The sequence below is a fragment of the Streptomyces sp. NPDC047515 genome, assembly GCF_040643055.1.
Taxonomy (GTDB): domain Bacteria; phylum Actinomycetota; class Actinomycetes; order Streptomycetales; family Streptomycetaceae; genus Streptomyces.
The window spans coordinates 1-92,186 of sequence record NZ_JBEYTM010000028.1 but is presented as its reverse complement, the minus strand read 5'-3'; the positions used below and the strand labels follow the sequence as shown (position 1 = coordinate 92,186).

At 69.2% G+C, this 92,186-nt stretch carries 96 protein-coding genes, 2 tRNA genes, 9 pseudogenes and 1 riboswitch; of the genes and pseudogenes, 52 read left to right on the top strand and 55 right to left on the bottom strand.

Annotation, left to right across the window (positions count from 1 at the left end):
* Positions 1 to 96: 96 nt before the first annotated feature.
* A pseudogene (locus ABZ826_RS22920) lies at positions 97 to 744 on the top strand (DUF5753 domain-containing protein); the annotation flags it as partial.
* On the top strand, positions 744 to 929 hold the full coding sequence (locus ABZ826_RS22915) for a DUF397 domain-containing protein (RefSeq protein ID WP_361451176.1): 186 nt from the start codon (positions 744 to 746) through the stop codon (positions 927 to 929). The pseudogene ABZ826_RS22920 and the gene ABZ826_RS22915, both read left to right, overlap by 1 nt.
* Positions 930 to 1,210: 281 nt before the next feature.
* Here ABZ826_RS22915 and ABZ826_RS22910 read toward each other — a convergent pair whose 3' ends face one another.
* Complete coding sequence (locus ABZ826_RS22910; protein ID WP_361451173.1) at positions 1,211 to 1,786, bottom strand: DUF4240 domain-containing protein; 576 nt, start codon at positions 1,784 to 1,786, stop codon at positions 1,211 to 1,213.
* 174 nt (positions 1,787 to 1,960) lie between these two features.
* The gene (locus tag ABZ826_RS22905) at positions 1,961 to 2,368 is read right to left on the bottom strand and encodes an SH3 domain-containing protein (RefSeq protein WP_361451169.1); all 408 of its coding nucleotides are present in this window, start codon (positions 2,366 to 2,368) and stop codon (positions 1,961 to 1,963) included.
* Between the two features lie 103 nt (positions 2,369 to 2,471).
* Between ABZ826_RS22905 and ABZ826_RS22900 the strand changes: the two are divergent.
* Positions 2,472 to 2,661 (top strand): annotated as a pseudogene (locus ABZ826_RS22900) (IS5/IS1182 family transposase); the annotation flags it as partial.
* 146 nt (positions 2,662 to 2,807) lie between these two features.
* On the opposite strand, the gene ABZ826_RS22895 reads toward ABZ826_RS22900, so the two are convergent.
* Both ABZ826_RS22895 and ABZ826_RS22890 read right to left on the bottom strand, forming a co-directional pair.
* Positions 2,808 to 3,773 carry a hypothetical protein gene (locus ABZ826_RS22895; RefSeq protein ID WP_361451166.1) on the bottom strand — a complete coding sequence of 322 codons (966 nt, stop codon included), beginning with the start codon at positions 3,771 to 3,773 and terminating at the stop codon, positions 2,808 to 2,810.
* Between the two features lie 337 nt (positions 3,774 to 4,110).
* The gene (locus ABZ826_RS22890; RefSeq protein ID WP_361451163.1) at positions 4,111 to 4,899 is read right to left on the bottom strand and encodes an LPXTG cell wall anchor domain-containing protein; all 789 of its coding nucleotides are present in this window, start codon (positions 4,897 to 4,899) and stop codon (positions 4,111 to 4,113) included.
* 286 nt (positions 4,900 to 5,185) lie between these two features.
* Between ABZ826_RS22890 and ABZ826_RS22885 the strand changes: the two genes are divergently transcribed.
* The 4 genes from ABZ826_RS22885 to ABZ826_RS22870 all read left to right on the top strand — a co-directional run bounded on the left by ABZ826_RS22885 (position 5,186) and on the right by ABZ826_RS22870 (position 9,002).
* Positions 5,186 to 5,497 carry a metalloregulator ArsR/SmtB family transcription factor gene (locus ABZ826_RS22885; RefSeq protein ID WP_361451160.1) on the top strand — a complete coding sequence of 104 codons (312 nt, stop codon included), beginning with the start codon at positions 5,186 to 5,188 and terminating at the stop codon, positions 5,495 to 5,497.
* 74 nt (positions 5,498 to 5,571) lie between these two features.
* Complete coding sequence (locus ABZ826_RS22880; protein ID WP_361451157.1) at positions 5,572 to 6,780, top strand: MFS transporter; 1,209 nt, start codon at positions 5,572 to 5,574, stop codon at positions 6,778 to 6,780.
* 91 nt (positions 6,781 to 6,871) lie between these two features.
* Positions 6,872 to 7,489, top strand: a complete 618-nt coding sequence (locus ABZ826_RS22875; RefSeq protein ID WP_361451154.1) for a DUF664 domain-containing protein — start codon at positions 6,872 to 6,874, stop codon at positions 7,487 to 7,489.
* A 664-nt stretch (positions 7,490 to 8,153) separates the two neighbouring features.
* Positions 8,154 to 9,002, top strand: a complete 849-nt coding sequence (locus ABZ826_RS22870) for a hypothetical protein (RefSeq protein ID WP_361451151.1) — start codon at positions 8,154 to 8,156, stop codon at positions 9,000 to 9,002.
* On the opposite strand, the gene ABZ826_RS22865 is transcribed toward ABZ826_RS22870, so the two are convergent.
* Positions 8,981 to 9,136, bottom strand: a complete 156-nt coding sequence (locus ABZ826_RS22865) for a hypothetical protein (protein WP_361451149.1) — start codon at positions 9,134 to 9,136, stop codon at positions 8,981 to 8,983. The genes ABZ826_RS22870 and ABZ826_RS22865 overlap by 22 nt on opposite strands.
* 107 nt (positions 9,137 to 9,243) lie before the next feature.
* The gene (gene cpt, locus ABZ826_RS22860) at positions 9,244 to 9,765 is read right to left on the bottom strand and encodes a chloramphenicol phosphotransferase CPT (protein WP_361451199.1); all 522 of its coding nucleotides are present in this window, start codon (positions 9,763 to 9,765) and stop codon (positions 9,244 to 9,246) included.
* 153 nt (positions 9,766 to 9,918) lie between these two features.
* Here cpt and ABZ826_RS22855 point away from each other — a divergent pair, with 153 nt between their 5' ends.
* Positions 9,919 to 10,539, top strand: a complete 621-nt coding sequence (locus tag ABZ826_RS22855; protein ID WP_361451146.1) for a hypothetical protein — start codon at positions 9,919 to 9,921, stop codon at positions 10,537 to 10,539.
* A 147-nt stretch (positions 10,540 to 10,686) separates the two neighbouring features.
* Here the strand turns inward: ABZ826_RS22855 and ABZ826_RS22850 are convergent.
* From ABZ826_RS22850 to ABZ826_RS22835, 4 genes and pseudogenes are all read right to left on the bottom strand, one after another.
* Positions 10,687 to 10,896, bottom strand: a pseudogene (locus ABZ826_RS22850) (transposase); the annotation flags it as partial.
* Positions 10,895 to 10,981, bottom strand: a pseudogene (locus ABZ826_RS22845) (XRE family transcriptional regulator); the annotation flags it as partial. The pseudogenes ABZ826_RS22850 and ABZ826_RS22845, both read right to left, overlap by 2 nt.
* A gap of 3 nt (positions 10,982 to 10,984) precedes the next feature.
* Entirely contained in the window at positions 10,985 to 11,377 is a 393-nt protein-coding gene (locus ABZ826_RS22840; protein WP_361451143.1) for a hypothetical protein, read from the bottom strand.
* Positions 11,378 to 12,169: 792 nt separating this feature from the next.
* Positions 12,170 to 12,425 (bottom strand): annotated as a pseudogene (locus ABZ826_RS22835) (MarR family transcriptional regulator); the annotation flags it as partial.
* A 93-nt stretch (positions 12,426 to 12,518) separates the two neighbouring features.
* Between ABZ826_RS22835 and ABZ826_RS22830 the strand changes: the two are divergent.
* From ABZ826_RS22830 to ABZ826_RS22820, 3 genes and pseudogenes are all read left to right on the top strand, one after another.
* Positions 12,519 to 12,863, top strand: a complete 345-nt coding sequence (locus ABZ826_RS22830) for a hypothetical protein (RefSeq protein WP_361451140.1) — start codon at positions 12,519 to 12,521, stop codon at positions 12,861 to 12,863.
* 960 nt (positions 12,864 to 13,823) lie between these two features.
* On the top strand, positions 13,824 to 14,366 hold the full coding sequence (locus ABZ826_RS22825; RefSeq protein WP_361451137.1) for a hypothetical protein: 543 nt from the start codon (positions 13,824 to 13,826) through the stop codon (positions 14,364 to 14,366).
* A 47-nt stretch (positions 14,367 to 14,413) separates the two neighbouring features.
* Positions 14,414 to 14,710: pseudogene (locus tag ABZ826_RS22820) on the top strand (transposase); the annotation flags it as partial.
* Positions 14,711 to 14,737: 27 nt separating this feature from the next.
* On the opposite strand, the gene ABZ826_RS22815 reads toward ABZ826_RS22820, so the two are convergent.
* Both ABZ826_RS22815 and ABZ826_RS22810 read right to left on the bottom strand, forming a co-directional pair.
* On the bottom strand, positions 14,738 to 15,181 hold the full coding sequence (locus tag ABZ826_RS22815; protein ID WP_361451130.1) for a nuclear transport factor 2 family protein: 444 nt from the start codon (positions 15,179 to 15,181) through the stop codon (positions 14,738 to 14,740).
* 137 nt (positions 15,182 to 15,318) lie between these two features.
* Positions 15,319 to 16,122, bottom strand: a complete 804-nt coding sequence (locus tag ABZ826_RS22810; RefSeq protein WP_361451127.1) for a sulfite exporter TauE/SafE family protein — start codon at positions 16,120 to 16,122, stop codon at positions 15,319 to 15,321.
* 85 nt (positions 16,123 to 16,207) lie between these two features.
* Here ABZ826_RS22810 and ABZ826_RS22805 point away from each other — a divergent pair, with 85 nt between their 5' ends.
* Positions 16,208 to 17,005, top strand: a complete 798-nt coding sequence (locus ABZ826_RS22805; protein ID WP_361451124.1) for a helix-turn-helix transcriptional regulator — start codon at positions 16,208 to 16,210, stop codon at positions 17,003 to 17,005.
* A 1-nt stretch (position 17,006) separates the two neighbouring features.
* Here ABZ826_RS22805 and ABZ826_RS22800 read toward each other — a convergent pair whose 3' ends face one another.
* The gene (locus ABZ826_RS22800) at positions 17,007 to 17,273 is read right to left on the bottom strand and encodes a hypothetical protein (protein ID WP_361451121.1); all 267 of its coding nucleotides are present in this window, start codon (positions 17,271 to 17,273) and stop codon (positions 17,007 to 17,009) included.
* A 248-nt stretch (positions 17,274 to 17,521) separates the two neighbouring features.
* Here ABZ826_RS22800 and ABZ826_RS22795 point away from each other — a divergent pair, with 248 nt between their 5' ends.
* On the top strand, positions 17,522 to 17,869 hold the full coding sequence (locus ABZ826_RS22795; RefSeq protein WP_361451118.1) for a hypothetical protein: 348 nt from the start codon (positions 17,522 to 17,524) through the stop codon (positions 17,867 to 17,869).
* 189 nt (positions 17,870 to 18,058) lie between these two features.
* Here the strand turns inward: ABZ826_RS22795 and ABZ826_RS22790 are convergent, their stop codons facing one another.
* Entirely contained in the window at positions 18,059 to 18,640 is a 582-nt protein-coding gene (locus ABZ826_RS22790; RefSeq protein ID WP_361451115.1) for a TetR family transcriptional regulator, read from the bottom strand.
* On the bottom strand, positions 18,637 to 20,148 hold the full coding sequence (locus tag ABZ826_RS22785) for an MFS transporter (RefSeq protein WP_361451112.1): 1,512 nt from the start codon (positions 20,146 to 20,148) through the stop codon (positions 18,637 to 18,639). The genes ABZ826_RS22790 and ABZ826_RS22785 overlap by 4 nt, the downstream gene beginning before the upstream one ends.
* Before the next feature lie 192 nt (positions 20,149 to 20,340).
* Between ABZ826_RS22785 and ABZ826_RS22780 the strand changes: the two genes are divergently transcribed.
* Complete coding sequence (locus ABZ826_RS22780) at positions 20,341 to 20,643, top strand: hypothetical protein (RefSeq protein ID WP_361451109.1); 303 nt, start codon at positions 20,341 to 20,343, stop codon at positions 20,641 to 20,643.
* Positions 20,644 to 20,765: 122 nt separating this feature from the next.
* Here the strand turns inward: ABZ826_RS22780 and ABZ826_RS22775 are convergent, their stop codons facing one another.
* Complete coding sequence (locus ABZ826_RS22775; RefSeq protein ID WP_361451106.1) at positions 20,766 to 22,148, bottom strand: DUF445 domain-containing protein; 1,383 nt, start codon at positions 22,146 to 22,148, stop codon at positions 20,766 to 20,768.
* A gap of 145 nt (positions 22,149 to 22,293) precedes the next feature.
* Here ABZ826_RS22775 and ABZ826_RS22770 point away from each other — a divergent pair, with 145 nt between their 5' ends.
* Complete coding sequence (locus ABZ826_RS22770; protein ID WP_361451103.1) at positions 22,294 to 23,544, top strand: SGNH/GDSL hydrolase family protein; 1,251 nt, start codon at positions 22,294 to 22,296, stop codon at positions 23,542 to 23,544.
* 211 nt (positions 23,545 to 23,755) lie between these two features.
* Here the strand turns inward: ABZ826_RS22770 and ABZ826_RS22765 are convergent, their stop codons facing one another.
* The 4 genes from ABZ826_RS22765 to ABZ826_RS22750 all read right to left on the bottom strand — a co-directional run bounded on the left by ABZ826_RS22765 (position 23,756) and on the right by ABZ826_RS22750 (position 27,335).
* A complete protein-coding gene (locus ABZ826_RS22765; protein ID WP_361451196.1) occupies positions 23,756 to 24,433 on the bottom strand; it encodes a DUF1707 domain-containing protein in 678 nt (225 codons plus the stop codon).
* 61 nt (positions 24,434 to 24,494) lie between these two features.
* Positions 24,495 to 25,556 (bottom strand): ATP-binding cassette domain-containing protein, encoded by a 1,062-nt coding sequence (locus tag ABZ826_RS22760; RefSeq protein WP_361451100.1) that lies wholly within the window; start codon positions 25,554 to 25,556, stop codon positions 24,495 to 24,497.
* Between the two features lie 98 nt (positions 25,557 to 25,654).
* Positions 25,655 to 26,521 carry an ABC transporter permease gene (locus tag ABZ826_RS22755; protein WP_361451193.1) on the bottom strand — a complete coding sequence of 289 codons (867 nt, stop codon included), beginning with the start codon at positions 26,519 to 26,521 and terminating at the stop codon, positions 25,655 to 25,657.
* Positions 26,522 to 26,534: 13 nt separating this feature from the next.
* A complete protein-coding gene (locus tag ABZ826_RS22750) occupies positions 26,535 to 27,335 on the bottom strand; it encodes an ABC-2 family transporter protein (RefSeq protein WP_361451190.1) in 801 nt (266 codons plus the stop codon).
* 177 nt (positions 27,336 to 27,512) lie between these two features.
* Between ABZ826_RS22750 and ABZ826_RS22745 the strand changes: the two genes are divergently transcribed.
* Positions 27,513 to 30,023, top strand: a complete 2,511-nt coding sequence (locus ABZ826_RS22745; RefSeq protein ID WP_361451097.1) for a transglycosylase domain-containing protein — start codon at positions 27,513 to 27,515, stop codon at positions 30,021 to 30,023.
* Here the strand turns inward: ABZ826_RS22745 and ABZ826_RS22740 are convergent.
* From ABZ826_RS22740 to ABZ826_RS22730, 3 genes are all read right to left on the bottom strand, one after another.
* Complete coding sequence (locus ABZ826_RS22740) at positions 30,017 to 30,337, bottom strand: multidrug efflux SMR transporter (RefSeq protein ID WP_351073407.1); 321 nt, start codon at positions 30,335 to 30,337, stop codon at positions 30,017 to 30,019. The two genes, ABZ826_RS22745 and ABZ826_RS22740, sit on opposite strands and share 7 nt — an antisense overlap.
* A gap of 39 nt (positions 30,338 to 30,376) precedes the next feature.
* Positions 30,377 to 30,441: riboswitch (guanidine-III (ykkC-III) riboswitch) on the bottom strand.
* 54 nt (positions 30,442 to 30,495) lie between these two features.
* Positions 30,496 to 30,834, bottom strand: a complete 339-nt coding sequence (locus tag ABZ826_RS22735; protein ID WP_030923137.1) for a co-chaperone GroES — start codon at positions 30,832 to 30,834, stop codon at positions 30,496 to 30,498.
* Between the two features lie 76 nt (positions 30,835 to 30,910).
* Positions 30,911 to 31,231: a DUF3618 domain-containing protein gene (locus ABZ826_RS22730; RefSeq protein WP_361451092.1), complete on the bottom strand. Its 321-nt coding sequence runs from the start codon at positions 31,229 to 31,231 to the stop codon at positions 30,911 to 30,913.
* Positions 31,232 to 31,359: 128 nt separating this feature from the next.
* Between ABZ826_RS22730 and bcp the strand changes: the two genes are divergently transcribed.
* From bcp to ABZ826_RS22710, 4 genes are all read left to right on the top strand, one after another.
* Positions 31,360 to 31,827 carry a thioredoxin-dependent thiol peroxidase gene (bcp, locus tag ABZ826_RS22725; protein WP_361451089.1) on the top strand — a complete coding sequence of 156 codons (468 nt, stop codon included), beginning with the start codon at positions 31,360 to 31,362 and terminating at the stop codon, positions 31,825 to 31,827.
* A gap of 174 nt (positions 31,828 to 32,001) precedes the next feature.
* Entirely contained in the window at positions 32,002 to 33,498 is a 1,497-nt protein-coding gene (gene proP, locus ABZ826_RS22720) for a glycine betaine/L-proline transporter ProP (protein WP_361451086.1), read from the top strand.
* Positions 33,499 to 33,765: 267 nt separating this feature from the next.
* On the top strand, positions 33,766 to 34,776 hold the full coding sequence (locus ABZ826_RS22715) for an HNH endonuclease signature motif containing protein (protein WP_361451083.1): 1,011 nt from the start codon (positions 33,766 to 33,768) through the stop codon (positions 34,774 to 34,776).
* Between the two features lie 44 nt (positions 34,777 to 34,820).
* A tRNA-Leu gene (locus ABZ826_RS22710) sits at positions 34,821 to 34,904 on the top strand.
* Between the two features lie 64 nt (positions 34,905 to 34,968).
* Here the strand turns inward: ABZ826_RS22710 and rdgB are convergent.
* The 4 genes from rdgB to ABZ826_RS22690 form a co-directional block, all read right to left on the bottom strand.
* Entirely contained in the window at positions 34,969 to 35,571 is a 603-nt protein-coding gene (gene rdgB / locus ABZ826_RS22705) for an RdgB/HAM1 family non-canonical purine NTP pyrophosphatase (RefSeq protein WP_361451080.1), read from the bottom strand.
* A 57-nt stretch (positions 35,572 to 35,628) separates the two neighbouring features.
* Positions 35,629 to 36,021 carry a hypothetical protein gene (locus ABZ826_RS22700; RefSeq protein ID WP_361451077.1) on the bottom strand — a complete coding sequence of 131 codons (393 nt, stop codon included), beginning with the start codon at positions 36,019 to 36,021 and terminating at the stop codon, positions 35,629 to 35,631.
* 125 nt (positions 36,022 to 36,146) lie between these two features.
* Entirely contained in the window at positions 36,147 to 36,884 is a 738-nt protein-coding gene (gene rph / locus ABZ826_RS22695; RefSeq protein ID WP_361451074.1) for a ribonuclease PH, read from the bottom strand.
* A gap of 210 nt (positions 36,885 to 37,094) precedes the next feature.
* On the bottom strand, positions 37,095 to 37,328 hold the full coding sequence (locus ABZ826_RS22690; RefSeq protein WP_014156020.1) for a PTS glucose/sucrose transporter subunit IIB: 234 nt from the start codon (positions 37,326 to 37,328) through the stop codon (positions 37,095 to 37,097).
* Between the two features lie 222 nt (positions 37,329 to 37,550).
* Here ABZ826_RS22690 and ABZ826_RS22685 point away from each other — a divergent pair, with 222 nt between their 5' ends.
* Together ABZ826_RS22685 and ABZ826_RS22680 are read left to right on the top strand one after the other, a co-directional pair.
* A complete protein-coding gene (locus ABZ826_RS22685) occupies positions 37,551 to 38,861 on the top strand; it encodes a PTS transporter subunit EIIC (protein WP_361451070.1) in 1,311 nt (436 codons plus the stop codon).
* A 259-nt stretch (positions 38,862 to 39,120) separates the two neighbouring features.
* Positions 39,121 to 40,386, top strand: coding sequence for a PTS transporter subunit EIIC (locus ABZ826_RS22680; protein WP_361451067.1), 1,266 nt, complete (start codon positions 39,121 to 39,123; stop codon positions 40,384 to 40,386).
* 101 nt (positions 40,387 to 40,487) lie between these two features.
* Here the strand turns inward: ABZ826_RS22680 and ABZ826_RS22675 are convergent, their stop codons facing one another.
* The gene (locus ABZ826_RS22675) at positions 40,488 to 41,240 is read right to left on the bottom strand and encodes an MBL fold metallo-hydrolase (protein ID WP_361451064.1); all 753 of its coding nucleotides are present in this window, start codon (positions 41,238 to 41,240) and stop codon (positions 40,488 to 40,490) included.
* A 178-nt stretch (positions 41,241 to 41,418) separates the two neighbouring features.
* Between ABZ826_RS22675 and ABZ826_RS22670 the strand changes: the two genes are divergently transcribed.
* Entirely contained in the window at positions 41,419 to 41,925 is a 507-nt protein-coding gene (locus tag ABZ826_RS22670) for a type II toxin-antitoxin system PemK/MazF family toxin (RefSeq protein ID WP_361451061.1), read from the top strand.
* Positions 41,926 to 42,211: 286 nt separating this feature from the next.
* Here ABZ826_RS22670 and ABZ826_RS22665 read toward each other — a convergent pair whose 3' ends face one another.
* The 7 genes from ABZ826_RS22665 to clpS form a co-directional block, all read right to left on the bottom strand.
* On the bottom strand, positions 42,212 to 43,162 hold the full coding sequence (locus tag ABZ826_RS22665) for a cysteine synthase (protein WP_361451058.1): 951 nt from the start codon (positions 43,160 to 43,162) through the stop codon (positions 42,212 to 42,214).
* Positions 43,162 to 43,473, bottom strand: a complete 312-nt coding sequence (locus ABZ826_RS22660) for a MoaD/ThiS family protein (RefSeq protein WP_361451055.1) — start codon at positions 43,471 to 43,473, stop codon at positions 43,162 to 43,164. The genes ABZ826_RS22665 and ABZ826_RS22660 overlap by 1 nt, the downstream gene beginning before the upstream one ends.
* A 105-nt stretch (positions 43,474 to 43,578) precedes the next feature.
* Entirely contained in the window at positions 43,579 to 43,704 is a 126-nt protein-coding gene (locus ABZ826_RS22655) for a putative leader peptide (protein WP_361451052.1), read from the bottom strand.
* 180 nt (positions 43,705 to 43,884) lie between these two features.
* Complete coding sequence (locus tag ABZ826_RS22650) at positions 43,885 to 44,316, bottom strand: M67 family metallopeptidase (protein ID WP_361451049.1); 432 nt, start codon at positions 44,314 to 44,316, stop codon at positions 43,885 to 43,887.
* 122 nt (positions 44,317 to 44,438) lie between these two features.
* On the bottom strand, positions 44,439 to 45,878 hold the full coding sequence (locus tag ABZ826_RS22645) for an amino acid permease (protein ID WP_361451046.1): 1,440 nt from the start codon (positions 45,876 to 45,878) through the stop codon (positions 44,439 to 44,441).
* 519 nt (positions 45,879 to 46,397) lie between these two features.
* Positions 46,398 to 46,982, bottom strand: a complete 585-nt coding sequence (locus ABZ826_RS22640) for a DUF2017 domain-containing protein (protein ID WP_361451043.1) — start codon at positions 46,980 to 46,982, stop codon at positions 46,398 to 46,400.
* Positions 46,983 to 47,030: 48 nt separating this feature from the next.
* Positions 47,031 to 47,345, bottom strand: coding sequence for an ATP-dependent Clp protease adapter ClpS (clpS, locus tag ABZ826_RS22635; protein WP_361451040.1), 315 nt, complete (start codon positions 47,343 to 47,345; stop codon positions 47,031 to 47,033).
* Between the two features lie 78 nt (positions 47,346 to 47,423).
* Here clpS and ABZ826_RS22630 point away from each other — a divergent pair, with 78 nt between their 5' ends.
* Positions 47,424 to 48,752: a nicotinate phosphoribosyltransferase gene (locus tag ABZ826_RS22630; RefSeq protein WP_361451037.1), complete on the top strand. Its 1,329-nt coding sequence runs from the start codon at positions 47,424 to 47,426 to the stop codon at positions 48,750 to 48,752.
* 257 nt (positions 48,753 to 49,009) lie between these two features.
* Positions 49,010 to 49,594, top strand: coding sequence for an isochorismatase family protein (locus tag ABZ826_RS22625; RefSeq protein ID WP_361451034.1), 585 nt, complete (start codon positions 49,010 to 49,012; stop codon positions 49,592 to 49,594).
* Positions 49,595 to 49,647: 53 nt separating this feature from the next.
* On the opposite strand, the gene ABZ826_RS22620 is transcribed toward ABZ826_RS22625, so the two are convergent.
* Complete coding sequence (locus ABZ826_RS22620; protein ID WP_361451031.1) at positions 49,648 to 49,983, bottom strand: hypothetical protein; 336 nt, start codon at positions 49,981 to 49,983, stop codon at positions 49,648 to 49,650.
* Positions 49,984 to 50,107: 124 nt separating this feature from the next.
* Positions 50,108 to 52,507, bottom strand: a complete 2,400-nt coding sequence (locus ABZ826_RS22615) for an immune inhibitor A domain-containing protein (RefSeq protein WP_361451028.1) — start codon at positions 52,505 to 52,507, stop codon at positions 50,108 to 50,110.
* A gap of 366 nt (positions 52,508 to 52,873) precedes the next feature.
* Here ABZ826_RS22615 and ABZ826_RS22610 point away from each other — a divergent pair, with 366 nt between their 5' ends.
* Positions 52,874 to 53,239 carry a hypothetical protein gene (locus ABZ826_RS22610; RefSeq protein WP_361451024.1) on the top strand — a complete coding sequence of 122 codons (366 nt, stop codon included), beginning with the start codon at positions 52,874 to 52,876 and terminating at the stop codon, positions 53,237 to 53,239.
* Positions 53,240 to 53,332: 93 nt separating this feature from the next.
* Here ABZ826_RS22610 and ABZ826_RS22605 read toward each other — a convergent pair whose 3' ends face one another.
* Together ABZ826_RS22605 and ABZ826_RS22600 are read right to left on the bottom strand one after the other, a co-directional pair.
* Positions 53,333 to 54,058 (bottom strand): RDD family protein, encoded by a 726-nt coding sequence (locus tag ABZ826_RS22605; RefSeq protein WP_361451021.1) that lies wholly within the window; start codon positions 54,056 to 54,058, stop codon positions 53,333 to 53,335.
* A 189-nt stretch (positions 54,059 to 54,247) separates the two neighbouring features.
* On the bottom strand, positions 54,248 to 55,864 hold the full coding sequence (locus ABZ826_RS22600; RefSeq protein WP_361451018.1) for an RDD family protein: 1,617 nt from the start codon (positions 55,862 to 55,864) through the stop codon (positions 54,248 to 54,250).
* Between the two features lie 212 nt (positions 55,865 to 56,076).
* On the opposite strand from ABZ826_RS22600, the gene ABZ826_RS22595 reads away from it, so the two are divergent.
* Positions 56,077 to 56,553: an SsgA family sporulation/cell division regulator gene (locus tag ABZ826_RS22595; RefSeq protein ID WP_361451015.1), complete on the top strand. Its 477-nt coding sequence runs from the start codon at positions 56,077 to 56,079 to the stop codon at positions 56,551 to 56,553.
* Between the two features lie 23 nt (positions 56,554 to 56,576).
* Here ABZ826_RS22595 and ABZ826_RS22590 read toward each other — a convergent pair whose 3' ends face one another.
* Positions 56,577 to 57,944, bottom strand: coding sequence for an FAD-linked oxidase C-terminal domain-containing protein (locus ABZ826_RS22590; protein WP_361451012.1), 1,368 nt, complete (start codon positions 57,942 to 57,944; stop codon positions 56,577 to 56,579).
* A 104-nt stretch (positions 57,945 to 58,048) separates the two neighbouring features.
* On the opposite strand from ABZ826_RS22590, the pseudogene ABZ826_RS22585 reads away from it, so the two are divergent.
* Both ABZ826_RS22585 and ABZ826_RS22580 read left to right on the top strand, forming a co-directional pair.
* A pseudogene (locus ABZ826_RS22585) lies at positions 58,049 to 59,163 on the top strand (RNA-guided endonuclease TnpB family protein); the annotation flags it as partial.
* 133 nt (positions 59,164 to 59,296) lie between these two features.
* Positions 59,297 to 61,012 (top strand): tetratricopeptide repeat protein, encoded by a 1,716-nt coding sequence (locus ABZ826_RS22580; protein WP_361451009.1) that lies wholly within the window; start codon positions 59,297 to 59,299, stop codon positions 61,010 to 61,012.
* Between the two features lie 115 nt (positions 61,013 to 61,127).
* On the opposite strand, the gene hppD is transcribed toward ABZ826_RS22580, so the two are convergent.
* Entirely contained in the window at positions 61,128 to 62,273 is a 1,146-nt protein-coding gene (hppD, locus tag ABZ826_RS22575) for a 4-hydroxyphenylpyruvate dioxygenase (protein WP_361451006.1), read from the bottom strand.
* Positions 62,274 to 62,406: 133 nt separating this feature from the next.
* Between hppD and ABZ826_RS22570 the strand changes: the two genes are divergently transcribed.
* From ABZ826_RS22570 to ABZ826_RS22535, 8 genes are all read left to right on the top strand, one after another.
* Entirely contained in the window at positions 62,407 to 62,880 is a 474-nt protein-coding gene (locus ABZ826_RS22570) for an Lrp/AsnC family transcriptional regulator (RefSeq protein WP_361451003.1), read from the top strand.
* 15 nt (positions 62,881 to 62,895) lie between these two features.
* On the top strand, positions 62,896 to 63,543 hold the full coding sequence (locus ABZ826_RS22565) for an ABC transporter permease (RefSeq protein ID WP_361451000.1): 648 nt from the start codon (positions 62,896 to 62,898) through the stop codon (positions 63,541 to 63,543).
* A 79-nt stretch (positions 63,544 to 63,622) separates the two neighbouring features.
* Positions 63,623 to 64,822: a betaine/proline/choline family ABC transporter ATP-binding protein gene (locus ABZ826_RS22560; RefSeq protein WP_361451187.1), complete on the top strand. Its 1,200-nt coding sequence runs from the start codon at positions 63,623 to 63,625 to the stop codon at positions 64,820 to 64,822.
* Between the two features lie 14 nt (positions 64,823 to 64,836).
* On the top strand, positions 64,837 to 65,718 hold the full coding sequence (locus ABZ826_RS22555) for an ABC transporter permease (protein WP_361451184.1): 882 nt from the start codon (positions 64,837 to 64,839) through the stop codon (positions 65,716 to 65,718).
* 2 nt (positions 65,719 to 65,720) lie between these two features.
* Positions 65,721 to 66,701 carry a glycine betaine ABC transporter substrate-binding protein gene (locus ABZ826_RS22550; RefSeq protein WP_361450997.1) on the top strand — a complete coding sequence of 327 codons (981 nt, stop codon included), beginning with the start codon at positions 65,721 to 65,723 and terminating at the stop codon, positions 66,699 to 66,701.
* A gap of 93 nt (positions 66,702 to 66,794) precedes the next feature.
* A complete protein-coding gene (locus tag ABZ826_RS22545; RefSeq protein WP_361450994.1) occupies positions 66,795 to 67,403 on the top strand; it encodes a winged helix-turn-helix domain-containing protein in 609 nt (202 codons plus the stop codon).
* Positions 67,404 to 67,628: 225 nt separating this feature from the next.
* Complete coding sequence (locus tag ABZ826_RS22540) at positions 67,629 to 67,826, top strand: hypothetical protein (protein ID WP_361450991.1); 198 nt, start codon at positions 67,629 to 67,631, stop codon at positions 67,824 to 67,826.
* Complete coding sequence (locus ABZ826_RS22535) at positions 67,823 to 69,271, top strand: MFS transporter (RefSeq protein WP_361450988.1); 1,449 nt, start codon at positions 67,823 to 67,825, stop codon at positions 69,269 to 69,271. Before ABZ826_RS22540 ends, ABZ826_RS22535 begins: the two co-directional genes overlap by 4 nt.
* Here ABZ826_RS22535 and ABZ826_RS22530 read toward each other — a convergent pair.
* The 4 genes from ABZ826_RS22530 to ABZ826_RS22515 form a co-directional block, all read right to left on the bottom strand.
* The gene (locus tag ABZ826_RS22530; protein WP_361450985.1) at positions 69,210 to 69,998 is read right to left on the bottom strand and encodes a S16 family serine protease; all 789 of its coding nucleotides are present in this window, start codon (positions 69,996 to 69,998) and stop codon (positions 69,210 to 69,212) included. The two genes, ABZ826_RS22535 and ABZ826_RS22530, sit on opposite strands and share 62 nt — an antisense overlap.
* Before the next feature lie 77 nt (positions 69,999 to 70,075).
* Complete coding sequence (locus ABZ826_RS22525; protein ID WP_361450982.1) at positions 70,076 to 70,717, bottom strand: helix-turn-helix domain-containing protein; 642 nt, start codon at positions 70,715 to 70,717, stop codon at positions 70,076 to 70,078.
* A 335-nt stretch (positions 70,718 to 71,052) separates the two neighbouring features.
* Positions 71,053 to 73,023: a hypothetical protein gene (locus tag ABZ826_RS22520; RefSeq protein WP_361450979.1), complete on the bottom strand. Its 1,971-nt coding sequence runs from the start codon at positions 73,021 to 73,023 to the stop codon at positions 71,053 to 71,055.
* A gap of 214 nt (positions 73,024 to 73,237) precedes the next feature.
* Positions 73,238 to 74,854, bottom strand: coding sequence for a hypothetical protein (locus tag ABZ826_RS22515; RefSeq protein ID WP_361450976.1), 1,617 nt, complete (start codon positions 74,852 to 74,854; stop codon positions 73,238 to 73,240).
* A gap of 275 nt (positions 74,855 to 75,129) precedes the next feature.
* On the opposite strand from ABZ826_RS22515, the gene ABZ826_RS22510 reads away from it, so the two are divergent.
* Positions 75,130 to 75,678 (top strand): hypothetical protein, encoded by a 549-nt coding sequence (locus tag ABZ826_RS22510; protein ID WP_361450973.1) that lies wholly within the window; start codon positions 75,130 to 75,132, stop codon positions 75,676 to 75,678.
* Between the two features lie 250 nt (positions 75,679 to 75,928).
* Here ABZ826_RS22510 and ABZ826_RS22505 read toward each other — a convergent pair whose 3' ends face one another.
* From ABZ826_RS22505 to ABZ826_RS22490, 4 genes are all read right to left on the bottom strand, one after another.
* Positions 75,929 to 77,710 carry a DEAD/DEAH box helicase gene (locus ABZ826_RS22505; RefSeq protein ID WP_361450970.1) on the bottom strand — a complete coding sequence of 594 codons (1,782 nt, stop codon included), beginning with the start codon at positions 77,708 to 77,710 and terminating at the stop codon, positions 75,929 to 75,931.
* A gap of 151 nt (positions 77,711 to 77,861) precedes the next feature.
* Entirely contained in the window at positions 77,862 to 78,251 is a 390-nt protein-coding gene (locus ABZ826_RS22500; RefSeq protein ID WP_361450967.1) for a type II toxin-antitoxin system death-on-curing family toxin, read from the bottom strand.
* Complete coding sequence (locus ABZ826_RS22495) at positions 78,248 to 78,448, bottom strand: ribbon-helix-helix protein, CopG family (protein WP_026290595.1); 201 nt, start codon at positions 78,446 to 78,448, stop codon at positions 78,248 to 78,250. Before ABZ826_RS22495 ends, ABZ826_RS22500 begins: the two co-directional genes overlap by 4 nt.
* Positions 78,449 to 78,488: 40 nt before the next feature.
* A complete protein-coding gene (locus tag ABZ826_RS22490; protein ID WP_361450964.1) occupies positions 78,489 to 79,961 on the bottom strand; it encodes an MFS transporter in 1,473 nt (490 codons plus the stop codon).
* 209 nt (positions 79,962 to 80,170) lie between these two features.
* Here ABZ826_RS22490 and ABZ826_RS22485 point away from each other — a divergent pair.
* The 12 genes and pseudogenes from ABZ826_RS22485 to ABZ826_RS22430 all read left to right on the top strand — a co-directional run bounded on the left by ABZ826_RS22485 (position 80,171) and on the right by ABZ826_RS22430 (position 86,138).
* Positions 80,171 to 80,245 (top strand) — tRNA-Cys (locus tag ABZ826_RS22485).
* A 75-nt stretch (positions 80,246 to 80,320) separates the two neighbouring features.
* Positions 80,321 to 80,563: pseudogene (locus tag ABZ826_RS22480) on the top strand (ATP-dependent DNA ligase); the annotation flags it as partial.
* A 123-nt stretch (positions 80,564 to 80,686) separates the two neighbouring features.
* On the top strand, positions 80,687 to 81,148 hold the full coding sequence (locus ABZ826_RS22475) for a hypothetical protein (protein WP_361451182.1): 462 nt from the start codon (positions 80,687 to 80,689) through the stop codon (positions 81,146 to 81,148).
* A 12-nt stretch (positions 81,149 to 81,160) separates the two neighbouring features.
* Complete coding sequence (locus ABZ826_RS22470; protein ID WP_361450962.1) at positions 81,161 to 83,407, top strand: DUF6571 family protein; 2,247 nt, start codon at positions 81,161 to 81,163, stop codon at positions 83,405 to 83,407.
* Positions 83,408 to 83,410: 3 nt separating this feature from the next.
* Positions 83,411 to 83,983: a hypothetical protein gene (locus tag ABZ826_RS22465; protein ID WP_361450959.1), complete on the top strand. Its 573-nt coding sequence runs from the start codon at positions 83,411 to 83,413 to the stop codon at positions 83,981 to 83,983.
* 105 nt (positions 83,984 to 84,088) lie between these two features.
* Entirely contained in the window at positions 84,089 to 84,394 is a 306-nt protein-coding gene (locus ABZ826_RS22460) for a hypothetical protein (protein WP_361450956.1), read from the top strand.
* A complete protein-coding gene (locus ABZ826_RS22455; RefSeq protein WP_361450953.1) occupies positions 84,391 to 84,723 on the top strand; it encodes a hypothetical protein in 333 nt (110 codons plus the stop codon). Before ABZ826_RS22460 ends, ABZ826_RS22455 begins: the two co-directional genes overlap by 4 nt.
* Entirely contained in the window at positions 84,724 to 85,167 is a 444-nt protein-coding gene (locus ABZ826_RS22450; RefSeq protein WP_361450950.1) for a hypothetical protein, read from the top strand.
* Positions 85,164 to 85,316 (top strand): hypothetical protein, encoded by a 153-nt coding sequence (locus ABZ826_RS22445; protein WP_361450947.1) that lies wholly within the window; start codon positions 85,164 to 85,166, stop codon positions 85,314 to 85,316. The genes ABZ826_RS22450 and ABZ826_RS22445 overlap by 4 nt, the downstream gene beginning before the upstream one ends.
* Positions 85,317 to 85,383: 67 nt before the next feature.
* Positions 85,384 to 85,578 (top strand): hypothetical protein, encoded by a 195-nt coding sequence (locus ABZ826_RS22440; RefSeq protein WP_361450944.1) that lies wholly within the window; start codon positions 85,384 to 85,386, stop codon positions 85,576 to 85,578.
* Entirely contained in the window at positions 85,578 to 85,862 is a 285-nt protein-coding gene (locus tag ABZ826_RS22435; protein ID WP_361450941.1) for a hypothetical protein, read from the top strand. The genes ABZ826_RS22440 and ABZ826_RS22435 overlap by 1 nt, the downstream gene beginning before the upstream one ends.
* Before the next feature lie 117 nt (positions 85,863 to 85,979).
* A complete protein-coding gene (locus tag ABZ826_RS22430) occupies positions 85,980 to 86,138 on the top strand; it encodes a hypothetical protein (RefSeq protein WP_361450938.1) in 159 nt (52 codons plus the stop codon).
* A gap of 320 nt (positions 86,139 to 86,458) precedes the next feature.
* On the opposite strand, the gene ABZ826_RS22425 is transcribed toward ABZ826_RS22430, so the two are convergent.
* Both ABZ826_RS22425 and ABZ826_RS22420 read right to left on the bottom strand, forming a co-directional pair.
* Positions 86,459 to 87,040 (bottom strand): AAA family ATPase, encoded by a 582-nt coding sequence (locus tag ABZ826_RS22425; protein ID WP_361451179.1) that lies wholly within the window; start codon positions 87,038 to 87,040, stop codon positions 86,459 to 86,461.
* 8 nt (positions 87,041 to 87,048) lie between these two features.
* Positions 87,049 to 87,297, bottom strand: a pseudogene (locus tag ABZ826_RS22420) (DUF397 domain-containing protein).
* A gap of 206 nt (positions 87,298 to 87,503) precedes the next feature.
* Here ABZ826_RS22420 and ABZ826_RS22415 point away from each other — a divergent pair.
* Positions 87,504 to 87,911, top strand: a complete 408-nt coding sequence (locus ABZ826_RS22415; RefSeq protein WP_361450935.1) for a hypothetical protein — start codon at positions 87,504 to 87,506, stop codon at positions 87,909 to 87,911.
* Between the two features lie 249 nt (positions 87,912 to 88,160).
* Here the strand turns inward: ABZ826_RS22415 and ABZ826_RS22410 are convergent, their stop codons facing one another.
* The 4 genes from ABZ826_RS22410 to ABZ826_RS22395 form a co-directional block, all read right to left on the bottom strand.
* Positions 88,161 to 88,394, bottom strand: coding sequence for a hypothetical protein (locus tag ABZ826_RS22410; RefSeq protein WP_361450932.1), 234 nt, complete (start codon positions 88,392 to 88,394; stop codon positions 88,161 to 88,163).
* Between the two features lie 502 nt (positions 88,395 to 88,896).
* A complete protein-coding gene (locus ABZ826_RS22405; RefSeq protein ID WP_361450929.1) occupies positions 88,897 to 89,517 on the bottom strand; it encodes a hypothetical protein in 621 nt (206 codons plus the stop codon).
* Positions 89,514 to 91,235 (bottom strand): alpha/beta hydrolase, encoded by a 1,722-nt coding sequence (locus tag ABZ826_RS22400; protein WP_361450926.1) that lies wholly within the window; start codon positions 91,233 to 91,235, stop codon positions 89,514 to 89,516. The genes ABZ826_RS22405 and ABZ826_RS22400 overlap by 4 nt, the downstream gene beginning before the upstream one ends.
* A gap of 3 nt (positions 91,236 to 91,238) precedes the next feature.
* On the bottom strand, positions 91,239 to 91,634 hold the full coding sequence (locus tag ABZ826_RS22395; RefSeq protein ID WP_361450923.1) for a hypothetical protein: 396 nt from the start codon (positions 91,632 to 91,634) through the stop codon (positions 91,239 to 91,241).
* 131 nt (positions 91,635 to 91,765) lie between these two features.
* On the opposite strand from ABZ826_RS22395, the gene ABZ826_RS22390 reads away from it, so the two are divergent.
* Positions 91,766 to 92,149, top strand: coding sequence for a hypothetical protein (locus tag ABZ826_RS22390; protein ID WP_361450920.1), 384 nt, complete (start codon positions 91,766 to 91,768; stop codon positions 92,147 to 92,149).
* Positions 92,150 to 92,186 lie beyond the last annotated feature (37 nt).

Here is a 92,186-nt window from a genome sequence, read left to right as displayed (position 1 = left end):
AGACCACCGACATGCCGGAAACCCAAAAACAACCCAGATTAAGCGAGTTGACCGCTGACGGCCCGCGAGCACGCCCCTACCTGCGGATTCGGGTCAGACCAGGAACGCGCATCGCTGGTCGAGCTGGCCAAAGGAGCCCGCATCCAGGGCTGGTGGCGCTCGCTCGCGGACCCGATCCCCGATTCAATGAACCTCATGCTGACCCTGGAAGACGAAGTGGTCAGCGAAGACCACTACGCCTGCATGTACGTGCCTGGCCTGCTTCAGACGCGCGCATATGCAGAAGCGGTGCATCGCGCCTCGGAGATGAGGTGCACCGACCAGGAGATCCACCACATGGTGGACATCCGCATGAAGCGGCAGGAACTCCTCGTTCGGACCGAGCCACCGCACATCTGGGCAGTGGTTGATGAGGCCGTCATCCGACGCATCGTGGGTGGGCGCGACGTCATGCTTGAGCAGTTGGAGCACCTCCGCGAACTGGCCGCTCAGCCCCACATCACCATTCAGATACTGCCGTTCAAAGCAGGTGCCCACGCCGCAGCAGTGGGCAGTTTCGTCATCCTCGGCGGCCCAGCACCTGAACTCGACGTCGTGTACGTGGACATCATCGGCGGCGGACTCTTCATGGAGAAGCCGCAGGAACTTGCGCGCTATAGATTGGCATTCGAGTATCTGCGTGCGCAGGCGTTGGACATCGACCTGTCTGCGGCGCTCCTGCACCAAGTCTGTGGGGAGCTTTGATGGATGACGAACGCGCACATTGGTTCAAGTCGTCGTACAGCGGTGGCAGTGGCACCGAATGCGTCGAGGTCGCGGACCTGCGCTCGGCGATCGGCGTACGGGACTCCAAACTGCCCCCGGGGCCCCACATAGCCGTGCGCCACAACGCGTGGTCGCGGTTCGTCGCCTTTCTGCGCGCGCAGTAGACCGCCCGCGAGCGGCGGCAGGGAGCGTGGACGGGTGAGCCCTGCCCTCGCGCCCCTTGGTGGACCACCTGGTGGTATCCCGCGCGGTGGACGCCGTCAGGGCCCATCAAGGCTTCGGCGGGCCTGGGCGATCACGTGTTGTGTCTCGGCTCCGAACACGGCGGATTCGCTCAGGGGCCTGTCGGCCATCTGAAGCATGCCCGACACCATCGTCGGTCCTCACTCCTGGATGGTCGAGGCACTACCCCGACGTCTACGCGCGCCTGCGCGCCCCGGCGCGCTCAGCCGGCGAGCGGGAACATCCTGCTGAGGCGCGGCAGTCGACGCGACGCTTCGGCCACGTTGCGTATGTCCCACGCCTCGCCGCTCGGTTCGGGGTTGCACGGGTTGTCCAGTCCCTCGGACTCCAGTGCCGTCTCAAGGCCTTCCTCTTCACCCGTCAGCCTGTCGAAGGCCTCCTCCGCGACGTAGTCCAACGACTCCCACTCGGGCCACTCGTCGTCCGACCATGTCTCCATGGACCGCCCGGCCAACCGGCGCAGCTCCGGGACCTCCGCCAGTGAATCCGGGTCGGCCGCGGCCCTCCCGAACACCTCTCGGCCGAGGCCGACCACCCAGAACTGGAAGTACCAGAAACTGTCGTCGGAGCACGATCCGCCGTGAATCTGCTCGGCGGCGGCCCACATCTCCCACGTGTCGATCCGCCCTCGCACCCGGTGCAGGCAGGACTGGAACTGCACGATCTCCGGCAGTGATCGCTGCATGAGTTGTTCACGCAGCGCCTCCAGCCGCTGGTCCGGGTCACTGGTCTGCCGCCGAGAGCCCTCCAACAGGGCCCAGAAGGAGTCCTCATCCATGGACCGCACTATGGCAGTCGGGTCGGACACTCCCACTTCCGGACGTCTTCCTCGTCTGCGATGGCGGGAAGTGATGAGCGGTACGGAAAACACCATGGCGGACCGTGGTTTCCGGCGAGATACCACCAGGACCACGGTCCGCCACGGTTCGGACGTTCTGAGGGACGGGTGCGCTCAGCCCCTGGCCCCGGCGGACCGCGGGCTCAGAGTGAGCGGTTTCCGCTGAACGCCCTTGCAGTAGGGGACGGTCCCGGTCTGGACGGCGTACTTGGCCGAGATCCATGCCTGCTGGTCACGCAGCAGGTACCAGACGTCGTTGCCGGCGACGTTCTGCGCACGGACCTTGCATCGCAGGCCCACTTGATCGGCGTACCGGAGGATACCCAGCACCGATGCGTCGGTGCTGGGGTACTGCCGCTCGTTCACCCCACTCTGGCTGATCACCGTGGCGTAGGGCGCCACGGGCCAAGAAGCCTGAGCGGGAGCCGCAGCGGCAAGCAGCGGGGCACCGAGCACGATGGCTGCTGCGCCGGCGCCCGAGCTCGCGGCGATGCGCCACGCGCGCCTCCCCAAGATCTTCAAGATAACCATTCCTCTCGCTCATTTCCTGACATCGGAGCACATCCGACCACCCTTCGGTTTATACGCCCTGCATCCCGTGCCGAGGCAGCGTCTTTAACCCCCCGACAAGACGTTCGAGATCCCCCACCTGCGGAAATGGCTACGCGGTCAACACATCGACCTCCGCATCACCGGAAAGGGAATCGCTTCCGTCGAACGACTCGGCGAACGGGGATGGGTCATTCGAAGGCACGAGGTCCTCTCCGTCCGGCTACCGCCGTCTGTCCCCATGCTGCGAACGCCAACCCCGCAACCGCAGCGCAGTGACGTGCCGGCGCCGCCTTCGGGACTGGACCGAGGCTGGATACGACCCCGCCTGAGGCAGCCGGAACACGCGATCGCCGAGACAGGTCCGCCCGGCCATGTCACCGATGGCGTTGCCCGTAGGCCACCCGCAGCTTCAGGCCTCGCCGAGTCGGAGGTCTGTGGCCTGGATTCTTGCGATCCGTTCGCGCCACGGCGTGCCCTCAGGGAAGGCTTGTTTGTCACTGTTTGAGTTCGCGTGGGCCGTGGCTTTGCGGCAAGGGGCGCACTCCGATTCGTCGCCCAGTGGCCGGAAGAGGTGTTCCTCGCCTGGGCCCTTGCACGGAATGAGCTCGCGAACGGGCGGAGGCTCGTACGGCTGGAGTGAGGTCTGAGCCTCGGGGAGTTTTTGAATGAGGCGGTAGCGGAGGAAGCCGACCGCCGAGCGCACGCCCTCTTGCGGGCGTTCGGCGAGCAGGGCGTGGCGGAGGTCGGATTCGGTCAGGCCGCGCTCCAGCCACTTGACCGCTTCCGCTGCGAGGGCGCGGGCCTCGCGTACGCCCAGGTGCAGTTCTCGGCGGGAGTGGCGCAGCGCGAGCAGGACCCGTTCCGCCCGGGCGAGTTGGGTGGGGTCCGCTGTTGGCGCGGGCGGCTCGGCTTCGGAGGGTGGGTGGGGAGTGGTCTTATCACTGTGGTCTTCTAACGGTTTATAGCCACCGGCCGTCCGGGCAGTCGGTTCGCCGACCGTCGGGAAGTGCTTACTCGGTGGCGCGGCGGCCGTCGGGCAGGCCCCTCGCAGGTGTCCCGCCTGCTCACTCGTCAGGGGGTTGTTCGCGACGATCTGCTCGGTCAGCCAGCGGCCTCCCTCACCCTGGCTCCGCCACTCGTGTACGTACCCGTGCGCGACCAGTTGTTCCTTCGCCTTCTGGTACGCGCGGCCCTTGATGCCCAGCTTCTGGGCGAGTTCGCTCAACGGCTTGGAGGTGGCGTCGTCCGGGAGTCCCTGGACGTACAGGAGCAGGATCTTCGCGTCACTGCTCAGACGCGGATGGCGGACGACATCGTGCGATGCCTTCGTGTAGCGCGCGGAGGGCGCGGAGGGCGCGATAGCATGACGCAACATTTCCGGTGGGTCTCTTCCACTGGTGGTGTAGGCCCTCGGATGGTGTTGGCGCACCGCCGGGGGCTGCCCCATGTGCACGGATGCGCACAGAGGGTGATGATTGCGTCACCGTACCGCATCGCATCCATCTCTCGCCATGCGAACGGGACTTCACGCCACGACCTCCACGTCGGCGCCCGCCAGTCGAGCCGGAGTGCGGTGCAGCGGGGGTCGCGGGGTATCACCGAATGCCGTGGGATTTCCGGCAGTTGGCTTGCGCGCGTCCGGCCGAGGTGGCGCAGGGCTGTGCCCCCGTCCTCGAAGTCACGGAGCACGGGGGCACACAGGAATCGGCGGGTCAGTGCCGCTGCTGCGCCTTGCGACGACGGATCACCAGGTAGCCGCCGGCCGCGACGAGCGCGGCGGCCGCTGCGGACAGCAGGCCGACGGGTGCGCCGTTGCCGGTCTCGGCGAGGTCTCCGCCACTCTGCGTGGAGGGTGACGAGGAGGGGGCCGAGGTGGAGGAGCCTGAAGCCGGGGACGCCGGGGCGGCGTCTTCAGGGGCGGACGACGCGGGCCCCGCGGTCGACTGCTCCGGGCTGGACGGGGTCGCGGACGTCGACGGGGCCACGGATGCCGCCGGGGTGTCGGACGTCGACGTCGACGGGGTGTCGGACGGGGACGGCTTGCCGCCACCGGGCTTCTCACCACCGGGCTTCTCACCACCCGGCTTCGATTCTTCGCCGCAGTCGACCCAGAAGACCTTGTGCTTGGCCCGGCCGTGCTCACCGTCGAAGTTCCAGAACAGCTTGTAGTGACCGTCGGGCAGGGACTGGTCCTGCGAACGGCCGTGCCCCTTACCGTCGAGCGTCAGCGAACCGGACTTCACGGTCTCGCCCTTGACATGGGCGGTCGGGGCCCAGGCTTCGATGCGCCAGTCGACGTCCTGCTCAGCGTCGAAACCGAAGGCGTCGAGATAGAAGGTGCACACGTGAGGCTCGTTCTTACGAAGCTCCTCACCGGTCGCGGCATCGTGAATCTCCACGGTGCCGTTGTCGCCGGGGGCGGTGGCGTATGCCGTAGGGGCAAGCAACAGGGCCGCGGTGACGGCGGCCGTGAGCGTGCCTGCGGAAGCAATTGTGCGCATGGGCAATCCAACGGTTGGGAGTAGAAAGGGCTTCCGTGGGGGCTGCTCAGCTTCCTGCGACCGTCGCGTACCCGTCAATGCACGTCTGACCCCATGCGTCATACAGTGCATCGCTTGCCCCTTTAGTCCCGCAGAACGATTGGGTCAGCACTCCGGCTGGATCGGCGCTCCGACCGGATCAGCACTCCGGCCGGATCAGCACGTCGGCCGATTTCGGCGATTTGACTCACGCCTACATATCGAGAAAGCTAGATGCATACCTGGCCGCACAGAGAGGCGAAGAGCAGTGGACCCCCTGGCCGTACACAAGGCGCTCGCCAATCCCGCGCGCCTGCAGTTCATGCAGTGGCTGCGGGAGCCGGAGAAGTACTTCGACGAGGACTCCTACCGGCAGCAGGGACTCGGCTTCCACATCGGGGTGTGCGTGGGCGACATCCAGAAGCGTGCCGGACTGGCGCAGTCGGTGGTGTCCGGGTACTTGCAGACCTTGAAGGACGCGGGGCTGCTCACCTCGGAACGCATCGGCAAGTGGACGTACTACCGGCGCAACGAGCCGGTGATCGCACAGTTCGCCGCACACGTCCGCGACGAGCTGTAGACGCAATGAATCCCCCGCGCGCGCCGCCTCGGCGCGCAACATATCTACTTTTTTAGATTTGACGAAAGGTTGCGATGAGAAAGGCCTCCCTCACCGTCCTGGTGCTCGCCCTCGGCGTGTTCGGGATCATCACCACCGAGATGGGCATGGTCGGCGTGCTCCCCCAGGTCTCGGCGGAGCTCGGCGTCGCGCCGTCCACCGCCGGCTGGCTCGTCGGAGTGTTTGCCCTGGTCATCGCCGTATCCGGGCCCTTCACCACGCTGCTCGCCTCCGGCATCGACCGCAAGAAGGTGCTCGCGGCCGCGATCGCCGTGTTCGCCGTGTCCAACGCCGTCTACGCGCTCACCACGCGGTACGAGGTGATGCTCGCCTTCCGTATCGTTCCCGCACTGTTCCATCCGGTGTTCTTCGCGGTCGCGCTCGCGACCGCCGCACGGCTGGTGCCGACCGAGGACGCCACCCGGGCCACGACCACCGTGTTCGGCGGCGTCACCGTCGGCTTCGCCTTCGGGGTGCCGCTGACCTCGTACCTCGCCGAGCATGTGTCCCTGGCTTCGGCGTTCTGGTTCGGCGCACTCGTCAATCTGCTCGCCTTCATCGGCATCCTGCTGTTCATGCCGCCGATGCCGGTCGGTCAACGGGTTTCCTACGGCGCCCAGTTGAAGGTCCTGAAGCGGCTGCGCCTGTGGCTGACCATCGCGTCCGTCGTTCTCGTCTTCGCGGCGATGTTCTCGGTCTACGGCTACTTCGCCGAGTACCTGGGCCGGGTCACGCACATGGACGGCACCTGGGTCAGTGCCATGCTGATGGCGTTCGGCGTGGTGATGGTCCTCGGCAACTTCGCCTTCGGTTGGCTCCTCCGGCGCGATCTCATACGTACCGTGGTCGGCTACCCGGTGCTGTGTCTGCTCGTCTACGTGCTCCTGTACGCGGTGGGCCCGCTTTTCACGCCGATGGTCGTGGCCGTGCTGGTCTGGGGGGCCGTGCACTCCGGCGGGCTCATCGTGAGCCAGAGCTGGCTGGGGCGGGACGCAGTCGACGCGCCCGAGTTCGGCAACAGCCTCTTCATCTCGTTCTCGAACCTCGGCATCACGGTCGGAACGGCGGTCGGCGGGTGGGTCATGTCCGCGTATGGCACCCGTCAACTCGCCTGGGTGGGAACGGGGTTCGCCGTCGCCGCGCTGTTGGTCATGGTTCTGCGGCTGAGCCTGGACCGCGTCGGGATGCGGCAGACACCGCCGGTCGCCCCTGGCGGACAGATGCGCGCAGAGGTGCGGGCCTGACACCCGTCGTACCCGTCTCCTCTCCGATCCGCGGTCGCCGAGTGACGCCGTAGTGTGTGCGGCCAAGAACCGTCCGGAGGGGGAACGTTTCATGGGAACGACAAGCACGGACGACGCACAGGCCGGGGAACGCGAGGATCTTCTCGCGATCGTCGCCGATCAGCGCACCAACTTTCGCTATGCCGTCGGGGACATCAGCGACCAGCAGGCCGGCCTCTCCACCACCGTCAGCGAGCTGACGCTCGGCGGCCTGGTCAAGCATCTCGGCGATGTGCAGCGGACATGGATCGCCGTGGTCGACGGTACGGCGCCGGGCGAGGTGGGCTGGGCCGACCTCGATCCCGACGGCAATCGGATGACCGAGGGCGAGACCCTGGCCGGGCTGCTCGACGCCTTTCACGCGGCGGCGGCGGACTTCGATCGCACTGTGCGGCAGGAGCCCGATCTCGACCGTCTCGTGACACTCCCCCGGTACCCCTGGTCACCGCCGGAGCCGATCACATGGACCGTACGGCACGTGCTGCTGCATGTCTTCCGGGAGATCGCGCACCACTGCGGGCACGCGGACATCATCCGCGAGGCGCTGGACGGCGCCAGCACCACGGCCCGGATGGCTGAGGCCGCCTCGCGCGGCGCCGACGCGGAAGGCAACGACGCAGAAGGCGCCGACGCGGAAAGTGGCGGCGGCAGCGACATCGGCGGCGGCTGACGGCCGGGGCGGGCCCGGTGGTTCGCTTCGGCTGTGGGACCCCTGCCCGACCCGGATCCGACCTGGCGTGGACCTCGCCCTGGTGATGGGTCCGCCTCGGATACGTATCCGCCCTGGATACACGACCGCCTTGGATACGCGTCCGCCCCCGGATACGCGTCCGCCCCGGACCTGCGCGTCCGCACCGGATGCGCGCGGTACGCGGTCCGGATGCGCGTCCGCCCCGGATGCACGGTACGCGGTCCCGGGCGGTGTGCGTCCCCCGGTATCGCCGGGCACGGGCTGCCCTTGGCCCTGAACCGGCACTGCTCTGAGAACTCGACCGGTGGCCTGCGGCAGCAGCGCCCCCGCCGCGAAACCCTCACGTCCGTCCGTCCTCCGGCGCACCGTGTTCCGCCACTCCCCTCGTACCGCCTTACGTTGCGTTGGCGTGGGCCCTCTCGGTCCGGCGGGGCACTCCGCCGGTGAAGCACATGCGCCCAAACGAGTGTCTCGGGGGTCGGTCTCGGGGCGCGCGGCAGGAGTATTCAGGAGACTGGCGGTCAGTACTGAAAGTGGTTCCTGACCGTTCGCCCCAAAGCGTCGATTTCCGGCCACAACACAACGCCCCGTACGCTGCACCACATCGGTCACCAACGGTCGGCCGGGAGAGAAGGGCGACAACATGACCTCAGAGACCAACACACTGGGCACCATCGATGCCACAACTGCCGTGCTGGAGGCGGAACTTCCCCGCCTGGAGCAGCACCAGCAGACCCTGGAGAAGGAACTCGCGACGGTCACCGAGCGGCTGGAGTCGGTGCGGACCGCGCTGACGGCGCTGCGTTCGCTGGCCAATTCCCCCGTTCTTGCGAACGCGGAGGCGCGTGACGTCAAGACGGAGGACGTCAAGACGGAGGGCGAGGGAGTCAAGGCGGCGGCCGAGAGCGTTGTCGCTGCCGAGGTTCCGCAGACTCCGCAGATCCCTCAGCAGGCTCAGGGTTCCATCGACTCCGCCGTCCGGGCAGAGGCTCCGCAGGAGCCGGCAGCGGCTGCCCCGGCACGCCGCACCGCCCGGAAGGCGCCCGCGCCCAAGGGCCGCAAGCAGGCTGCCGCCGCCAAGCCGAAGAGCGAGCGCGGCCAGGCCAAGAAGGCCGCCGCGACCAAGGCCGCCAAGTCCGCGCAGCCCGCGAAGGCCGCCGAGCCCGCTGCCACGAAGGCCGCCGCCCCGAAGGGCAAGAAGGCCGCCGCGGCGCCCGCCAAGGCCACCAAGTCCGCGAAGGCCGCGGCCCCGAAGAAGGCGACGCCCGTCGCGCCGGCCGTCGACGACAGTGGCAGCCTCACCGAGATGGCCATCAAGGTGCTGTCCACGTTCGGCGACACCCCGGTCCGTGCCCGTGACGTCACCAAGGCCCTGGGGCGTGAGCTCACCCCCAACAGCATCAACACCGTGCGCAGCACCCTCGACCGGCTCGTCGCCACCTCCCGCGCCCACCGCGCCGGCCGGGGCCTCTACCAGGCCCCCGCCAACTGACGTTCCCCGCTGGGGAACAGCAGGAGCCGTACGTCACCCGCTCCCGTTGCGGCCTCCGGGCCGTAACAGGAGCGGGGGACGAGGTCGTCGGTCAGCCGGAGCTCGGTGACGTGCGGTGCGGCTGTCGGTGCCACGTGCGGTGTGCGTGCTGTGCCGGCTGTGCCTGCTGCATGTGTCGTGCGTGTCGTGCGTGTCGTGGCCGGAAACGACCACAGGCCCCGACGGGGTGTGAACGAACGGGTCACTCGACACGGTCGGCGATGATCCGAGCGCACTCCATGGACTCGCTCCGCGTCGTGTCCACCTCCAGGTCGTAGAACACTCCCCGGTGGACCACGTCCGCCTGCGACGCCGCCATGCCTGTGATCCGGTCGCCGCGCGCGACCTCGCGGGCCGCGGCGACCTCGCTCTCGCACCGTACGCCGACCCACAACACCTCTACGCCGTCGAGCGCCTTCTGCCAGCGTCGCTGGGACTCCGCTCCGCCGAGGAAGACCTCGTCGACAATGACCCTGGCTCCGGCACGGGCCATTGTGGCGACCCCCTCGATCCACGCCGTCTCCAACGTACGGAACTCGGGGCCCACGATCACCTCACCGTCCGGTGCGAACTCGATGCCCGCGTCCGATGCCCGCATGGACGCGGGCATCGCGTCGACGAGTGTGTCGACACCGAAGGCCAGCCAGGGCTCCGGCAGGACCGCCTGCAGACACTGGGCGATCCCGGACTTTCCTGAGCTGGAGCCACCGTTGAGCACGATCATCCGGGTCATCACGGCGCCACTCTACGACCGTGCCCCTGGGCTCACGCAACAGATCCATAGGCTCTGGACGTCCCCGCCGGGCTCATGAGTCCATAGGAGACCGGAACAAGCCGGATCAGCGTCGTCAGGGGGTCGTCAATGCCACGCCGCGGAGTGAGAGTTCCCAGTGTTCGGCTGTGCGCGGGGATCGTGCTCGGCCCGGCCGTCGGGCTGGGAACACTGTGGCTGCTGACCCTCCTCGGTCATGCCCTCTACACCTGGGAGGGCACGCTCGGACTGCTGCTGTTGCCGGCGAGCGGCATTGCCGTCGGTTGCGCCATGGCACTCACGCGACTGGGCACCGGCATCGGGTACTCGTGGGGGTTGCTGGGAGGGATAGCGGCCATGTTCTTCTGCGCCCTGCACATGCAGTACCTCTCGTCCAACGCCCTGCACGACCGGGGCCGGGAGGTGTACGGCGTGATAGAGAAGGAGACCTCCGCGTCCTCCGACCCGGACAACGTCATGACCTACACCTACGCCGTCTCCTATCCGGGGAACCTGCGTCAGCGCGAGCTGTCCACAGTGAACACGGAGTTGCGGACCGGAGGTCGGTACCTCATCACCATCGACCCGCAGCGCAAGGTCCACCCGGCCCTCGGCCCCAGGCCCGGTACGGACGTCTTCCACCTCGTCTGGGAGATCGTGAGCGGCGTATTCGTCGTACTCTTCTGGACCGCCTCCGTCATGATGGGCTTCCGGCCGGACGAACTCGAAGGCTGGTGGGAGGCTTAGAGCCGTTTCGGTTGGGCTGAGGCGGCTGCGTTGATCATCAACTGCTGGGTGGTCGAGGCGATTCTGCTGCCTGGGCATGGTGGAGTCCCGGCGCGATGGCCGGGTTCTCCGGGTCCTTCGGATCGTGGGTGGGCGGGGGGCCGCAGGTCAGTCAACCGGTCGGGGCAGTGCGGCAAGGCGGTGGAAAGCCGTGGCCAGTTCGTGTCTCCAGGGCCAGGTCGCCGAGATCCGCAGGCGGAGGCGGCATCCACCGCGGGTGAGGCGGGCGGCAACGTGTAGCAGCCGGTAGCGAAGTTTCTTGGGTTCAGCGGCGACGAGTTCGCCATCCAGCAGGAGGGCGCGGGCCCAGGCGAGGATTGATGCGGCCCTGAAGGGTCTTCGGAGGCTCCCGGGTGAACGCCTCCCGATCGACGCGCTCAATGGCATCCTCGATCTCTTCCATCGGTCAGCTCCCGGTCGTGAGCGGGCTGTGGCCGTAACGCTGGGGGATCAGGCGGGCGTCGGCAGCCGGGGCAAGGTCCACGACCAGGCGCTCGCCCACGCCGGAGACCGTGGTGGCTTCGGGCGTGAGGTAGCCGAGGCTGCGCAGCTCGCTGACTGCCTTGCGGAAGGCGTCGCGGCCCTCAGCGGCCAGACGCTCGTCGCGGGTGAGGGAGACCAGTTCACTGACCGTGGGCTCCTGCCCCGGGGCGTAGCCGGTGGCGAGTTCGGCCAGGACGCCGCGGGCGCGCCAGGTCAGACGCATGTCCCGCATCGCCCGCGCGAACAGCACTGGGTCGTGGGCGGTCGGGGCGGTGGGAACGGGCCACTGCGGGGGTGTGGCGTCGGTGGTGTTCATCGGGTGCGACTCCTTCGGTGCGGTTCAGTGTCTGCGGAGGTCTCAAGCCCGATCAGCGCCCACAAGGCACCGTCCACGATCCACGGCCGAGTACTCACACCATCACGAACGGCCGAATCATCAGACCGGTCACGCCCGACCAGGACTCTTCAACAAGATCGTGTTACGAGCTCATAGCACGGAACCTCCCGAGACTGTTTTCAAAATGGCTTGTTTGCCGTCCTCTTTGAATGGTGGTCTCCGCGGTCAGCGGGGTTCCGGAAAGCCGCCACGTTCCTCGGGCACCCAGAGGCGCTTCGGCGCCAACTACGCCGTGGTCCGGGAGCATCGCTGGTCAAGGCGCCCATGACGCTTCGTCTGCCAGCCGCACGTACAACACGGCCCCAGTTGTTCCGTTTCACCAGATCCGCACACTGGAGACTCGTGCGCTCACGGTTCATCCACGATTGCACGGGGCTGAAACTGCCGGACCGAATCGCCGTCACTCCGGGCAATGGCCCCGAACCAGCACGTACGCCAGCCCCGATATCTGAAACTCCCCGGGAGCGTGAGCCTGCGAGGCGTCCTTGGACCCTGTGACTGGTGCCTGCTGCGCAGCGTGCAGACTGTGGCCGCCGCCGCGATGGCGCTGGCCGTGTTCGTCTACCTGCTGCTGGCCAAGCCCTCTATGAACCCATGTGGGGCCTCGCCGCCCTGTCCTTCGGCGGCCTGTACCAATTCACCGCCACCCAGCAACTGCGGGTACTGCCCGGCGCGCAGGAACCGGCCTGGCGAGTGTACGTCCGGCTCATCAATGAGGACGGTGGTGGGCGTCTCCTCGTACTCGCGTACGGCTTCGGCATCGCGTCCGTGGGCCTGCGGAGGCGTGTCGGGGTCCCTGGGCGCCGCCTTTCTGCGGCGGTGGGCGCGGCGTTCGGTGCGCGAGGTCGGCGCGGTAGGGGGTGGGGCCGCCGTTGCGCATCACCTCGCGCGTGATCGTCGAGGTCGGACGGTCGCGGCTTCGGGTGATCTCGGTCCGGGCGAAGCCGTCGGCCAGTCCCAGCGCGATCTGTCGGCACGCTCACGCTGCGTGCCGAGCACGGCGACATCTCGATCGGCGCCGCAGGGAACTCCCATGAAGCAGCCGGCGTCTCCAGTGATCATGAGGGAAAACGTTGAAGCGCTGAGTGGTACCGGGGTGGCCCTGGCCGGTGGATTCGTCGGGCTGCTGGGATGGGCCGCGGACGCCGAACTCCGGGCGCGCGCCGGATTCGAAGCAGGGCCGGACTGGAGCGTGCTGTACGCGGAGCTTCCGCTGACCGTTCTCATCGGAGTGGTAGCCGCTTTGTCAGCGTGGTTGCTGCCCCGGCGATGGACAATCGGGCCGTCCGTTGCCGGGTACGCAGGCCGCGTCGCGCTCGTCGCCATAGTGCTGGGCGGATTCTGGCTGGCCGTTCAGGGCTGGTACGCAGGACTGCCCGAGTCAGTGCCGGACCACAAGCCCTAGAACGGTGGAACGCCATCACCCGAGGTCGGCACAGGTGTGCACTCACCCTCGTGCGGATGGCTCTCCGGCCGCCGATACGCCCGCCGCGCGCTGAGCGGTCCCCCGTACGCTCCCCGCCGTAGACTTGTCAGGGAGCTTGAGCCGTGCCAGACGTCCAGTTCAGGCGGGCCCGCGAGATTGATCTCGCCAAGGGCGGCGGGATCGGAGTTTCCCACGGCTCCGGCCATCGCAGGCCCTCTCTCCAATGAGCGGAAGCCTCTGCCTCGCTTCGTGAGCGGTGGAATCCCCTCAGGAAGGACGTGTGCCAGATGAGCCACCTTGTGAGCCAGGTGCCCATCAGTGACATCACGCTGGCCGCTTCGGCTGTGCGCTGGATTTTCCCCGTCGCTATAGCAGTGGTCGTAGTCGCTGTTCTGCTTGGCCTCGTCGGGTGGGACGCGCGCCGTCGGTCTCGGGCACGACAGCAGGGACCACGGGCCGAACATTCCCCCCGAAGCAGCGAAAACTTGAGGGCTGCAGATGATTTCGGGGAAGGTCTCAGCCCCTATGAGATCAACCGGCCCTCTTCGCCGAGGGACCTGCCCAAGGATGACAACGGTGGGGCTTTTGGCAGTGGAGGACCCGGCGGCTGACGGGTCGGCGACATCGGCGGCACTTGCCGGGATCACCGCGCGGTCGAGATCTGCTTCCGTTCACGCGACTACAAGATCGTGAAGGTTGAGTTCTCCGACGGCGGGTTCGGCACCGCCTGCAGTGCGCCCGTCAAGAAGTAGCCGACTCGCCAAGCCCCACGCTGCAGTGCGGTGTGTCACGTGAGGGCTGGGTCGTTGTGTGACCGGTATGCGTGGGGGGATCGCCTGGATAGGCGCATACAGCTACACGAACGCGGGAGGCGTGCCCGGGATGCGAGGTCACATCTCCCTGACAGCGGCCCGCGGTATCGGGGCTGAAGAGTTCCTGATGGCTCTTGGTGCTGACCTTGCGCAACTGGAGGACGGGCCGCCGTACAAGGATTTGCGGACGCTGACCGCCAACGGGGGCACGGCGTTGGACGATGCCAACCGGGCGATGTACGGCACGCACGGAGAGTGGGTGTACGTGCTGGAGGACTGGGGCATGTCGACCTGGTACACGGGCTTCAGGGAGGTCGAGGGAATGGCCCCCTACCCGGACGAAGAGATCATCTGCCTGACGATGAACTCCCACTGCCCGCCGAGCCTGATCATTCACGCGCCGGGGGACAGCAACGAACGGCAAGCCGAGTTCGGGGAAACCACAGGATCCGGATCGGCGCTGGACGAAGCGCTACACGCCGCGGGCGCGGTGCTCCTGCCACGGCCGGATGCCCGTGACGAGGAAGCAATCGCGCGCTATGAGGCGGAGAGCGAGGCGCTACCGCGGGCGGTGTTCGCCGCGGCCGGGAACTACACGGGACTCGTGATCGACCAGGCCGCAGTCGAAGCCGGTGATCTGCCGCTGGCCGTCCTGCCCATGGTGATGTGACCTGGCGGCCGGCAAGAACAGGGGGGCGCACCGCGACATGCGGTGGGCCCCTCGCGTTACGGCTGGGCAGCGAGGGGACTCGCCGCAGTTCGAGCCCGTGCTGGAGAAAGTCCGTGTGCCTCGCCCAGGGGCCGGGCCGGCCACGCATCCGCCCCGATCGAGTGTGCGCTGACAAGGCGTACGCCTCCCGCGAGAACCGCGCCCACCTGCGCCGCCGCGGGATCCGCTGCACCATCCCTGACAAGGCCGACCATGCGCGCAACCGCAGAAAACTCGGCTTTCGTGGCGGTCGACCGCTGCGCTTCGACCCGGCCGACTACCGGGAGCGCCACGCAGGTGAACAGCATCTTCGCGCTCGGTCTGTTGGCCCTTCACCGATTGTCCGCCTCGAATGCCTGGGCGACAGCGAGGCTGTCCTCGTAGACATGGTGCCGAGTGACGAGGCCGTCTTCGACGGTGAGATGCAGAGCGAACCGCGCGCGATACGCACGTCCGGTGGGCCGGGCGGTCTGGCGGATCTCGCCGAGCACGACCGCGTCGTTTCCGTCGATGAGGATGCGCTCGACCTCAGTCGCCACGTGCTCCGGCACATGGTGCTCGGCAAGCTCGCGATAGTGGGCGGCCGCGTCGGCCCGGGTGGACCGGTGACGGATCCACGGCGTGGCAGCACGACCGTGCTCGGCCTCCGGCCAGTTCAGCTTCCAATCGCCCTGCTCGGCATACAGCTCGGCGATGCGCTCGGGGTCGCCCTCGCCGATCCTGCGCAGCAACTCCTCAACCGCGGCGCGTGTGCTCGTAGGTGCGGCTATGGACATGGCTGATGACCTCTCCGTCCTGGTCCGCGTCCTTCGATGACGCGGAGAGATCCCCAATCTGCCACCGCAGGCAGGCCGAGACGATTACCTCTGACGTAAGGCAAGCGCGTCACCAAGATTCGCCTTCGATACACGTCCTAGGCCGAGAGCAGCATCGCGCCCGTCACCGCGGCGAGCAGCCCGATGTACCCCCAGGCGTACGTGCGGTCGGGGATCCGCGGCGGGCGCCGCCGCAGCACCGCGATCACCGGCAGAGCTCCGAGGAGCAGCGCCGAGGCGGCGCGGAGGTCGATGAGACCCACCAGGTGCACCTGCGCGTCCGCGGCGGTGGGGACCGCGGCGCCGCCCAGGGACAATGCGGTGGCCGGGAGCGCGATGGCGAGGGTGAGGGGGTTGGCCAGCGCGGTCGCCACGTGCATCGTGTGCCCGGCCCGTCGCATCGCGGGAACGGTCATGACGCTGCCTCCCACGCCGAGGAAGGCCGCGACCGCGCCGACCGGCGCGCCGAGGAGGGCCGACGGCGGACGCGGAGCGTCGGAGGTCGCCTCGACCCGGGTGCGCGGGCGCAGGAAGCCGGGGCGCAGGAGCAGGTCGGCGATGGTGAGAGCGACGTACGCGACGAACGCCCAGCGGACCAGATCGGCCGGGGCGAGGCGCGTGGCGAGCGCGCCGGCCGAGGCACCGGCCGCCAGCAGGAGCAGCAGCGGGCCGCTGTCGCGGAGCGCGAGGAGGACCCGCCGCGGTGTGACGGCCGTCGCGAACCCGGCGTTCACCAGCATCACCAGGGCCGAGGTGGCCGTCGCCACCCGCATCGCGTCCGCGCCGAGTGCGGCGTCCGCCCACACCACGACCGGAACCGCGACGAATCCGCCGCCGAAACCGAACAACACCGTCGTCGTCCCGGTGAGGAGTCCGATCCCGATCAATGCCACAACGTCCATGGTCCCCACTCCAGCAGCTCGGGCGGGGGTCCCGCATTCGATGGTCAGCACCATTCCTTCGCGTCTCAGCCAGTAGGGTGGCTGGGTGAAGAACGTCTCCCTGGACGACGTCGACCACGTCGACCGGGCCGTCCTGCCGATCGGCACCGACTACCCGTACGGCCACGTGCTGGACTGGCACGAACACCGGCGCGCGCAGTTCCTCTACGGCGCCACCGGGGTCATGGTCGTCGACACTGCCGAGGGCAGCTGGACCGTTCCGCCCGAGCGCGCCGTACTGATTCCGGCCGCTACCCGGCACCGGGTCCGCATGATGGGGGTGAGCACCCGGAGCCTGTACATCGAGCCGGACGCCATCCCCTGGTGGCCCGGCACCTGCACGGTCGTGGACGTTTCCCCGCTGCTGCGCGAACTGCTCCTGGCTGCTGTCGAGTTCGAGGCCGACTACAGCCTTTCCGGGCGGGAGGGAAGCATCGCCGCGCTCCTCCTGCACGAGATCGCCGAGCTCTCCCCGCTCCCGTTCCACGTCGGCCTTCCCGCCTCAGCCGATCTCGCGAGGCTCTGCCGCGAGTACCTCGCCACTCCTGACGCCGGCGTCACCAATGCCGCGTGGGCCGCGAGGACGGCCATGAGCGAACGGGCCTTCACCAGGCGCTTCCGCTCCGAGACCGGTGACAGCCCCGCCGTCTGGCGGGCCCGCGCCCGCCTGCTCGCGGCCGTCCCACTGCTGCGCACCGCCTCGGTGAGCGAGGTCGGCGGCCGTCTCGGCTACGCCTCTCCCGCCGCGTTCACCGCCGCCTTCACGCGCACCTTCGGCATGCCCCCGTCCCGCTTCGCGGCCGGCGTGAAGCAGGGGACGCCGACAGTGACCCGGTTGCGCTGAGCTACCGCACGTCCCCCAGCCAGTCCCACCTGTCCGGTGTGCCGGGCCTGGGCCCGTACTCGGCGCGGCCACCCGGACCGTAGGCGCCGATCTCCGTGATCAGCATGGCGCCGGTCGCACGTTCCTCGGCCGTCCAGCCGGTCACGTCCAGGAGCAGCCCGTCGAGGGGGCCGCCGACCAGTTCCACGTACTCGTGGCCGGGCTGCGGTCCGGGGTCGGGGTCGTCGTGGTCGGCGCCGTAGACGCGGCGCCGCATCAGCTCGTCCATGTGGGCAGGATCGCATCCACCACTGACATCACGGTTCAAGGAATCCCGGCCTCGCGTCGTTCGGCCCGGCCAGGCCCCGGGGAGCCACCGGTAGCGGGGGTTCGCACGTGACCCGCATGGCTGTCGGCAGAACCGATTCAGCAGTTCCCGTCCGGGTGAAGAAATCCCGTATCCGTCAGTAATCGCAGGTCAGCAGCACAGACTTGGGCGGTTCCGATATTTCCTTTCCTGCACAAGGAGTGCCTTTCATGCGTCTTCGTTCCACCGTGGCTGCCGCCTTCGGAGCGCTCGCGCTCATCGTCGCCGTGCCTGCCTCCGCCGACGCGGCCTCCGGAGACTTCAGCTACACGTACAGCGGTCTCGACGGCTTCCCCCAGATCGGCTTCCTCCTCGACCCGCCGAGCGGGGTGTGCATCACCCTGCCCGAGGTCGCCGACCCCGCTTCGTCGAGCCCCGCCCACACGCCGTGGAACCACACCGACGCGACCGCCACCGTCTTCGCCGGTGTCGACTGCGCGGGCGACTACTTCACCCTCCGGCCGAACGGCGGCCACGCCTCCAGCCGGCTGAAGCTGCGGTCCGTCGTCTTCAGCTGATCCGTCACCACCGTCCGACAGCACCCCGGTACGAGCCGCACCGCGCTCGTACCGGGGTGCTGTCGTTACGGGAGGGGAGGGAGTTGCCACGGACGGATGCGGAGTGGTCGTTGCGGGTGAGGGCCGACGGGGGCTTCCTCCGGGCGGCCCCGACGGCACACCCCCGGCCCGGCTCCGCCCGACAGGCTCTCAGCCGGTGATCAAGGCCTGCAGCGCGGGCGCGTACAGATCCGCGATGTGTTCGGGGCCGGCCTCCGCGCCGGCGCCGTCGCGGTGGAGGCTGAGGGTGGCGCCGAGGCCGAGGAGGTGGCCGGCGATCAGTTCGGCGCGCAGGGCGGGTTCGGGGCCGGGGAGGCGGGCGGCCAGGGGCTCGGTGACCTGTTCGTGGAAGCGGTCGCGCAGCAGGGAGCGTTCGTCGCGGTTGCCGAGCGAGAAGACCACCCGCAGCAGGGGGTCGGACTGCAGCTCCCGGCGGCGCCTCACCAGCGTCACGACCATGTGACGGCCCAGCGTGCCGAGCGGTGCGTCGAAGAGTTCCGCGGCCGCGGGGCCGAAGTCGGCGACGGTGTTGAAGAGTTCTTCCTTGCGGCCGAAGTGCTTGACGACCAGCGACGGGCTCACCCCCGCGTCGGCCGCTATGGCCCTGATGGTCACCTCGGCGTACGGTCGCTGCGTGAACGCCCGGCGGGCGGCGCGCAGGATCGCGTCCCGACCCGTGCCCGCCGCGTCCACGGCGCCCGGCGCCGGTACGGTGGCCTGGCCGCTGGTCATGCGCCCTCCCGGATCGACATCGTCCGCACACCGTCCTCCCGGTCGCCGGGGGCGTTGCGGCTCCCTTCGACCGTACCCGTCGCGGACGTACGGCCGCCGGGCAGGCACAGCGTGACCAGCAGCGCCGCGAGTGCGGCGCCCGCCGCGATCAGGAAGACGACCTGGTAGGCGTGGAGCGTCGGGGCCATCCGGCCGCCCGCCAGGAACGTGAGGTTGGCCAGCACCGCGGCCACCGTCGCACTGCAGAACGCCTGCCCGACCGACCTCATCAAGGTGTTGAGGCCGTTGGCCGCGCCCGTCTCACTGACCGGGACGCCGCGCATCACCAGGGCGGGCAGCGCCGAGTACGCGATGGCCGTGCCCGAGGCGACGACCGTCGCACCGGCGATGATCAACCAGAGGCTGTGGCTGGTGAAGTACCGCACCACGTATCCGGCCGCGATCACCCCCGCCGCCACCGCCAGGCTGACCTTCGGACCGTACTTCGCGGAGATCCGCGCCGAGACCGGTGAGAGCGCCACCATCATCACGCCGCCCGGCAGCAGACACAGCCCGCTGACGACGAGCGAGGCGCCCAGCCCGTAACCCGTCGCCTTCGGCTCCTGCACCATCTGCGCGGTGACCAGGGAGTTGGCGTAGAAGGCGAAGCCGATCAGCAGGGCCGCGACATTGGTCAGCAGGACGGCCGGGCGGGCCGAGACGCGCAGATCCACCATGGGCGTCGCGACGCGGAGCTCGTACCCGCCCCAGACCAGCGCCACCACCACGGCCGCGACGAGCAGTGAGACCGTACGGGCCGACGTCCAGCCCCAGTCCCCGCCCTGGGTGACCGCGAGCAGCAGACAGACCAGGGCCCCGGACAGGCCCAGCGCGCCGACGGCGTCGAAACGGCCGCGGGTGCGGAGCGGGGACTCCGGTACGCACCACAGCACCAGCACGATGTCGATGACGCCGATCACTCCCGAGACCCAGAACATCGTGTGCCAGTCGAAGTTCTCGACGACGAGCGCCGCGACCGGAAGCCCGACCGCCGCGCCGATACCGAGTGTCGAGCTCATCAGCGCCACGGCGGACAGCACCCGCTCGGGCGGGAGTTCGTCGCGCAGGATGCTGATACCCAGCGGTACGACGGCGAGCGCGGCACCTTGGAGGGCGCGGCCGGCGATCAGCACCCCGATGTGGGAGCTGACCGCGCACAGCACCGAACCCAGCACCAGCACCATGAGCGAGGCGACGAGCACCCGCCGCTTGCCGTACATGTCACCGACGCGGCCCAGGACGGGCGTGAAGACGGCGCCGGTGAGCAGGGTGACGGTGACCAGCCAACTGGCCGCGGCCGGGGTGGCGCCGGTGAGGGCCGGGATGTGCGGGAGCAGCGGTACGACGATCGTCTGCATGACCGCGACCACGACGCCGCAGAAGGCCAGCACGCCGACGGCGAAACGGGGATGCGGGGCCTGTTCGCCGGTGGCGGTGGTGGTGGTCGAGGCGGGTATGTCCGCGGGCATGGCTCTCCGTACGGTGCTCGTCGGCCGGGGCATCGCGCAGGGGTGCACGAGCGTTCACCCCCTCAGGGTAAACGCCTGTGCACCCCCTCGGCGACAGGAAGTACGGCGACAGGAAGTACAAACACCGCGTTAGCCTCGAAGACCCGGGCTCCGGGCCCGGACGACACAGACGAGAAGGCGAAGGTGGCTGCGATGGCGAAGGTTCCGGCAGCGGCGGTGGCGGCGAGCGGGCTGGTCGGCGGGTACGCCGTCGCCCGGTGGACGAAGAAGCGGCCGCTGGGCGGGGTCGCCCTGGCCGCCGCGGGCAGCGTCGCCGCGTACGAGTGGAACCGGCAGGCGGGACCGCGTGCGGCCGCCGGGCTGACCGCCGCGTATGTTGCCGCGTTCGCCGGTTCGCACCCGCTGGCCAAGAAGGTCGGCGCCTGGCCCGCCGTCTTCGCCGTGGCGGGCGGCGTGGCCGCCGCGTCGTGGGTGGTCACGCGCCGGGCCGCCTGACTCAGGCCCCTCCGGGCGCCCTGCGCCCGCCCGTCCCCGCGAAGGCCGGACCCGGGGCGCGCCGGTCCCACGGCTTCCGTGGGACCGGAACCCCCGGCCCGGCCTTCGCGCTCGCCCGCGCCCTACGCCCCCAGCGCCCGCGACACCGTGTAGATCAGCAGCCCCGCCAGCGCACCCACCACCGTGCCGTTGATCCGGATGAACTGCAGGTCGCGGCCGATGTGCGCCTCGATCTTCTTCGACGTCTGCTCCGCGTCCCAGCTCGCGACCGTGTCGCTGATCAGCGAGGTGATCTCCGCGCGGTACGTCGTGACGACATAGACCGCGGCGTCCTCCAGCCAGCCCTCCAGCTTGGCCTGCATCCGCCCGTCCGTCGCCAGCCTCGCGCCGAACGTCAGCAGTGAGGCGCGCGCCCGCAGCCGCAGCTCGCTCTGCTCGTCGTCGGCCGCCGCGATGACCATCGTGCGTACGGACGACCAGGCCGACGCGATGACCTCCTGGACCTCACCGCGCCCCAGGATCTCCGACTTCAGCCGCTCCACCCGCGCCCGGGTGTCCGTGTCCGTCTGGAGGTCGGCGGCGAAGTCCGTCAGGAAGGTGTCGATCGAGGCACGCGCCGGGTGCCCCGGCATGTCCCGCATCTCCGTGATGAAGCGCAGCAGCTCCTTGTAGACCCGCTCCCCCACCCGCTTGTCGACGAACCGCGGCGTCCAGCCCGGCGCCCCGCCCTGCACCGCGTCCATCACCGAATCGCCGTGCAGCACCAGCCAGTCGTGGGCGCGCACACAGATCAGGTCCACCATCCTGCGGTGGCCGCCGTCGGCAACGATCTTCTCCAGCATCTTGCCGAGGCCGGGGGCGATCTCCGCCGCGTTGGCCCGCCGGTTGATCGCCTCACCCACCACGGCCTGCACATCGGAGTCCCGCAGCACCGTCAGCGCACCGCGCAGCGCGGTCGACAACTCGGCGGTGACCCGGTCGGCGTGCTGCGGCTCGGCCAGCCAGGCCCCGAGCCGGCCGCCGATGCCGAGCGAATGTATACGGCTCCGTACGACATCGCCGGAAAGAAAATTCTCCCCGACGAAGGAACCCAGAGAGGCCCCCAGCTGGTCCTTCTTGGTGGGGATGATGGCGGTGTGCGGGATCGGCAGGCCGAGCGGACGCTTGAACAGCGCCGTGACGGCGAACCAGTCGGCCAGCGCACCCACCATCCCCGCCTCGGCTGCCGCGGCGACGAAGCCCGGCCAGCCGCCCACTCCCGCGTTCTTCGCCCAGGTGGCGAGGACGTACACCAGCGCGACCAGCAGAAGGAGGCCCGTCGCCGTGGTCTTCATCCGGCGTACGCCGCGCCGCTTCTCCTCGTCGGCGGCGGTGTACGCGAACGAAGCAAGGGGGGCCGGACGGCCGCCGGGCGCGGAACGGGCCGCGCCCGCCACCTGCTCGTGGGCATGCTCCGCCTGCCCCGCACCCTGTTCCCCGGGTCCGGTCCGATCGATCCGTTCCATCCGCTCCACCCGTCCGCGCACGTATCGCCCCCGGTGTCCCGTACGCATTGTCCTTACCTGACCTACTCCCGGGCCGCACGTCGAGTTCCCGGAGCCCTGCCCCATCATGGGATCAGCCCGACAACCACGAGGAGACACACCGCCCATGCCCAGGCGTCAGGGGTACGCCCTGCTCATCGCCCTCGTGGCGGGCACCGCCGCCCTCGCCGCCGGTGTGGCGTTCGCCGGCTCCCTGCTGTTCGCCGGCTCCGGCACCGGCCGCAAGCAGATCGCCGCACCCGACCCGCGGCCCGTCGCCCGTACGCCCGCCGCGCCCGCCCACTCCACCGGCCTCTGGCTCAGCACCTGGACGGCGGCACCCACCACCGGCGTGATCGACACGTACCACGGCGGCGCCCCGGCCCGGCGCACCATCCGTAACGTCGTGCACACCAGCATCGGGGGCGACGCGGCCCGCATCACCCTCTCCAACCTCTTCGGTACGCACCCGCTGGTGATGGACCACGCCACGGTGAACACCCGCCCCGTGACCTTCCGGGGTGCGTCCGCCGTGACCGTCGCGGCGGGCGGACGGGTCGTCAGCGACCCGGTCGTCGTCCCGGTCGCCGCCGACGCGGATCTCGTCGTCACCCTGCGCACTCCCACCGCCGAGGGCCCCGTCACGATCCACCCGGGCACCCACCAGACGTCGTACGTGGAGGACGCACGGGGCACCTGGCGCACCACCGACTGGCGTTACCTCACCGCCGTCGACGTGCACAACGAGACCGCCGCCGGAACGATCGCGGTGATCGGCGACTCGCTCACGGCGGGCACCGGCTCCACCCTCGACGCCAACAGCCGCTGGCCCGACGTCCTGGCCGACCGGCTGCACGACCGGTACGGCGTGGCCAACGCGGGCATCGCGGGCAACCGCATCCTGCGCGACGGACGCGGCGTACGGGCGAGTGCCCGCTTCGACCGCGACGTACTGGACGTCGCCGGGGTGAGGACCGTCGTCATCGCGCTGGGCATCAACGATGTGCAGCAGTCCCCGCAGGAGACCGACCCGCGACGCATCGCGGACGCCCTGCGGTCCCTGACCCAGCGCGCCCACGCACGCGGACTGCGGGTCGTCGGGGCGACGCTGATGCCGTACGAAGGGTTCCGCACCTGGACTCCCGCCCAGAACGCCGTACGGGAACAGGTCAACGAGCTGATCCGGGCGGGCGGAGTCTTCGACTCGGTCATCGATTTCGACAAGGCGGCCCGCGACCCGTACCGCCCCTCCCGGCTCCTGCCGTCCTACGACTCCGGCGACCACCTCCACCTGAACGACACGGGCTACCGGCAGCTGGGTTCGCTGGTGGATCCGGCGGCCCTGCGGCACGGACAGCCCGTCTCCGACCAGCTCTGACGAGAAGGGCCGGGGCACGCGAGCCCGGCCCGGTCCAGATGAAGGGCCCTGGGGTCATTCGTCTGGATCAGGCCGGATCAGGGAGCGGGGTCCGGTGCCGTGGATCGCAAGGCGGAGGAGGGAGTCATGGCGGCGCCATGGCGACCGACGACAACGCGGCGAGGCGCGGCACCGGGGCACGCGAGCCCGGCATGATCCAGACGAGGGGCCCCTAGTCCTTCTCCAGCCGTCCGCGCTGCCGGTCCAGTTCCCGCACCCGTTCGGCCTCCTTCAGCCGCTGCTTCTCCGCCTTGCTCCGCTTGCGCTCCACACCGACGCCGCCCATCAGCGCGAACCCGGTGATCCGCACCCGCGGGGCATCCGGCGACGGATCCCCGTCGTCCTTCGAGCGCTCCCCGAAGCCGCCCATGATGCCGAGGCCCCTGACGTCGACATTCAGCTCCGGCGGCACCACCACATGAATACCGCCCATGATCGTGATGCAGCGGATCACCACCTCGCGGTCCTCGAAGCCGGCCTCGCGCAGATCGATCTCACCGCCGCCCCACATCGCGAACGCGGTGAACTTCCGGCCCACCGTCCAGTTCCCCCGGCGGCCGAACCCGCCCCAGATCGCGAAGGCCCCGTTCGACGTAGCGGGCTTGCCGACCCGGTCCGCCCAGCGCGCCGCCGATCCCGTCGCCCGGCGTGCCGGGGCCGGGCTCAACGAGGCCACCTCCGTGCCCGGCGCCGGAAGGTCGCGTACGAGCGGCTCCAGCTCCCCGTGCGTACGCGCCTTGTAGGCCGATTCAAGCCGGTGCTCGAACTCCTCCATCTCCAGCCGGCCCTCGGCCACCGCCTCGCGCAGGGTCTCGGCGACACGCTCACGCTCGGTATCGGAGGCACGCATTTCCGGAAGTTCACTTGTCATACCGGGCAGCCTATTGAACGCGTACGCTCCCGTCACCGACCTACATGCCGCCGGCCGACACGTACATCTTCGCGATCACGTCCTCGATGTCGGGCTCGCGCACCGACAGGTCGACCAGCGGGTAGTCCGCGGCGATCCGGGCGACCAGCGGCGCGGCCGACTCCGAGGCCGGGAAGGCCAGCCACTGGCGCGGCCCCTCCACCTTCACCGTGCGGACCGAAGGCGACGAGTCCAGTCGGATCGGGGGGAGTTGACGCTCCAGGTCGACCACCAGGGTCCGCTCGCTCTCGCCCACCTCATGCAGTCCGGCGAGCGCGCCGTCGTACATCAGCCGGCCGTGGTCGATCACCATCACGCGCTTGCAGAGCTGCTCGATGTCCGTCAGATCGTGCGTGGTGAGCAGCACGGTCGTACCGCGTTCGGCGTTCAAGTCCCGCAGGAATTGCCGGACTTTGACCTTGGACACCACGTCCAGGCCGATCGTCGGCTCGTCCAGGTACAGCACCTCGGGGTCGTGCAGCAGCGCCGCCGCGATGTCACCGCGCATCCGCTGCCCCAGCGACAGCTGCCGTACGGGTACGTCCAACAGCTCGCCCAGATCGAGGAGTTCGACGCAGCGGTCCAGATTCTCGCGGAAGCGGGCGTCGGGAATCCGGTACATCCGGTGCATCAGCCGGTAGGAGTCGCGCAGTGGCAGATCCCACCACAGCGTGGTGCGCTGGCCGAACACCACCCCGATCCGGTGCGCCAGCCTCGTACGCTCCCTGGACGGGTCGATGCCCGCCACCCGCAGCCGGCCGCCGCTCGGGGTGAGGATGCCGGTCAGCATCTTGATCGTGGTCGACTTCCCGGCACCGTTCGGCCCGATGTAGCCGACCATCTCGCCGCGCGCGACGCGGAAGCTGATGGAGTCGACCGCCCGCACCTGGCGGCGTTCAGCCCGCATGAAGCCGGTCTTCCGGCGCACGTCGAAGACCTTCTCGACGTTGTCGAGCTCGATGAATCCGGCGCCGGTGCCGGTGCGCGTGACGTCCGTGGTCTCGGTGGTTTCAGTGGTGTCGATACCGCTGACAGCGGTGTCGGTGTCGGATCCCGCGTCCATGTCCCTCGTCCCTGGCCTTGTCGCCGGCCTGCCCCGGCCTGTCCTGCCCTGACCTTGTCCCTGCCCTGCCCTGTGCCCTTGTCCTGCCCGGTGTTCCGTCAACTTCCTGTGCTGCGGTAGGCGCGCAGACCCGTGCGCCAGGCCAGACCCGCGAGCAGCCCGCACAGGCCCGCCACCACCGGGGGCAGGAACGCCACCCAGTCCGGCAGGTCCAGCGGATAGTCCCGGCCCAGCACGTAGAGCGCGGGCAGCCAGTTCACGAAGGCCAGCGGCACCACGAACGTCACCCCGCGCACCAGATCCTTCGCGAAGATCGACGGCGGGTACTGGAGCAGCGTGTTCCCTCCGTACGTGAAGGAGTTCTGCACCTCGGAGGCGTCCTGCGCGACGAACTGGAACGCCGCCCCGGCCACGAACACCGCGGCGAAGATCGTCGCCCCGCTCAGCAGCATCAGCGGGATCATCACCACCCTCAGCGGCGTCCAGTCGATGTCCAGCGCCACCAGCGCGTACCCGAGGACCAGCGCCCCCTGGGTGATCCGCCCCAGCCTGCGCAGCGCGAACCGGTCCGCCGCGACCTGGGCGAGCACCGGCACCGGCCGTACCAGCAGCGTGTCCAGCGTGCCGTCGCGCACCCGCCGCCCCAGCCGGTCCATCGAGCCCATCCCCAGGTCGGCGAGCCCGAACGCGGTGCCCGAGGCCCCGTACAGCAGGGCGATCTCGGGTAGTGAGTATCCGCCCAACGCGTCCACATGCGAGAACATCAGCAGGATGGCGACGAAGTCGAAGGCGGTCGCCGCGAAGTTCCCGAACGCCGTCATTGCGAACGAGGCGCGGTACGCCATCGTCGAGCGCAGCCACATCGCCGCGATCAGCCCGTACGCCCGGACCCCCTCGACGAGCCTCGACCGCTCGACGAACACCACCTCGGGCGGGTCCGCCGTCCCGGCCCCCACCGCCTTCACCGCCCCGGCCGTCTCAGCCACCCTGAACCACCACCCTCCTCGTCGCCACCGACTGCACCAACCGCCCCACCAGCAGCAGCGTCACCGCCCAGCCGCCCTGGAAGGCGTACGCCTCCACCAGACCCCACCCCGTGTGCTTGCCGAGCAGCACATCGGCGGGGACCTGGAGCAGCGACGACCACGGCAGCGCCCGCGCCACCTCGCCCAGCACGCCGGGGAACAGCGTCAGCGGCAGCAGCATCCCGGAGAAGAACATCCCGGCCAGGGCCGTCATCTGCGACACCCCCGCCCCGTCCAGCAGCCAGAACGCGGAGAGCGCCACCAGATAGCGGATGGCGAAACTGACCACGACGCCGAGCGCCACCGAGACGAGAAAGGCCAGCCAGATCCCCGGCGAGCCGGGCAGCGCCAGCTCGAAGGCGAGCGAGCCCAGCAGCATCGGCACCATGCCGCGGCCCAGCAGATGGAACGCCGCCCGCCCCAAGTCTCCGGCCAGCCACCACAGTTGGAGGTCCACGGGCCGGTAGAGATCGACCGCGACATCGCCGGTACGGATCCGCTCGATCAGCTCGTCCTCGAAACCGCCGCCCATCATGGCGCAGGTCATCAGCAGAGCCTGCCCCAGCCACACATAGGTGAGCGCCTCGGGCATGTCGTAACCGCCGAGCCGCGGACGCTCGTCCCACAGCGCCATATAGGTGTACGCCATGATGAAACCGAAGACGGTGTTGGTGAAGACTCCCGCCGCCGTCGCCGTCCGATAGGTGGCATAGCGCCGGAACCCGCCCGCCGCCACCACCGCGTACAGCCGCACCGCATCCACCCCCGTCGCTCATCGCAAGGGCGCCCAACGGCGTTGGACACCAAAGCGCAAGACCTTAGACCAGTGGAGGCAGCCGCCGCGACCGCTTTTCGGGGGTCGATCCGGGGCTTATTCCATAGAAAAGGGCACTATGAGGGAACTGACCGCGGCCGAGGAGTCTGCACGGACATGAGCGACGAGCCACAGCAGCCGAGCGGGGAGAACGAGCCCCGGCCCTGGGCCCCCAGGGATCCGTCCGCCCACGACGACAACAGCGCTCACGTCGGCCACGGCAGTCACAGCAGTCACAGCAGTCACAGCGGCCACGGCGGAGAACGGAGCGGCGGGCCCGGCAGGACGAAGAAGCCCAAGCGCCCCAAGCGCACCGGCTGGCGCCGTGCCGTCCCCACCTGGCGGATGGTCGTCGGCGCCGTCCTCGTCGTCGTCGCCCTCCTGATCGGCGGCTTCACCGCCGGGTACGAACTCGTCGACATCCCGCCCGCCAACGCCAGCGCCACCGCGCAGTCCAACGTCTACCTCTACAAGGACGGCAGCGTCATCGCCCGCTCCGGCGAGGTCAACCGGGAGAACGTCAAGCTCGCCCAAGTCCCGCTGACCGTCCAGCACGCGGTCCTCGCCGCCGAGGACCGCGACTTCTACTCCGAACGGGCCGTCGACCCCATGGCCATGGCCCGCGCCGCCTGGAACACCTTCACCGGCAAGGGCACCCAGGGCGGGTCGACCATCACCCAGCAGTACGTCAAGAACTACTACCTCGGCCAGGAACAGACCGTCGCCCGCAAGATCAAGGAGTTCTTCATCGCGGTCAAACTCAACCGCGAGGAGTCCAAGAGCCAGATCTTCGAGGGTTACCTCAACACCAGCTACTTCGGCCGCAACGCCTACGGCATCCAGGCCGCCGCCCAGGCCTACTACAGCAAGGACATCGGCTCGATCACCACCGCCGAGGGCGCCTACCTCGCCTCTCTCCTCAATGCCCCCAGCGCGTACGACATCGTCGTCCACCCCGAGAACAAGGCCGCGGCCCTCGCGCGCTGGGACTACGTACTCGACGGCATGGTCAAGGAGAAGTGGCTCGGCGCCGGCGAACGCGGCGCCATGAAGTTCCCCATGCCGGGCAAGGTCAAGCCGCCCACCGGACTCTCCGGACAGCGCGGCTACGTCGTCCAGGCCGTCGACGACTACCTCACCAGCAACAAGATCATCGAAGAGAACACCCTGGCCACCGGCGGCTACCGGATCACCACCACCCTGGAGAAGGCGAAGCAGAACGCGCTCGTCAAAGCCGTCGACGACAACGTGATGTCCCAGACGAGCGCCGACCGCGAGGCCGACCGCAACGTCCGCGTCGGCGGTGCCTCCATCGACTCCGGCACCGGCCGGGTCGTCGCCATGTACGGCGGTGTCGACTACACCAAGCAGTACGTGAACAACGCGACCCGCCGCGACTACCAGGTCGGCTCCACCTTCAAGCCGTTCGTCTTCACCTCCGCCGTCGCCAACGGCTCCACCACCCAGGACGGGCAGCGCATCACTCCCAACACCGTCTACGACGGCACGAACAACCGCATGGTCGAGGGCCCCAACGGACCCACCGGATACGCCCCCGCCAACGAGGACGACATCGACTACGGCCCCCTCACCGTCCGCAGGGCCACCGACAAGTCCGTCAACGCCGTCTACGCCCAGATGGCCGAGGACGTCGGCCCCAGGAAGGTCAAGCAGACCGCCATCGACCTCGGCATCCCCGAGAACACCCCCGACCTCACCCCGTACCCGTCCATCGCGCTCGGCGTCGCCACCGCCGGCGTCCTCGACATGGCCGAGGCGTACGCCACCCTCGCCAACCACGGCAAGCACGGCGCGTACGTCCTCGTCGACAGGGTCAGCAAGGGGGGCACGGACCTGGAACTCCCCGGCAGGAACACCAAGCAGGCCGTCAGCCGGGAGGCGGCCGACACCACCACCTCGATCCTCCAGAGCGTCGTCGAGAACGGCTCCGGCGCCGCCGCCCAGGGGTCCGGCCGCCCCGCCGCGGGCAAGACCGGCACCGCCGAGGACGACAAGGCGGCCTGGTTCGCCGGATACACCCCCGACCTCACCACCGTCATCGCCGTCATGGGCCAGGACCCCGGCACCGGCGTGCAGAAACCGCTCTACGGAGCACTCGGACTGGCCCGCGTCAACGGCGGTGACGCACCCACCCGAACCTGGGCCCAGTACACCGAGGCCGCGCTCCGTGGCACCGTGGTCCAGGACTTCGACCTCAACCTCGAAAGCGGCGCCGAAGAAACCGCCACGCCCACCGAGCAGAGCAGCAGCCCCGGCAGCACCGGGACACCGTCCGGGCCCCCCGTCGGCACGCCGCCCGGCAGCACCGGAAGCACCTCGCCCAGCGGCCCGCCCGGCCCCGGAACCGGCGGACCCGCCACCGGCGGCACGGAGACCGGCGGCGGCGCGGCGAACGGCGGTGCGGTGAACGGCGACGGGGACATCGGCGGCCCCGGCGGCCCGGGTGGCCCAGGCGGCGGGGACGGCTACGGCCTCTTCCCGGGCGCCCAGGGCACCCCCGCCCCCTCAGCACCTCCGGCCCCGGCGCCCTCGGCTCCGGCACCCGCGGCACCCCCGGCACCCCCGGCACCCGTGGCACCGCCGACGCCCGTGGCACCGCGTCAGTGACCCGAGGTCGCCTTCAGCCCCACGACGGCCACCAGCAGCAGACAGACGAAGAAGATCCGGGCGGCGGTCGCCGGCTCACCCAGCACCACCATGCCGAGAATCGCCGCGCCGGCCGCCCCGATACCGACCCACACCCCGTACGCCGTACCGATCGGCAGCGTCCTCGCCGCATGGGACAGCATCACCATGCTCGCCACGATCCCGAGCCCCGTGAACACACTCGGCCACAGCCGGGTGAACCCCTCGGTGTACTTCATCCCGATCGACCAGGCCACTTCCAGCAGACCGGCGACAACCAGCAGAACCCACGCCACGACAGCACCTCCGACAAGACAGAACGCGAACAAGAACGGGGTGCGTCGTCTTTGCGAAACCCGGTACGGCGCGTCTCGTCGGGGTGGCTCCACCGTAGCAAAGAACGAGCAAAAGACCTGGTGACACCGGTCACCAGGTCACTCGCGACTGCCACGACCTACAGATACAACCCGGTGGAATCCACCGACCCCTCGAACCGGTCCGCCGCCACCGCGTGCAGATCCCGCTCGCGCATCAGCACATACGCCACACCGCGCACCTCGACCTCCGCACGGTCCTCGGGGTCGTACAGCACCCGGTCACCCGGCTCCACCGTCCGCACGTTCTGACCCACCGCGACCACGACGGCCCAGGCCAGCCGACGGCCGACCGCGGCCGTCGCCGGAATCAGGATGCCGCCGCCCGAGCGCCGCTCGCCCTCCGGCGTATCGGACCGGACCAGCACACGGTCGTGCAGCATGCGGATGGGCAGCTTGTCGTCGGTGTTCTCGCTCACGCCCCGCAACCTACCTGCCCGCCACGGCTCCGCCCGCCCCCGGGGTACACGGATCGCGGCATCAGTTCTCGCAGCATCAGTTCTTCCTGCGCCGCTTCGACACCACGACCAGACCCACGACACCCACCGCGAGCAACGCCGCCGGAATCACCCGCTCCATACGCGGAGCACCGTCCTCGGACACGAACTGCGCCTTCACGTCCGAAACCGTCCGGTTCACCGCGACATAAGCCCGCCCCGCCGTCCGGTCCACGGCCTCGGCGGCCTTGGCCTTCGCATCACCCATGATCGTCTTCGGGTGCACCCGCACCCCGATCTCATCGAGCATCACCGCGAGCTGCTCACGCCTGCTGATGATGTCCGCCTCGATCTGCGCAGGGGTCCTGGCATCCGACACTGCGCCGCCTCCGTGGTCCTCGTCCGGTAAACCTTCATCGACAGTCTGTCAGCTCGACCGCCCACGCACCCGGCGGCACCCCTATTACGCTCGGTCCCGTACACCCCACGTGCCACCTGAGGAGAACCATGAGCGAGCGACTCCAGCCCGGCGACACCGCCCCCGCCTTCACGCTCCCCGACGCCGACGGCAACGAGATCTCGCTCGCCGACCACAAGGGCCGCAAGGTCATCGTGTACTTCTACCCGGCTGCCCTCACCCCCGGCTGCACCAAGCAGGCCTGCGACTTCACCGACAACCTGGAGCTGCTCACCGGCGCCGGATACGACGTCATCGGCGTCTCCCCCGACAAGCCCGAGAAGCTCGCCAAGTTCCGCGAGAAGGAGAGCCTCAAGGTCACTTTGATCGGCGACCCCTCCAAGGAGACCCTTGAGGCATACGGTGCCTTCGGCGAGAAGAAGCTCTACGGCAAAACGGTGACGGGCGTCATCCGCTCTACGATCGTCGTGGACGAGGAGGGCAAGGTCGAGCGAGCCCTCTACAACGTCAAGGCCACCGGCCATGTAGCCAAGATCATCAAGGACCTCGGCATCTGACCCGCCCCGCCGAGAACGGCTCCCGCGACCGCCGAACCCCCGGAGGAAGTCGAGGAGCGCCCGGACGGCCGAAGAGATGTGAGGGACATCGCATTCGGCCACCGATTCGGTTTGCGACCGCCATGACCGCGCAGAAGCCTTTCCTGAACACCCACCCGAGGAAAGGACCCGGCCATGGCGGCCTCCGACCCCCACCAGGCGGCCGATCCGGAAGCGGTCAAACGCCACCCCACCCTGTTCCGCGCCATCCGGCAGCGGAAGAACCCGAGGCTGCGCCGGACGGACATCACCGTCACCGACGACCGGGCGGTCAAGCGGGCGGTGAAGGCGGCATCACTCGGCAACGCCATGGAGTGGTTCGACTTCGGCATCTACTCCTACCTGGCCGTCGCCCTGGGCCATGTCTTCTTCCCGTCCGGGAACGACACCACCCAGCTCCTCTCCTCCTTCGCCACCTTCGCCGTCGCCTTCCTCGTACGACCCCTCGGCGGAATGTTCTTCGGCCCCATGGGCGACAAGATCGGCCGCAAGAAGGTCCTCGCCCTCACCATGATCATGATGGCGGTCGGCACCTTCGCGATCGGAATCATCCCCTCGCACGACTCCATCGGGCTCTGGGCCCCCGCCCTGCTGATCTTCTTCCGCCTGGTCCAGGGCTTCTCCACCGGCGGTGAGTACGGCGGCGCCTCCACCTTCATCGCCGAGTACGCCCCCGACAAGCGCCGCGGCTACTTCGGCAGCTTCCTCGAATTCGGCACGCTGGCCGGCTATGTGGGCGCCGCCGGACTCGTCACCGCGCTGACCGCGATACTCGACTCCGGCCAGATGGACGCCTGGGGCTGGCGCATCCCGTTCCTCGTCGCGGGCCCGCTCGGCCTGGTCGGTCTCTACCTGCGACTGCGCCTGGACGAGACCCCCGCCTTCCAGAAACTGGAGGGCGGCACCGCGCACGCGACCGAGGCCGCCGACGGCGTCGAGACCACCGCCAAGGGTGACCTCGCCAAGATCTTCCGGCAGTACTGGCCGACACTGATCCTCTGCATCTGCCTGGTCGGCGCGTACAACATCACCGACTACATGCTGCTGTCGTACATGCCGACCTATCTCTCCGACGAACTCGGCTACAGCGAGACGCACGGCCTGCTCGTCCTGCTCGTCGTCATGGTCTTCCTGATGCTGATCATCAGTCAGGTCGGCAAGCTCTCCGACCGCTTCGGCCGCAAGCCGCTCCTGATGACCGGCATGCTCGGCTTCTTCTTCCTCTCCCTCCCGGCCTTCCTCCTCATCCGCCAGGGCGGCATCCCCGCGATCACGACCGGCATGCTGATGCTGGGCCTCTCCCTGGTCTGCATGCTCGGCACCATGTCCGCCGCTCTCCCGGCCCTCTTCCCCACCCAGGTCCGCTACGGCTCCCTCTCGGTGGGCTACAACCTCTCGGCGTCCCTCTTCGGCGGTACGACCCCACTGGTGATCACGGCCCTGATCAACTGGAGCGGCACCAACCTGATGCCGGCCTACTACGCGATGGCGGCGGCCCTGGTCGGCGTGATCGCCGTGGCCTGCATGAAGGAGACCGCCCAGCAGCCCTTGGCCGGCTCCCCGCCGTCGGTGGAGACGGAGGAGGAGGCGGCGGAACTGTGCGCGGCGCAGATGCCTGAGCCGAGGTTCTGACCCCGGGCCTCCGCGCCTCTTTGGTGCCCCACGCCGGAATGGCCTGCACCGCTTCAGCGTCGGTTGAATCGGTGCGGACTATTCCGCATCTTTTCGAATATCGGACGTGCCTCTCCGATAAACGGCTCGTTGATCCGTACGAGGCCGCGAACGCGCGGTCGGATTCGGAGGGGAACGTGCCGGTTCGGTACACCCGCGAGCTACCGGAAGGCGTCGACCGTGACGTCAAACACCAACGCCTCGGTCCCGCTTGCACGAGGGGGAGAAATGTCTGACGTGTACGAGCGAGAGAGGCTCACCGCCGCCGTCGCCGAGTCCAAGAACTGGACGGATCTGATGCGTCGGCTCGGACTCAAGAAGAGCGGCGGCCAGCGGCGCGTGCTGCAGGAGAAGGTAGCCGGGTACGGGCTGGACACGGCCCATTTCAAGCAACGAAGTCCATGGCGGAAGTACCCGGACTCGGCCATTGAGGCCGCTGTTGCATCCTCGTCGTCGCTGCGCGAGGTCGTCACCAGACTCGGTGCACCACCGGCAAGCGGCACGCTGTCCCACATAAGCCGCTGCATCACGGCCGCGGGGATCGATGTCAGCCACTTCCCCGGCATGAACCGTCCGCAACTGGACCTGCTGTTCGCCACCGAGGAGTTACGGACTGCCACGGCCGCCGCCGAGAGCATTCGCGGAGTGGCACGAAGCCTTGGAATGGGCGACGACAGTCGGTCACGCTCTTCGCTGGCAAGCCTGCTACGCAGGAGAGGGGCCGATACCTCACATTTCCGCAAGGCAGGCGTTGCTATCCCGGAGGACACTCTGCGGGACGCCGTCCCGCGAGCTACCAGCTATGCGGACGTCATGCGTGCACTCGGCCTTGAGGTCAACGACACGAACCACCGCCGCGTGCGGCGCAAGGTCCTTCAGCTGCAGTTCGACACACGCCACTTCACTCGCCGCCCCTGGGCTTCGACGCAGGTGCGCGAGCCGCGCAAGCCCAAAGCGATCGCACCGACGACCCTGGTGGTCAGGCCTCAAGGGTCAACGCGCACAAACCGGGAACGGCTGCACCGCGCCCTTCAGGAGATAGGTGTCGCGTACCGCTGCGAATCCTGCGGCAACCCGGGCAAGTGGCTGGGGCAGTCCTTCACGCTCCAGATCGATCACATCAACGGTGAGTGGCTCGACAACCGGGCCGAGAACCTTCGCTACCTCTGCCCCAACTGCCACGCGCTCACTGACACATGGTGCCGGAACCGGCGCCCTGCTAAATCGGCCGCCATATAGGTCTTCGGGTCTGTTGCAGCCTTCCCTTGTAGACTGCCGGAGACGCGCGAGTGCTGGAATTGGTGAGACAGGCTGGTTTTAGGTACCAGTGCCCTAGCGGCGTGAGGGTTCGAGTCCCTCCTCGCGCACCCCGGTGACAGGCCCGGCTCGCTTCTGCAGTGAGCTGGGCCTGTCGCGTTCACCGAGAGGCTGTCACCCCACCAGCTCCCGCACCACCGGCACCAGTGCCCGGAACGCCTTGCCTCGGTGGCTGATCGCGTTCTTCTCCGCCGGGGTCAGTTCCGCGCAGGTGCGGGTCTCGCCGTCCGGCTGGAGGATCGGGTCGTAGCCGAAGCCGTTCGTGCCGGACGGGGTGTGGCGCAGGGTGCCCAGGAGGCGGCCCTCGACCACGCGTTCCGTGCCGTCGGGGAGGGCCAGGGCCGCCGCGCAGGCGAAATGGGCGCCGCGGTGCGGGTTGTCGATGTCGGAGAGCTGGGCCAGGAGCAGGTCCAGGTTGGCCCGGTCGTCGCCGTGGGTGCCGGCCCAGCGGGCGGAGAAGATGCCGGGAGCGCCGCCGAGTACGTCCACGCAGAGGCCGGAGTCGTCGGCGACGGCGGGGTGGCCGGTGGCCTTGGCCAGCGCGTGGGCCTTGAGGAGGGCGTTCTCGGCGAAGGTGACGCCGGTCTCCTTGACGTCGGGGATGTCCGGGTACGCGTCCGCGCCGACAAGTTCATGGTCGAGGCCTGCGTGGGCGAGGATCGCATGGAGTTCGGTGATCTTCCCGGCGTTGCGGGTGGCGAGGATGAGGCGGGTCATGTCACCCAGTATCGGGGGTGGTCCGGACGTGCAGGACCGTCACGACCGTCCGGGCTGTCAGGGGGTGCAGACCTTGCCGATCTCTTTGGCGGCGTCGGTGACCGGGGCGATGTCGGGGGTGGCGTCGCCCTTGTCGACGGCGTCGCGGACGTTGCCGACGCCGGATCGGAGGTCGTCGACGGCCTTGCCGAGGTCGGCGTTGTCGGTCTTGTCGCCGAGGTCGCCGAGCTCCTTCTCGATGTCGTCGAGGGCTTCCGATGCCCGGGTGGGGTCGTTCGAGGCGTTGGAGACGGCCTGTTGGAGGTTGTCGACGCCGGTGGCGATGGCGTCGGCGGTGCGGACGCAGTCGAGCGCCTTGTCGACGGCGCCGCAGCCGGCCGCCGCGGTGAGGGTGAGGGCGGTCAGGGTCAGCACGAGGGTGATGCGGCGCCGGCGGGCGGCCTTGGCCATGGTGCGGTTCCTCCCCGGGTGCGGATACACGGACGGGCGCACGGTTCGAACCGTGCGCCCGTGTTCGTAACGACGCGTTGTGGTGCGTACTTGGTTGCTTCTTCACCCGCGCCTCGCGGGGGGAGTTACTCGCCGAGGGTGCGGGCGAGGGCGTCGTTCTGGAAGACGGTGAGGTCCGCGCAGCCGACGGTGGCGAGGTCGAGCAGGGCGCCCAGTTCCTTGCGGTCGAAGGGGGTGGCCTCGGCGGTGCCCTGGACCTCGACGAAGCGGCCGTCGCCGGTGCAGACGACGTTCATGTCGGTCTCGGCGCGGACGTCCTCCTCGTAGCAGAGGTCGAGGAGGGGAGTGCCGTCGACGATGCCGACGCTGATCGCGGAGACGGTGTCGGTCAGCGGCTTGCGGCCGTGCTTGACGAGCTTCTTGCGCTGGGCCCAGGTGACGGCGTCGGCGAGGGCTACGTAGGCGCCGGTGATGGCGGCGGTGCGGGTGCCGCCGTCGGCCTGGAGGACGTCGCAGTCCAGGACGATGGTGTTCTCGCCGAGGGCCTTGTAGTCGACGACGGCGCGCAGGGAGCGGCCGATGAGCCGGCTGATCTCGTGGGTGCGGCCGCCGATCTTGCCGCGTACGGATTCCCGGTCGCCGCGGGTGTTGGTGGAGCGGGGCAGCATGGAGTATTCGGCGGTGACCCAGCCTTCGCCGCTGCCCTTGCGCCAGCGGGGGACGCCCTCGGTGACGGAGGCGGTGCAGAAGACCTTGGTGTCGCCGAAGGAGATGAGTACGGAGCCTTCGGCGTGCTTGCTCCATCCGCGTTCGATGGTGACGGGGCGGAGCTGTTCGGGGGTGCGGCCGTCGATACGAGACATGGCGTCGACTGTATCCGGTGCGGGGATGGCGCCCGTTCGGGTGCCGGGGCGGCTGCCGGGGCGATGCCGCGCGGGGTCGGTGGGGTGCCGTGCGGGGCCCGGCGCGGTTCCCGTTCCGGTGCGGCACAGGCCCCGTCCGGGCGGGCGGGGCCTGCGTGGCGCTGAGCGGTCCGGCTCAGCGGGTGGCTATGCGCAGCGTCCGGCGGCCGGTCACATCATGTCTTCGATGTCGGCGGCGATGGGGTCGGCGTCCGTACCGATGACGACCTGGATCGCGGTGCCCATCTTGACGACGCCGTGGGCTCCGGCGGCCTTGAGCGCGGCTTCGTCGACCTTGCTGGGGTCGTGGACCTCGGTGCGCAGGCGCGTGATGCAGCCTTCGATCTCGTCGATGTTCTCGATACCGCCGAGCCCGGCGACGATCTTCTCAGCCTTGCTGGCCATGGCCTTCTCCCTGGTTGTTCACATGCGTGCGACGGCCCACCCTGGGTCCGTTTCGTCACCGTAACGCACGTTTGGCCCAGCTTCGCGAGCGAGCGTCTGGACCGTCCCCAATGATGACGATCACCGGTGCCCCGTCTACCAGGTGGGTTACGCACCGTACCTCAATTGGTCTACACCAGTCTGCAACGACCGCCGACCCCGCCGTGTTCCGGGAGGACGCCGATGAGCTCGAGCAGCGCCGCAGCGCCACGGAGGACATGGTGGAACGGCTTCTTCCAAGGCCTCCAGAAGATGGGCCGCAGTCTCCAGCTCCCGATCGCCGTCCTGCCCGCGGCGGGCATTCTCAACCGGCTGGGCCAGCCGGACGTATTCGGCGACGAGGGCCTGCGCTGGGGCAACGTGGCCAAGGTGTTCGAGGCCGCGGGCGGTGCGCTGCTCGACTCGGGGCTCGGTCTCCCCCTGCTGTTCTGCATCGGTGTGGCGATCGGCATGGCGAAGAAGTCGGACGGTTCGACCGCGCTCGCCGCGGTGGCCGGCTTCCTCGTCTACTACGCGGTGCTGCACGCCTTCCCGGTGGACTGCGCCCCCGGCTCGACATTCACCTCGGGCGGCACCTGGTTCGGCACCTGCGTCACCGGCAACGCCAAGGTGACGGCCGCGCAGTACCAGAACCCGGGGGTCTTCGGCGGCATCGTGATGGGTCTGCTGTCCGCCTGGTTCTGGCAGCGGTACCACCGGGTCAAGCTGGTGGACTGGCTGGGCTTCTTCAACGGACGCCGGCTCGTCCCGATCATCATGGCGTTCGTCGGCCTGCTCTTCGCCGCGCTGTGCGCCTGGCTCTGGCAGCCGATCGGCGACGGTCTGACCAGCTTCTCCAAGTGGCTGGTGGACCTGGACTGGGCCGGCTCCGGCATCTTCGGTGTCGCCAACCGCGCACTGCTGGTCATCGGTCTCCACCAGTTCCTGAACACGTTCGTCTGGTTCCAGTTCGGCGACTTCACCAAGCCGGACGGCACGGTCGTGCACGGTGACATCAACCGCTTCCTGGCGGGCGACCCGACGGCCGGTCAGTTCACCTCGGGCTTCTTCCCGATCATGATGTTCGCCCTGCCCGCGGCGGCGCTGGCGATCTACCACTGCGCCAAGCCGCATCGCCGCAAGGCGGTCGGCGGCATGATGCTCTCGGTCGGCCTGACGTCGTTCGTGACGGGTATCACCGAGCCGATCGAGTACTCGTTCCTCTTCGTCGCACCGCTGCTGTACGCGATCCACGCGGTGCTCACCGGTGTCTCGATGGCGGTGACGTGGGCGATCGGAGTCAAGGACGGCTTCAGTTTCTCCGCGGGCCTGATCGACTACGTCATCAACTGGAGCCTGGCGACCAAACCATGGCTGATCATTCCGATCGGCCTGGTCCTCGCCGCCGTGTATTACGTGATCTTCCGGTTCGCGATCACCAAATTCAATCTCCAGACGCCGGGCCGGGAGCCCGACGAGCTGGAGGAAGAGATCGAGAGAGATCTCACGAAATAGCAGATCAGGCGGGTCTTTCGACCCAATCGACAAAGGCCCTCGGCCCCTTCCGCCCGAGGGGCTTCGCCATGTCACCGAGCGTGGGTGATAGCTGATGCGAAGTAGTCGAATGGTGAAGGTTCCTTATCTCACCCACACCGTGTTACAACTGGTCTACACCACTGAGTGGTCCAGACCGCGTGGCGATCTGCCGCGTTCTTCGAGTCGTCGCCTCCCCCCTCATCGACCTGGGCGGCGCCTTGTCCAATGGAGGAAGTTGATGTCCACGGCAGACACCGCGCCCGCGGTCACCAAGAAGAAGGGCGCCGGCGTGATGGCGGTCATGCAACGCATCGGCCGCAGCCTCATGCTGCCGGTCGCGGTGCTGCCCGCGGCCGCGCTGCTCGTCCGCCTCGGTCACGACGACATGCTCGGCAGGGACTCGTTCCCGGGCTTCGTCACCAAGATCGCGAGCTTCATGGACGCGGGTGGCAACGCCATCTTCGCCAACTTGGCGCTGCTGTTCGCCGTCGGTATCGCGATCGGCTTCGCCAAGAAGTCGGACGGCTCCACCGCCCTCGCGGCCGTCACCGGCTACCTGGTCTTCCAGAAGGTGCTCGCCACCTTCACCGACAGCAATCTTCCGAAGATCGCGACGGTGGTCGACGGCAAGATAGTCATGACGGACGCCCCCGTGGACGCAGGGGTCCTCGGCGGTGTGGTGATGGGCATCGTCGTCGCGCTGCTCTACCAGAAGTTCTACCGGACGAAGCTGCCGGACTGGGCGGGCTTCTTCGGCGGCCGCCGCCTGGTCCCGATCCTCTCCGCGTTCGCGGGCCTGGTCATCGGCATCGTCTTCGGTTACATCTGGCCGGTGCTCGGCACCGGACTGCACAACTTGGGTGAGTGGCTGGTCGGTTCGGGCGCGGTCGGTGCGAGCATCTTCGGTGTCGCCAACCGTGCGCTGATCCCGGTCGGCATGCACCACCTGCTGAACTCGTTCCCGTGGTTCCAGGCCGGTGAGTACCACGGCAAGAGCGGCGACATCAACCGTTTCCTGGCCGGTGACCCGACGGCCGGACAGTTCATGACCGGCTTCTTCCCGATCATGATGTTCGCCCTCCCGGCTGCCTGCCTCGCGATCGTCCACTGCGCCCGCCCCGAGCGCCGCAAGGTCGTCGGCGGCATGATGTTCTCGCTCGCCCTCACCGCGTTCGTCACCGGTGTGACCGAGCCGATCGAGTTCACCTTCATGTTCATCGCCCCGGCGCTGTACGCGATCCACGCGGTGCTCACCGGTGTCTCGATGGCCCTCACCTGGGGCCTCGGCATGAAGGACGGCTTCGGCTTCTCCGCCGGCGCGGTCGACTTCTTCCTGAACCTCGGCATCGCGAGCAAGCCATGGCTGCTGGTGCTGGTCGGTCTCTGCTTCGCGGCGGTCTACTACGTGGTCTTCCGCTTCGCGATCACCCGGTTCAACCTGCCGACTCCGGGCCGCGAGTCCGACGAGGAACTGGCCGAGCTGCTCAAGGCCGAGGCGAAGTAGCCCTCGTCGCGGGCCCCACCCGTACGCCGCAGCGGCTCGAAGCCCTCACCTCCCCGGCGGGAGGTGAGGGCTTCGTCGTGTCCCCGGCGTCGGGCCGGGCTTCAGATCTCGTAGACCGCGCCCGGCGCCGCCACCTCGACCGGTCCGTCGAAGAACATGCGGGCGTCGGCCAGGTTGCGGTCGGCGTCGGTCCACGGCGGGATGTGGGTGAGGACGAGACGTCCCACTCCGGCGCGGGCGGCGATCTCGCCCGCCTCGCGGCCGTTGAGGTGGAGGTCCGGGATGTCCTCCTTGCCATGGATGAACGATGCTTCGCAGAGGAACAGATCGACGCCTTCGGCAAGCTCGTCCAGGGCCTCGCAGGCGCCTGTGTCGCCGGAGTACGTGAGCGAGCGGCCGCCGTGCTCGATCCGGATGGCGAAGGAGTCGATGGGGTGGCAGACCTTCTCCGTACGGACCGAGAAGGGGCCGATCTCGAACGAGCCGGGCTTCAGCGTGTGGAAGTCGAAGACCTCGCTCATCGCCCGCTCGGACGGGGTGTCGCCGTGCGCGGTGGTCAGCCGCTGTTCGGTGCCGTCGGGGCCGTAGACCGGGAGGGGGCCGGCAGGGCCCCCGTCGTGCCGGTAGTAACGGACGACGAAGTACGCGCACATGTCGATGCAGTGATCGACATGGAGGTGGCTGAGAAAAATGGCGTCGAGGTCGTAGAGACCGACATGGCGCTGCAGCTCGCCGAGGGCGCCGTTGCCCATGTCGAGGAGCAGCCTGAAGCCGTCGGCCTCTACGAGGTAGCTCGAACACGCCGATCCCGCGGACGGGAACGAGCCGGAGCAGCCGACGACGGTGAGCTTCATGGAGCGTGAACCTCCGAGACGTGGGAACGGGGAGGGTTCGTGCGGTCTGTTGAGCGATTTGTCGAGCGTAAAGCGCGAAACAGCCGGTCGCTCCTCCACGGCCGTCCGTTGTGGGGGAACTCACCTGCTCTGTCACCGGTTCGATGGAAGAAGCGGGGAACGCCGGTACGGTCGGGGCATGGACATGTCCTGGTGGTGGATCGCGTTCGCTGTTGTCGTGCTGCTCGCGCTCGTGGCGGCGCTCGCCGATGGGCGGGGTCGGGGAGGGCGGCGGCCGGGCGGGCGTTCCGGCAGGTCGGCGGGCATGCGCTCGGGCGGGCGTCCGGGCGGGCGGACGCGCCCGCCGGCGGGTCCGGGACGCGGCACGGGGCCGGAGCGCGGGCCGCGGCCGGGTGAGATCTGGTGGGCCGAGGTGCCGTACGAGGACGGACCGGGGGCGAAGGACCGGCCCTGTCTGGTGCTGTCGGTACGGGGTGGCTCGGCGCTCGTCGCGAAGATCACCAGCAAGCATCACCAGGAGCGGCCCGGGGTGATCGCGCTGCCCGCGGGAACGGTGGGGGATGAGCGGGAGCGGGCGAGTTTCCTGGAGACGGACGAGTTGCGGAAGGTAGCCGTGCGGGGCTTCCGGCGGCGGGTGGGGGTGGTGGACCCGGGGGTGTGGGAGCGGGTGCGCGGGCTCGGCTGAGGTCGGGGCGCACGGCGAGGGACGGCCCGGAGACGGTCTCGATCGCCGGACGGTCCGGACGGGCCGGGAGACGGTCTCGATCGCAGGACGGGCCGGTGGTTCGGTCCGTCCGGCTCGTCCGGCTGGTCCGGCTGGTCCGGCTGGTCCGGCTGGTCCGGCTGGTCCGGCTGGTCCGGCTGGTCCGGCTGGTCCGACGATCGATGACGAGGGGCTGGGGTCCTTCGTTCGGATCAGACCGGATCAGCGAACGGGGCACGCGAGCCCGGCCTGATCCGAACGAGAGGCGCTACGCCCAGAGCTGGCCGTGCAGCGTTTCGATGGCCGCTTCCGTCGTCGGGGCGGTGTAGACGCCCGTCGACAGGTACTTCCAGCCGCCGTCCGCGACGACGAAGACGATGTCGGCCTGCTCCCCCGCCTTGACGGCCTTGTTTCCCACTCCGATCGCGGCGTGGAGCGCGGCGCCGGTGGAGACACCCGCGAAGATGCCTTCCTGCTGGAGGAGTTCGCGGGTACGGGTGACGGCGTCCGCGGAGCCGACCGAGAAGCGGGTGGTGAGGACCGAGGCGTCGTACAGCTCGGGTACGAAGCCCTCATCGAGGTTGCGGAGCCCGTAGACCAGGTCGTCGTAGCGCGGCTCGGCGGCGACGATCTTGACGTCGGGCTTGTGTTCGCGCAGGTAGCGGCCGACGCCCATGAGCGTGCCGGTGGTGCCGAGGCCCGCCACGAAGTGGGTGACGGACGGGAGGTCGGTGAGGATCTCCGGGCCGGTGGTGGCGTAGTGGGCACCCGCGTTGTCGGGGTTGCCGTACTGGTAGAGCATGACCCAGTCGGGGTGCTCGGCGGCCAGTTCCTTGGCGACGCGTACGGCCGTGTTGGAGCCGCCGGCGGCCGGGGAGGAGATGATCTCGGCGCCCCACATGGCGAGCAGGTCGCGCCGTTCCTGGGAGGTGTTCTCCGGCATGACGCACACGATGCGGTAGCCCTTGAGCTTGGCCGCCATGGCGAGCGAGATACCGGTGTTGCCGCTGGTGGGCTCCAGGATGGTGCAGCCGGGTGTCAACCGGCCGTCCTTCTCCGCCTGTTCGACCATGTGGAGCGCGGGGCGGTCCTTGATCGAGCCGGTGGGGTTGCGGTCCTCCAGCTTGGCCCAGATACGGACGTCGGCCGAGGGAGACAGCCGCGGCAGGCGGACGAGCGGGGTGTTGCCGACCGCGGCGAGCGGGCTGTCGTACCGCATCAGTTCATGCCCACCCGTCGCCCGACCGCCGCCCCGGCGGCTCCTCCGGCGACGGCCGGGAGGATGGTGACGTTGTCGCCGTCGCTGAGCTTGGTGGAGATGCCGTCGAGGAAGCGGACGTCCTCGTCGTTGAGGTAGACGTTCACGAAGCGGCGGAGTTCGTCGCCGTCGACGATGCGCTCACGGATGCCGTTGTGGCGGCTGTCCAGGTCCGTGAAGAGGTCGGCGAGGGTCTCCCCGTTGCCCTCGACGGCCTTGGCGCCGTCGGTGTAGGTGCGGAGGATGGTCGGAATGCGGACCTCGATGGCCATGGCGTGGGCTCCTGTCGAATGCGGAGAGATGGCGTGGGGCGCGCGGCTCTGCCCCCGCGCGGGGGTTGGTGCGTTTCGGACGGGTGCTCGGGCCTCGGGCCCGGCTCAGGCCCGGCGGCCGGCGGGCAGGCCGCTCGTACAGATCGCGCTGGAGAGCCTGCACAGGTCGACGTGCAGCCGCGCCACGAGCAGCATGCCCGGCGTCTTGTCGCTCACGTCATGGGGAACCATGCGGTCATCGTATCGATTCCCGGTCCGTGATCTGGAGTGTGATCTCACCTGGTGGATGGTCGACGTTCGCCAGGTGGACGGGGGCGCGGCGGACCCGGCCCCGTCCGGCCGACGGGGCGGCGCGGCGGCGGGGTCGGGCGGCGCGAGGAGGTTGGGGCGGGTCCGGGCGGCGCGAGCAGGTCAGGCGGGCTCGTACGCCTCGACGACCTCGACGGGCTCCTCGGTGATCTCGCCGTCCACGATGCGGTAGGAGCGGAACTGGAAGGGGCCCGCGTCGTCGGTGTCTGCGGTGGAAACGAGGACGTAGTGCGCGCCGGGTTCGTTGGCGTACGTGACGTCGGTGCGGGAGGGGTAGGCCTCGGTCGCGGTGTGGGAGTGGTAGACGATCACCGGCTCCTCGTCGCGGTCGTCCATCTCGCGGTAGAGCTTGAGGAGGTCGCCCGAGTCGAACTCGTAGAAGGTGGGCGAGCGGGCGGCGTTGAGCATGGGGATGAACCGTTCGGCCCGGCCGGTTCCGGCCGGGCCCGCGACCACGCCGCACGCCTCGTCGGGGTGGTCGGCGCGGGAGTGCGCGACGATCTGGTCGTAGAGCGCCTGGGTGATGGTCAGCATGGCGCCCAGGATAGGCGGGCGGGCCCCGCGTACCGAGGGGTGGTACGCGGGGCCCGCATGGTGGACGTGGCCGTTGGGACGGCGGTCGCCCGGGGATGGTTCGGGGTTCGTACGAAGTGGCCTCAGCTCTTCGCGAAGGCCTTGTTCTCGGGGTTGCGGGCCTTGAGCACCAGGTACGAGACGCCGAGGGCGGCCGCCCAGAGCGGGGCGCAGTACAGCGAGACCCTGGTGTCCTTGTCGATGCCCATCATCACGACGACCAGGCCGATGAAGGCCAGTGCGAAGACGCTGGTGTACGGGGCGCCGGGAGCCCGGAACCCGGAGCGCGGGAGCACGCCGAGGTCGGCGAGACGGCGGTAGCGGATCTGGCAGACGAGGATCATGATCCAGGCCCACATGCCGGAGATGGTGGCGAAGGAGACGACGTAGGTGAAGGCGTCACCGGGCCACTGGTAGTTGATCCAGACACCGACGAGCATCAGGGCGGCGGAGAAAGTGGTGCCGGCAAGCGGGGTGCCGCTCCTGGTGAGCCGGGTGAAGAACCTCGGGCCCTGTCCGTTGAGCGCAAGGTCACGGAGCATGCGGCCGGTGGAGTACATGCCGGAGTTGCAGGAGGAGAGGGCCGCGGTCAGTACGACGAAGTTGACGATGCCGGCGCCGATACCGAGGCCCATCTTCCGGAACGAGGCGACGAACGGTGAGATGCCGGGCTGGAACTCGGCCCACGGAACCACCGAGAGAATCATGACGAGCGCGCCGATGTAGAAGACCGCGATGCGCCACGGCACGGTGTTGATGGCCTTGGGCAGGACGGTCTTCGGGTCCTTGGACTCGCCCGCGGTGACACCGACGAGTTCCACGGCCAGGAACGCGAACATCACGATCTGCAAGGTCATCAGGGTGCCCTTGATGCCGTGCGGGAAGAAGCCGCCGTCGTCCCAGAGGTGGGCGACGGACGCGGTGTCCCCGGCGTCGGAGAAGCCGAGGGTGAGAATCCCGGCGCAGATGAGGATCATGCCGACGATGGCTGTCACCTTGACCATCGAGAACCAGAATTCGAGTTCCCCGAAGAGCTTTACGGAGATCAGGTTCACGCCGTACAGGATGACTGTGAAGACCAGCGCCGACACCCATTGCGGAATGTCGAACCAGAACGTCATGTACTGGGCGGCGGCGGTGACTTCGGTGATTCCGGTGACGACCCAGAACAGCCAGTAGGTCCAGCCGGTGACAAAGCCTGCGAAGGGCCCGATGAATTCGCGGGCGTACTCCGAGAAGGATCCCGACACCGGGCGGTACATGAGGAGTTCACCCAGGGCGCGCATGATGAAGAAGATCACCAGGCCCGCGACGGCATAAGCCAGGATGAGACTGGGGCCGGCCTTGGAGATCGCCTTTCCCGCACCGAGGAAGAGGCCGGTGCCTATGGCCCCGCCGATGGCGATCATCTGGATCTGACGGGCGCCGAGGGCCCGCTGGTACCCCTCGCCCGTCGCGCCGGCATCTGCGGCCACTGGGGCCTGCCGGCCACCCTGTCCCTTGTCGACCTGCGCCGATGTCATGTGCTGCGCCTTTCTCCACGCCGATCCGCGCCGTCGAAGCCGCGGACCAGGTCCTGATCTTCCGGATATGGATGGAGTGCCACCGGCGGTCGCCGGTTTGTAGCGCCCTCGGGAACAAGAGTGGCGTCCCCGAGTGGTCGTGAAGATTTATCACGGGCACACGGGTGAATCACCGAAGTCGATGTGCCGCACAGCACAGGAAAAAGCGGACAAGGGTTTTCAGTCGCCACATAAGCGACCGTTCAGGTGACGGGATCGTTATTCGGATTTGAGCGTCCGTTGAGCAAACACGCCTCGCACGGGAGACGGGGAATCGGGACGCGGGAATGCCGGAAACCCGGATCGGGCCCGGAGAGCCCGAAAGCCGCGACTGGACCGGGGCCGGGAAGCGCGCAAACCGCGACTCGATCGGGCCCGGGAAGCCCGCAAACCGCAGCCTGGACCGGGGCCGGGAAGCCCGGCAGCCGGGACCGCCCGGCAGGCCCGCAAAACCAGGGCCGGGGGCCGGAAAGCCGGGAACTACGGCATCAGGGTTTCCACGAGGGTTTCCTGGAGCGCGCCGAGCCAGAGATAGGCCATGACCATCGGCTTGCGCGGATCACTGTCGGGAAGCCGGTAGAGCGATCCGGCCTCGCCCTCGTCGTCGTCGGAGACCTCCAGCCGGGTGCCGATGGTGAGCCGGAGGTCGTTGAGGGCACCGAGCCAGTGACGGCACTCGTCGCCGGAGAGCTTGAGTACGGCGCCGCCGTCCTCGGCGACGGACAGGGCGTCCAGGGTGCGCACGACGGCGAGGGCGTCATCACGCTTGCGGGCGCGCAGATCGTTCTCGGTGAAGCGGCGGAACTCCGCCGAAGCGGCGCGCAGTTCGCTGTCCTCGTCGCCGTACGCCTCGGGGAAGAGGCGGGCCAGCGCGGGGTCGGTGGGCGGCTTGCTGGGCCCTTCCGCGAAGAGGGCGGCCAGCGGGTCCTCGCCCTCGGCGGGTTTGTCGCCGGGGCCGATCAGTTCCAGCAGTTGGACGGCGAGGGAGCGCAGGATCGCGATCTCCACCTCGTCGAGCGCGACGGCCGCGCCGCCGCCGGGGGTGGCCTCGAAGTGGCCGGCCATGGGTTTTCTCCGATGGTGGGTCGGGCGGGGCAGGGGGAACGGATCGGCCTAGTTGCGGTCCTGCGTGAGGGTGGCCCACAGCCCGTAGCCGTGCATGGCCTGGACGTCGCGCTCCATCTCCTCGCGGCTGCCGCTGGAGACGACGGCGCGGCCCTTGTGGTGGACGTCCAGCATCAGCCTGTGGGCCTTGTCCTTGGTGTAGCCGAAGTAGGCCTGGAAGACATAGGTCACATAGCTCATGAGATTGACCGGGTCGTTGTGGACCAGCGTCACCCAGGGCACATCGGGCTCGGGGACGACGAGACTCTCCTCGGCCGATTCGGGACGCTCGATCTCTGTGGGGGCGACGCTCACCCACCCCATGCTGCCACTTGGGAGGGGTCATCGCACAAACGACCCGAGATCTCGTCACTTTGACGAAATAGGGGTAGCATCCGGAACATGAACTCTGCGGACCTTGGGCGACGGGTCGGTGTGCCGTCGACGGCGCTCTTCACCGACCAGTACGAGCTCACGATGGTGCAGGCCGCGCTGAAGGCCGGCACGGCCGACCGGCGCTCGGTCTTCGAGGCGTTCACCCGCCGACTGCCGGAGGGCCGGCGCTACGGCGTCGTCGCGGGCATCGGACGGGTGCTGGACGCGGTGGAGAACTTCCACTTCGACGACGAGATGCTCACCTTCCTGCGCGAACAGAACGTCGTCGACGCACCCACGCTCGCCTGGCTGGCCGACTACCGCTTCAGCGGTGACATCTGGGGCTACCCGGAGGGCGAGGTGTACTTCCCCGGCTCGCCGATCCTGCGCGTCGAGGGCTCCTTCGCGGAGTGTGTGCTGCTGGAGACGGTGATCCTCTCGATCCTCAACCACGACTCGGCGATCGCCGCGGCGGCGTCGCGGATGTCCGCGGCGGCGGGCGGACGTGGCCTGATCGAGATGGGTGCACGCCGCACCCATGAACTGTCGGCGGTGGCGTCGGCGCGTGCCGCGTACATCGGGGGCTTCGACACCACCTCCGACCTGGCCGCGGGCTTCCGCTACAACATCCCCACCGTCGGGACGAGCGCCCACGCCTTCACCCTGCTCCACGACACCGAGCGCGACGCGTTCCGGGCCCAGATCGACTCGCTGGGCCGGGGGACGACGCTGCTGGTCGACACGTACGACGTCGCCGAGGCGGTCCGTACGGCGGTCGAGGTCGCCGGGACCGAGCTCGGTGCCGTGCGCATCGACTCCGGGGACCTGCTGCTGGTCGCGCACCGGGTGCGGCAGCAGTTGGACGAGCTGGGCGCCACCGGGACGAAGATCGTGGTGACGTCGGATCTGGACGAGTACGCGATCGCCTCGCTGGCCGCGGCGCCCGTCGACGCGTACGGGGTGGGCACGCAGCTGGTGACCGGCAGCGGGCAGCCCACCTGCTCGATGGTCTACAAGCTGGTCGCCCGCGCCGGATCCGCCGACCCCGCGGAGCCGCTGCGCCCGGTCGCGAAGAAGTCGCTCGGCTCGAAGTCGTCGGTGGGCGGTCGCAAGTGGGCCGCGCGCCGGCTGGACTCGAACGGCGTGGCCGAGGCGGAGGTGATCGGCACCGGTCCCGTACCCCCGGAGCTGGCCGACCGGCAGCTGCTGGCCGAGCTGGTCAGGGGCGGTGAGGTGATCGCCCGTGAGCCGCTGGACGCGGCGCGTGCGCGGCACATGACGGCGCGGGCGGGGCTGCCGATGTCGGCGATGCAGTTGTCCCGCGGGGAGCCGGTGATCCCCACGGAGTACGCGTGACGGGGCTGACGCGGGGACGGTGACCGGGCCGCCCGGTGGCCTTTTCGCCCTCCCTGGCCGGACGGGCTCGACGGTGCCGCCGGCCGCGCTTGAGCTCACTGCCGGTGCACCGTCCCCCTCCCTGAACCGCTCCCGAGTCAAACGCGGCGAGGTGCCGTAGCTGTCGTCGCACGCCTGCCAGGGATTACGGGACAGCCCTTAGGCTCGAATACGTCCCTCATGACCGCCGACCCGTCCCCCACCGAAGGACACCCGCCATGCACCGCGCCTTGATCGTCGTGGACGTCCAGAACGACTTCTGCGAGGGCGGCAGCCTCGCCGTGGCGGGGGGCTCCGATGTCGCCGCCGCCATCACCGACCTGATCGGCGAGGCCCAGCCCGGGTACCGCCATGTGGTGGCCACCCGTGACCACCACGTCGACCCCGGCAACCACTTCTCCGCGCAGCCGGACTTCGAGCACTCCTGGCCCGCGCACTGTGTCGCCGGTACGGAGGGGGTGGGCTTCCACCCGAATTTCGCCCCCGCGGTCGCCTCGGGGGCGATCGACGCGGTGTTCGACAAGGGTGCCTATGCCGCGGCGTACAGCGGCTTCGAGGGCCTCGACGAGAACGGTGTGGGACTGGCCGACTGGCTGCGGGACCACGAGATCACCGAGGTCGACGTGGTCGGCATCGCGACCGACCACTGCGTGCGGGCGACGGCGCTGGACGCGGTCCGGGCGGGTCTCACGACGCATGTGCTGCTCGATCTGACCGCAGGGGTCGCCGAGGAGACCACGGACCGGGCGCTGGAGGAGCTCCGCAGGGCGGGCGTGAAGCTCTCCGGCAAGCCCGTGGTGTAGCCGGGCGGATCAGCCACGGGCCCGCCCCCGCCGCCCCCACCGTCGTCCCCGCCTCAGGCCGGGCGGCGGGCCGGTACGGACGGGCGGAGCAGGGCTCGGATCGGATGCCAGAGCTCCTGCGCCCGCTGGGGCCGGGCCCGCCAGAGCATCCCGTCGGGGTGGTGGAGCACGGCGGTGATCTCGTCGGGGGTGGGCGGCTCGGCGTTGCCGCGGAGATAGACGGCGCGCAGACCCAGATTGCGCAGCCGGGTCAGCGCGCGGGCCCGGTTGGCCGCGTGCACCAGGACCCGGACGGGAGTGCCCGGACCTGTTCCGTCCGTCGGGCCGTTCAGGGTGATCGCCACCACCACCGTGCCGTTCGGCAACTTGCTGAATCCTCCGCCTGCCATGCTCCGCGCTCCCCCGTGAGACGTCGTGTCAATAAGGATCTGAACAAGAGGCACCTAAACACGATCGGCCGCCGCCCGCTAGAGGGCGACGGCCGATCAAGCTCTGACCTGCGGTGATATGGAACTACTTGTGCGAGGGGCCCACCTTGACGATCATCATCGAGCCGTCGCGCGGCTCGCTGACGACCGTGATCCGGGTGTTCGTGTCAGTGACCTGAACGCTTCCGGTCTTGTTCTCCTTGTACCAGTAGGTTCCCTTGTGGTCGTCGAAGACCGGGATGCCGAGCTGCGGCTTGATCTGCACCGGCACATCGGCGTTGTGCAGGGTGAAGCCGTCGGTCGCGTACCGGCTGAAGGGTGCGTCGAAGGGCTGGATCTTGTTGCGGATGATCGTGCCGTCCGCCCACTTCAGCGGCTTGGCGTGCGCGTCGATCGGCAGGATCAGGCCCTTGCCCGGGTGGGCCGAGACGTTGTTGTTCTTCTGGGAACGGTCCCACTGCCAGATGAGCAGACCGTTCTGGTACGGGTAGTGCTCGACCCAGTCCGGACGGGTCTTGGAGAAGCCGAAGTTGTACGGGCCGACCTTGAGGGTCTGGTCGTAGCTGACGTACTGGCGGTTCTCCGCGATGTAGTACTGCGGGTAGTCCTTGGTGAACGACTCGCCGACGCGGGAGAAGCCCTTGGCGGTCCAGCCGTTGTCGTCGCCCTCGGCGTTGTCCGTGAAGAGCGTGGCACCGTCGGCGTTGACCGAGATGGTGTCGGCCGCGAAGCCGACGCCGCCCGCGCCGCCGTCGGTGGCGTAACGGAAGCGGATGTCGATCTTCTTGCCCGCGTAGGCGTCCAGCGGGTAGGAGAGCTTCTGGTACGCACCGGAGACATCGGTCAGGGCCGGCTTGTCACTGGCGTCGCGCGGGATCGCCTTGCCGTCGGCCGTGCCGTCGATCGCGGTCCAGCTGGTGCCGCCGTTGTCCGACACCTCGGTGTAGAGGAAGTCGTAGTCCTTCTCGATGTCCCAGAAGCCCGCGAGGTCCAGGGACGCCTTGGACTTGCCGGTCAGGTCGACCGAGCGGGACAGGGTGTTGTTGAGGTTGTCGCCCATGTTGCTCCACCACTGCTTGGAGCCCTCCGCGGGCTTCGTGACAGCGGTGGTGACGGGCTTGTCCGGCAGTGTGACGAGGAGCGCCTGCTTGTCCTTGGTGTTGTACTCGGACACGCCCAGCTTGTGGGTGGAGTTCGTCGCGGCCTTGGCCTCGTCGTAGTTCAGCCAGCCCAGCTGGAGCTTGTCCCAGGCGGTCATGTCGCCGGGCAGGTCACCGATCTGGTTCTTGCCGGTGCCGAGCCAGGAGCCCGCCGACATCAGGGACCAGAAACCGACCGAGTTCTCGGCGGTGTTGGTGGTGTCGTACAGGTCGGGCAGGCCCAGGTCGTGGCCGTACTCGTGGGCGAAGACGCCCAGGCCGCCGTTCTCGGGCTGCGCGGTGTAGTCGCCGACCCAGAAGCCGGTGTCACCGATCTCGGTGCCGCCGGCCTTGTTGCCGGCCGGGCCGGTCGCACCGGCGTCGGTGCCGTAGGCGTACCAGCGGTGCGCCCAGATGGCGTTGGTGCCCTGCGCGCCGCCACCCGCGGACTCGTCCTCACCGGCGTGGACGATCTGGAAGTGGTCGAGGTAGCCGTCGGGCTCGTTGAAGTCGCCGTCGTTGTCGTAGTCGTAACGGTCCCACTGGTCGTACTGCGCGAGATCCGCCTTGATCTGCTCCTGGGTACGGCCCTTGGCCTTCTGGTCGGCGACCCAGGCGTTCACGCCGTCGCGGATCATGTCCCAGGCGTTGGCGCAGTTGGTCGAGCCGCAGTAGTTGGAGCCGTAACGCGCCTCGTTGTACGGCACCTTGACCCAGTCGGAGACCTCGCCGTCGACCGAGTAGCGCCCGGAGGACGTCTTCTCGTAGTAGGTCTTCAGCGAGTCCTTGCCGACGCCCTCACCGAAGTAGAGGTCCTGGAAGTGCGCCTGGTTGTAGTCGGCCTGCCAGGCGGTGCTGTTGTCCTTCTTGGGGTCCGGCTTGGCGATCGTGTTGTGCGCCGGGCCGGGCGTGCCGCCGTACTTCTTGACGGGAGGCTTCGGGCCGTCACCGTCCGGGTCGAACATGGTCGTGTCGTCGACCTTGTCGCCGAACTCGACCAGGATCGTGAAGATCTTGTCGGTCTTCTCGCGGCCGAGCTCGACGTACTTCTTGTCGTCGAGCTTGACGACCTGGGAGCCGCCTCGCTTCGATATCTTCTTGTCGCCCGATATGACCTTTTCCAGGGCTGCCTGACGCTGTGCGTCCTGCTGCTCGCTGAAAGGGCCCTTCAGATCGTGCTCGTTGCCCTTGGCCGAGCCCGGGTCACGGCGCTCGACCGCGGAGGCCTTGGCCCCTGATGCATGGTCATCCGCCTGAGCGATGGCGAAAGCTGACGCCGTGGCGGCAGTGGCGGCCATGGCCACGACAACCGCTGCGGCGCGAAGCGCCCGTCTGTGAGTGGTCACTTGATGCAGTCCTCCCCGGCGCCCGCGGCTGCGGCCTGGGGTGGTGGGGCCGCGCGCGGATACGCGTCACAAGTGACGTCATTCGACCGGAGTTACGAGAGAAAAGACAGATCTTGACTTGAACAGGCCAAGTGCACTATGCAGGAGCGCATTTCCGTTATCCGGACGTTCACCACGCGGGCGACCGGCGCGTCACAGCCCAAGCCCGGAGCGCGGCATGACTCCGTGCGCCCCCCGTGCACCGGCACCGTGGGTTAGGCCATGCTTACTACCGGCTCCGCTCGGGCATCCACCGTCGTAGAGTCGCTTGACAGTGCGACCGTGTTGAGAGACTGCCCATCCGATGCCCTGAGGACGGATACCGCCATGCCGCGTATCACTGCCGCACAGCTCTCCTACGGTTCGGTCACCGTCGTCTTCTCCACCCTCGCCATGCTGCTGCTCTCCCGTACGGGTTCGGGCCTCGGCATCGCCGTCATCGGGACCGCGGCGCTCGCGCTCGGTCTGCTGGTGGCCGTGACCGTACCCCTCCCGTCCCGGGCGAAAACAGCGAGGTCGTCGAGGGCCGGGGCCGCAGCCCGTACGAACCAGGACGCGGTCTCCGCCGCCGTCGAGGCCGAGGGCCTCGCCCTCGACGGCGTCCGGGCCCCGATCCCGGCGGCCCGCGCGGCCGAGCAGCGGAGAACAGCGCGTGCGGACGAGCGTCTGAACCAGCACTCCCTGCGGCGCTGACGGCTCAACGGCCTCGGTCTTCGTACGGGTTCGACGACCGAGCCCGTACGAAGACCGAGGCCTTTGTGGCATGGGGGGGTGAGGACGCATGCCTCAGTTGGTCTGGACGACCACCGTCTTCGCCGACTTGTCGTGCAGGCCCTGCCGATAGGGCTTGTCCGTGAACATGAGCACGATGTTGATCAGCCACCACAGGCAGGGGCAGCACAGCAGCGCCGGCAGCCACAGCACCACGGCCCGCAGGAACGCCGCCCCGGTGTCCGGCACCCGGCCGTCGTTGAGCATCGCGACCCGCAGCTTCAGCAGCCGTTTACCGATGGTCCGGCCGTCCTTGTGCGTGAAGTACGTGTCGTACGCGACGTAGACCACCAGCCCGATCAGTGACCAGAGCAGTTGGTGACCGCTGTACGTCTGGCTGAAGACGTTGCCGACACCGTTGTTGCTGGTGTTGTCGTTCGACACCTCGACCGCGCCGCCCCAGGGCAACGAGATCAGATACAGCGGGATCGAGATGATCAGGAAGTCGATCAGCCGGGCCAGAATCCGCTTCCCCGGTTCGCCGAGCGGCGGCATACCGGCCAGCGGATCGGCACCCCCGTACGGGCCACCGCCGCCATAGGGACCGGGATCGTACGGCGGCGGAGGCGGAGCGCTGTCGTAGGGCGAACCCGATGGCGGCCCCTGGGGCTCTGGAGGCTCCTGAGGCCCCTGCGGCCCCGGGGGCTCCTGCGGCCCCTGCGGCCCTTGTGACCCCTGTGGCTTCTTGAGGAACGGGTCGTCCTCGGGCGGCTCACCGGACGTCGGCTGATCGTTGCTCATGGGGGCAGTGCATCCCGGCCCACGGGCGCCCGCAACGGCTCAGGTGCGTTCGGGGGAACGGGGTCTCCCCGAGGCCCCCTCACCCGATGGGCCGTCAGCCGGACGAGTGCGCTCAGCGGCTCCCCGCGCGGGTCGGCCCCGATGTCCGAAGCCGGCCCGCGTGGTCGGCGCGATGGGTCACCGCCCGGGTCAGCCCGCGACGAAGGTGTGCGCCGCCTTGTCGTGCCAGCACTGCCGCCACGGCCGGTCGAACAGGCACCAGAGCACATTGACCACCCCGACCACCAGGACGCCCAGCACGCCGTAGACCAGCCAGCGGCGCAGCGCGGCACCGAAGGCCGGGGGCCCGTGGGACTCGATGTCCCGCACTTCGAGCCCGCAGAGCTTCTTGCCGAGCGTACGGCCCCACTTGGCGGTCGGCAGTGCCTCCAGCAGGACGCCGAGCACCAGGAACGCGCCGAGCACCGCGCCGAACAGACCGGCCGTGGTGGAGTCCACCAGCCAGACGGTGACCGTCTCGCCGGACAGCTTCGCCGCGCTGATCTTCGCGTCGATGTGGTCCATCGCCCGCGAGACGAACGGGAACCCGATCGCGCCGACCAGCGCGGCCAGCACCACCGTGTCGACGAGCCGGGCGGCGAACCGCTTGCCGAGTCCGGCGGGCCTGGCCGATGCCTGGGCCTGCGCGAGCTGCTGGAAGTGATCGTTGACCGGGGGCTTCCAGGGCACGACGGGCTGGTCCGGCTGTCCACCCTGCGCACCGAACTGCCGATGGGGCTGCTGGGCCTGGAGCGGGAGCTGGGGCTGCGGCTGCGGCTGTGGCTGGGGCTGGGGCTGGGGCTGGGGGGCCTGCTCGGCGTGGGCGAGCTGATGGACGTGCTGCGCCCAGGAGGCGGCGCCGTCGCCCGCACCCGGCGTGACCGGGCTGTTGGGCTCGCCCGGGGTGGGAGCGGCCGGGGCAGGGGCCGGGGCGGGGGCCTGCGCCGGGGTCTGCGCGGGAGGCCGCGCACCGGTCCCCGGGGCGAGCGCGCGGATCGCCATCGTCCCGTTCGCGGGCGGCTGTTCCGTCGTCCGGGGTGCGGGCGGACGGGTGCCCCGGCCCACGGCACGGATCGCGACCGTGCCGTCGGTGGGCGGCCCTCCCGCGTCGCCGCCGCTGCCCGTACCGCTGCCACCGGGGCGGCCCGTGCGGTCGCCCCGGATCGCGACGGTGTTCTCGGGTGCCTGGCCGCCGCCGTGCACGGCCGGCAGCGCGCCGCCCGCCGGGTCCGGGGAGGCGGGTCGGCGCGGGTCCGCGGGAGCGCGGCCGACGGGTGCCCGGACCGCGGGGACGAGATCGGCCGGGAGCCGGCCGGCCGACGTACGGGGATCCCGGCCGGGCTCCGGTCCCGAGCCGGACCCGGCCGCGGACTCCGGACCCGATGGCCGTCCCCGCTCGCCGGGCTGCCCGGTGCCGCCCCAGGAGACCCGCCGGTCGCGCTCCCCGCCGAAGCCGGTCTGCCGGGACGCGTCGGCCTGCCAGGCGGTGGCCGGTTCGGGACGGTTGTCCGCGAACGGTTCCTCGTCGAGGAAGACCGGACCGGTCTCGTCCACCGGTGCGTCGGCCGACGCGGACGCCGGGGCCGTCGGCTGCGGCCCGCCCGCCGCTCCGCCGGGCACCGGTTCGCCCTGCTGAGGGGCGGGCCGGCTCGTGCCGGGCACCCACGAAGCGCCGTTCCAGTACCGGACGTATCCGGGAATGGACGGGTCGGGGTAGTACCCCTCGCGGGGGCTTTCGTCACCGGGTGCCGGGGTTGGGGCGCTCATCACCGTGGTCCCGTATCTCTTCGAGGCCGCAATTCAACGGGTCCACATCTATCAGACGCCCGCGTACCCCTGGGCCGGTCCAGGGGATTGGGCCACTTTCCGGTCACCCGGAAATTTTTTCCCGAAGTCGCGTAATAGGTGGCGGGGAGGGCGCTCTCTCCCAGTGCGGACCGGTCACGGGACCGGCCCACAGGCACTGGAAGGACGTACTCATGCACACCGTCGTGGAACGCGAGCTGGAGTTCAAGCTGGTTCTGTCGCCCGAGCGGAGCATCCCCGTCCCCGCCCGGCTGACGTATCGCACGGACGATCCGTACGCCGTGCACGTCGCCTTTCACATCGGCTCCGAGTTCCCCGTCCACTGGACGTTCGCCCGCGATCTTCTGGTCGAGGGCGTGTTCCGGCCGTGCGGCCACGGGGACGTACGGATCTGGCCGACCAAGGTCGACGTCCACAACGTCATCTTCGTGGCGCTGACCTCACCGGACGGCGACGCGCTCCTGGAGCTGCCGTCCGCCGTGGTGGCCGCCTGGGTGGAACGGACGCTGCGGCTGGTCCCGCCGGGTACGGAGTCCGAGTGGCTGGGCATCGACGAGGGTCTCGCCGAGCTGCTCGCGCCGCTGCCGGCCGACGATCTGTGGCTGAGCGATCCGTGGGGGCCGAACGAGTCGCAGGACGGCGACGCGTGAACGGCCACGGTCCCGGCCGGCCGTCAGAACACCTTGCCCGGGTTGAGGAGCCCCAGCGGGTCGAACGCCTGCTTGATGCCCCGGTGCAGTTCGACGCTCACCTCGCCGAGTTCGCGCGCGAGCCACTCCTTCTTCAGGACGCCGACCCCGTGTTCGCCGGTGATCGTGCCGCCGAGCGCCAGGCCGAGCGCCATGATCTCGTCGAAGGACGCACGGGCCCGCCGGGACTCGTCGGCGTCGGTGTGGTCGAAACAGACGACGGGGTGGGTGTTGCCGTCGCCCGCATGTGCGCAGACACCGATGGTGAGGCCGTACTTCTCGGCGACGGCGGCGGTGCCTTCGAGCATCGCGCCGAGTTTCGAGCGCGGTACGCAGACGTCGTCGATCATCGTGGCCGGCTTGACGGTCTCCAGCGCGGTGAGCGCCATCCGCCGGGCCTGGAGCAGCAGGTCGGACTCGGCGGCGTCCGCCGCGGGGACCACCTCGGTGGCGCCCGCCGCGGTGCACAGCTCGGCGACGGCGGCCAGGTCGGCCGACGGGTCCGGGGTGTCGAAGGCGGCGAGCAGCAGCGCCTCGGTGGTGTCGGGGAGGCCCATGGAGGCCGTCTTGTTGACGGCACGGACCGTCGTACGGTCCATCAGTTCGAGGAGTGACGGGGTGTGACCACGCTCCATGATCCGGCAGATGGCGTCGCAGGCGGTGGCCGCGCTCGGGAACTCGGCGGCCAGGACCAGCTGCCGCGGCGGACGGGGCTTCAGCGCCAGCACGGCCTTGACGACGATGCCGAGGCTGCCCTCCGAGCCGACGAAGAGCCGGGTCAGGTCGTAGCCGGCGACGCCCTTCGCGGTGCGGCGGCCGGTGGTGAGCAGCCGCCCGTCGGCGAGGACGACCTCCAGGCCGAGCACGTACTCCGCGGTGACCCCGTACTTCACGCAGCACAGACCGCCGGACGCGGTGCCGATGTTGCCGCCGATGGTGCACGTCTCCCAACTGGAGGGATCCGGCGGGTAGCAGAGGCCGTGCTCGTCGACCGCCCGGGACAGCACCGCGTTGACGACGCCCGGTTCGACGACGGCGATCCGGTCGACCGGGCTGATCTCCAGGATCCGGTCCATCTTCACCAGGGACAGCACGATGCAGCCGTCGGAGGCGTTGGCCGCGCCCGACAGACCGGTGCGGGCCCCCTGCGGGACGACCGGGACGCGCAGGGCCGTGGCCGTGCGCATGACGTGCTGGACCTGCTCGACCGTGCGCGGGAGCACGACGACGGCCGGTGTGCCCGCGTCGCAGAAGCTCGCCATGTCGTGGGCGTAGGAGGCGGTGATGTCGGGATCGGTGATCAGGGCCTCGTCGGGCAGCCCCGCACGCAGTCGTTCGAGAAGACCATTCATCGGATTCCTCCGTGGCTGCTCCGCCCTTCGGGGCGGAGAGGAAACGGACTCCTGCGGAGCAGGGCAAGAAGCGGAGTTTCGCCCCCAGGGCGAAAGGCCGTGCTGTGACCCGCAGATTTGATCTTAACTCGCAGCACCTCGCTCCCGCCCGCACGGAGGCATGGGTACGGCAGGAGCGGGTCAACTACAACGCAACGTCGGCGATGCTGACGGCGTGGAAGAAGACCGAGGAGCCGGCGTTCCTCAACCAGGTCTCGTCGGTGCCGCTCCAGCAGACACTGCGGCACCTGCAGACCGCGTTCACCCATTTCTTCGGCAAGCGGGCGAAGTACCCGCGCTTCAAGTCGCGGAAGAAGTCGCGGAAGTCGGCGGAGTACACCACCAGCGGGTTCCGCTTCCGTGACGGGGAGCTGACCCTGGCGAAGATGACCGAACCTCTGGACATCGTGTGGTCCCGGTCGCTCCCCGAGGGGGCGAGGCCGTCCACGGTGACCGTTTCCCAGGACGCGGCGGGACGCTGGTTCATCTCGTTGCTGTGTGACGACCCGTCCGTCCAGCCCCTCCCCGCCACCGACAGCGCGGTCGGGATCGATGTCGGTCTGGACCACCTGCTGACCCTCTCCACCGGGGAGAAGATCGCCAACCCCCGGCACGAACGCCGAGACCGCGACCGACTCGCCGAAGCTCAGCGGAAACTGTCCCGCAAGGCCAGGGGCGAGGGCGCCAACCGGGCCAAGGCCCGGCGCAAGGTCGCCGAGATCCACGCGAGGATCGCCGACCGTCGCCGTGACCGCTCCACAAGCTGACCACTCGGCTCGTGCGTGAAAACCAAACGCTCGTGATCGAGGACCTGACCGTGCGCAACATGGTCACGAACCACACGCTCGCCCGAGCCATCTCGGACACGAGCTGGAGCGAGTTCCGCTCCATGCTGGAGTACAAGGCCGCCTGGTACGGGCGCGAGGTGATCGCCGTCGACCGATGGTTCCCCTCGTCCAAGCTGTGCTCCGCCTGCGGCACCCTCGCCGAGAAGATGCCGCTGAATGTCCGTACCTGGACGTGCGACTGCGGAACGACCCACGACCGGGACGTGAACGCAGCGAAGAACCTTCTGGCCGCCGGGCTGGCGGTGACAGTCTGTGGAGCTGGTGTAAGGCCTCAACGGAGTTCTCCGGGCAGGCAGTCGGCGACGAAGCAGAAACCCCCACGGCGCGAGCCGCAGGAATCCCCTCGTTCACGAGGGGAGGAAGTCAAGATCCAAGCGTGGCACCCGGGGCCCATTGGTGTGAACCCGTCTGCGGCTGCCTTCGCAAGACGCGGTGTGCTCTTCGTACTGACGCAGAGTGATCGGCATGGATGTCATGCCGCAGCAGCCTCCGGAGTCCCCCGATTCGACCGAGCCTCCCCTTGAGCCCCCCGGAACCCGGCCGGCACCGCCGGACCCGGCGTCGTCGGAGGACGAGCTGCCCCCCGTATCGCTGCGGACGACGCTGCGCAGGGCGGCCATGGGCATGGTGGCGGGCGCGGTGCTGGTGACGGGTGCGGTGGTGGCCGTGCCGGAGGACGAGAAGAAGTCGGCGCCGCCGCCCGCGCCGGGTCCGGTCTCGCGGGCCCTGAAGGCGACGGACCTGGGCTATCCCGCCTCGCTCTCCGATCTGACGGCGCTGATGGGGGACCGGCAGCAGTGGGTGGGCACGCATCCTTCCGACGCGGGGGCGTGGGCGCTGCTCGGTACGTCCTACGTGGAATGGGGGCAGCGCTCCGCGGACGAGGCGTACTACGGCCGGGCCGAGCAGGCGCTGCAGCGCTCGCTGAACGTCGAGCCGGGTGAGAACGGGAACACGGCGGCCTGGGTGGGACTCGCGGCGCTGGCCAATGCCCGGGGCGACTTCGGCGCGGCGAAGAAGTGGGGCGAGAAGGTACGGGCGCGGGAGCCGAAGCAGTGGACGGTCTACCCGTCCCTGATCGACGCGTACAACGGCCTCGGTGACTACACGGCCTCACGCACGGCGGTGGAGAGGTTCACGGCGCTGCGCCCCGGCGGCACGGCGCTCCTGCGTACGGCGCGGATGTACCGGGACCGCGGCTGGCGCGAGGACGCGCTGGCGAACGCGCAGGGCGCGGCCGACCGGGCCACGGTTCCGGCGCAGAAGGCGGAATGCCTGTACCTGCTGGGCGAACTGGCCTGGGAGCGGGGCGAGCCCGAGGAGGCGGTGGCGCAGTACGGCGCGGCGCTGCGGACCGACCGTGCCCACCCTCCGTCGCTCGCTGGCCGGGCCAGGGCACTGGCGGCGCTCGGCCGTACCGACGAGGCGCTGCGCGACTACCGGGCGGCGCTGGCTCGTCTTCCCCGGCCCGACTACATGCTCGAACTGGGTGAGCTGTACGAGTCGCTGGGCCGGGACGACGAGGCCCAAAACCAGTACGGAAAGCTCGGTGAGGCTCTCTCGCGCGGCGACGCCCAGGGAGTGGACAACGCGCTGCTGCGCGGCCGTTTCGAGGCCGCTCACGGAGATCCGGCGGTGGCGGTGAAGCTGCTGCGGGCGGAGTGGGGCCGAGCGCACCGCAGCGCGGCGGTGGCGGACGCGCTGGGCTGGGCGCTGCACCGCTCCGGCGATTCGTCCGCCGCGCTGAAGTACGCGACGCAGGCGGTCGACACGAGTGGGCGGAACGCCTCGTACATGTCCCACCTGGGCGCGATTCAGCAGGCGTTGAAGGACTACGGTCCGGCGCGCCGCAATCTGGAGGCGGCGCTGCGCACCAATCCGCACTTCTCACCGCTGGAGGCACCGGCGTCCCAGGAGGCGCTGGACTCGCTGGCCCGGCTCACGGCGGGCGGCCCGCGGGACATGCGGCCCGCCCCGGAACCCGAGCCGGCGGCGCGGGCCGAGCCGGAGACCCCCGCACCGACACCGCAGCGGCCGGCTCCCGCGAGAACCCCGGCGCGGGCCTCGACCCCGGTGGCGGAGCCGAGTACGCCGAACCCCGGGCCGCAACCGAGCGATCCGGACCTGCGGATGGCGGCGGGAGCGCCCGGCCCCGGCACGCACGCGCCGGGCGGGAGCTGACAGGCCGCCGGGGCGATCGGCCCACGCGCCGTGTGCCGGGGCGTGCCCGCCGGTGGGAGCCGCACCCGAGGCGGGGCCCCGGCTGCGCCGGGGCCCCGCCGTCACGCCCTGGGGATCAGAGGTTGCCGCGCTTCTCCTGCTCGCGCTCGATCGCCTCGAACAGGGCCTTGAAGTTGCCCTTGCCGAAGCCCATCGAGCCGTGGCGTTCGATCATCTCGAAGAAGACGGTCGGGCGGTCCTGGACCGGCTTGGTGAAGATCTGCAGCAGGTAGCCGTCCTCGTCGCGGTCGACGAGGATCTTCAGCTCGCGCAGGACCTCCACGGGGACCCGGGTCTCGCCCGCCCACTCGCCGAGGGTGTCGTAGTACGAGTCGGGGGTGTCCAGGAACTGGACGCCGGCCGCCCGCATCGCCCGCACCGAGGCGACGATGTCGTTCGTGGCGAGCGCGATGTGCTGGACGCCCGCGCCGCCGTAGAACTCCAGGTACTCGTCGATCTGGGACTTCTTCTTGGCGATGGCCGGCTCGTTGATCGGGAACTTGACCTTGAGCGTGCCGTCGGCGACGACCTTGGACATGAGCGCGGAGTACTCGGTGGCGATGTCGTCGCCCACGAACTCCTTCATGTTGGTGAAGCCCATGACCTTGTTGTAGAAGCCGACCCACTCGTTCATCCGGCCGAGTTCCACATTGCCGACGCAGTGGTCGATGGCCTGGAAGAAGCGCTTGGCGGGCGGCTCGACGATCGGGGCCGCAGCAACGAAGCCGGGCAGGTAGGGGCCCTCGTAGCCGGTGCGCTCGACGAGGGTGTGGCGGGTCTTGCCGTACGTGGCGATGGCGGCGAGCACGACCGTGCCGTGCTCGTCCTTGACCTCGTGCGGTTCGGTGAGACCGAGGGCGCCGTGTTCGACCGCGTACGCGTAGGCCGCTCGGGCGTCCGGGACCTCGATGGCCAGGTCGACGACACCGTCGCCGTGCTCGGCGACATGGTCGGCGAGGAAGCGGCCGTGGTCGGTGGACGCCTTGATGACGGAGGTGAAGACGAAACGGGCGGATCCGTTGGTCAGGACATAACTCGCCGTCTCGCGGCTGCCGTTCTCCGGTCCGGAGTAGGCGACCAGCTTCATGCCGAAGGCCGTCGAGTAGTAGTGCGCGGCCTGCTTGGCGTTGCCGACGGCGAAGACGACCGCGTCCATTCCCTTGACCGGGAAGGGGTCGGCCTGCCGGGCTGTGTCGGGGGTGGTGTGCAGAGTCTCAGTCATGTTCGAAGACTCTCGCCGCTTCGCAAGGTGCGCAACAGTTCGCGAATCCCCTGGGCAATCTGCATAACCGAAAGGGACGATGGCCGGGCTATCTGTACATGATGACCATCACAGCGACCCCCGGAGGCGGATCATGGCGATCGATCACTTGGACGGGCGGCTCATCGTACTGCTGGCCCGCGAGCCCCGGATCGGCGTCCTGGAGGCATCGCGCCGGCTCGGCGTGGCGCGCGGGACGGTGCAGGCCCGCCTCGACCGGCTTCAGTCGAATGGAGTCATTCGCGGATTCGGTCCGACCGTCGATCCGGCGGCGCTCGGCTACCCCGTCACCGCGTTCGCGACCCTGGAGATCAAGCAGGGTCAAGGGGGCGATGTACGGGCCCACTTGGCCGGCGTTCCGGAAGTGCTGGAGCTGCACACGACCACGGGGCACGGCGACATGCTCTGCCGTCTCGTCGCGCGTTCCAACGCCGATCTCCAACGGGTGATCGACCGGGTTGTCGGATTTGATGGCATCGTCCGGGCCTCCACGGCCATCGTGATGGAGAACCCGGTTCCGCTGCGCGTCATCCCGCTCGTCGAGCAGGCCGCGGGGGACGACGACTGAGGCGAGGAGTGGCGTGTGAGCTTCTGGGAGTATCTGGGCAACCGGCACCAACAGCTGCTCACCGACGCGTACCAGCACGTCAGCGCCGTGTTCCAGTGCATGGTCATCGCCACGGTGCTCGGCGTGCTGATCGGCGTCGTCACCTATCGCAGCGGATGGGCGGGGTCGCTGGCGATCACATCGACGGCGACGGTCCTCACCATTCCCTCGCTCGCCGCGATCGGTCTGCTCATCCCGCTGGTCGGGCTCGGGGTCGCGCCCACGGTGATCACTCTGACGCTGTACGGACTGCTGCCCATCGTCCGCAACTCCATCGTGGGGCTGCGCGGCGTCGATCCGGCACTGGTCGACGCGGCGCGGGGCATCGGGATGTCGAGACCGGCCCGGCTGTGCCGGGTGGAGCTGCCGCTCGCCTGGCCGCCGATCCTCACCGGCATCCGGGTCTCCACACAGATGCTGATGGGCATCGCCGCCATCGCCGCGTACGCCTCGGGCCCCGGCCTGGGCAACGAGATCTTCCGCGGCATCGCCTCGCTGGGCAGCGCCAACGCGATCAATCAGGTGCTCGCGGGCACGCTCGGCATCGTCATCCTCGCCCTGCTCTTCGACGCCGCGTACGTACTGCTCGGGCGGCTCACCATTCCCAGGGGGATCCGTGTCTGAGACGGCCGGCTCCGGGGCCGCCCACGGGAGCACGGCCGCCGGCGACGCCGCGCCGACGCGGACCACGTCCGGCGCCACCATCCACCTGGACAATCTGACCAAGCGCTACCCGGGCAATCCGAACCCGGCGGTGGACAACGTCACGATGGACATCAAGGCCGGCGAGACGGTGATCTTCGTCGGCCCGTCCGGCTGCGGGAAGTCCACCACCCTGAAGATGATCAACCGGCTGATCGAGCCGACGTCCGGACGGATCAGGATCAACGACGAGGACGTCACCGACATCGACCCGGTGAAGCTGCGCCGCAAGATCGGATACGCGATCCAGTCGTCCGGGCTCTTCCCGCACATGACGGTCGCCGAGAACATTGCCCTGGTACCGAGGATGGTCGGCTGGTCGAAGTCGAAGGTGAAGGACCGGGTCGAGGAAATGCTCGATCTGGTCGGGCTGGATCCGCGGGAGTTCCACGGGCGCTATCCGCGGGCGCTGTCCGGCGGACAGCAGCAGCGGGTGGGCGTGGCACGGGCCCTGGCGGCCGATCCGCCGGTGCTGCTGATGGACGAGCCGTTCGGCGCGGTCGACCCGATCACCCGCGACCATCTCCAGGACGAGCTGATCCGCCTCCAGCACGAGCTGCACAAGACGATCGTCTTCGTCACCCATGACTTCGACGAGGCGATCAAGCTGGGTGACCGGATCGCCGTACTGCGGGAGCGTTCGCACATCGCGCAGTTCGACACCCCCGAGGCGATCCTCACCAACCCGACGGACGACTTCGTCTCGGGTTTCGTCGGTGCCGGGGCGGCGCTGAAGCGGCTCAACCTCACCCGCGTACGGGATGTGGAGATGGCCCAGTTCCCGACGGTGACGGTCGACGACCCGCTCCAGTCGATCTTCAACAGGCTGCGCGGCGGCCCGCACAACGAGCTGCTGATGCTGGACCGCAGGAACCGCCCGTACAAGTGGCTGCGGCGCGGCGACCTGATGCGGGCCCGGGGTTCGCTGGCGCGTGCCGGGCAACTGGTCCACGACACCGTGACGCGCGACGCGACGCTGCACGACGCGCTGGAGGCGGTGCTGACCGACAGCGGCGGACGGGTCGCGGTGACGGGGCGGCGCGGCGAGTTCATCGGGGTCGTCGACATGGAGACCCTGATGAACTCCGTCCATGAACTGCTGGAGGCCGACCGGCTCGCCGCCATCGAGCACCAGCACGACCTGGAGGAGCTGCGCACCCACCAGACCGAACAGGAGCTGGAGGGCGGTCCGGGCGCATGACTCCCAACTCCCCGCTGAATCCCGAATCGAAGCGGTCTGGGCGCTCCCTTCACCCGGCGCCCGCGTCCGACAAGGACCGCCCGGCCGGCGAACACGACGTCAGGGGCCACGCCTTCCGCGACGAGGAGGAGGAACCCGCACCGCCACCGGCCGGGCCGCGGCGCCGGATCACCTGGCGCCAACTGGTGCTCCTGCCGCTCGCGCTCGCGGTCGTCCTGGCCGCCACCTATCTGTGGATCACCCACGTCCACCTCGACTCGATCGCGCGGAACTCGCTCACCGGCGGCAATGTGCAGCTGCGCTGGTGGCAGCATGTGAAGCTGACCGCGATCTCGACGTTCTGGGTGCTGATCATCGCCATCCCGCTGGGGATCGCGCTGACCCGGCGCAGGCTGCGCAAGGGCGCCCCACTGGTCACCGCGATCGCCAACATCGGGCAGGCGACCCCGGCGATCGGCCTGCTGGCACTGCTGGTGATCTGGCTGGGCATCGGCCCGTCGACGGCGATCACCGGCATGGTGATCTACGCGGTGCTGCCGGTCTTCTCGAACACGGTGGCCGGCCTGAAGGCGATCGAACCGAACCTGGTCGAGGCCTCGCGCGGCATCGGCATGTCCGCGATGGGGACGCTCACCAAGGTCGAACTGCCACTCGCCGTGCCGTTGATCCTGGCCGGTGTACGGACGGCGCTGGTGCTCAATGTCGGTACGGCGACCCTGGCCACCTTCGTCGGCGGCGGCGGCCTCGGGGACCTGATCACCTCGGGCATCCAGACTCAGCGGATGCCGGTGCTGGTGCTCGGTTCCGTGCTGACGGTGGTGCTGGCGCTGCTGGTGGACTGGCTGGCCTCGCTGGTCGAGCTGGCACTGACGCCGCGTGGGCTGGAGGTGGGGTGAGCATGGGCCCGCGAAAGGTGCGTGCCGGGCTCGTGGGGGCGCTCGCTCTGGCGCTGCTGCTCTCCGGGTGCGGACTGAAGAGCGGCTCACCGATGGTGGACGACGTGGTGCCGGGCTCCGTCGGCCGGGGAAGGCCGCTGTCCGGCGCCTCGCTGACCGTCACCTCGAAGAACTTCAGCGAGAACATCGTCCTGGGCCAGATGATCGGCCTGGTCTTCAAGGCCGCCGGGGCGGAGGTCCTGGACCGGACGAACCTGCCCGGTTCGATCAGCGCGCGCGAGGCGATCGTCAAGGGCGGGGCGGACGCCATGTACGAGTACACGGGCACCGGCTGGATCACCTACCTGGGCCATGCGAAGCCGATCGCCGACCCGCTGAAGCAGTGGGAGGCGGTCCGTGACGAGGACCGGAGGAACGGCGTGACCTGGCTGCCGCCGTCCACCCTCAACAACACCTACGCGCTCGCCATCAGCCGGAGGAACAACGCGAAGTACCACCTGAGGACGCTCTCCGACGTCGCGGTGCTGGCCGGGAAGAACCCGTCGGCGGTGACGATCTGCGTGGAGAACGAGTTCGCCTCGCGCGACGACGGGCTGCCGGGCATGGAGAAGGCGTACGGGATGACGCTGCCGACCGCCAACATCAAGAAGATGGACGCCGGGATCATCTACACCCAGGTCTCGAAGTCCAACTCCTGCCTGCTGGGCGAGGTGTTCACCACGGACGGCCGGATCAAGGCCATGGACCTCGAAGTGCTCGTGGACGACAAGCACTTCTTCCCCAACTACAACGCGGCGCCCGTCGTCCACAGCAAGACCTTCGAGAAGTACCCGCAGATCGCGGAGCTGCTCGACCCGGTCAGCAGGAAGCTGACGACGGAGGTCGCCCAGGAGCTCAACGCCAAGGTGGACGTGGACGGGCAGGACCCGCACGAGGTGGCGAAGGAGTGGCTGATCCAGGAGGGGTTCATCAAGAAGGGGTGAGCCCCCGCGGGGCCCCGAGAAGCAAGAGGCATGCAAAGAAGTCGCTGCAAAAAAACTGTTGCAAAGAGAGTTTTGCAACTCTACGGTTGAGCCATGCCCGCAACAGAGGACGACGGCGAGCGCGCCGTCGCCGCTCCGAAGGTCCACACGGTCGACGCCCGCACGCTGCGCGGACTCGCCCACCCCCTGCGACTGCGCCTGCTGAGCGCGCTCCGTGAGTTCGGCCCCGCCACCGCCTCCGGTCTCGCGGACCGGCTGGGCGAGTCCAGCGGCGCCACCAGCTACCACCTCAGGCAGCTGGCGACGTACGGCTTCGTCGAGGACGACCCCGAACGCGGCAAGGGGCGCGAACGCTGGTGGCGGGCCGTCCACACGGGCACGGCCTTCAACAGCGACCGATTCGTGCGCCACCCGGATCCCGAGGTGCGCGGCGCCGTCGGCGTCGTACTCCACGAGATCGCCACCGCACACGCCCAGGAACTGAACACCTGGCTCGGCACGATGCACGAATGGCCCGAGGAGTGGCTGCACGCCTGGGACGCCAGCGATTTCAAGGTGCGTCTCACCCCCGATCTCACCAGGGAGCTGATCGGGAAGATCCACGATCTCATCGCGAGCTATGAGGACCGGGTCCCGGAGGGCACGGAGGGCTCGGCCACCGTCCGCAGCCATGTGCACCTCTTCCCTCGCCCCGCCGACTAACGAACCCACCGAGCAACGAAGCAGCCGGGCAACGAACCCACCGAGTAGCAAGCCCGCCGGGCAACGGCCCGAAGAGCGGCGAACCCGCCCGGTGGGCGGGTCCGCCGCGCGACGCCGCCGGCCGGCCGTGCGAGAAGCCGCCGGGCGCCGAGCCGGCCGTGCGACGAAGTCACCGAGGGACGTAGTCGCCGAGGAACGAGCACCTCCGACCGGAAGGACACCGCCATGCACCCCGACACCCATCTGCTGCTGCACCACCAGCGCTCCGCCGAACTACGGCAGCGGGCAATGGATTTCGATCTCGCCCCGGCCGATCCGCGCGCCTCGCTGCGCGCCCGACTGGGCTGGCTCCTCGTGGAGTCGGGGCTGCGCATCATGCCCCGCAGCCCCGACCGCTCCTCCGCCGTGCCCGGTACGGCATGAGCGGGCGGGGGGACCGCAGCCGCGACCGCACCCCGCTCATCGCCGTACTGTCCGCCAACTCCATCTCCACGGCCGGTACTTCACTCACGCTGATCGGGGTGCCGTGGTTCGTCCTGGAGACCACGGGCAGCGCGGGGCGGGCCGGTGTCGTCGCCTTCTGCGCGACGCTGCCGATCGTCGTCTCCGCGCTGATCGGCGGGCCCGTCATCGACCGGATCGGACGCCGCCGGGTCTCCGTCGCGTCCGACCTGGTGTGCGGCCTCGCCGTCGCCGCCATCCCGCTGCTGTACTACGCGGACGCCCTGGCGTTCTGGACGCTGTGTGCGCTGATGGCCGTCAGCGGGCTCCTGCACACCCCGGGCAACACGGCGCGCTACGTCCTCGTACCGGATCTCGCCGAACACGCCGGGACCACCCTCGCCCGTGCCGCCAGCCTCTTCGACGCCGTCTCACGCGGCGCCCGGATGGTCGGCGCGGCGCTGGCCGGCCTGCTGATCGCGCTGGTCGGCGCGGAGACCGTACTGCTGCTGGACGCCGCGACGTTTCTGACGTCCGCGCTGCTCATCGCGTTCGGGGTGCGCGGAGTGCGGGCGGCCGAACCCCGCAAGGCCGCGGCACCGGTGTCGCTGCGCGCGTACCGCACCGAACTGCGCGAGGGATACACCTACTTGCTGGGCAACCGGCTGCTGCTGGCGGTCGTGGTGATGGTCCTCTTCATGAACGGCACCGATCAGGGCTGGAACGCCGTCCTGCTGCCGGTGCACGCCTCCGCCGAACTCGGCGGTGCCCGGGACATCGGGCTGCTCACCGCGCTCTTCGGCGCCGGTGGACTGACCGGGGCGCTGCTGTACGGATGGTTCGGCGACCGTTTCTCGCGGCGGGCCGTGTTCACGGTGTGCGTGCTGTTGTGCGGTGCGCCCAGGTACGCCGTCGCGGCGCTGACCGGTACGACGCTGCCGCTCGCCGTGACCATGGCGCTGAGCGGCATCGCGGGCGGGATGCTGAACCCGGTCCTGACGACGGTGATCTACGGAAGCGTGCCCGACGAGCTGCGCAGCCGGGTCTCCGGGGTCCTCACGGCGGGCGGCGAACTCGCCATGCCGGTGGGCGGTCTCGCGGCGGGCCTGCTGGTGGAGAGCGCGGGCGCGCGGGGCGCGCTGCTGGCGATGGGCGGGGTGTACCTGTTGGCGACACTGAGCCCGGTGGTGTTCCCGGTGTGGCGCACGATGGACGAGGTGGGGTCCGGGGGCAAGGCCGGGGGCGGGTCTGACGCCGGGGCCGAGTCCCGGGCCGGCGAGAGGCCGGGGGCCGAGGGCGGCTTCGGGCCGGAGTCCGGGGCTGGGGAAGCGGTGGACGCCGCCGTGCCGTCACCGGCCGCCGAGGTCAGCAGCTCGGTACCTTGTGCCCCTGCTCCAGCGCCCGGAGCGAGGACACCGCGTTCTTGAGGGTCGTGACCGGGATCAGCCGGAGCCCCTTGGGCAGCTCGGCGCCCGCCGCGTTGCATTCGGCCTTCGGGACGAGGAAGACGGTCGCGCCGTCGCGGTGCGCGGCCTGGGTCTTCAGCGACACCCCGCCGACCGCTCCGACCTCGCCGTTCGCCTGGATCGTGCCGGTGCCCGCGATGGTGCGGCCACCGGTGAGATCGCCGCCGGAGCCGTCGCCCGCGAGCTTGTCGACGATGCCGAGCGCGAAGAACAGTCCCGCGCTCGGACCGCCCACGTCGGCGAGGTGCAGGGTGACGTCGACCGAGCTCTTGGGCTTGCCGAGGTAGCCCAGGGCCGCGTCGACGGCGGAGTTCTGCGACGTCCTCATGTCCTCCAGGTTGTGCTTCTCGATCTCCTTCTCGGAGCCGCCGGTCGGGTAGACGGATTCGCGGGGCAGCACCGCCCGGTCCGTGCGGAACCAGCTGTCGACCACATCGCCGATGCCGACGTCTGCGGTGGGCCCGGTCGCGACGATCGTCGTCATCCGCAGTTCGCCCTTGGTGGGGCGGGTGGGTGCGCCCTTGATGCTGATCACCGGCGTGCCGTGATCGCTCCCGAGCACGTTCGCGGTCGTGCCGGGCTGCGCCAGCGTGAACGGCAGCGGCGCGAAGGCGGCCACACCGAACAGGGCGAGGACGGGCAGGGCGCACAGGACGAGGGTGCGGGAGCGCGAGAGACGAGTGAGCACCCGCCCAATCTAACCGCCGGGGCGACCGCGCACGGGCCGGGTGGTGCGGGCGCCCCGGACCGCACCCGCCGAAAGCCCTACCTGAGCGCGTCCGCCACCTCACGGGCCGCGTCCACCACGCGGGGGCCGACCCGTTCGGGTATGGAGTCGGCGAGCATCACCACACCCACGCTGCCCTCGACCCCCGTCACCCCCACCAGCGCGGCCGCGGCCCCGCTCGCCCCGGTTTCGAGTTCGCCATGGGTGAGGGTGAAGGCCGACTCCCCCACCGGCTTCTGGCGGGCGGCGAGGATCGCCCGGCCCGCGGCACCCCGGTCCAGCGGGTGACGGAAGCCGGCCCGATAGGCCACGTGGTAGTCGGTCCAGGTCGGCTCGACGACCGCGACCGCCAGCGCGTCGCTGCCGTCGACCAGCGTGAGATGGGCGGTGGCACCGATGTCCTCGGCGAGGGAGCGCAGCGCGGGGAGCGCGGCTTCCCGTACGAGCGGATGCACCTGGCGGCCCAGGCGCAGCACACCCAGGCCCACCCTGGCCCGGCCGCCCAGATCGCGGCGCACCAGGGCGTGTTGTTCCAGGGTGGCAAGCAGACGGTAGACCACTGTTCGGTTGACGCCGAGTCTGTTGGACAACTCGGTGACGGTCAGGCCGTGGTCGGTGTCGGCGAGCAGTTTGAGGACCCTCAGTCCCCGGTCGAGCGTCTGGGAGGTTTCCGCGGTCACGACGCCCTCTCCTCTTTGGTGAGCGGCGGCGGCTGGTCCCACGGAATGTGCGCCGCCGGTCCCAGCGGCGACGCACGGAGAGGCCGCCGGCCTGGCCAAGGCACCGGCTGCGCTCCGCGGCGGCATTGCCACGGGGCGTTCATTTTTGGGGACAGTAGCGAGACAGTCCGCTCAGCGGAAGACCTCGTCCAGAATCCGGGCGTCAGCGGAAGAGGAGTTGTGGTGAAGAAGCATATGGGCCGGTCAGCGCGGCGCCGGCCGAAGCCTGGACGTCTACGCGCGTCCAGGTCGGCCGACGCCTTCACGACCCTGCGTACACCAGTAGTGAACCAGCGTTAACTCACCGTGAACGACTGTTGCACAATTTTTCCGTTCACGAGCACCTCGCAGGCCCTGATCGCCTTCGTCGCCGGGTCGCGGACGGTGAAGTTGAGAGCGAAGGTGCCGTCCAGGCCGATGACCCGGGTGACGTACGAGTCCGAGGTCTGCTTCCCGTCCGCGGTGCGGCCGGTCACCGAGACCGTGGCGACGGGGGCGAAGCCGCGCCCGGTCACCTGGACCGCCGTGCCGACCGGGCCCTCGGGCGGCGAGAGCGCGAAGGACGGCCCGGCGGGAACGCTCCCGTCCTGCACCGTGAACGCCGCCGTCTCGGTACGGGGATTGACGAGCACCTCCCGGACCCGGATCGCGACGGTGTCGGTGGCATTGACCGTGAAGGTCTGCGAGAACGCCCCGTCCAGCCCGACCACCTTCGTCTTCGCCGGGTCGGACGTCTGCGATCCGTCGGCCCGCAGACCGACGATGGATACGGTGGCGACCTTCGCGAAGCCCTGTCCGAGGACGGTGACGGCGGTGCCCTTCGGACCGGCCGACGGGGTGAGGACGACGAAGGACGGGGCCACGGTCAGCGGCGTGACCGCCTGCGCTCCTCCCGCGGTGACCTGGAGCGCGTACACGGCGCGCGGAGTGGATCCGGCCACGGTGACCGTACCGGCGAGCGTTCCGTCGGCGTTGATCCGGAGGGTGGAGCCACTGATCCGCGCGCTGTCGCAGCCGCTGCCGTCGGCGGCGCAGAGCGCGGCGACGGGTGTGGTGCCGGTGGGCCAGTCACCGCCGGAGACGGTGATCGTCCCGCCGGGTTTGACCTTCGCCGCGCCCGCGAAGAGCGTCGCGGAGGCGTCCGTCACGGTGAACGGCGTGGTCAGCACGGTGGCCGGGTCGTTCCCCTCGTCGACCTGGATCGCGGCGATGGCCGGGTCGGAGACGGTGAAGTCGACGCTGAACGTGCCGTCGGGGGTGCTCTTCACATAGACGGCGGTGTCGTCGAGCGTCGCCCCGCTCGCGTCCAGGCCGACGGTGTTGATCCAGCGGTCCTGGAAGTAGTTGCTGCCGGTCACCTGGACGACGCTGCCGACCGGCGCGCCGGAGCGGGAGAGCGCGATGGCCCGCGGCCCGCCGGGCTGATACGCCTTGACGGTCAGGGGCGCGGTCGCCTCCTTCGTACCGTCGCCGACCTTCACCAGGTACGAGCCGTCCGGCACCGTGCCCGCGGGGGCGAGCACCGCGCTTCCGGTCAGCTCCCCCGAGCCGCTGATCGCGAGGGTGCTGGAGACGAACTTGCCGGTGTCGCAGCCCCCACCGTCCGCCGAGCACAGCGACGGTACGGGGGTGGCGCCGACAGTCCACAGGCTGCCCGTCAGGGAGACGGGCGTGGACGGCCGGACGGCGGTGGTGGGCGCGGTCAGGGTGGCCGGATGCCCCGCGGTGCCCTCAGCGGTCACAGTGCCGATGGAGCCGCCCCCGCCGACCACGTCGCACGGGGTCTCATAGGTGGAGCCGAGCACTTTGGTCCGCGTCAGATTGCGCACCGGGGTGAAGGAGATCGGCCCGCTCGCGTCGGCCGGGATGAGGAAGTCCCCTTCGTACGGCGGGATCTCGATGGGCTTCCCGGACGGGATGTCGAGGTTGATCTGGGGTCCGGTGACGGTGACCGTGCCGCTCGCGCCGCCCGACATCGCGAAGTCGATGCTGGGGGTGGTGGGCACATTGCTCAGGCTGAGCCCGCTGGTCGCGGGCGACGGTCCGAGGGTGACCTTGGCGTGGACCTTGCCGCCGGGGTCGACGATGGCGGGCGAGAGGTCGACGCTCATCTGCTGCGGCCCGGTGGCCTCGCCCTGCCCGGCGGGCAGGGAGCAGTGGACGGTCGGGGTGACCGTACCCGCGTGGGCGGCGGGGGCGAGTACGACGGTCCCACCGGTCCAGACGAGCACGGCCCCCGCGGTGAGCGCGACGGCACGACGTAACACCGCGCCCGGCCCTCCTCGCCTTCCCGGTCTTCTTGGTCTTCTCGATCTCGGCCGTACGGACATGCGGCTCCTTCGCGCATACGGAAATTCTTCGAATTCGAAAGGGCGACGCCCGCCTGCTCCATTGCGATACGGAGCAGGCGGGCGTCTCCGGTACTTTCCCTGGCTTCCCTGACTTCCCTGGTTTCTCCGACTTCCCTGACGGTGACGGATCTCAGAGAAGAGTGAGTGTCAGGGTGGCGCTGTAATCTCCGGGCCGGGTGAATCCGGGAACCGTCAGAGTGAGATCGGCATCGGCGTCGAACCGGCCGCCCGTGAACGGGCGGGATCCGTCCGGATTCATCCGGCACAGGCTCGCCGCCTCGCTCCCGAGCGCGGCGGGCGAGCCGGCCACCGGCACCCCCACGCTTCCGTTCTGCGCCGTGCATCTGGGTGTCCACCGGACGGCGTCCGCCGGGATGGTGCCCCCGTCGGCGCTGGTGAAGCCGGTGAGGGTGGCGGTGAGGGACCAGCCGCTGTTGACGCCTCGGCCGTCCTCCACCTCGACCCGGTTGAGCCGGGAGCGCTGCACACCGCTGCCGGTGCCCAGGACCGTCGTACCGAAGTCGACGGTGTCGCCGTCCTGGACCATGGACAGCGTCCCGGCCCGGACCGAGGTGTTCAGCTTCTGGTCGGCACTGCCACCGCCTCCTCCCCCGCCCGTGGAGACGGTGAACGGGGCGGTCCGTACGGTCGCCGGATCATTGCCCTCGTCGGCCTGGACGGCGACGACGGCGTCGGAGATCACGGTGAACTCGACGGCGAAGGTGCCGTCGGGGCCGCTCTTGACGTAGACCGCACTGTCGTCGAGCCCGGTGCCCGTCGCGTCGAGGCCGATGACATTGATCCAGTGGTCCGGGTTGTAGTTCTTGCCGCTGACCGTGATCACGCTGCCGACCGGTCCGCTGCTCCGCGACAGTGAGATCTCGCGGTCGCCGGCCGCGACGGCCTTGACGGTGAGGGGAGCGGTGGCTTCCTTCGTACCGTCGTTGACCTTCACCTCGTACGCGCCGTCCGGCACCGCACCGGCCTCCGCGAGGGTGGCCGTGCCGTGCAGCGTTCCGTAGCTGTCGATGGTGAGGGTGGGGCTCTTGAACTTCAGCGGATCGCAGCCGCCACCGCCCACCGCGCAGAGCGAGGGAACGGGCGCGCCGCCCGGCGTCCATCCCGAACCACCCAGTGTCACGGCGGTGTTGGGTCGTACGGGGTCGGCGGGAGCGGTCAGGTGTGCGGGCTCGGAGCCGGTGCCCTCCGCCGTGACGGTGCCGACGGAGCCGCCCCCGTCGACCACGTCGCAGGGCGTCTCGAAGACCGAACCGAGCACCTTCGTCTGTGTCAGCGTACGGACCGGGGCGAAGGAGATCTCGCCGGAGGCGTTCGCCGGAATCAGGAAGTCCCCCTCGTACGGCGGGAGTTCGATGGACTTGCCGGCCGGGATGTCCATCGTGAACTCGGCGCCCCGCACGGTCACGGTGCCGATGGCCCCGCCGGACATGGCGAGGTCGAGGCTGGGAATGGTCGGCACGTCGTCCAGCGCGAGAGCGCTGGTGGCTGGGGACGGGCCGAGCGTGACCTTCGCGTGCACCTTGCCGCCCGGGGCGACGACCGCGGGTGACAGTTCGACGGTCATCTGCTGCGGCCCGGTCGCCTCGCCCTGACCGGCGGGCAGGGAGCAGTGGACGGTCGGCGTGACCGTACCGGCGGCCTGCCGCGCGGGCGGCGGTGCGGCCTGGGCGGTGGCCCCGACGCAGCTCAGGGACAGTACGAAGCAGGCAGCGAGCAGACCGGTCACGCCAGGTCTTCGTCGTCGAATCACCAGACACCCCTCCATGGCCCATTGATTGCGCACATTGAGGAGGTCGCGTGCGGAGAAGTCAAGAGAGAATTGACTGATCCTTATCTGAAATGCCCGAAAAGCATTTCCGCGGGCACTTTAAGTGCTCCTGTTGGCATCTCTTGACATCTCTGAAGATCACAGTTTCACTGCACCCGACATGCCGGGCCCGGCACGCAGATCCGCACTCACCGCGAATCTGCGGAATTCAACCGGAAGGAGTTCTCCCCGTCATGTCGATCCCCTCAGTGCTGTCTTCGAACCGAAGACGCCTCCTGCTCGCGCCGGCCGCGGCGTGTTCCATCGTCGCGGCTCTCGCCCTGGCACCGACGGCCCAGGCGGTGGCCCCGCTCACCGCGACGGCCACGTACGACTGCGGCACCTGGGGCAGCGGTCTCGCCACCCTGACCGCGGCCGACTCGGGCACGTCCAAGACCATCAAGATCAACTCCACCGCGATCACCATGCCGACCGGCACCAGTGCCGACCCGAACAGCATCACGACGACGCTCAAGCTCACCAAGACCTCGGGCGGCGTCACCAGTCAGGTGCAGTTCTCCGGGAAGACCAACCCCGGCATGACCAGCCCCAACCCGATCACCCTGGGGCCGCTGAAGCTCACCTCCGGCACTCTGGCGGCGGGCGACACCACGAACTCCGTGGTGCTGTCCGGTCCGCCGAGCGCCACCAACTGGTCACTGCAGATCGTGGCCTCGTCCCCGACGTCGGCCACGGTTCCGTGCGTGGCGACGGTCAACCAGTCCGCGGCGTTCGTCTGGTAGCCGCCCCGGTGCCCGTCCGGTAGCCGACCGCATCCGACGCCCCTCCGGCAGCCGACCGCACCCGGCCCGCCCGGACGACGCCGCCCGGTGACGGGACGAGGCGGAAGCGGGACGGGAACAGGGGTGGCGACCACGGTCCCTGCCCCCACCCGATCCGCTCCCCACCCCATCCGCGGACACGACGCCGGCCCGGGGCGAGGACCACTGTCCTCGCCCCGGGCCGGCACCCGCACACCCCTGACACGTCACCTCACGTCATACGGGTGGCCCACTCCTGAACCTTCTTGATCCGCTGCTGGATCTGCCCGGCCGTGGCCTCGGCGCTCGGCGGCCCGCCGCAGACCCGCCGCAGCTCGGTGTGGATCACACCGTGCGGCTTGCCGCTCTGGTGCGTGTATGCGGACACCATGGTGTTGAGCTGCTTGCGCAGCCCCAGCAGCTGCTTGTGGGTGACCACCGGCCGCGCCTCGGCCGGCTTCTCCAGCAGATCGGCGTCCTCGGCCGGCTTCTGGCGGCTGTGCGCGATCTGCCGGGTCTGCCGCTTCTGGAGCAGCAGCTGGACCTGATCGGGCTCCAGCAGCCCCGGAATCCCCAGGTAGTCCTGCTCCTCCTCGCTCCCGGGATGTGCCTGCATGCCGAATTCGGCACCGTCGTAGAGCACCCGGTCGAAGACCGCGTCGGATTCGAGGGCCTCGAAGGGTAGTTGCTCCTCGGTCTCCTCGTCCTCCAGCTTCTCGGCGTCGGCGAGGAGCTTGTCCTCCTCCGCGAACGGGTTCTCCTCGTCGCTGCCCTTCTTGGGCTTGTCGAGGACGTGGTCCCGTTCGACCTCCATCTCGTTGGCGAAGTCGAGGAGCATCGGGATGGTCGGTACGAAGACGGAAGCGGTCTCGCCGCGCCTGCGTGAGCGCACGAAACGCCCGACGGCCTGTGCGAAGAAGAGCGGCGTGGAGATGGTGGTCGCGTACACGCCCACGGCGAGACGCGGCACGTCGACGCCCTCCGACACCATGCGCACCGCGACCATCCAGCGGGATTCGTCCTCGCTGAACTGGTCGATCCTCTTCGACGCGGCCTTCTCGTCGGAGAGGACCACGGTGGCCTTCTCGCCCGTGACCCTCTTGAGGATCTTGGCGTACTCGCGCGCCGATTCCTGGTCGGTGGCGATGACCAGCCCACCGGCGTCCGGAATGCCCTTGCGCACCTCGGTCAGCCGCTTGTCGGCGGCGCTCAGCACATTGGGGATCCACTCCCCGGTGGGCGCGAGCGCGGTGCGCCAGGCCTGCCCGATGGCGTCCTTGGTCATCGGCTCGCCGAGCCGGGCGGCGATCTCGTCACCGGCCTTGGTACGCCAGCGCATGTTGCCGCTGTAGCTGAGAAAGATCACAGGCCGGACGACGCCGTCGGCGAGCGCGTTGCCGTAGCCGTACGTGTAGTCGGCCGAGGAGCGCCGGATGCCGTCGTTGCCCTCCTCGTACACGACGAAGGGGATCGGGTTGGTGTCGGACCGGAACGGCGTACCGGTGAGCGCCAGTCGCCGGGTGGCCGGGTCGAACGCCTCCTGGCACGCCTCGCCCCAGGACTTCGAGTCACCGGCGTGGTGGATCTCGTCGAGGATCACGAGCGTCTTGCGCTGCTCGCACCGGTTGCGGTGCAGCATCGGCCGCACGCCGACACCCGCGTAGGTGACCGCGACGCCGTCGTACTCCTTGCTCAGCGGGCCCGCGCTGTAGTCGGGGTCGAGCTTGATCCCTATCCGGGCCGCTGCCTCGGCCCACTGCTTCTTCAGGTGCTCGGTCGGCGCGACGACGGTGACCTGCTGCACGACGTGGTGGTGCAGCAGCCATGACGCGAGGGTCAGCGCGAAGGTGGTCTTCCCCGCGCCGGGGGTGGCGACCGCGAGGAAGTCGCGCGGCTGCTCCTGGATGTACTTCTCCATGGCGCCCTGCTGCCAGGCTCGCAGCTTGCCGGCCGTGCCCCAGGGGGCGCGGCCGGGGAAGGCGGGTGAGAGGTGGTGGGAGGCGGTAGTAGTCACGGTCTCCGGTTCGGGTCTCTCGGGTACGTGGGGCGCTGTCCGTACGGGCCGGGACGGACACGTACGCGATACGACAACCGGGCCACCTTACCGGGGGGCGCTGCGTGAACCGCCTCGAACTACGCCGCCCCGCACAGAATTGCGATGGCTGTCACACGTCGTCGACGACCAGCTCGCGCAGCCCCTGAGAGATCACTTTCACCTCGTCCATTTCCCCCGTGGCCACCGCGATGACCAGGCGTTCCGCGGCATCGATGTCCGGGCGCAGATCGATGCCGTTCATCGCGAGGAAGGTCACGCACGACAGCCAGGCCGTGCGTTTGTTGCCGTCGAAGAACGTGCGGTTGATCGCCAAGGAGTGCAGGAGCGCGGCGGCCTTGTCGATCAGGTCCGGATACGCCTCCTCGCCGAACATGGCCACGGAGGGGCGGTGGGCCGCCGATTCGAGGAGCCCGGCGTCGCGCACGACGACGCGCATGTCCGCGCAGGCACGGTCGGCGATGACGAGGATGTCCTCGGAGGTCAGGTAGACACAGGTCACTTGAGCCGCTCCATGAGCTCGCTCCACTTGGCCGCCTGCTCCTTGGCCGTCTTGCGGACGATGGCCTGCTGAGCGGTCCTGGCCAGGTAGTCGTCCACGGCCTGCAGCAGTATGGCGTGCATGCTGGTCCCCTCCTGCTCGGCGCGCTGCTTCAGTGCTTCGGTCTGATCGTCACGAAGACGCAGGTTCATAGCCATACCAAAACGGTACCACCGGGTGGGGCCAGAGTGGTACCAGCTACCGCGTCCGGACCCGCGCCGCCACCCACGCCCCCACCAGCGCCACCCCCGCCATCGGCAGGAAGACCACCGCGAACGCCCCCGGATGAGACCCGGAGGCCCCCGCCTCCACCGCGTCGTGCACGGCTCCCACCGTCCCGCCGCCGAGCGCGGCGAAGGCCGCCCCGCCCGCGGCCAGCAGCAGGACGTTGGACAGCCCGTCGGAGATCTGAAGGGCGGCCGAGTTCGCCCCTGCCTCCTGGGGCGCCGAGAGCTTCAGCAGCAGCACGCTCGTGGATGCGATCACCATGCCCATGCCGAAACACCCGAAGGCCCAGGCCACGGCCACGGTCCAGACCGGCACCGCGTCGATCAGCACGGACGGCGCTGCCGCTATCGCCGCGGCGACCAGCACCATGCCGCCCACCATCAGACGCTCCCGGTACGGCTCCAGGCGCGGCCGGGACTGCACGTACGAACCGAGCGCCCAGGTCCCGCCCCCGGCCGCGAGCGAGAGCCCGGCCATCGTCGGACTCAGCCCGCGCTGGGTCACCAGCATCAGCGGTACGAACGACTCGGCGGCGATGAACGACCCGGCCGCCACCCCGCGCAGCAGCACCACCGACGGCAGCCCGCGCGCCGCCCGGCCCGTGCCCGGGGGCAGCAGCCCGCGCACGGCGGGCACGAGCAGAGCGACACCCGCGACCGCCGGGAGCAGCGCGAACCAGTTCCGCTCCTGCCCGGCGTACTGGAGCAGCCCCGCCCCCACCGAGATCCCGAGCGCGAGCAGGATGCGGCGCCGGTCGTACGGCTCGACGGGCGCCGCCGGATCGGCCGGCCCCGACGCCCGGAGCCGGATGGCGGGCAGCGCGAGTGCCAGCGGGAACACCACGAGCACGGGGATGCCGATGAAGACCCACCGCCACCCCAGGTGCTCGGTCACGCTCCCGGAGGCGAGCGGTCCGACGACGGACGGGATCACCCAGCTCGCGGCGAAGGCGGCCATGATCGACGGCCGCAGATGCTCCGGATAGGCCCGGCTGATCACCACGTACAACGCCACGATCACGAGCCCGCCGCCGAGCCCCTGGACGGCCCGTCCGGCGATGAACATCCACATGCTGCCCGCCGTGCCCGACAGCAGCAGCCCCGCCCCGAACGCGCTGATCCCGGTGGCGAGCGGCGCCAGCGGCCCACGCCGGTCCGCCCACTGCCCGGAGAGCACCATGGCGAACAGGCTGGTGGTGAAGTACGCGGAGAACGCGAACGCGTAGAGCGGAATGCCGTGCAGCTCCCGGGCGGCGACCGGCATCGCGGTCCCCACGGCGGTCGCCTCGAAGGCGATCAGGAACACGACGGAGACGATGCCGACACTGAGCGCCCGATAGGTACGCCCGAGCACGCCTTCGGATTCGACGGGTGGGGCCGATATCGCCGCAGGGACGGCGGTGCCGGTATCGGTACCGGCGTCTCGTGGTTCCAGGGCACTCATGAGCCCAAGAGTAAGGGGCAAGATCTCATATGGACCCTGTCGCGAGACGGCCCGCCGCTCGTCCGATGGTCGTAGGACCGCGACGTGCCGGGCGGCCGGCGGCGGAACCCGATCGTGAACGCGGTATGGCAGTCGTATTGCGACCCGCCCCGCGCCCTTGAGCACCGAGAACACCTGCCCCTACGGTCGAACCACAGCAAGAAACACACGGCCGTGTGCCCGAGTGGTTCAGGGGCTCGACTGCAACTCGAGTTACACCGGTTCGAATCCGGTCACGGCCTCCACGCCCGTACGCCGGCCCCGGGGATATTCCGGGGCGGGCGCCTTTCCCGAGTCCAGGGCGCAGGCGACGGAACGCGAAGCGGCTCGCCTCCGTCTACGAACCCGGCGTCCATTTCCCACGCGTGAATCAAGATCCGCGACATACGCGCCGTCGACGTGGTCGCCGTCGGTTGGGTGCCCGGCCACGGCCGGCTGGTCGGCTTCCCCGGCGCGGTTCTCGTGGGCGAGCGGCAGCAGGGTGGTCTGCGGTACGTAGACAGTGTCGGCACCGGATGGAGCGACAGGGAACGACCGTACTCGCTCGCCTGCTCCAGGCCGCCGAGATCGACACGCTCGCGCGTGAAGAACCCGCACGTATGATCGATCGCCTGTGGTGGACCGTTGATCACGTGGGTAGCGTGGCGCGGGGCAGTTTTCCGATCAGGGACACGGGGGTGTCGACGATGTCGTTCGAAGACGAGTGGGGCGCGGAGAAGGCCGCCGTCGCCATGAGGCTGAACCAGGCCGGCAGCACCGGTGGTTCGACGCCGGCGAAGGGATCGGCCGACTACGTGGTCGTGGACGACGAGCTGGGGGACATCGGCCACGCCGCCTACGGGCTCTTCAACGGCCTCGAATCAGGCGGCAAGCACGCGAACGCGGCGAGCGAGACCGCCGGCACGAGTCTGAAGGGCGACGGCTTCGACAGCGGCGCGGCGCTCGCCGAGGTGAACCGGACCTGGGAGACGCAGGTGAAGACCCTCCTCCAGGCATGCGCGCACATCTCCAACCACCTCGATTACACGAAGTCCTCGAACAAGGCCGAAGACGAACGGATCGGGGCGCAGTTGCGCATCGTCGGCCCCGTCGCCCCCGGGGCCGAAGGGGCCGTGCCCGTCTCCCAGATCGACAAGTACTTCCGGTAAGGAGCCGCCCTCATGCCCACCTTCGAGCAGCTCCTCAACGTCAGGCTCGGCCCGCTCGACACCGCGGCCACCCAGTGGACCGAGATGATCGGCAAGCTGACCGCCCTCCAAACCGATGCGTCGGCCATGAAGACCAAGGCCGACAAGTCCACCTGGAAGGGCGAGAACGCCACCGTCACCCAGGAGTTCGTCACCAAGACTGCCAAGGAGTTCAGCGACGCCGTCACCGAGGCCGAGTCCGTACGCGACCTCCTGAAGGACGCCCACGCCCTCCTCAAGTCCGCTCATGACGACCTCAAGTACGCCTACGAGAACCCGCCACCGGGCATCACCATCTACCCCGACGGCGTCCTCAGCCACCGCGTCCACCCCGACCGTCGGTCCAAGGACAGCACCGAACCCATAGCGACCGAAGCGCAGTTCGACGCGCTGCGCAGCAAGCTCGAGGGCATCCTGCAGCGCGCCAACGAAGCCGACGAGCTCTGCGCCTGGGGTCTGCGGGCGCTGATCCGGAACCACCCCAACGACTTCGGCAGCACCGACCTCGGCGGTGTCGCCGACGCCAAGAAGATGCGCGCCGAGGAGAAACAGCAGGCGGAGAACGGCCGCGAGGCCGCCAAGCTCTACGCCCGGTGGGAGCACCTCGACGACAAGGAGCGCGAGCGGCTCCTCACGCTCGCCGAGGGCGGGAAGGACTCGCCGGCGTTCGCCGCCGAGCTCATGCAGAACCTCAGCTACAACGGCCGCGAGGACCAGGAGGCGCTGCTGCTGCTCGCCGGCGGCCTGGAGGGCGGCGGCCGTGACGGCCAGGTCTCCGCCACCGACGCCCGCCTCTACAAGGCCCTGTCCGGCAGCCTCGCCACCGCCACCGGCCCCGACTCCCCGATCGGCTCGCCCGGTGGCGTCACCTCCGCCTGGACCGACCGGCTCATCACCATGGCCCGTGACGGCAACGGCCTGCCCGACCGGCACCCCGGGGCGCTCAAGGGCGGAGCCTCGGGCTGGAACGCCCTCACTCACCTGATGGCCGCCGACGCCGGCGACGACGCCGTGTACGACCCGGACAAGGACCCCAAGGAGAAATCCTCGCCCTGGAAGAAGGACGAGGGCGACCCGGTCTACAGCGAGGCCTTCCTGACGCAGGTCGGCGACACCATCCGTGAGTGGGAGACGAACAACGACGACGCCTACGACGGCGTCATGAAGAACTGGCAGGGCACGCAGGCGGACCCGATGAAGGGCCTGCTGAACGCCATGAGTCGCAACCCGTGCGCCTCCACCCACTACTTCGACCCGAACACCACCGACAACCTCAAGTACTTCCTGGACGACCGGGAGTGGCCCGGTGGCGACGTCGAGAGCAAGATGCCGGCCGAGACCCAGTACACCTCGGCCCGCGCCGAGCTCGGCCTCGCGCTCGAGTCCGCGGCCACCGGCCGCGTGCCCGGTTCACCGATGCACCCGGTGCCCGTTCACCACGACGGCGCCGAGACCGCGATCTTCGAGCGGGTGATGGGCGAGTACACGAAGGAGCTCCACACGAACCAGAGCGCCGTCCCCGTCTCCATGCGGCTGCCGATGGCCGACATGATCGCCGACTACGGCTCCGACGTGCACCAGATCCTCGGCAAGAAGATGGACGGGCCGACCGACTTCAACCAGCTGGAGATCGACCGGGGCGACCTCACCCGGATCATCCGCGCCACGGCGGAGGACCCCAACGCCTACAAGGCCATCCACGCCTCTCAGACCGTGGTCTCCAGCGAGGGACTGTCGCACTTTCCTGCCGAGTCCTTCCGTAAGGGGGACGAGGAGTTGCGGGCCTGGGTCAAGCAGTCGGCGTCGGTGCTCGGGCACCTCGACGGTGTGCGCGGCGACGTCATCTACGACCTGGGGCAGGCGGAGAAGGACGCCAACAACTGGAAGAGGATGGTCAATTACCACGTCTACGGTGGGCTGCTGACTCCCATCCCGATCGTCGGCGACGGGGTCCAGCGCGCGGTGGACTGGGGTCTGAACGCTCACGTGAACACGGACAACGCCAAGGTCGACGCCGAGACCCGCAACAACATGATCAGGCACTACGACTACGGTCAGAAGGAGATGTACGGCATGTTGCGTGGGATGGCGACGCATCGCGGGCTCACGGACAAGGAACTGGATGCGAGCCCCGGCGAGTACGAGGACCACCTTCAGGCGATCGCCGAGCAGTGGTACAGGAATGGCATGGGGGACGCGGACTCGGCGATGGGACAGTGATCGATGGACAAGAAGTGGCTGCCGCTGACCGTTGTGCTCGGCGTCGCCGGGGTGGCCGTCGTGACGGCGAGCCTCTGGCCTGACGTCAAGGAGAAGACTCCGCTGCCGCAGACCTTGTGTTACGGGGCGCTCAGCCGACAGACCGCAGAATTGATCCACGACCGCAAGGGGGGCGAGGTCAGCACGGAGGAGTGGGAAAGCCCGGGCAAGGGCGACACCGCGGTGTTCAAGACGTGCCAGGTGCTGCGGGCCAACCCTGACAGCGACTACCCCCAAGGCATCTTCCAACTGATCATTTCGGACGAGCGGTACGACTCCGGTCCGAGGAAGGACTCCGTCCCTCTGGGGCCCGGCTTCAAGGGCTGGGTGCGCCCCGACGAGGCCGAGGCCACACTGCCCGCCGGCTGCGCCGCCCGCATGGGCTCGACGGCCCCGTACATCACCGTCACGCTCATCGCCCCCTCGCAGGCGGAGGAGAAGGGCCTCGTCGACCGGGACACAGCGCTCCGCAACAGCGCGGCCGTGGTGCGGGAAGCCGCCGCCAAACTCGCCAAGAAGTACGACTGCGAGGCGTAGGACCGACGTCAGCGGCAGCAGTCGTCGTCCACGGGCCCCCACCGCTGGCATGGCCCTTCACGTATCCAAAGCACAGTATTACTCGCGCGCGAAGAACCCGTACGTATGATCGATCGCCTGTGGTACGTAGTTGATTACGTGAGTAGCGTGGCGTGCGGACAGCTTTGCGACAGCACCGGTGGCTCGACACCGGCGAAGAGATCGGCCGACTACGTGGTCGCGGACGACGAGTTGGGGGACATCAATCACGCCGCCTATGGGCTCTTCGACGGCCTCGAGCCGGGCGGCAAGCACGCAAACGCGGCGAGCGAGACCGCCGGCACGAGTGGCGTCGGCGACACCGCCGAGGTCGGTGCTGCATCGCGACCGAAGCGCTGTCCGAGAAGGACCGCAACAACTGGGCCACGATGATGAATTACCACATCCTCGGCGCACCCCTCACTCCCATCCCCGTTGTCGACGACACGATCCAGCGAATGGTCGACGTCGGCACGGCCGAGTACTTGAACCACGCGAACACCGAGGTGGACCAGAAGACCCGAGAAGACCTGATCAACCACTTCGGCAACGGTCAGCGGGAGATGAACACGCTGCTGGAGCAGATGGCCCACAGCAAGGGGGTCAAGAAGAAAGAGATGGACGCGAGTCCGGGCGAATTCGAGGACCATCTCCAAGGGCTCGCGGAGCAGTGGTATCAGCACGGCATCAAGGACGCGGACATGAAGATGGGCGAGCGCTAGGTGGAGAAGAAGAAGCTGGTCCTGCCCGGCACCCTTGTCGTCGCCGCGGCGGTCGTGGCCACGCTCACCTTGTGGCCGGACGCCGAGCAGGCGCCCGAGCCGCAAAGCGTGTGCTTCGGAGCGCTGAGCAAGAAGACCGCAGCACTGCTCGACGACGGAGAAGGAGGGAAGGTCAGCGCCAACGAGTTCGAGCGGAAGGGCAAGGGGGAGTTGGCCGTATTCCGGACATGCCACGTCAACCGCGCCAACGCGAGCGGCGGGACAAGAGGTAGTCTGTACTACCTGATCGTCGAGGACACTCGCCTGGGTCTGGACCCTCCGAAGGGCTCGAAGCCCCTCGCCGACGGCCATCCCGGCTGGGTGAGCCCCACCAAGGCGGTGACGCAGCACCCCGACTCCTGCCCCCCCCGCTGCTGGGCTCGACGGCTCCCCATATCACCGTGACGTTGTCCGTGTCCTCGTCCGTAGCCACCCATGAAGGCGAGGACCCGAAGTCGCTGATCACCAAGAACCGCACCATCGTCCTGGAGAGTGCGGCGAACATGGCCAAGCGCTACGGATGCGCGGATCCACAGTCCAACGACGCGGCCTGAGTACGGTCCGCGTACCCTACCGACCGCTGGCCGGATCACCACTGCCCCGTCGTGGTCCACGGACCTCGTGATCAAGCAGTACGACGAGGGCGAGAAGCAGATGTACGCCACGCTGCGCATGATGGCAATGGAGAAGGGGCCCAAGAAGCCGGAACTGGACGCGAGCCCCGGCAAGTACGAGGACGGTCTCCAGCCGACGGCCCAGCAGTGGTACCAGAACGGAATCAAGGACGCCGACATGAAGATGGGCGAGCGCTACTGATGGACAAAAAGCACCTCGTTCTGCCCGTTGTCCTGGTGGTCGTGGCGGCCGTCCAGCTGTGGCCCAGCAAACTAAAGGACCTGCGGGCCCAGAATCTGTGCCTGGGCATGCTCACCGAGCAGACCGCGGGCGGGCTCGACGACCGCAAAGGCGGCGAGCTGATGGTGGACGAGTACGAGCCGGAAAAGGCGAAGGGAGACCCGGTGTTCTCCACCATCTGCCTCGTCGGACGCAAGACAGGCGAGGGCACGACCTACCGCGGTCAGTACACCCTCAACGTCTAAGCCACCAACCTGCTCAACGCCCCCGCAGAGGGTACCACCCGCCTCACTGGAGGCCGCTCCGGCTGGGTGGGCCCCCGGCAGAGCGAGGTCCAACTCCCCGCCGCGTGCCCGAAGGAGATGCGGACGGACGCCTCGCACGTCACCGTCGTCTTGAAAGTCACCCCCGGTGTCGTCGCGGCGCAGAACTGGAACGACAACGCACTGACCAAGGCATCCCGCGCGATCATCCTGGAAGCGGTGGACAACCTGGCCAAGCAGTACGGCTGCGAGGCGTAGGACCGGCGTCAGCGGGGGGCAGTCGTCGTCCACGGGCCCCGCTGCACGTCGGCGCGATGGGCAGCCTGACGGAAGAGCGCTTCGTCGGGGCGGAGACGCATTCGGCTGTGGCGCCAGGCCGTGTCGAAGGAGAGGCTACCGGGGCGGGTACGTGCCAGGCGTCAGGCGTGCCTGCTGGTGCGGGGTAAGCAGACAGCCACGGCGTGGCAGGCCGTGCCGATGCCCGGACCTGTCCAGCGGCAGCCGCATGGTCCAGGTCTCATGCACATCCGGAACACCGAACCGCTGGCGAATCACCGGCCGTCAGCGCATTCGCCGCGTCAAGCAGGACCTCTGTCCGACACTGACGCACCCACCACCCGCGCGCCTTCGAGCTCCGCGAGGACCGTGTCGACCGTCTGCTCCACGCTCTGCCCGGTCGTGTCCAGCCAGAGACCGATCCGCGGCGTCTCCTCCCGCAGCACCCGGTCCAGCGACTCGACCGTCCACCCGGCCCCGTAACCGCTCTTGCTCCGTCCGGCCTCCCGCTCGGCAACGGCCTGCGGCTCCGGCGCGAGCACCACGACGTACAGCGGTCGGGTCCGCACGCGTTCGACGTACCCGGCCAACTCCTCCCCCAGCACCACGTCCTGCACCACGACGGTCCAGCCCTCATCCACGTACGCGTCGGCCGTCATCGCGGACAACCGGTACCGGAGCCGGAGTTGGGCGACGGCCTCCTCGTACGCCCCCGGCACCATCTCGGCCCGCCCGGACACCACCATGCGCCGGAAGACGTCCCCGCGCACATGCACCGCCCGCGGCAGCCGCTCGGCAAGGGCCTGGGCGACGGTGGACTTACCGGAGGCCATCACACCGGTGATGAGGACGACGGCGGGGCCGGGATCAGCGACTCGCAACACGCTCGCGGTCATCCCGCGACGGCACCCGCCAGGAAAGCGGCCCAGGCGGCCGGGGCGACGGCGAAGGTCGGCCCGTCGACGACCTTGGAGTCGCGGACGTGGACGGTGTGGGGGCAGGCGGCGACCTCCACGCAGGCTTCGCCCTCGTTGCCGCTGTAGCTGGACTTGCGTCAGTCGTAGGCGACTTCGACGCAGGCGCCGCCTTCGTTGTTGCTGTAGCTGGACTTGAACCAGGAGAGCTCGGGCCTGGTGGTCACAGTTGCCTCGCCTTCGTTTCGGTGATCTCCGCCGACTTCCAGGGGTTGAGCGCCTGGGCCCGCAGGATGCCGAAGAGGTCGAACGTGTCACCCACCTGCTCCGGCCTGGAGATCAACCTATCGCCGCCCTGCGCCTCCACCACATCCCGTCGATGTGGACCGTGTCCTCCTGGTCACGCTACGCAGTCGAGGGAATCCTTGGGGTCATGACGAGCAAGAAACGCCCCGAATGGGTACCCACCGCCGGGCTACAACTCCACATGACCGGCATCCACTTCGACGCCATCCGGCTGCGGGGCGTACGGGGCGAGGCAGTGCTGCACCACCTCGGAACACTCACCGAAGGAGAACCGGGCCCGGTCGTACGGGAGATCGCGGGCGCCCGGTGGACGTACTTTCTGATCCCGCCCGGTTCGAGCAAGGATTACGACTGGCCTCCGGGCGCCAGGTGCTTCGGCCCGGCCACCTGTGACCAGTACGTGGGAATCCCCGCCCCGGATGGCAACACATACCCGCTGAGCTGGCGGTGCGGGGCGCCGCGGGAAGGGGAGTTCGTGGACGTGGAGCTGCTGTACGGGCTGGTGATGGCGCAGTTGGCGCCGGAGGAGGCGTGAGGCGGAGGGCGCCGCCCTCACGTGCCCTCACGTGCTCAGCCTTCGGTCCTCCTGCCCCTCCCCTGCCCTCCCACCCCTCCCGTCCTCCCGACCCGGCTCACTGCCGACCCCTCAGGCCGCGAGTGCCGACACCCGAAGCACACATCACAGAAGCCGTACCGGTCTCACCACGCACGTCATCCCGGCACCACGGCCTGGTCCAGGGGCGCAGCACGCTCCGACGTACCCGCGAGGCATCCGCGGCCGAGCTCAGCCTCCGGCCCCGGCCGCCGCCCTCAGGAAGTGGTCGGCATCCTCGGGCTCGGCCAGATTGCCGAGCTCCAGCCAGGAACCGTCCGCGAAGCGGATACGGAACGTGGCGAAGCCTCGCGGCTGCCCCGCCTCCGCCTCGATACGCGCCTCGTCGGCCCTGACTTCCGCCACGATCCCGAAGTCGTTGGCCTTCGTTGCCGCAAGACGGCGGCGCACCGAAGGCCGCGACACAGATACGGTCCCGGTCCAACAGGACCAGCCGTCGCGGACTGGGCGACTGCGAGAACCAGCACAGCAGCAGCTGACCTGCCGCCAGGTTCCAGTCCCCGTCGAAGACACCGTCCCCGGGCCTGCGGTCTCCGGTCGGCGTCTCTCTTCTCCGGCCAAGCTCACTGCGCCGCGCCCGACCCCGGAACAGCCTGTCGATCTGCTTTCCGAGCATGTCGATCAGATAGATCGGAATGATGACGACACAGAACACCACCGCGCCCACGTACACCAGCCAGTGGTGGCGCCCTTTCAGCCGCCCCTTGCCGGCTGCCCGGTGTACGTCCTTCGGTGGCTTCGGTATGGCCCGGGGAATGCTGCACCACACCAGGACCTTCTTGGCCCTCTGGTGCACCTTGCGCTTAGCCATGCCTTGATCGTAGGGCCCCGGCCCGGATACGCCGAGGCCGCGGCCGGTAGCGGCAAAGCGGCCGGTTCGACGGGCGGAACACAGGGCGACTTGCGATCAACGACTCTCTCGGGACGACCAGAAGGCCGACTGTTCCCGCGGTCTCAGCTCCTCCGCCTTCGGTCCGCCAGGACGGCCGGGTGTACCCGTCGGATAGGTCATCGCAGAGTTCTCGGCACAGCTGAGTCCTGCGCTGAGGGATACGTTGCCGATGCTGCCGACTTCCATGGAGACGGTGAGCCCATCGGGGCCCTTGGCCCGGATCCAGGGCATGTCCTTGTCGGAGTTGACGCTGACGACCCGGAAGCCCTGCCGCTCCCAGTACCGCTGTACGACTCCCAACAAATTGCCGCGCCGGTGCTCCGAAACCACAGTGAGGATGTTCCTGCTGCGGGTGACGGTGGTGCTGCCGGTCGGCTCGTTGAGACCCGTGCTGCAGGCCGCCTCCGCAGGGGCACCATAGACCCATTTCACCGGCGGGCGGATGGCCGCCAGCGTGCCGTCGAGGATTGCTTCCGAGCGCTGCCCGGCTTGCTGCATATCCATCGCGGATACCTTCTGTTCCTTCTTGCTCTGGCCCTTCGTGGCATTCTGTCCACCGTCGGTTCCGCATGCTCCGAGCGCCGCCACCAATAGCGCACAACCCAGTAGTCGTACCGGTCCGCCCAAGCGCTTCATCTCGGCGCCACAGACTGGATCTTGTCCCCGCGGCCGGCCACGACGCTTGCGATGTTGTTCAGGGAGTCGCCGCCGCCGATTGGATCGAAGTAGATCGAATGCGCGGGCAGATCTCCAGCCACAAGCCCTGCAACGCCGGTGTCCTCTCCAGGGGCCACGCTGAAATGGTGGCCTCCGAAGTGGTTGTCGGCGGGGTCCGTGCCGAACCAGTTCTTCTTGGGACCGTACTCGCTTCCCGGAGAGACGTACTCAAGAAGATTGGGCGTGGGCAGGTTGGTCACCTGGTCATTCTCCGCCGCGCCGACATAGACGTGGTCGGCGCCCATCCCGAGGTCGGCGGCCTTGTCGACACCGACACCGGGGCTTCCGACGAGGACCACCTCGTCGACGGGAATTCCGCCTGGCAGCTGCGCTGCCTGACCGACAGTCAATGACCCGTATGAGTGCCCGACAGCTGTCACATGCGGTGAGCCGGACTCATGGGTGGCCCGGATGCCCCGCAGGAAGCTGGCGTAGGCCGGGGCGCCGGCCACGGCGTTGTCGTCACCCATGACGTCGGTGGCCGACCACTTGAGGCCGTCCAGCTGGGGTGCGTCGTAACCGAGCCAGACAATGGATGCGGTCGTGGTATCCGGGTACAGCTTGTTTGCGGCGTGCGCGACGTTCCAGGCCCGGTCCACGTCGGATGATGCGAAATGCCCACTCAGCTTGGTGTTCAGACCCGGCACATACGCGGAGACGTTCTTCGAACTGTCCGGATCGCCGAACGACACGATGGCGCGGCCATTACCTTCCGGGCCGAGGCCGAGCAGATAGGGTCGGGGCTCGCGTCCCCGGTCCAGCTGCTGCTGGATTCCTTTCACACCATCGATCTTGTCCTTGAGGGCTGTCGCTTCGTCCCCGACCGCCCCGGCATAGTCGTTCTCCAGGCTGCTCAACAGCAGCGGCAGGTAGGTTCGATTGGCTCGGTCGCGGTCGGTTGCCGGAATCCCGTCACGGTTGCCGATCTGCTGTGGGTAGTCGTGGATCAACTCGGCCTGAAGGGTGGGGGAAAGCCCCGCCCACCACGTCTGTACGGCGTCGGGTGAAGCCTTCTTGTCCGGCATACCGAGTTCGGACAGCAGCTCACGGTCAAGCTCGTTCGCGGTCGCCAATTCCAGCAGGCCAGTGCTCCAGTTGCCTCCTGCGCACCGGTTGGCCGCGTCAGTGAAGAGCTTGATCGCGGCCGCATACTCCTTGTCGGCAATCCGAGCCGCGCTCAGAGCATCGCCGATTCGGTCGGCGAATTCTTTGGCATGTGTGGCCTGATCGCGATTCGTCATCGCCACGTCGCCCGCCATCATGTGGCTGGTGTCGGCTGTCGGGGCCGTGACCGTACCGTCGTCGGCGACCTTGTAGCCAGCCTCCGTGGCATCGGCAACGGCGGCCTTGAGACGGCCCTGATGGGCTGCCAACTCCTCACCGCAGGCCCGCAACACCGTTCCCACGCCGTCGAGTTCCTGCTTCGCGCCGTTCAGGTCGCGGTGCATACGGGCGAGTCGGTCGGCAGCGGATTCAGCAGTCACCCCGCCCCAGACCCCCTCCTGAGCAAGAGGGCGGTGCAGATATTTTCCGAAGCCCAGGGCTTGAGCGGTGAAACTCTCTGCCAGTCCGTCCCAGGCGTCGCCGGCGTCGGTCAGCAGGAGTGGCTTGGCGTCACGGAGCTCCGAGACTCGCATGTGTCAGTGCCCTCCATGCGCCAGCGGGGGCACGTTGAGTCCAGGAGCGTACGGGCCGGAGGAGTCCGGGCCGTACGAGCCAAGGCCGAGGAAAGACTTCCGGCGCTCCTGGTCCTCGTGAGTAAAACTCATGCTGGAGCTGATGACCGCGTCCGCAGCACCCCCCACCATGCCTGCCAATGAACGCAGCGCCTTCGTCCACGCCTCCAGGCAGTCGTCGATCGCCTGGGCGGACTGGAAGCCGACCAGCCCTGCGACAGCCGCGTCCGTCGGCGTGAACAGGGCCTTGATGTCCTCCGGTATGTCCTGGGCGACCTTGTGGGCCGCCTCGCCGGCTTTCCGCACCTCACCGTGTTCGATCCAGAACCCCTGTGTGGGGCCGCCGATCGGTGTGGACATACGCTCCCCCTCGGTCGGTGTTCAAGCTGAGGCAGGCCAACAGCGCGCCCTGCGCTGGACTTGAGTACGCGTACTCAAGTCCAGCGCAGGGCGCCTGCAAAGTCCGTGCTGGTCAGCGGTGGGTGTCGCCCATGCCGTACATAACGAAACTCCGTGCCACCCGTCACGCGGAGCGCGACACCGGACACGAGTTGCGTGAGCTGCTGGTGGTCGCAGCGCCGACGACCACCGGTTCGGCGTGGGCATACCCGGCGCAGTACAGAGTCGCGCGGATCGGGCGGTTGCACACCGACGCCAAGGTCGGACGGCTCACCCGCCAGAACGTCTACGCGGTCACCGACGTGACCGCTTGGCAGGCCTGTCCGCAGCAACTCGGCCTGGCCCGTTCGCAGTGGACATCAAGAACTGGCTTCTCTGCGGCCGGGACATCACCTTCGCTCGGGGCGTCCTCGCGACACCCCGTTATGTTTTTCGCGGTCCTGCAAGAGGGCCGCTGGCCTCCGGGCCCGGCATGACTGTTGCCCCCTGTCGAACGGATGACCTGGGGGGTGG

Bases quoted from the DNA above. Each gene is read 5' to 3' on its own strand.
- ABZ826_RS22915 (WP_361451176.1), top strand. From the start codon at position 744: ATGGATGACGAACGCGCACATTGGTTCAAGTCGTCGTACAGCGGTGGC.
- ABZ826_RS22910 (WP_361451173.1), bottom strand. From the start codon at position 1,786: ATGGATGAGGACTCCTTCTGGGCCCTGTTGGAGGGCTCTCGGCGGCAG.
- ABZ826_RS22895 (WP_361451166.1), bottom strand. From the start codon at position 3,773: ATGTTGCGTCATGCTATCGCGCCCTCCGCGCCCTCCGCGCGCTACACG.
- ABZ826_RS22890 (WP_361451163.1), bottom strand. From the start codon at position 4,899: ATGCGCACAATTGCTTCCGCAGGCACGCTCACGGCCGCCGTCACCGCG.
- ABZ826_RS22880 (WP_361451157.1), top strand. From the start codon at position 5,572: ATGAGAAAGGCCTCCCTCACCGTCCTGGTGCTCGCCCTCGGCGTGTTC.
- ABZ826_RS22875 (WP_361451154.1), top strand. From the start codon at position 6,872: ATGGGAACGACAAGCACGGACGACGCACAGGCCGGGGAACGCGAGGAT.
- ABZ826_RS22870 (WP_361451151.1), top strand. From the start codon at position 8,154: ATGACCTCAGAGACCAACACACTGGGCACCATCGATGCCACAACTGCC.
- cpt (WP_361451199.1), bottom strand. From the start codon at position 9,765: ATGATCGTGCTCAACGGTGGCTCCAGCTCAGGAAAGTCCGGGATCGCC.
- ABZ826_RS22840 (WP_361451143.1), bottom strand. From the start codon at position 11,377: ATGAACACCACCGACGCCACACCCCCGCAGTGGCCCGTTCCCACCGCC.
- ABZ826_RS22830 (WP_361451140.1), top strand. From the start codon at position 12,519: ATGAGGGAAAACGTTGAAGCGCTGAGTGGTACCGGGGTGGCCCTGGCC.
- ABZ826_RS22825 (WP_361451137.1), top strand. From the start codon at position 13,824: ATGGCTCTTGGTGCTGACCTTGCGCAACTGGAGGACGGGCCGCCGTAC.
- ABZ826_RS22815 (WP_361451130.1), bottom strand. From the start codon at position 15,181: ATGTCCATAGCCGCACCTACGAGCACACGCGCCGCGGTTGAGGAGTTG.
- ABZ826_RS22810 (WP_361451127.1), bottom strand. From the start codon at position 16,122: ATGGACGTTGTGGCATTGATCGGGATCGGACTCCTCACCGGGACGACG.
- ABZ826_RS22800 (WP_361451121.1), bottom strand. From the start codon at position 17,273: ATGGACGAGCTGATGCGGCGCCGCGTCTACGGCGCCGACCACGACGAC.
- ABZ826_RS22795 (WP_361451118.1), top strand. From the start codon at position 17,522: ATGCGTCTTCGTTCCACCGTGGCTGCCGCCTTCGGAGCGCTCGCGCTC.
- ABZ826_RS22790 (WP_361451115.1), bottom strand. From the start codon at position 18,640: ATGACCAGCGGCCAGGCCACCGTACCGGCGCCGGGCGCCGTGGACGCG.
- ABZ826_RS22785 (WP_361451112.1), bottom strand. From the start codon at position 20,148: ATGCCCGCGGACATACCCGCCTCGACCACCACCACCGCCACCGGCGAA.
- ABZ826_RS22780 (WP_361451109.1), top strand. From the start codon at position 20,341: ATGGCGAAGGTTCCGGCAGCGGCGGTGGCGGCGAGCGGGCTGGTCGGC.
- ABZ826_RS22775 (WP_361451106.1), bottom strand. From the start codon at position 22,148: ATGGAACGGATCGATCGGACCGGACCCGGGGAACAGGGTGCGGGGCAG.
- ABZ826_RS22770 (WP_361451103.1), top strand. From the start codon at position 22,294: ATGCCCAGGCGTCAGGGGTACGCCCTGCTCATCGCCCTCGTGGCGGGC.
- ABZ826_RS22765 (WP_361451196.1), bottom strand. From the start codon at position 24,433: ATGCGTGCCTCCGATACCGAGCGTGAGCGTGTCGCCGAGACCCTGCGC.
- ABZ826_RS22760 (WP_361451100.1), bottom strand. From the start codon at position 25,556: ATGGACGCGGGATCCGACACCGACACCGCTGTCAGCGGTATCGACACC.
- ABZ826_RS22745 (WP_361451097.1), top strand. From the start codon at position 27,513: ATGAGCGACGAGCCACAGCAGCCGAGCGGGGAGAACGAGCCCCGGCCC.
- bcp (WP_361451089.1), top strand. From the start codon at position 31,360: ATGAGCGAGCGACTCCAGCCCGGCGACACCGCCCCCGCCTTCACGCTC.
- proP (WP_361451086.1), top strand. From the start codon at position 32,002: ATGGCGGCCTCCGACCCCCACCAGGCGGCCGATCCGGAAGCGGTCAAA.
- ABZ826_RS22715 (WP_361451083.1), top strand. From the start codon at position 33,766: ATGTCTGACGTGTACGAGCGAGAGAGGCTCACCGCCGCCGTCGCCGAG.
- rdgB (WP_361451080.1), bottom strand. From the start codon at position 35,571: ATGACCCGCCTCATCCTCGCCACCCGCAACGCCGGGAAGATCACCGAA.
- ABZ826_RS22700 (WP_361451077.1), bottom strand. From the start codon at position 36,021: ATGGCCAAGGCCGCCCGCCGGCGCCGCATCACCCTCGTGCTGACCCTG.
- rph (WP_361451074.1), bottom strand. From the start codon at position 36,884: ATGTCTCGTATCGACGGCCGCACCCCCGAACAGCTCCGCCCCGTCACC.
- ABZ826_RS22690 (WP_014156020.1), bottom strand. From the start codon at position 37,328: ATGGCCAGCAAGGCTGAGAAGATCGTCGCCGGGCTCGGCGGTATCGAG.
- ABZ826_RS22685 (WP_361451070.1), top strand. From the start codon at position 37,551: ATGAGCTCGAGCAGCGCCGCAGCGCCACGGAGGACATGGTGGAACGGC.
- ABZ826_RS22680 (WP_361451067.1), top strand. From the start codon at position 39,121: ATGTCCACGGCAGACACCGCGCCCGCGGTCACCAAGAAGAAGGGCGCC.
- ABZ826_RS22675 (WP_361451064.1), bottom strand. From the start codon at position 41,240: ATGAAGCTCACCGTCGTCGGCTGCTCCGGCTCGTTCCCGTCCGCGGGA.
- ABZ826_RS22670 (WP_361451061.1), top strand. From the start codon at position 41,419: ATGGACATGTCCTGGTGGTGGATCGCGTTCGCTGTTGTCGTGCTGCTC.
- ABZ826_RS22665 (WP_361451058.1), bottom strand. From the start codon at position 43,162: ATGCGGTACGACAGCCCGCTCGCCGCGGTCGGCAACACCCCGCTCGTC.
- ABZ826_RS22660 (WP_361451055.1), bottom strand. From the start codon at position 43,473: ATGGCCATCGAGGTCCGCATTCCGACCATCCTCCGCACCTACACCGAC.
- ABZ826_RS22655 (WP_361451052.1), bottom strand. From the start codon at position 43,704: ATGGTTCCCCATGACGTGAGCGACAAGACGCCGGGCATGCTGCTCGTG.
- ABZ826_RS22650 (WP_361451049.1), bottom strand. From the start codon at position 44,316: ATGCTGACCATCACCCAGGCGCTCTACGACCAGATCGTCGCGCACTCC.
- ABZ826_RS22645 (WP_361451046.1), bottom strand. From the start codon at position 45,878: ATGACATCGGCGCAGGTCGACAAGGGACAGGGTGGCCGGCAGGCCCCA.
- ABZ826_RS22640 (WP_361451043.1), bottom strand. From the start codon at position 46,982: ATGGCCGGCCACTTCGAGGCCACCCCCGGCGGCGGCGCGGCCGTCGCG.
- clpS (WP_361451040.1), bottom strand. From the start codon at position 47,345: ATGGGGTGGGTGAGCGTCGCCCCCACAGAGATCGAGCGTCCCGAATCG.
- ABZ826_RS22630 (WP_361451037.1), top strand. From the start codon at position 47,424: ATGAACTCTGCGGACCTTGGGCGACGGGTCGGTGTGCCGTCGACGGCG.
- ABZ826_RS22625 (WP_361451034.1), top strand. From the start codon at position 49,010: ATGCACCGCGCCTTGATCGTCGTGGACGTCCAGAACGACTTCTGCGAG.
- ABZ826_RS22620 (WP_361451031.1), bottom strand. From the start codon at position 49,983: ATGGCAGGCGGAGGATTCAGCAAGTTGCCGAACGGCACGGTGGTGGTG.
- ABZ826_RS22610 (WP_361451024.1), top strand. From the start codon at position 52,874: ATGCCGCGTATCACTGCCGCACAGCTCTCCTACGGTTCGGTCACCGTC.
- ABZ826_RS22605 (WP_361451021.1), bottom strand. From the start codon at position 54,058: ATGAGCAACGATCAGCCGACGTCCGGTGAGCCGCCCGAGGACGACCCG.
- ABZ826_RS22600 (WP_361451018.1), bottom strand. From the start codon at position 55,864: ATGAGCGCCCCAACCCCGGCACCCGGTGACGAAAGCCCCCGCGAGGGG.
- ABZ826_RS22595 (WP_361451015.1), top strand. From the start codon at position 56,077: ATGCACACCGTCGTGGAACGCGAGCTGGAGTTCAAGCTGGTTCTGTCG.
- ABZ826_RS22590 (WP_361451012.1), bottom strand. From the start codon at position 57,944: ATGAATGGTCTTCTCGAACGACTGCGTGCGGGGCTGCCCGACGAGGCC.
- ABZ826_RS22580 (WP_361451009.1), top strand. From the start codon at position 59,297: ATGGATGTCATGCCGCAGCAGCCTCCGGAGTCCCCCGATTCGACCGAG.
- hppD (WP_361451006.1), bottom strand. From the start codon at position 62,273: ATGACTGAGACTCTGCACACCACCCCCGACACAGCCCGGCAGGCCGAC.
- ABZ826_RS22570 (WP_361451003.1), top strand. From the start codon at position 62,407: ATGGCGATCGATCACTTGGACGGGCGGCTCATCGTACTGCTGGCCCGC.
- ABZ826_RS22550 (WP_361450997.1), top strand. From the start codon at position 65,721: ATGGGCCCGCGAAAGGTGCGTGCCGGGCTCGTGGGGGCGCTCGCTCTG.
- ABZ826_RS22545 (WP_361450994.1), top strand. From the start codon at position 66,795: ATGCCCGCAACAGAGGACGACGGCGAGCGCGCCGTCGCCGCTCCGAAG.
- ABZ826_RS22540 (WP_361450991.1), top strand. From the start codon at position 67,629: ATGCACCCCGACACCCATCTGCTGCTGCACCACCAGCGCTCCGCCGAA.
- ABZ826_RS22535 (WP_361450988.1), top strand. From the start codon at position 67,823: ATGAGCGGGCGGGGGGACCGCAGCCGCGACCGCACCCCGCTCATCGCC.
- ABZ826_RS22510 (WP_361450973.1), top strand. From the start codon at position 75,130: ATGTCGATCCCCTCAGTGCTGTCTTCGAACCGAAGACGCCTCCTGCTC.
- ABZ826_RS22495 (WP_026290595.1), bottom strand. From the start codon at position 78,448: ATGGCTATGAACCTGCGTCTTCGTGACGATCAGACCGAAGCACTGAAG.
- ABZ826_RS22490 (WP_361450964.1), bottom strand. From the start codon at position 79,961: ATGAGTGCCCTGGAACCACGAGACGCCGGTACCGATACCGGCACCGCC.
- ABZ826_RS22475 (WP_361451182.1), top strand. From the start codon at position 80,687: ATGTCGTTCGAAGACGAGTGGGGCGCGGAGAAGGCCGCCGTCGCCATG.
- ABZ826_RS22470 (WP_361450962.1), top strand. From the start codon at position 81,161: ATGCCCACCTTCGAGCAGCTCCTCAACGTCAGGCTCGGCCCGCTCGAC.
- ABZ826_RS22465 (WP_361450959.1), top strand. From the start codon at position 83,411: ATGGACAAGAAGTGGCTGCCGCTGACCGTTGTGCTCGGCGTCGCCGGG.
- ABZ826_RS22460 (WP_361450956.1), top strand. From the start codon at position 84,089: ATGATCGATCGCCTGTGGTACGTAGTTGATTACGTGAGTAGCGTGGCG.
- ABZ826_RS22455 (WP_361450953.1), top strand. From the start codon at position 84,391: ATGATGAATTACCACATCCTCGGCGCACCCCTCACTCCCATCCCCGTT.
- ABZ826_RS22435 (WP_361450941.1), top strand. From the start codon at position 85,578: ATGGACAAAAAGCACCTCGTTCTGCCCGTTGTCCTGGTGGTCGTGGCG.
- ABZ826_RS22430 (WP_361450938.1), top strand. From the start codon at position 85,980: ATGCGGACGGACGCCTCGCACGTCACCGTCGTCTTGAAAGTCACCCCC.
- ABZ826_RS22415 (WP_361450935.1), top strand. From the start codon at position 87,504: ATGACGAGCAAGAAACGCCCCGAATGGGTACCCACCGCCGGGCTACAA.
- ABZ826_RS22405 (WP_361450929.1), bottom strand. From the start codon at position 89,517: ATGAAGCGCTTGGGCGGACCGGTACGACTACTGGGTTGTGCGCTATTG.
- ABZ826_RS22400 (WP_361450926.1), bottom strand. From the start codon at position 91,235: ATGCGAGTCTCGGAGCTCCGTGACGCCAAGCCACTCCTGCTGACCGAC.
- ABZ826_RS22395 (WP_361450923.1), bottom strand. From the start codon at position 91,634: ATGTCCACACCGATCGGCGGCCCCACACAGGGGTTCTGGATCGAACAC.
- ABZ826_RS22390 (WP_361450920.1), top strand. From the start codon at position 91,766: ATGCCGTACATAACGAAACTCCGTGCCACCCGTCACGCGGAGCGCGAC.